Raw genomic sequence first — 111,900 nt, forward strand, 5'->3', positions numbered from 1 at the left:
GCGGGATGCTGGCGCCGATCGCCGAGGCGTGGCCCGGCGAAGAGGAACTGCTGGAACTGGGCGAGGCGTCGCTGCGGCTGTGGCCGGCGTTCGCCGGCGAACTCGGTCAAGCCTCCGGCCTGCCTTCCGGATTGCGCCGCGAGGGAACCCTGGTCGTCGGCGTGGACAGCGCCGACCGGGCCGAGCTGGACAGCCTCGTCGACTACCTCGCCCGGCTCGGCCGCACCGTCACCCGCCTGACCAGCCGGGAGGTGCGACGCCTGGAGCCGTCCCTGGGACCGGCGGTGCGCGGTGGGCTTGAGGTGCCGGGCGACCTCGCGGTCGACAACCGCCTCGCGCTGGCTGCGCTGCGCGCGGCCGCCGCTGCGGCGGGCGTCGATTTCGTCGCGGCGAACGCGAAGCGGGTCCAGCCCGGCGCGGTGGAGCTCGAAGATTCCACTGTGGACTGCGATGCCGTGGTGATCGCGGCGGGCGTCCACTCGGGCGCGCTGCACCCCGCGCTGAAGGACCGGATCCGGCCGGTGAAGGGTGAAATCCTCCGCCTGCGCGCGCGGACCACGGCGCTGCCGCCGCCCAGCCGCACGATCCGCGGCCCGGTGCGCGGCCGGCAGACCTACCTGGTGCCGCGCGACGACGGCGGGCTGGTGCTCGGCGCCACCCAGTACGAGGTCGGGTTCGACACCGAGGTCACCATGGGCGGGGTGCGAGACCTGATCGCCGACGCCGAGCGGCTGATGCCGGGCATCGCCGAGTACCAGCTCGTCGAGGCCGCGGCCGGGCTGCGCCCGAGCACCGACGACAACCTGCCGGTGCTCGGCTGGCTGGAACCCGGTGTGCTGGCGGCCACCGGGCATCACCGCGGCGGCTTCCTGCTCGCCCCGGTCACCGTCGAGGCGGTGCTCGCGCTGCTGCACGGCGAGGAGCCCGCCACCGAGATCAAGGCCGCCGATCCGAGCCGATGGGGAGGACAGCAGTGCACGTCGTGATCAATGGTGAGACCCGGCAGGTAGCCGCCGACGCAACGCTCGCGGCGGTGCTGCAGGAATTCGGTGTGCCCAACCGGGGCGTGGCCGTGGCGCTGGACGGTTCGGTGGTGCCGCGTGCCGTGTGGCCGGACACCACGCTGAGCCCCGATGCCACCATCGAGGTCCTCACCGCAGTGCAAGGAGGGTGACGTGGCTCCGCCCCACCCGGAGGAGGGGCGTCCAACCGGAAAAGCCGGAAAGGTTGCGGTCCAACCCGAACCGACCCCTTGCGAAGCAGAAGAAGCGCATCGAACCGGGCATCGGTTCCCGCGCCACCCGAACCCGTCGTTAGGAGAGTCATGGACGACCCGTTGGTGATCGCCGGCCGCGAGTTCGGTTCGCGGCTGATCACCGGGACCGGAGGGGCGACGAACCTCGCGGTCCTGGAGCGCGCGCTGATCGCGTCCGGAACCGAGCTGACGACCGTGGCGATGCGCCGCGCCGACGCCGGCGGCGGCACCGGGGTGCTCGACCTGCTGCGCAAGCTCGGCATCGAAGCATTGCCGAACACGGCGGGCTGCCGGACGGCGGCTGAGGCCGTGCTGACCGCGCAGCTGGCGCGGGAGGCGCTGGAGACGAACTGGGTCAAGCTGGAGGTCGTCGCCGACGAGGACACCCTGCTGCCCGACCCGGTGGAGCTGCTTGACGCCGCGGAACAGCTGGTCGACCAGGGCTTCGTGGTGCTCGCCTACACCAACGACGACCCGGTGCTGGCGCTGAAGCTGGAGGAGGCCGGCTGCGCGGCGGTTATGCCGCTCGGTTCGCCGATCGGCACCGGCCTTGGCATCCGGAACCCGCACAACATCGAGATGATCGTCTCCCGTGCGTCGGTGCCGATCGTGCTGGACGCGGGCATCGGCACGGCCTCGGACGCGGCGCTGGCGATGGAGCTCGGCTGCTCCGCGGTCCTCCTGGCCACGGCGGTGACCCGCGCCCAGGACCCGGAGCGCATGGCGGCGGCGATGCGAGCGGCGGTCGAGGGCGGCCGCCTGGCGTCCCTGGCGGGCCGAATCCCGAAGCGCTTCTGGGCCCAGGCGTCCAGTCCCGGCCGACCCCTGGAGTGAGCGGAGGGCGCTGGCCGGCCGGGACCGGCTCACCGGTTCCGGCCGGGGCCGGGCCGCCCGGGAAACCGAGCCGGGCCTGCCAGGCGAAAACCGCCTTCCCCGCCGCATAACCGAGGAAAAGCACCGCCACCGCGTACGCGGGCCGGCATCGCGGGCGATCAGATCCATCCATGCTGCGACGTAGGAACCGCAAGCCGGGAATCACTCCAGCCCGAGATGGAACGCCTCCCCCGCAGGCGAGACGTCGCGCGCGAGGTGCAGGCACCACGACACGCACGACCCGGGTTCGGTACCCGGGTCAGCGGATGTGGAGGCGTTCGGGGCGGACGAAGCTGATCGTGTAGCTCTTCCACGGGCTGTCGTAGCCGAAGGTCCGGTCGATCGCCTGGCGGGCGTGCAGGGCGTTCTCCACCAGCGAGCTCGCCAGCAGCTCCGTCGCCGGGGCGCTGCCCGCCGGCACGTCCGGGATCTTCGCCGTCGGCTTGCCGCCCAGCAGGTCGTCCACCGCGCGCAGCGCCGGAACCGCGACCGCCTGCTCGGCCTCCGGCCGGAACGCGAGCGTCGCGACGTCCTGCCGCAACGCGTCGAGCGCGATGGCCGCCGCACGCGTCGCGCGGTCGTCGTCGGTCTCCTCGCCGGTCCCGTCGAGCATTGCCGGCATGCCCAGCAGGTCCTGGGTGCGCCGCAGCGCCAGCACGTTCGCCGCCTGCAGCGCCACGGGCAGGTCGACGCCCTGCCCGGCCGCTCGCACGCTACGCAGCAGCTCGGACACCGCCCACACCGTGGACCGCACCGCGCCGCGCACGTCCGGCAGGATGCTGCTGGGCAGGACCAGGTAGCTGACGTAGCCGACGCTCAGCGCGATGGCCGCTCCGACCGCGGTGTTCGCCGCGAAGCTGATGCCCACGTTCACCAGCGGTCGGTCCAGCCGCATCGCCTGGTCGACGACGGTCACCACGATCAGACAGCCGAGCAGCGCCTGGTAGTCCGCGCGCAGCCGCGTCATGTTCAGCAGCATGCCGCCGATCACCAGCGGCACCAGCAGGAATGTCCCCGGCAGCAGGGTGATCAGCACGGCCAGCGCGGTCACGCCGAGCACCGCGCCACCGGTCCGCTCCAACGCGCCGGTCATGCTGTCCCGCGCCGCCGGCTGCAGCACCACGTACAGCGCGAGCAGCAGGCTGGACGCCGAGGGGTCGCGCAGCAACAGGACGATCACCATGCCGAAGGCGACCGCGAGGGTGCAGCGCAGCGCGTGCCGGAACAGCGAAGAGCGGAACGAGAGGTGCGCCCGGACCGCGCCCATGACCCGCTCCCGGCGCGCGCCGGGAGCCGGCGGCGGCAGCGGGGTCTCGACGCGGCGCATCACCGTGGCGCGGATCCGGTCCAGCCCCTGGTTGAGGCCCTGGACCGCGTCCGGCAGGTCCTGCCGTCCGCCGCGGGCCACCACGGCCTGCGCCGGGTCCCGGCGAGCCGCGGCCGGCAGTCCGGTGCAGGCGCGGGAGCGCACCGCACGGGCGAGTTCGGCGGCGACCTGGTCGGCCTCCGCGACGATCTGCTCCAGGCGGGCGGCTTCCGCCCGGTCGCTCTGCTGGGCCTGCGCGAGCAGGGTTTCGCGCGCCGCGCGGAAGCGAGCCGCGCCGGCCAGCACCTGGCCGAGCCAGGTGGCCGAACCGTCGGCGCGCCACGCGGCGGCGGCCGATTCGACCACGCCCGGCCCGGGTTCGAGCAGCGTCCGGGCGACCGCCACGCGAGTCGCCCGAGTCGGGTCGCCGAGGCCGATGATCACCCGCAGGACCAGCGCGAACAGCGCGCCAGCGGCGGTCGAGGCCAGCAGCACCAGCGCCGGCTGGTCGGAGCCGATCCCGGTGGTGGTGGACACCAGCGTCGCGGCGGCGAAGGTCTGCCCGCCGATGCGGTAGTGCTCGCCCAGCGCGGGCAGCATCCCGCTGCCGAAGACCACCAGCGCCACCGCGAGCCCGGCCAGCACCGGGATGTTCACCAGCAGCGGGCCGACGGTCATCACGAGCACCAGCGCCGGGGTGAACCAGACGAACCGGCGCAGGTCGGAGCGCAGCGACTGGCCGCCGGTCGCGACCAGCGCCAGCACCGCGGTTAACCCGGCGATCAGTGCCGGGGTCTGCAGGTCGAAGATCCATCCGATGGCGGTGCCGGCCACCACGGCGACGAGCACCAGCACGGCGTACTGGCGCTGCCGGGGGTCCGGTGCTCCTGCCTCGGTGGCCAGCAGTCCCCGCACTTGTGTCCACACCGATTTAGCCACGCTGTTGCAAACCCCTGTCGTCGTCGTGCGCCCAGGGCGCAGCAGACCGCAACCGCCGATGGCCCGCAGTCTCGGGAAATACGCGTTTCTCAACCACTGTGTCGATGGGGCACGCCATTCGGGTTACAGATCCGGGACAAAAATCACTCTATTAGGGGGACAGTTGGGGGTTTCAGATGGAGCGGGGGCTGACGCGCCAGAACGTCGACACCGGGCCCACCCCGGCCCCGAGCGGGTACGCGCGCGAGACGCTGCGGGTGACGAACCGCTTCCCGCTGCGCACCGCGTCCGGCATCGAGGCGCCCTTCGCCAAAGCGGCCGTGATCGCCGAGGCGAACACGTCACCCGCGCCGTGGGTGTGCACCGTCGCGTAGCGGGGGCCGGGCAGCGGGATCGCCTCGTTGCCGTCGAAGAGCACGTCGACGCACTCCGGGTCGTCGGCCAGGTGGCCGCTCTTGACCAGCACCCACTGCGGGCCGAAGTCGAAGATGGCCTTCGCGGCGTCCAGCAGGTCCGCGCGGGTGCGGGCGTCGATCCCGGTCAGCAGCCGGACCTCGTCGAGGTTCGGGGTGACCAGCGTGGCGCGCGGAAAAGCCTTGTACCGCAAGGCATCCAGCGCGTCCGGGCGCAGCAGCGGCTCGCCGCTGCGGGAGGCCGCGACCGGGTCCACGACGAACGGCGTCCGGCCTTCGCGGCCGATGCCGTGCTTGTCGCAGGCTTCCAGCACGGCCTCGATGGTGGCGGCCGAGGCGAGCACCCCGGTCTTTGCCGCGTCCACACCGATGTCCGAAGCGACCGCGTCGATCTGCGCGGCGACGGTCTCCGGCGGGATCTCCACCACGCCGGTGACGCCGACGGTGTTCTGCACGGTCACCGCGGTGACCGCGGTCATGCCGTGCACGCCACAGGCGAAGAAGGTGCGCAGGTCCGCGTGCATCCCGGCGCTGCCGCCGGAATCCGATCCGGCGATGGTCAACGCGGTCGGAGGGGCGGTGTCGTTCACGGGCCGAACTTCGTGCCCGGCCGAGATCTCGTGCATCCACCTCATGTTACGGCCCGGCTCCTACCGATCTTCCAGGGTGCGCGCCCCCCCGTGGACACGATTTCAATGGAAATCGGACCTTCGATTTCAATGGAACTTGCGGACCTCCGGCGTGTCGGCACCCGACACGCCGGAGGCTGTGGACAACCTCCGCAACTTCAATGGAAATCGCAGTCCCGTTCACGAAACGTGTCAAAACGTTCCGTGAGCAGATGACTTGCGCCACCTGCGTTGACCATCAGGAAGACTGGTGGTCTTCACGCTTCCTCGACCACTGCCAGCACGAACGCTGGTCTGACACGGTCTCCACGTGCGTTTGGCCTTGCGGCCGGTTCCCACGCAACTCGCGGTACCTGACGTGTTTCACCTGCCGCCGCAGGAAAACCGCTGACCGGGCTTGGCTTTCGCTCGGTCAGCAAGCAACACACTACACCACGCTCTGTCACACATTGACACGGAATCTGGAACTGTCAGTAACCCCCTACGGGGGGCGATGGGGGATCTAGTCGGGCTCTAGTCGGCGAGCGGGAGGTAGACCTTGCCGCCGGCGCCCGCGAACTCCTCGGACTTCTCCTGCATGCCCGCTTCGATCGCCTCGACGCTCGTCAGGCCTCGCTCCTCGGCGAACCTGCGGATGTCCTGGGTGATCTTCATCGAGCAGAACTTCGGCCCGCACATCGAGCAGAAGTGCGCCGTCTTGGCCGGTTCGGCGGGCAGCGTCTCGTCGTGGAACTCGCGCGCGGTGTCCGGGTCCAGCGACAGGTTGAACTGGTCCGTCCAGCGGAACTCGAACCGCGCCGTGGACAGCGCGTCGTCCCGCTCCTGCGCGCGCGGGTGGCCCTTGGCCAGGTCGGCGGCGTGCGCGGCGATCTTGTAGGTGATCACGCCGGTCTTCACGTCGTCCCGGTTGGGCAGCCCCAGGTGCTCCTTCGGGGTGACGTAGCAGAGCATCGCGGTGCCTGCCTGGGCGATCATCGCCGCGCCGATGCCGGACGTGATGTGGTCGTAGGCGGGGGCGATGTCCGTGGTCAGCGGCCCGAGCGTGTAGAACGGCGCCTCGCCGCACAGCTCCTCTTCCAGCCGCACGTTCTCGGCGATCTTGTGCATCGGGACGTGCCCCGGACCCTCGATCATCACCTGCACGTCGTGCTCCCGGGCGATGTGGGTGAGTTCGCCGAGGGTCTCCAGTTCGGCGAACTGCGCGCGGTCGTTGGCGTCCGCGATGGAGCCGGGCCGCAGGCCGTCGCCGAGGGAGAACGTGACGTCGTAGTCGCGCAGGATCTCGCAGAGCTCGCTGAAGTGCGTGTACAGGAAGCTCTCCCGGTGGTGCGCCAGGCACCACGCGGCCATAATCGAGCCGCCGCGGGACACGATGCCGGTGACCCGGTTCGCGGTCAGCGGTACATAGCGCAGCAGCACCCCGGCGTGCACGGTCATGTAGTCCACGCCCTGCTCGCACTGCTCGATGACGGTGTCGCGGTAGATTTCCCAGGTCAGCTCGGCCGGATCGCCGTTGACCTTCTCCAGCGCCTGGTAGATCGGCACGGTGCCGATCGGTACCGGCGAGTTGCGCAGGATCCGCTCGCGGGTCTCGTGGATCCGCTTCCCGGTGGACAGGTCCATGACGGTGTCGGCGCCCCACCTGGTGGCCCACACCATCTTTTCCACCTCCTCCTCGACGGAGGAGGTCACCGCGGAGTTGCCGATGTTGGCGTTGATCTTCACCAGGAACTTCTTGCCGATGATCATCGGCTCGCTCTCCGGGTGGCAGCGGTTGGCGGGGATCACCGCCCGGCCGCTTGCCACCTCGTCCCGGACAAGTTCCGCCGGGACGCCTTCGCGGGTCGCGATGTACTCCATCTCCCGCGTGATGACGCCCGCCCTGGCCCAGCCGAGCTGGGTCCGGTGTTCCCGGCCGTCGTTCCACCCCGCCCGCATCCGGTGAAGTCCACTGTGGACGTCAACGTTGGCGTTCTCGTCGGTGTACGGCCCGGAGGTGTCGTACACGTCGAGGTGTTCGCCGTTGGTCAACTCGATGCGGCGGAATGGCACTTGCAGGCCGGATTCGGAGTCCCGGAACACCTTCCGCGAGCCGCTGATCGGCCCGGTGGTGATCTTGGTCCCGTTCTCGGACGCGTTCGGACGCACGTCGGCCACTGCCATCCACTCCCTACGCCGGCATTACCCGGTCAGGTTCGTGCGGTCGGCGGCCCCGGAGTTCTCCAGCCGCCCTCTCAGCCCGCTGTTGGTACGAGCTCCCGCGGTTTTGGTTTGTCGCGGCCCGAGGCTAGCCGGACCCGCCGAACCTGCCAACCCCCGGTCGCTCCGATGACGGCAGCGCTGTTTGCGGTTAGGCTCATGACCAGGGCGATCACAGAGTTGTCAGGGGTGGTGAGTACGGTGTGTGATGAAATCGATACAGGAGGTGACCGCGCTATGACTGCTGCCCCGGTGCTCCCGCGTTCGACGTGGGACGAACTGGTTCAGGTCTGGCAGAACCTGGATCTGCCCAACAATGGCTGGCGCGCGGAGATCATCGAGGAGAGCATCGTTATGACCCCGCCGCCGGGATATGGCCACAATGTGATCGCTGACCGAGTGCATCGTGCTCTCGCTCGCGTGATTCCGGAGAACTGGGGAATCTTTCAAACTGCTGCTGTCGAGATCCCATTGCGGAGCAATCTCTTCATCCCGGACTTGGTCGTCATTCCGATGGATGCGTTGCCATCGGACGACGACCCCGTTCCGGTGCCCGCAGGGCGGGCGTTGCTCGCCGTCGAGATCACGTCGAAGTCAAATGCGAACAGGGACCGGAACGAGAAATTGTGGGGATATGCGCACGGTGGTGTGCCGCTGTTCCTGCTGATCGATCGTTTCGCGAAGGACGAACCTTCGGTGACGCTGTACTCCGGGCCCTCCGATGGGCGATACCGGTTTCAGCACAAGGTGCCATTCGGTGAACCGATCGCCTTGCCCGAGCCGTTCGACTTCACCTTGGAGACCAAAGAATTCTGATCAGTCGTCCTCGGCGAAGGGGTCGCCGTGTTCGGCCGGGTCCCAGGTCAGGCCGGGGATGCCCCAGCCGTTGCGCCGCACCATCTTCTTCGCCGCTCGGGCGTGGCGGCCGACCAGGCGTTCCAGGTAGAGGTGGCCGTCCAGGTGGTCGGTCTCGTGCTGCAGGCAGCGGGCGAAGAAACCCGTTCCCTCGACCTCGATCGGCTTTCCGTCCACATCGGACCCGGTGACCTTCGCCCAGCTCGCCCGGCCGGTCGGGTAGGACTCGCCGGGGACCGACAGGCAGCCCTCCAAGTCGTCGTCCGGGTCGGGCATGGTCTGCGGGATCTCGGCGGTCATCAGCTCGGGGTTGACCACCACGCCGCGGTGCTGGACGCCCGCGTCGTCGGGGCAGTCGTAAACGAACAACCGCAGGTCGATGCCGATCTGGTTGGCCGCCAGCCCGACCCCGTTGGCGGCGGCCATCGTCTCGAACATGTCGTCGACGAGGGTGCGCAGCGCGTCGTCGAACCGCTCCACCGGACGGGTGGGGTTGTGCAGCACCGGGTCGCCGACGACGCAGATCGGGTGAACAGCCATGAGCGGGACTTTAGCGCTTCCGGCGCCTGTTGCGCCGGGGTGCTCCCGCGCGTTGCTGGCAGTGTGATCCGCTCCCGCCGCGAATCCGAGCATGGTGTAATTGAGGGGGAATCACAGCCGTGTGATTCCTGCGAACGCGGGAAGTCCCGAATCGCGAGGCGAGGAGCCAGATGGACGCCGCCCAAATGCTGACTGCGCAGGAGATCGCCCGTCAGTGCGAACAGTTGGCGCGCCTGCAACAACGGCAGGGAACATCTGATCCGGCACCCGGTCGGCGGTTGCGACTTGCCGAGCCGATCACTCAGCCGATCGAGCGGATCGTGGAACCGCCGCCCCAGCCGGTGCCGCCCCAGCCGTCGGCGCCGGACGACGAACTCGACGATCGGGCGAGGGGCATCCTCGCCTTCGAGTCGCAGTGGTGGAAGCGCGAGGGCGTGAAGAAGGAGCGCGCGATCCGCGAGCTGTTCGACATGTCCGCGTCGCGGTACTACCAATTGCTGAACGTGTTGCTGGACAGTCCGGCCGCCGCGCAAGAAGACCTTATGCTGATCAAGAGGCTGCGCAAGGCAAGGGCGGGTAGGCAGCGCGCACGGGCCGCCCAACGACTGGGAATCGAGTTGCACTGATGACTTCAGGGGAACCGTCCACCGGACCCGCCAAGGCCAAGATCATCGGCTTCGGTCTGATCGGGGTCGGTGCGATCGCGGGCGTCGTCGGCATCGTCACGCTGGTTTCCGGCGGCGGCGCGTCGAATTCCGCCCAGCCGCTGCCCCCGGAACCGGGCAACAACCCGCCGGTCATGTCGCTGACCCAGAATCCGCCCGCCGAGTCCGCCGTGGTGCCGCCCGCCACGTCGCAGGTCGCGCTGTCACCGGCCACACAGGACAGCCCGCCGCCCGCGCCGCCGCAGGGCACGCAGAACCAGGACGTACCCGTCGGTTCCGGTAACACGACGACCAAGATCCTGGTGCGGGTCTACAACAACAGCACGATCAGCGGATTGGCGCACCGGGCCGCGGAGGACTTCCGGAGCTCGGGTTACGAGGTGCCGGAGGTCGGCAACTACTCGGCGGGGCTGATCCCCACCACGACGATCTACTTCCGGCCCGGCACCGTCGAGGAGCAGCAGGCACAGGAGATGGCGGTCCGCTTCGGAGCGCGCGCGGAGCCCCGCTTCGAAGGCATCCAGGACGCCACGCCGGGCTTGATCGCCATCATCACCAACGACTACAAGGGCCACGCCAACACCAAGTGACGGTCCCGTTCGTTCACCCGGGGTCGTGCCACATCCGTCCGGGTTAGGGGCGGTTGGCGTAAGCCTCCAGGGACGCGAGCTGGGCCGGGTCGAGCGAGGGGCGGACCGCCTTGCGGGCCGTGGCCAGGTGCTCTGCGGAAACCTCCGCTGCGGACAGGGATTCGCGCATCGCCGTCAGGGCCGCTTCGCGGATCAGGGCCGCGCAGTCGGCGGCGGAGTAGCCGTCGAGTTCCTCGGCGAGGGCGGCCAGGTCCACATCGGACGCCAGCGGAGTGTTCTTCGCCGCGGATCGCAAGATCGCCTCGCGGGCTGCTGCGTCCGGCGGCGGGACGTAGACGAGGCGCTCCAGCCGGCCGGGTCGCAGCAGGGCCGGGTCGACCAGCTCCGGGCGGTTCGTGGCGCCAAGGACGACCACGTCGCGCATCGGCTCCACGCCGTCGAGCTCGGTCAGCAGCGCGGCGACCACCCGGTCCGCCACCCCGGAGTCCGAGGACTGGCCGCGGCGGGGCGCCAGCGCGTCCACCTCGTCGAGGAACACCAGCGTCGGCGCGGCGTTCGCGGCCCGCAGGAACAGCTCGCGGACCGCTCGCTCGGACTCGCCGACCCACTTGTCCATCAGCTCCGCGCCCTTGACCGCGAGCACGTTCAGCCGCCCGCTGCCCGCCAGGGCCCGCACCAGGAACGTCTTGCCGCAGCCAGGCGGCCCGTACAGCAGCACGCCGCGCGGCGGCTCGACGCCGAGCCGGGTGAACGAGTCCGGGTACTGCAACGGCCAGAGCACCGTCTCGGTGAGGGACTGCTTCACCTCGGCCATGTCGCCGACGTCGTCCAGCGTCAGCCCGCCGGTCTGCAGATTGTCCGATGTGGACATCGAGATCGGCCGGACCGACGACAGCGCGTCCAGCAGGTCCTGCTGCCGGATGCGGGGATCCGCGGCGTCGTCCTGGTGCCGCAGCGCGGCGCCGACGGCGGCTTCCCGGCACAGCGCCACCAGGTCGGCGACGACGAATCCCGGGGCGCGCTCGGCGACCTCGGCGAGCCGCACGTCGTCGGCCAGCGGCGCGTTGCGGAGCAGCACCCGCAGCAGGTCCGCGCGGGTGGGGTCGGCGGGGAGGCTGAGGGTGAGCTCCCGGTCCACCAGGCCGGGTTCGCGCAGCCTGGGGTCGATCGCCTGCGGCTGCGAGCTGGTGACGATCACGGCGAGCCGGTCGGTGCCGATCGCGCCGCGGATCGCGTCGAGTGCCACGGTAGCTAGCGGCGGCGGCTCGGTGCCCGGCAGCAGGCTCTCGACGTCCGTCAGCAGCAGCACGCAGTCGCCCTCCGAGGTGGTGGCGCGGTTGATCGCGTCCTGCAGGCGTTGGGCGGCGGCGCGCGGTTCGAGCGCGGCGACACTGGGCGCGGCTAGTTCGACGAGGTCCGCGCCGATCGCGCTCGTCACGGCGCGGGCGAGGGTGGCCTTGCCCACCCCGGCTGGGCCGCTGAGCAGCACGCCGAGGTGCGGTTCGGCGCCGAGGCGGCGCAGCAGCTCGGGCTGTTCGAAGGCCAGTCGCAGCCATTCGGTGAGGCGCTTCGCCGTGTCGCGGGAGCCGACGAGGTCGGCGACCGGGACCACCGGCTCGGTCGGCTCGGTCGGCTCGACCGGTGCCGGTTCGGGCTGCGGTGCCGCTTGCGGGGCCGGGGTGGTCCCTGGCGTCGCGCCGTCCCGCCATTCGACCACTGTGGACGGTTGTACGGCCACCGCGCCGGGCGGTTCGGTGGCGGCGATGGTGATCAGCTCGTTGGTCCAGGTCATGCCGATGGCCGTGGAGAGCTTCCGGCGCACCTCGCCGGCGTTCGCGCTGGTCGCTGGCGCGACGTCCTGCGGCAGCAGCGACACCGCGTCGCCGGTGCCGAAGACCTTGCCGGTCAACGCCAACCGCAGGGTCTCGGGGGCGACGGTGGCGCGGGCCAGCCGCGAGCCCGCGATGCTCACTCGCTTCGCTGCCGCGACCTGCACGGGCGAGACGCCGACCTCGGAGCCTTCGGTGAGGCCGAGGTTCATCAACGCCACGTCGTCGAGCAGCAGGATCCCGGTCGGGCTGCCGACCTCGGCTGCAGCGGCCAGCGCGACGGTGACCCGAGCACCGGTCAGCTGGACGGCGTTCCACGGCCGCAACCCCAGGGCGTCGAGCACCTCGGGGTGCAGGCGCACGACCCCGCGCCGGGTGTCCTTGGCGGACGGGGAGAGACGGGCGGTCAACGTTATCGACGGCACGCCGCGAGCTTAACCGCGCCGCCGTCCCGGCACCGGTGCCTTCCGCCTTCGACGCGGAGTTCCGGGCGAGTTCGGGGCTGGCGGTGGGATCCGCAGTTTCAATTCAATTGAATTGAAACTGCGGACCACCGGTGTTTGTGGGGGTGCCGTGGGGATGTCTTGAGGGTGTCTGAGGGTGTGTCATGAGGGTGGGTCGTGAGCCCGACACACCGATGGCTGTGGACAACCCAGGATGGCTGTGGACAACTTCCGCAATTTCAATGGAAATCGGAGGTCCGATTTCCATTGAAATTGCGGGAACCCCGGTGCACCGGGGCTCCGTGCCCGCTAGCGCGGGGCGCCGTCGTTGCGGCTGCGCCGCAACTCCAGACGGCGCCAGCTCCGCCGCGGGCCGTCCGGGTGGCTGTGCCGCCGCGGCAGGCGCACCCGCCTCGCGGCTCCCGCTACGCGTCGCCGCAGCGGCGGCCGCAGGCCGAGCCTCCGCTGGGTGCGGCGCCGGATCGCGCGTCGCTCCCGCGGCGGCGCGCTCCAGGCCTCCGGGTGCTTGGCCAGCCAGTTGTGCCGGTAGACGGCGTAGGGCACGTGCAGCAGGTAGAGCACCATGGCGATGGCCAGCGAGATCAGCGGGAACATGATGATCGCCGCCGCCAGCAGCGCCACCAGCACCAGCAGCGGCGCGGCGGCCCGCGGCGGCACCTTGACGGTCTTCAGCGACAGCGTTGGAACGCGGCTGACCATCAGCGCCGCGATCAGCACCATCCAGACCATCACCACGTTCTGGTTCGCCCACCAACCCGGGTAGCCGAAGTGCGCGGTCAGGACGAGTGGCAGCAGCCCGAGCAGCCCGGCGGCCGGGGCGGGCACCCCGACGAAGAACTCTTTGGTGTAAGGGGGCTGGTCGGTGTCGTCGAGCAGGGTGTTGAACCGCGCCAGACGAAGCACCATGCACACCGCGAAGATCAGCGCGACGATCCAGCCGGCCCGGTTGTCCTGCAGCTGCCACGCGTACAGCGTCAACGCCGGGGCGACTCCGAACGACATCGCGTCGGACAGCGAGTCGAGTTCGGCGCCCATCTTGGAGGTGGCGTCGAGCAGCCGGGCGATCCGCCCGTCCAGGCCGTCGAGCACGGCCGCGACCGCGACGGCCGCGATCGCGGCGGTGAGCTGGCCGTTGAGCGCGAACTGGACCGCGGACAGCCCGGCGCACATCGCCAGCACGGTGATCGCGTTGGGCAGCAACCGGACGCCGGGCGCGGTGTGCATGCTCATGAGGCGCGCTTCCCCCGCGGTAGCTCGGCGAGGGCGGTTTCCCCGCCGATGGTGCGCTGCCCGGGCTCGACCAGGATCCGGCTGCCGGTGGGCACGTAGAGGTCCACCCGGGAGCCGAAGCGGATCAGGCCGTAGGTGCTGCCGGCCTGGAGCACGTCGCCTTCGGAGACGGAGCAAACGATGCGCCGGGCGACGAGGCCGGCGATCTGCACCACCGCGACCTGGGTGCCGTCGTCGGCGCGGATGACCATCGAGTTGCGCTCGTTGTCCTCGCTGGCCTTGTCCAGGTCGGCGGAGAGGAACTTGCCGGGCCGGTAGGCGATGGTCTCGATCTTGCCGCTCAGCGGGATCCGCTGGACGTGCACGTCGAAGATCGTGAGGAAGGCGCTGATGCGGGTCATCGGCTCGTCGCCGAGGCCGAGCTCAGTGGGGGGCACCGCGGGCTCGATGTGCGAGATCGTGCCGTCGGCGGGGGCGAGGGCGAGCCCCTCGCGGCTGGGCGTGGTGCGGGCTGGCTCGCGGAAGAACCACGCGCACCACGCGGTGACGATGCCGCCGAGCACGCCCGCCGGACGCCACCGGCGGCGCAGCAGGAGGGTCGCGATGGCGGCGCCGAGCACGAACGGGCGGCCTGCCGGGTGCATCGGCGGGATGGTGTCGCGGGCCAGCGCGGCGAGGTGCGCCAGCGGGTTCTTCTTCGGTTCTTTCGCGGTGCTCATCGAGGTGCTACGCCCCTGCGTCGGCGGTCATGGTGCGGCGGTTCGGCCGGGTGCCCCGAGCGAACGGGGGTGTCGACCGGTGCCGTCGTCGGTACAGCATCGCGGACGCCTCGGGTCAACCGACGCCAGGGGGCGTAGTTGATCAAGAACTGCCTTGCTGACCTGCGTTTATTCGATCCGGGGATGCTACCGTCAAGACCATTCCCATGTCACCCGCTCGGGTGAGTGGGGCGTTGACGGACCACGAACGTCGCGCAACCGGCGAGGAGGCCGTTCGACGTCTCCCCGTAGACGTCGAACGGCCTCCCCGGTGCGGGTCCGTGCACCCCCCGACGGCGCACGGTCCTCGGCGTGTCCGCCCCACCGGCAAGCAGCAGCGGGTTCATGCGGACGTCTTGAAGATGTATTTGATCGACGGTTCGTGACGCGGTTTCCAGTGTAATTGAGTTCACAAAAAGTCCGTAGCCGCTTTTGGAGGACCTGAGCGGGCCGTTACATGACGGGGAGTTACCGAGGTTCGGGCAGTTTTCACTCGTCCGCGTAGGCCGGTTCGTCGAGGTTCATCCGCGCCCCCATCAACTCGCCGAGGCCCCGGTACGGGTCGCCGTGCTCCACGCCGTCGGCGGTGCTGCGCAGCTCAAGCTCGGACATGCCGTCCTCGCCGTCGCGCACGCCGACGTCGTCCAGCTCGGACACCGCGTACTCGTCGAGGTACAGCTCCAACGACAGGGACCAGCCGCCGCGGTCCTGGTCCAGCCGGGCGCTGGCCACGTCCCGGCTGTCCACCCACTGCGCGCCGGGCTGCTCCCGGAGCTCGCCGACCGGCGTCGCGGCCAACTCGGCGAGCTGCTCCTGCTCGGCCTTGCGGAACCGGGCGAGGGTGCCCGCCAGCAGGCGCTTCGTGGTGCTGGCCGAACTGGGCACCAGCACCAGGCCCCGGTCGGTCACCAGCAGGTCGTAGTTGCCGTCGGCGCACTGCACCGGGCTGACGATCCCGGCCAGCGCTGGCTCGGGCTCGGCGGCGGGTCGGCGCGCGTGGGTCAGCGGCACCTTGAGGTCGACCAGCGCCCGGTGCAGCCCCGGGACCAGCCGGGGGTCGGAGACCGCCGGGCGGACCAGCCGATCGGGGTCCAGCGGCTGCCCGTTGGCCAGCCGCACCGTCGATGGGCCGCCCCAGTCCAGTTCGTGGTGCGCCCGCCGGGCGCAGATCAGCGCGTCCACAACGGCGCAGCCGAGCAGTTCGGTCAGCGTGTCGACCGCCGCCTCCTCAATGCGTTCCGGGCACAGGCCCGGGTTGAGCACCGGGTTGACCAGGTCGTGGCCCTGGCCGCGGTGTATGGCGGGCAGGATGCCGACGATCGTCGGCTCCACCGGCAGGCCGCTCTGCGCCGCAGCGGAGCTCAGCAGCGCGGCCCGCTCGGCGACGTGCGCGGCGCCGGCCAGCCGGGCCAGCTCCGGCCACGCGAGCCGCCGCTTGAGGCCGTCGATCATCAGGCGTTCTTCGAGCTCGGGCACGCTCTTGCGCGGGTTGCGCAGCATGGCGAACGCGGGCCGGTCGTCGAGCTCCTTGTTGCCCACCTTGATCCGCTTCATCGCCTCAATGCGCTTGCGTGCGGGCGGGCGCGTGCGGCTGCCGTCGGCCTCCCCGGCGATGGCCTGCTTGACGCGCTCGGCGAGCTGCGGCTTGCGCACCGGGTGCTCCATGAAAGACCGGAAGCCCAGCAGCACGTCCGGCGCGTGGCCGACCGACTTGGCCATGCTGAGGTAGTCGTCGGCGTACTCCTGCCAGCCGATCTCGATGGCGATCGCCTTGCGCAGCGCGGTGACGGCTGTGCGGGTACCGGCTTCCCGGACGGCGATGGCGTCGGCGGCCAGCTCCAGCTCGGGGCCGGTGGTGGCGGCGATCGCGGTGAACAGCCGGGCGTAGCCGGTGAACAGCCACTTGACGGGGCCGCCGGTGAGGTGCGCGACGGTGCGTTCGACGCTCGCCGACGCGCGGTAGGCCGTCACGGTCAGCCGGTTGCGGCCGGTCAACCGGCCGAGCTCGTGCGCCACCACGGCCCGCAGCTCGCTGGCGTTGAGCGCGGCCAGCAGCGGCAGCCCGAGCTCCAGGTACCGGGACCGGGTGCGCAGGCCGAGCAGCGCGGTGTCCTCGAGGATGGTCGCGTTCGGCTCGGAGGTGATGCGGATTTCGTCGGGCACCGGGGCGTCGGCGTCGGCGGCGATCGACTCCGCCATCCGCCATAGCTGCGGCTGCTCGGCCCGGGTCAGCTGGACGCCGCGCGGCCGCACCCGGTTGCGCAGCACGGCGCGCAGGCCGATCGCGCAGATCGCGCCGACCGCGACCGCCGCGAGCGCGGCCTTCGCCCCGCCGCCCTGGTCGTATCGGAAGGTGAGCGCCGCGATCGCGAGCAGTCCGAGGACCAGCGCGATCGGCGCGAAGAAGAAGCCAATGTGCAACGCCAGCGCCAGGGCGGCGCGCCAGGGGCCACGCACGGTGCAGAACTCCGGAGGGGTGGGTCGGGACGGTGGTGCAGTCTCGGGGAAGCACGGCGATCCGTCAACAAGGTGATCTCCGGGCTCGCCGCGTTCCCGTTCAATCCAGCAGCATCACGTCTACTGCGGACTCCGCGGCGAGTTCGGTCACGTCCTCGGGGATCTCCAGCAGGCAGTTCGCCTTGGCCAGGCCCGCCAGCAGGTGCGAGCCGGGCGCGCCCTGCAGCGTGACGGTGCCGGTGGCCGGGTCGAACCGGCCCCTGAGGTACTGCCGCTTGCCGGCCGGCGCGGACAGCGGCTCGACGAGCGTCGCCTGCCGCACCGGGCGGCGGGTGGCGTGGTGCCCGGCCGCGGCGCGCAGCGCGGGCCGCACGAAGACCTCGAACGAAACCATCGCGCTGACCGGGTTGCCCGGCAGCGTCACCACGGCCACGCCGTCGTGGTAGCGGCCGCAGCCCTGCGGCATCCCGGGCTGCATCGCGACCTTGGTGAACTCGACACCGGTGCCGGTGAGCGCGTCCTTGACGACCTCGTAGGCCCCGGCGCTGACGCCGCCGGAGGTGATCAGCAGATCAGTGGTGGCCAGGTGCGGGGCGAGCGCGGCGTGGAAGGCGTCGACGTCGTCCGGCACGAACCGCAGCAGCGTCGCCTCGCCGCCCGCTTCGCGCACCGCGGAGGCCAGCATCAAGCCGTTGGACTCGTAGATCTGGCCCGGCTGCAGCTCGGTCCCCGGGGCGACCAGCTCCGAACCGGTGGACAGCACCAGCACCCGGACCGGCCGGTGCACAGGCAGCTCGGAAATCCCGACGGCGGCCGCGACGCCCAGCTGCGCGGGTGTCAGCGTCGTGCCTGCCGTGAGCACCGTGGCGCCGGCCGAGACGTCCTCGCCCGCGCGCCGCACGTGTGCTCCCGGCTGCACCGAGACGAACGCCTGCATCTGCTCGATTCCGCCATCGGTGCGTTCCACCGGGATCACCGCGTCCGCGCCCGGCGGCATCTGGGCGCCGGTCATGATCCGGTGCGCGGTGCCGGGCTGCAGCGCCGGCGCGTCGACCCGGCCCGCCGGGATGTCCTCGTGGACCGGCAGCCGCACCGGTTGCTCCGGGGTCGCACCGGCCAGGTCGACGGAGCGGACGGCGTAGCCGTCCATCGCGGAGTTGTCGAACGGCGGCAGCGAGATCGGCGCGGCCAGGTCCGCGGCGAGGGCCAGGCCCAGGCAGTCCGCCAGCGGTTTCGCTGCCACCGGCGTCGGGGCGAGCAGGGCGGTGATCTTCGACTGATGGTCGGCGACCGCGGTCAGGGCGGGGGTTCCGGTTCCGTGCGACACGCCCAGATCATCGGTCATCGACACCCCTACTGTCCCTACCGGCGTGCGAATCGTCGCAATGATCGTGCGTGGCAGACTCTCGGGGAGAGCGTGGGTCGTTCTGCGTAGGTGGTCTCGCAGCGGAACTTCAGACGCCTTCTCGACTCCGGGATCCCCGACTCGTCTCCGGTGCGCCACGTCGGGGCTGCCCTCGCGAGAAGACATCTGGGTGCCCGCGGGTGGTCACCTCCCTCGCGTGGTGGAAAGCGGCCGGCATCGCTTGCCCGCTGGTGGGTGGCCAGCCCGAGCCGCGCGTCCGGCCCGTGCGATGCCAGAGATAGGAGGTTCCGGTGCAGGTTCGCACCCGACACACGCCGTCGTTCGGGGTGGCCCGGCTGATGCTCGCCCCGGGCGAGCCGGTGCGGGTCGAGTCCGGCGCGATGCTCGCCACCAGCTACGGCGTGACCGTCGAGGCGCGCGCCCAGGGCGGCTTCCTCAAGTCGCTGGCCCGCGCGGCGCTCGGCGGCGAGTCGTTCTTCGTGTCGACCTACACGGCCCCACAGCAGGGCGGCTGGGTGGACGTGGCGCCGAACCTGCCCGGCGACCTGAACGTGCTGGAGCTCGACGGCCGGGTCGGCTGGTGCGTGACCAAGGGCTGCTGGCTTGCCTCCGCGAGCACCGTGCAGCTGGAGACGCAGTGGGGCGGCTTCCAGAACCTCTTCGGTGGCGAGGGCGGCTTCATGACACACGTCGTCGGCCAGGGCGCGGTGGTGGTGTCCTGCTACGGCGCACTGGACGTGGTGACGCTGCAGCCAGGCGAATACGTCACGATCGACACCGGTCACGTGGTGGCCTACGCCGATACCGTGCAGAGCCGGTTACGGCAGATGAACCAGGGCGTGGTGCAGTCGCTCAAGAGCGGTGAAGGTCTGGTGTTCGATTTCGCGGGTCCCGGCCGGGTGTTGACCCAAACCCGCAATCCCCGAGGACTCGTCACCTGGTTGCAGGCGAATGGACTAGGCGCTCGTTCCTGAATTTCGCCGAGAGCGCAAATGGACTCGTTCGTTCGGACGAATTCGCGAGGTCGCTTCGACTTCGATAACTGAACGTGGCCGCCGATGACACCCGTTTGGCCCAGTGTTTAACGGAAAAGTCGCATTGTCGAACCCGCGACGAGGCCCCATTTCTCGGGTAGCGTGGCCGTTGCTCCAGCGACGCTTTCCGCGTCGTGCATCACATTTATGAGGAGGACGCCGTGGCGGTCGGCACGGTCAAATGGTTCAACTCGGAGAAGGGCTACGGATTCATCGCAACGGACGGTGGATCTGATGTGTTCGTCCATTACTCCGCGATCAACATGTCTGGTTTCCGAACCCTTTCCGAAGGGGATCGGGTGGAATTCGAAGTGAAAGCGGGACGTGACGGCCGCACCCAAGCAGACGGAGTCCGCAAGGTCTAGGAAGTTGGGCTCGGCCCGCGCGGCGTGCGAGCCGAGCCCGCACCGCGATCGGCTGCCGCCGCTTCGCGAAAGAACATCATGCGCACGGCCCGGTTCCTCTGGATGGGGGGCCGGGCCGCGGCGCGTTCGGCTGGTCCGGGATCGGACTAGTCATGGTGCGGGCGAACCCGAGACGGTGTTGCCGAACCGAAAGACGGGCGTGGTCTCGAAACGTTAGGCTGCTTCGCGTGTCGGAAGACCTCACCGGGCGGCGCCTCGGCCACTACAAGATCGACGGAGTGCTCGGCCGCGGCGGGATGAGCGTGATGTACCGCGCCACCGATACCCGTCTGGGCCGCAAGGTCGCGCTCAAGGTCATGGGCGAGCACATCACCGGTGACGCGGAGTTCCGCGAGCGGTTCGTCGACGAGGCGCGCAACACTTCCGCCATCGACCACGCGAACATCGTGCCGCTGTATGACTTCGGCGAGGTCAACGGCATGCTCTACATCGCGATGCGGCTGGTCGACGGGTCCGACCTTGCCAGCCTGATCAAGGACGGGCCGATCTCGCCCAAGCGCGCCTTGGAACTGCTCTCCCAAGTCGCCGAGGCGCTGGACATGCTGCACGAGCGCGGCCTGGTGCACCTCGACCTGAAGCCGGCCAACGTGCTGGTGACCTCGCGCGAATCCGTCCACGAGCATGTCTACCTGGCCGACTTCGGGCTCACCCGACGCGGCGCGACCGGGCACCGCACCGCCAGCGGCGACTTCCTGGGCTCGCCGACCTACGCGGCCCCCGAGCACCTGCGCGGCGAGCCGGTGGACGGCCGCACCGACCAGTACGCGCTGAGCTGCATGCTGTTCGCCTGCCTGACGGGACGGTCGCCGTTCCGGGGGCAGGTGCAGGAGGTCATCCAGGGGCACCTGGGCGCCGAGCCGCCGCCCGCGACCGCGCTGGTGGTGCTGCCCGGCAGCATCGACGAGGTGCTGCGCCGCGGCATGTCGAAGAGCCCCGACCAGCGCTTCGGCAACTGCAAGGAGCTGGTCGCGGCGGCCCGCGCCGCGCTCGGTCCGGCGTCCGGGGACACGCCGCCACCGTCCCGCCAGGCGGCTCCGGCGGCTCCGGCGGCCCCAGTGGCTCCGATGTCCGGCCCGCAGCCGGTCCAGTACGGCCCGTCCGCGCCGCCCGGCCCGCCTGCGCCGCCCGGCTACCCGCGGTATCAGCCGCCGCCGCGCCCGCTGCCGCCGCCGGGCAACGACCCGGTTCGGCTGCGCCCGCCGATCCCGGCCGGTTCGGCGGCGTTCGCGACCAAGTCGGGCGGTTCGGCGAAGTGGATCGTGCCGGTGCTCGCCGGTGTCGCGCTGGTGGTCATCGTGGTCATCTTCGTTGTGATGGCCAACTCCATCGGCGGTTCCGGCGGCAGTGGCACGGACTCGACGACGTCGGAAACCTCCTCTTACAACAACAACCACCTGCCGACTTCGGTGCCGACCCGCTGACGGTCGCGCTTGCACTCGACCGGTGAGAGTGCTAAACACGGTATTGGCACTCAGCAAGGTTGAGTGCCAGGCCGGGACGGTGAGGCCGTCTCCGGCGGTGCCACCCGACGGCGCCGCCGCACGGTCGTCCGTCGCGGGCACCGAGCCTGGCCGAGCACGAGTCCTGCCGTGGGGTGCGCAAACCCACCACCGCGGCGTCCAGACAGGTGGAGGACCACACCGCAATGGCCAAGATGATCGCGTTTGACGAGGACGCCCGCCGCGGTCTAGAGCGCGGCATGAACACCCTCGCTGACGCCGTCAAGGTGACGCTCGGGCCGAAGGGCCGCAACGTCGTGCTCGAGAAGAAGTGGGGCGCGCCGACCATCACCAACGACGGTGTCTCTATCGCCAAGGAGATCGAGCTCGAGGACCCGTGGGAGAAGATCGGGGCCGAGCTGGTCAAGGAGGTCGCGAAGAAGACCGACGACGTCGCGGGTGACGGCACCACCACCGCCACCGTGCTGGCCCAGGCGCTGGTGCGCGAGGGTCTGCGCAACGTCGCGGCCGGCGCCAACCCGATCGCCCTGAAGCGGGGCATCGAGAAGGCCACCGAGGCGATCGCCGAGCAGCTGCTCAAGAACGCCAAGGAGATCGAGACCAAGGATCAGATCGCCGCCACCGCCGCGATCTCGGCCGGCGACCGTCAGATCGGCGAGCTGATCGCCGAGGCGATGGACAAGGTCGGCAAGGAAGGCGTCATCACCGTCGAGGAGAGCAACACCTTCGGCCTGGAGCTGGAGCTCACCGAGGGCATGCGCTTCGACAAGGGCTACATCTCGCCCTATTTCGTCACCGACTCGGAGCGGATGGAGGCGGTCCTGGAGGACCCGTACATCCTGCTGCTGAGCTCCAAGGTCTCCAACGTCAAGGACATGCTCCCGCTGCTGGAGAAGGTCATGCAGGCGAACAAGCCGCTGCTGATCATCTCCGAGGATGTCGAGGGCGAGGCGCTGGCCACCCTGGTCGTCAACAAGATTCGCGGCACCTTCAAGTCGGTCGCGGTCAAGGCCCCCGGCTTCGGTGACCGCCGCAAGGCGATGCTGCAGGACATGGCGATCCTGACCGGTGGTCAGGTCATCAGCGAAGAGGTCGGCCTCAAGCTGGAGAACGCGGACCTGAACCTGCTGGGCCGTGCCCGCAAGATCGTCGTCACCAAGGACGAGACCACCATCGTCGAGGGTGCCGGCGACGACGAGCAGATCGCCGGTCGGGTCAACGAGATCCGCGCCGAGATCGAGCGCTCGGACTCCGACTACGACCGCGAGAAGCTGCAGGAGCGGCTGGCCAAGCTGGCCGGCGGCGTGGCCGTCATCAAGGCCGGTGCGGCGACCGAGGTCGAGCTCAAGGAGCGCAAGCACCGCATCGAGGACGCGGTCCGCAACGCCAAGGCTGCGGTCGAGGAGGGCATCGTTGCCGGTGGCGGCGTCGCGCTGCTGCAGGCCGCGCAGGCTGCCTTCGACGGCCTCAACCTGACCGGTGACGAGGCGACCGGCGCCAACAGCGTGAAGATCGCCGTCGAGGCTCCGCTGAAGCAGATCGCCATCAACGCCGGCCTCGAGGGCGGCGTCGTCGCGGAGAAGGTCAAGGGCCTCACCTCCGGTCACGGCCTCAACGCCGCGACCGGCGAGTACGAGGACCTGGTCCAGGCCGGCGTTCTCGACCCGGCCAAGGTCACCCGCTCGGCGCTGCAGAACGCCGCTTCCATCGCCGCGCTGTTCCTGACCACCGAAGCCGTGGTCGCGGAGAAGCCGGAGAAGGAGAAGGCCGGCGCTCCGGACCCGACCGGTGGCATGGGCGGCATGGACTTCTGATCCACGCTGCTGCCGCGTTTTCGAAGGGCCGTCCCCGCTCGGGGGCGGCCCTTCGGTCGTTCGTGGCTGTTTCCACGCTCGTCCTGCGAGGGGGAACCGCACACGCCGTCCGGTCTCCGTACCACGCAATTTCCATTGAAATCGGACCTTCGATTTCAATGGAAATTGCGGCCCCTCGCCGGGAGCATCCGGGAGCACTTGGGTCGCGATTCACGGACTCATTGGTCTTGACCAGACAAAACAAGTGTACGTCGACAGTCTTCCAGCGTCCGGTTACGGTGCCGGTGTGGGTGCTTTGCTGGAAGTGATCGTGCTCGACGCCGCCGAAGCTGAGGCCGCTCAGCAGGGTGGCGCCGACCGGCTGGAGCTGGTGCGGGAGCTGCCCGCCGACGGCCTCACACCGGATCCGGCCACCGTCCGCAGCGTGCTCGCGGCGACGGATCTGCCGGTTCGGGTCATGGTGCGCGATCAGCCCGACTTCGCCGCGGACGTCGACGCCTTGCGGCGGCGGGTCGGAGAGCTGCGCGCGGCCGGGGCGCAGGAGTTCGTGCTCGGGTTCCTCGACGACTACGACCAGGTCGACGTCGGCGCGACCCGCGATGTCGTCGCAGAGCTCGCAGGCTGCCCGTGGACCTTCCACCGCGCGGTCGACCACTCCGCCCAGTACCGGCTCGCCTGGGACCACGCGGTGTCGCTCGGCCCGGACACCGTGCTCACCGCCGGCTCCCCCGGCGGGGTCGACGAGGGCCTTGCCGACCTGCGCGAACTCGCCGCGCGGCAGGACATCGACGGCGTGACGCTGCTCGTCGGCGGCGGCCTGCGACAGGAGCACGTCGCCGACCTGCGGGCCGCCGGGGCGCGCGCCTTCCACATCGGCGCCGGTGCCCGCGCCGACGGGTCGGTGCGCGCCGATCGGGTGCGGAGCTGGCGGGACCTCACCGCCTGAGCGTCGCGGCCATCGCGATCAGCCAGATGAAACCGGGGAACCGGGTCAGCGGGATCAGGTAGGAGAAGGCCGGGACGATCAGCGTCAGCGTGGACAGCATGCCGACGGCGGCGACGGCCAGGCCGAGCCAGCCAACCCAGCGCGGCCCGCGCCGCATGACAAGCACCGGCACCGAGAGCCCGGCCGCCAGCAGGCCGAAGGATGCCGCGTAGGCCGGCCCGCCGAGGGCGAAGGACACCTGGTGGGCCAGGTGCATCGCGTCGGGACTGCTCAGCACGACCGGCCGGGAGACGACCCACTGGAACAGTCCGCTGAGGATCGTGAATCCGGCGCTGAGCACGCCGCCCACCAGCGCGATGTAGGTGCCGGGCACGGAAGCGCCGGTGGCGCGCAGGCGGTGCACCGCAGTCGCGGTGAACACCAGCAGCGGGAAGGCCGAGGCGAGCTGGAAGAACCCGGCGACCGCCGCCGCCCCGCCGTGCGCCGTCACGTAGCGCTCGACGATCTCTGGTGCTTCGAAGGGACTCGGGTAGGTCGCGCCGCCCGCCATGGCGGTCGAGATGACCAGTCCGGCCAGGAACAGCGCGACGAAGACGATGCCGACGATCAGCAGCGGCGGGCCGACCTGCCGGGATGGGGCCTGTTGGGTGGTTATGGTGATCTCCGCCTTCAGGTATCGTTCGTTTATTAAATCATTTATATCACGAATTATTTCGAGGTGTCTAGTTTCGGGTGCGTCGGCGGGCGTAATCGGCGTGTGATGTCCTGGGGGCCGGTGGGAGTCCAGGTTGAGGTAGGGGACATGCTCGGTCGAAAGGTCCGGTGGTCGGCGCTCGTCGTGGCGTTCACGAGCGTGGTGCTGGCGGGTTGCACGAACACCGCGCCGCAGGCGCCGCCGCCGACCGCGCCGCCGCCGCAGTCGCTACCCGCGACCGGCCTGCCGCAGGTCACGCCGCAGCCACAGGAGATGAAGCGGCTCGGCGACGACATCCCGGTGCTGGGCAGGGTCGAAGTGGTCGTCGATCCGCTCGTCGACCAGCCCACCCGCGACCTCGCGGTCCAGGTGCTGACGCTCGCCGGGGCGAGCGGGGTGACGGTGCGCGAGCCCGGCACGCCCGCCGACGACAGCGTCCTGAGCATCCGCATCGGCGACCGGAACTCGCCGTCGGTGGTGAAGGGCCTGCAAGAGCTGGGCTACGCCGCACCCGCGCCGCTGCCGCCCGAGGGCTACGTGCTGGCCGGGCGAGGCGGCAACCGCCCGATCCTGTTCATCGGCGCATCCGACGCGGCCGGCGCCTACTACGGCGTGCAGACGCTGCGCCAGATCGCCTCGCCGGGCCGGATCTCCGGGGTCGGCATCGTCGACCACCCGTCGATGCCGCTGCGCGGCGCCGTCGAAGGCTTCTACGGTCCACCTTGGACGCATGCCGAGCGCATGGACCAGTTGGCCTTCTACGGCGACGTCAAGATGAACACCTACATCTACGCGCCCAAGGACGACCCGTATCACCGGGAGAAATGGCGCGAGCCGTACCCGGCGGACGAGCTCGCCCAGGTGCAGGAGCTGATCCGGCAGGCCCAGGCGCACCACGTGAAGTTCACCTTCGCCCTCTCACCGGGCACCTCCATCTGCTACAGCGACGACGCGGACTTCCGCGCGCTGCTGGCGAAGCTGCAAGCGGTGTATGACGAGGGCGTCCGCGACTTCTCCGTGCCGCTGGACGACATCTCCTACACCCGCTGGAACTGCCCGGGCGACCAGGCGAAGTACGGCCAGCCGTCCGAGGGCGCGGCCGGGAAGGCGCAGGTGGAGCTGCTCAACCGGGTGCAGCGCGAGTTCGTCGACGCGCATCCCGGTGTGGCGCCGCTGCAGTTCGTGCCGACCGAGTACTCCGACGTGGAGGACTCGGCGTACAAGACCGCGATGCGCTCGGCGCTCGACCCGCGGGTGGTGGTGATGTGGACCGGCGACGGCGTGATCCCGCGCCAGATCACCGTTTCCGATGCGCAGCAGGCCGAGAAGGTCTGGGGGCGCAAGCTCTTCCTGTGGGACAACTACCCGGTCAACGACTTCGACGGCTCCGTCGGGCGGGTGCTGCTCGGCCCGTACGACAAGCGGGAGCGGGGGTTGAGCGGGCAGCTCGTCGGCGACGTGTCCAACCCGATGAACCTGGCGGCGGCGAGCAAGGTCGTGGAGCTCGGCGCGGCCGATTTCGCTTGGAACGACGCGGCCTTCGACCCGCAGCGGGCCTGGCGGGCGGCGGCCGGGTACCTGGCGGGGAAGCGGGTGGCCGGGCAGCCCGGGCTGGTCGCCGACCCGGCGACCGTCGATGCGCTGATGGTGTTTTTCGACCTGCAGCACATGGCGCCGCTGCCCAGCGGTCGGCCGTGGCTGCCGCAGGCGCCGGAGTTGGCGCGGCGGATCGAGGAGTTCCGCGTCGGCTGGGAGCGCGGCGATCGCGCGGGCGCGGTGCGGGAGCTGCGCGGCTACGCGCAGGCGATCGCGGACGCCCCGGAGCAGATCGGCAAGGGCGCGCCGGCGGACTTCGCCGGCGACGTGAAGCAATGGCTGACGGCTACCCAACTCTGGGGCGACGCGCTGGTTGCCACCGTGGACGGCCTCCAGGCGCGGGCAGACGGCGACGAGGGGCGCACCTTCGATCGCTTCGCCGCGGCTCGGCAGTTCGCGGATCGGGCCAAGCAGATCCGGACCCCGCCCGGCGAGGTCCGCCCCCAGGGGCAGGTCCTGGTCGGCGACGGCGTCCTGGACAAGTTCGTCGAACAGGCGCCCGGCATCCGGTGACGCCGCGGTAGGTCCCGTGCGCGCTTTTCGGTGCTATAGCGCCCAAAACCGCGCACGGCCAGATTCCGCCACTTGCGCCGCCCTGCAAAACGAGTCCTCGAACAAGTCAAGTAGCGGAGGGGCGGTGGATGTCAAGGAGGTTGGAGCTCTCCCGCTCCCAGCGGTCGTACAGCGCGTCTCGGCCGTAGCGGGCCACCAGCTGCGCCTCGTCCCGGGTGATCGGGACCAGCGTGATCAGCTGGAGGACCGGTTCGCCGGCATCGCTGAGCAGGACGTCGAACGAGTCGCCGAGGTAGGGGTGGGGTGCGGCGAGCGCGCCGCAGATCTCCGTGTCCGGCAACAGGATCCGGTCGTTCATGATGAGCGCGCCGTAGCCGACCCTGCTGTTGCTCTCCACCAGCAGCTCGGCGATCACGCCGGTCAGGTGCCGCGCGTAGAGCTCCTGGCCCGCCTGCAACGTGCACACGAGCTCCTGCGGCAACGGCGCGCCCGCGGTGCGGTCGCGCAGGCCGCTGGTCAGCACCGAGACGTGCGCGCCGTCCGGGTGGTCGCAGTAGACGAGGTAGTAACCCCGATCGCGGCCGTTGGCGTCCCGGCTGTCGGCACCGCGGACCCGGCCGATGTGCGTCTCAACGTGCGCGGGGAACCCGCTGAACCGGCTCATGCACCAACCTCCGAAATCCCCGTGATCTTACGGAAACGAGCAAGCGCACCCACCACGACCAGCGGGCCGGTGCGCGCACGGTTCCGGTGGTGTTCCGCTCGGCGCAGTCGAGGCAGTCCTCGAGCACCGCATCGTGCAGCGGTCGCCAGAGGATCGGCCAGGCGATTCGCGCGGGGCCTCGGGCGTGCATGGACAGCAGGTGGTGCAGCGAGGTGCCGTCGGATTCACGGTGCACGGTGAATTCGTGGATCCCGTCGAAGCCGCGCGGTGCGGTGAAGCGGAACCGGATCCAGCGGCCGGGCACGGTGATCGACCTGCCCTACGCCGTGGTCCGGCGGTACCTGGTGCGCGGCGAGCCGATCCCCGCCTTGGAGGTTGGCAGAGTGGGCGACGCGGTCCGGGACCTGCTTGCCGGATGATCGGATGATCGCCTTGGGGCCGGTTGTTCGCATACGCTCGGCGGCATGGCGGTGGATGACACGCTCGACATGAAATCCCCGGCCGAGGTCGCGACGGCGTTGGACGAGACCGGTTACCTGCCCGACGATGGCATTGCGACGGCGGCCTTCCTGGCGATGCGGATGCGCCGCCCGCTGCTGTGCGAGGGCGAACCCGGCACCGGCAAGACGGCGCTGGCGCTGGCGCTGGCCACGGCGCTCGGGGTGGACCTGATCCGGTTGCAGTGCCACGAGGGCATCGACGCCGCGCAAGCGCTATACGACTGGGACTTCCCGCGCCAACTGCTGCACCTGCGCACCCTGGAGGCGGCTTCCGGGGGCGAGATGGACGCCGACGCCGCCGAATCTTCGCTGTACACGCCGAGGTTCCTGCTGGCGCGGCCGCTGTTGCGCGCGTTGCAGGAGTCGCCCTGCGTGCTGCTGGTCGACGAGATCGACCGCGCCGACGACGAGTTCGAGGCGTTCCTGCTGGAGGTGCTGTCGGAATACGCGGTGACCATTCCGGAGTTCGGAGTGGTGCGGGCGCCGCAGCCACCGATCGTGATCCTGACGTCCAACCGGACCCGCGAAGTGCATGACGCGCTGAAGCGTCGCTGCCTCTACCACTGGCTGGAGCACCCGGACCTGGAGCGGGAGGTGGCGATCCTGCGACGCCGCCTGCCGGGTCTGGACGCCCGGCTGGCGGAGCAGGTGGCCGCGGCGGTGCAGCGGATGCGGCAGATGGAGCTGCTGAAGCCGCCCGGGGTGGCGGAGGCGCTGGACTGGGCGCAGGCGCTGCAAGCGCTGGACCAGAACGAACTGGACACCGAGATCGCCGCGACCACCCTGGGCGCGGTGCTGAAATACCGGGAAGACACCGAAAGGGTCCGCGCCGCGGGCATCGTGGCGCCCTGACCGTCCATCGAAGCGGAACGTTCAGGAGGGGGCTGATGGAGCACACCGCGACCGGTCTGGTCGGGTTCGCCCGCGCCCTGCGGCACTCCGGGATGGCCTGCGGCCCCACCCGCGTCCAGGCCTTCCTCGCCGCCACCGAGCACGTCGGCCTCGACGACCGCTCCGCGGTCTACTGGGCCGGCCGCATCACGCTGTGCTCCGAACCGGACGACGTTCCGCGCTACGACGCAGCCTTCGGCTGCTGGTTCGGCGGCGCTGCGCTGCCCGCCGAGTCGCCGGGCCGTCCGCTGCCGCGTCCGGCGCGGATCGCTGCGCTCTCCGCGGCTGCTGGCGGCGACCAGGACGGCGACGCGGACAAGCCGCTTGCCGCCGCCGCCAGCGAAGCCGAGGTGCTCCGCCGTCGCGACCTCGCGGAGCTCGGTGCGGCGGAGCGCGAGCACCTGCGGCGCATGCTCGCGGTGCTGCGCCCGGAGCCGCCGTCGCGCCCCGCGTTGCGGCATCGGCGCAGCAAGCGCGGCCCGCTCAGCCCGCGCGCGACGCTCCGCGAGCTGCTGCGTTCCGGTGGCGAGCCGTTGCGGTTGCAGCGCCAGAAGCGTTCTCGGCGACCGCGCCGGGTGGTGCTGCTGATCGACGTCTCGGGGTCGATGAGCCCGTATGCGGATGCGCTGATGCGGTTCGCGCACGTTGTGGTTCGGCGTTCGCCCGCCAGCACCGAGGTTTTCACGTTGGGCACCCGGATGACGCGGGTGAGCCGGCAGCTCCGGCAGCGCGATCCGGAGGCCGCGCTGCTGGCGGCTTCCCGTGCCGTGCCGGACTTCTCCGGTGGCACCAGGCTCGGCGAGACGCTCCGGGTGTTCCTGGACCGGTGGGGGCAGCGGGGCATCGCGCGCGGTTCGGTCGTCGTGCTGTTCTCCGATGGCTGGGAGCGCGGCGACTCGGCCGAGCTGGGCGACCAGATGCGGCGGTTGCGGCGGTTGGCTCGGGCAGTGATCTGGGCGAATCCGCACGCCGGGCACGACGGTTACCAGCCGGTGCAGTCCGGGATTGTCGCGGCCATGCCGCACGTTGACCGGATGGTGGCGGGACACAGCCTGCGTTCGCTGGAGGACGTGTGGTCGTGGGTGCGCCGGTTGTCCCAGCCGGGGATGGCACCGGAGGAGCGAAGTGTCGGACTTGGGCAGAACTGACCGGGTAGCCGGGGCACGCATTCCGGCACGGCGCGGTGAGGCGAACGGACCGTTCGCCTCAATAGGCGAGGTAAACAGGCCGTTCGCCCCACCCCCCAAGCCCGGCGACGCGCCGGAGTTGCGGTCCGGCGGAAATGGCGCTGCGCCGGGAGGCGTTGCGGAAGCGGAGGTGCGCTGTGCGTGACGTGCTGGACGAGTTGAGCAAGCGGTGGGAAGCGGGCGAGGCCGTCGGGCTGGGCACCGTGGTCGCGACGTTCCGGTCGGCGCCGCGGCCGCCCGGGGCGTCGATGCTGGTGACCAGCGGTGGCGAGGCCGTCGGCAGCGTCTCCGGCGGGTGCGTCGAGGGCGCGGTCTACGAGGAGGCCACCGGCGTGCTGGAAGGCGCCGATCCTGTCTTGCAGCGCTACGGAGTCAGCGACGACGACGCCTTCGCCGTCGGCCTGACCTGCGGCGGGATCCTCGACGTCTTCGTGGAGCGGGTGGACCGCGAGACCTTCCCGGAACTCGATTCCGTCGCGGCCTCGGTCCGGGCCGAGGAGCCGGTCGCGGTCACGACAGTCCTGGAGCACCCGGACGAGAGCAAGGTCGGGTCACACCTGCTGGTGTGGCGCGAGCGCACCAGCGGCAGCCTGGGATCGGCGCGGATAGACGACGCGGTCGTCGACGATGCGCGCGGCATGCTGGCCAGCGGCCGCAGCGGCGTCATCGAGTACGGCCCGGAAGGGCAGCGCCGCGGCGAAGGGCTGCGGGTGTTCGTGAACTCCTTCGAGCCGCCGCCGCGGATGCTGGTGTTCGGCGCGATCGACTTCGCCTCCGCGATGGCCCGGATGGGCGCTTTCCTCGGCTACCGGGTCACGGTCTGCGATGCGCGGCCGGTGTTCGCCACGCACAGCCGGTTCCCCGGCGTGGACGACGTGGTCGTCGACTGGCCGCACCGCTACCTGGCCGCCGAGGCGGAGGCCGGGCGCCTGGACGAGCGGACCGCAGTCATGGTGCTCACCCACGACCCGAAGTTCGACGTGCCGGTGCTGGAGGCCGCGCTGCGGCAGAACTTGGGCTACGTCGGGGCGATGGGTTCCCGCCGCACCCACGAGGACCGCCTGCGACGGCTGCGCGAGCAGGGCCTGACCGGGGACGAACTTGCCAAGTTGTCCTCGCCGATCGGCCTGGACCTGGGCGCGCGGACCCCGGAGGAGACCGCAGTGTCCATCGCGGCCGAGCTGATCGCGCTGCGCTGGGGCGGTCGCGGCGTGCGGCTCTCCGATGTCGAGGGGCCCATCCACCATCACTCGTGAGCATTCGTCTTCGACGTCACGACACGCCGACGGCTGTGGACAACCTCCTACGGCTGTGGACAACTTCCGCAAGTTCCATTGAAATCGGACCTTCGATTTCAATGGAACTTGCGGAGGACGGACCGGGCCGCCGGGCGAGGCAGTGGCTGCGGCACTCGCAGTGGCTCCGGCATTCGTAGTGGCTGCGGCATTCGTAGTGGCTCCGGCTCCCGCAGTGGCCGCGGTCGCGGCATGCGACTCTCCGAAGTCGACGGGCTTGTTCACCATCACTCGTGAGCGCGCTTGCTCGCGATCGGTCGGCGTAGCAGGCTCACGGGTGACGCCCGTCACCCAGGCGGAGCAGTCCGTTCCCGACCGTCCGCGCACCGCGGGCCAGTTCCTCCGAGGAGGCCGCCCAAATGCCGCGCATCACCGTCAACGTCGACGGCACCAAATACTCCGATGAGGTCGAGCCGCGCATGCTGCTCGTCCAATACCTCCGCGAACGCCTAGGCAAAGTCGGCACCGTCGTCGGTTGCGACACAAGCAACTGCGGCGCGTGCACCGTCCACCTGGACGGCCACAGCGTGAAATCGTGCTCGGTGCTTGCGGTGCAGGCCGACGGGCACGACGTCACCACCGTCGAGGGGCTCGCCCAAGACGGCCGGCTGCACCCCTTGCAGCAGGCGTTCCACGACAACCACGCCCTCCAGTGTGGGTTCTGCACGCCCGGGATGATCATGCAGGCCCTGGACCTGCTCGCCGAGGTGCACGAACCCGACGACCAGCAGATCCGGGAAGGCATGGAGGGAAACCTCTGTCGCTGCACCGGATACCAGAACATCGTCCGCGCGGTCCGCGACGCGTCGCAGCGCATGCAGCCGGGCGCCGGCCCCGCGGTGGAGCACGCCCCCGGAGAAGCACAGTCACAAGCTCCCGTCCCGCGAACGCCTGCTGACGAGCACGTCGAGACGAGGGTGACGGGAGGTCGGCAGTCATGACATCAGTCCTGGAACCCGAGCTCGGGCGCGCCCGCAAACGCAAGGAGGACGCGCGGCTGATCACCGGCCGCACCCGCTGGACCGACAACCTGACCCCGATGGGCACGTTGCACCTGGCGATCCTGCGTAGTCCGGTCGCGCACGCCCGGATCACGTCGATCAACACCGACGAGGCGCGGCGGATGCCCGGCGTTTCAGCGGTCTTCACCGGCCGCGACATCGCCGACGAGCAGGGCAGCCTACCGTGCGCGTGGCCGATCACCGAGGACATGAAGGCCCCGGCGGCGCCGCCGCTGGCCGTGGACGAGGTGTGCTTCGCCGGAGAAGCGGTGGCCGTGGTGGCGGCGCGCAGCGCGGCCGAGGCGCGCGACGCGCTAGACGCCATCGACGTCGACTACGAGGACCTGCCGGTCGTGCTCGACATGGCAGCGGCGCTGCAGCCGGATTCGCCGCTGGTGCACGACGACCTGGGCACCAACCGCAACGCGACCTGGACGTTCGACTCGGCCGAGGCGGGCACCGGCGGCGACGTCGAACAGGCGCTGAGCAGCGCGGAAGTCCGCGTCGACCGGACCTTCCGGCAGCAGCGGCTGATCCCGGCGTTCATGGAGCCGCGCTCCGTGGTCGTCGACCCGACCGGCGAGCAGATCACCATGTGGTCGGCCACCCAGGTGCCGCACATCCTGCGGCTGATGCTGTCCATGTCGCTCGGCGTGCCGGAGCAGAAGATCCGGGTCATCGCGCCGGACGTGGGCGGCGGGTTCGGCGGCAAGCTGCAGGTGACGCCGGAGGAGGTCATCGCCTTCGTGCTGGCCCGCAAGCTCGGCCGACCGGTGAAGTGGACCGAAACGCGCTCCGAGACGATGGTCTCCGGGCACCACGGTCGCGACCAGATCCAGAAGCTGTCGATGTCGGCGACCCGCGACGGCAAGATCACCGGGCTGAAGGTCGAGCTGCTCGCCGACATGGGCGCCTACCTGCGGCTGGTCACGCCGGGCGTCCCGATCCTGGGCGCGTTCATGTTCAACGCGATCTACAAGATCCCCGCTTACCACTTCAGCTGTACCAACGTGTTCACCAACAAGACCCCGACCGACGCCTACCGCGGCGCGGGCCGGCCGGAGGCCACGTTCGCCATCGAGCGGATGATGGACGAGCTCGCCGCCGAACTCGGTGTGGACCCGATGGAGCTGCGGCGCAAGAACTGGATCGCGCACGACGAGTTCCCGTACGACACGGTCGCCGGGCTGACCTACGACTCCGGAAACTACGAGGCCGCCACCGACAAGGCCGTGGAGTTGTTCGGTTACCAGGCGCTTCGCGAGGAGCAGGAGGAGCGGCGGCGCTCCGGCGATCCCGTGCAGCTGGGCATCGGCATCTCGACGTTCACCGAGATGTGCGGGCTGGCGCCGTCGCGGGTGCTGGGCTCGCTGTCCTACGGCGCGGGCGGTTGGGAGCACGCCTCGATCCGGGTGCTGCCGACCGGGAAGGTCGAAGTCGTCACGGGAACTTCGCCGCACGGGCAGGGGCACGTGACGGCGTGGAGCCAGATCGTGGCCGACCGGCTCGGCGTCCCGTTCGAGGACGTCGAGGTGCTGCACGGCGACACTCAGATCTCGCCGAAGGGAATGGACACCTACGGGTCGCGGTCGCTGGCCGTCGGCGGCATGGCGGTGGTCAGCGCCGCCGACAAGGTCGTCGAGAAGGCCAAGAAGATCGCGGCGCACCTGCTGGAATGCGCCGAGGACGACGTCGAGTTCGCCTCGGGGCGGTTCGGGGTCCGAGGCACCGACCGCGGCACCGCGCTCGCCGAGATCGCGCTCGCCACGTTCGCCGCGCACGACCTGCCGGAAGGGGTGGAGCCGAACCTGGACGCCGACGCGACGTTCGACCCGGAGAACTTCTCCTTCCCGCACGGCACCCACCTGTGCGCGACCGAAGTGGACACCGAGACCGGCGAGGTCAAGATCCGCAAGTACGTCTGCGTCGACGACATCGGCACCGTGATCAACCCGCTGATCGTGGAGGGCCAGGTGCACGGCGGGCTGGCGCAGGGCATCGCGCAGGCCCTGTTCGAGGAGGCCGTCTACGACGAGACCGGCACGCTGACGACCGGGACGTTGGCCGACTACCTGATCCCGTCGGCCGCCGACCTGCCGGAATTCATCACCGACCGCACCGAAACCCGCGCGACGTCGAACGTGCTGGGCGTCAAGGGAGTCGGTGAGGCGGGCACCATCGCCTCGACCCCGGCGGTGGTGAACGCGGTCGTCGACGCCCTGCGGCCGATGGGCGTTAACGACGTGCAAATGCCGTGCTCGCCGCAGCGGGTGTGGCGGGCCGTGACCGGTGCCCGCGAAAGCAGCGCCACCGCGCCGGAAGCCGGCGGCGGACTCGGCTCGATGGACGTCCAAGGAGGTAACCGGTGATTCCCGCCCAGTTCGACTACGTCTCGCCCTCCACAGTGGAGGAAGCGGTCGCCGCGCTCTCCGAGGCCGGGGAGGACGCCAAGGTGCTGGCCGGCGGGCAGAGCCTGCTGCCGGTGCTGCGGATGCGGCTGGCCGATCCGCAGCTGATCATCGACCTCGGCCGCATCCCCGCCCTGCGCGGCGTGCGCGAGGAAGGCGACGTGCTGGTCATCGGCGCGATGACAACGCACCACGACGTCATGCACGATCCGCTGGTGCAGCAGCACGCGCAGCTGCTCGCGCTGACCACCCGCACGGTCGCCGACCCGCAGGTGCGTCACCTCGGCACCTTCGGCGGCTCGCTGGCGCACGCCGACCCGGCGGGCGACCTGCCGGCCCCAGCGCTGGTGCTGGACGCCGAAATGGTGCTGGCCGGGCCGTCCGGGCGGCGCACCGTGCCCGCGGCGGACTTCTTCGTCGACTACTTCACCACCGCGCTGGAACCTGATGAGCTGCTGGTCGAGGTGCGGATGCCGAAGTGGACGGGGTGGAGCGCGCACTACGAGAAGTTCAACCGCGTCGCCCAGGCCTGGTCGATCGTCGGCGTGGCCGCTGTGGTGCGGGTGTCCGAGGGGACGATCGCCGAGGCCCGAATCGGCCTGACCAACATGGGCCCGACGCCGATCCGGGCCCGCGGCGTCGAGCAAGCCCTGGTCGGTCAGCCCGCCACGGCGGACGCGATCCGGGCGGCCGCCCGGCACGCCACCGAGGGCACCAGCCCGGCGTCCGACGCCAGCGCGGACGTCGACTACCGCGAGCACCTCGCCGAGGTCCTCACCGGCCGCGCCGTGCTCGCCGCGGCGGGCGGCTAGACCCGAGGCGAAGCCGCCCGTGAGTCTTTCGAGCCGCCCCGGCAACCCGAAAGACTCACGGGCGGTCGCGCAGGTCGTACGGATGCGTCAACCGCAATGATCCAAATGGGGTAGGCACCAGCCGCGCGGGCTGGGAAGCTGGTAGTGGATTGTGACGAGGTCGCGCGGGCCAGGGAGGCGGCCGGGTATGGACGGGGTATCCCGCAGCTGAGGCGGTGCCCAAGGTCCGGCGCGATCTTCGAGACAGCTTCTTCAGGAAGGACGGCTCTTTCGAGCCGAGCTCGGTCGAACCAGGAGGACCCTCCAGTGCAGATGCAGCACCAGTTCAGCGTTCCGGTGCCGGTCGACGTGGCGTGGAAGGCGCTGCTCGACCCGGAGCGTGTCGCCCCGTGCATGCCCGGCGCCACGCTCACCAAGGCCGAGGGCAACGACTTCGCCGGCTCGGTCAAGGTCAAGCTCGGCCCGGTCACCCTGCTCTACAAGGGCACCGGCACCTTCAAGGAGGTCGACGAGTCCGCCCGCCGGGTGGTCATCGATGCCAGCGGCAAGGACTCGCGCGGCAGCGGCACCGCCGCCGCGACGGTAGCCGCTGTGCTCCAGCCGGAAGGGAACACCACCGCGGTCACGGTGGACACCGACCTGAAGGTCACCGGCAAGCCGGCGCAGCTCGGCCGCGGCCTGATCTCCGAGGTCGGCGGCAAGATCCTGAATCAGTTCGCGGCGAACCTCGCGAAGCGCCTCACCGAGGAGGAACCGGCGGAGGCGCCGGCCAAGGAGGCTGCGGCCCCGGCATCCGGCGGCGCGGAGAAGGCCGCGGCGTCGGCGCCTGCCGAGGAGAAGGCCAAGCCGTCGGCGCCTGCAGGGGAGAAGGCCGCGGCGTCGGCGCCTGCGGAGGAGAAGGTCGCGGCGGGCAAGGCGAGCTGGCGGGTTACCCCGGCGGGCAGCCACGACACGTTCGCCAGCACCGCCAAGGAGGAGCCCACGCGCAAGGCGGACGCGGTGGTGACCGGCGCAGCGGCGCCGTCGGACGAGGCGATCGACCTCCTCGGCACGGCGGGAGCCCCGGTCCTCAAGCGCCTGGCCCCGGTCGCGGTGGCCGTCGTGGTCCTCGGCCTCGCGTTCCGCATCATCCGGCGCCGCCGGCGCCGCCGCGCCTGACCGCCCGGCCGTCACCCGGACCGATTCCTAACGGAGTCGTGAGTCCTTCAGACAGCCGTAACGGCCCGCAGGACTCACGACTCCGCGAGCAGGCCGTGCACCCGGCGGAGCCGGTCGAGCCAGTACCGCTGCACATCGGCAGGCGGCGTAGCGGCCGCGACCATAGCAGGATCCGGCACCGGCGGGCGGCGGAGCACCGGCAGGTGGCCGTCCACGGGCAGCAGCGAGTCGGCGACGACGTCGCCGTCGAGCAGCGCCACCGTGCCGAGGCCGCAGGCGAAGGGGAGCTCGGGCAGCGAGCCCGCCAGGGCGAGCTGCGCGGCGAGGCCGACGCTGCTCTCCACTGCGGAGGACACGACGCAGGGCAGGCCGCAGGCCTCGGCGACGCGCAGCGCGCGGCGGACGCCACCCAGCGGCGTGGCCTTGATGATCGCGACGTCGGCCGCTCCGGCGACCGCCACGCGCAGCGGGTCCTCGGCGCGGCGGATACTCTCGTCGGCCGCGATCCGGACGTCCACCCGGCGGCGGACCGCGGCGAGTTCGTCGATCGTCGGGCACGGTTGTTCCGCGTACTCCAGGCCTCCGGCCGCCTTGTCCAGCTCGCGGATGCGGGTGATCGCCGTTTCGACGTCCCAGGCGGCGTTGGCGTCGACCCGGATCGCGCCGCCCGGGCCAAGCGCGTCGCGGACCGCCGCTACGCGTTCGACGTCGTCACCGGGGGACTGGCCGGGCTCGGCGATCTTGACCTTCACCGTGCCGCAGCCGGACGCCGCGACGATCGCCGCGGCCTTCTCCGCCGGCACGGCGGGCACCGTGCAGTTGACCGGGATGCGGTCGCGCACCGGCTCCGGCCATTCCTCGGTGCACGCCTCCAGCGCCGCCCGCAGCCACGGCACCGACTGGGCGTCGTCGTAGTCCTCGAACGGGCAGAACTCGCCCCACCCGGCCGGTCCGCTCAGCAGGACTCCTCGCCGGACCGTGACGCCCCGGAACTTGTTGCGCATCGGCAGCGCGTACACCCGCACCGCGCCCAACTCCGCCAAGTCGATCATCGCAGGGGCCATGACCCGATCCTAATGAGCACGCAGCCGCCACGGCGCGTCAAGAGCACGCAACGACCGACGGCCGCTGACGCCGCGATTTCAATGGAAATCAGAGATCCGATTTCCATTGAAATCGAAGGAGTTGTCCACATCGGTCGGCGTGTCGGCCCACGACACGCCGGCGGAGTGCGATTTCCATTGAAATCGAAGGTCCGATTTCAATGGAAATTGCACTCCCACCTACACCACGCCGGGGCGGCCGAGGTCGAAGACGTCCACCTCGAACCGCGCCCACTGCTGGCGCAGCGCGGTGACGCCGTTGTCCAGGATGTAGTTCAGCTCGCCGAGGGTCACCGGCAGCAGCGTGAACACCTGGAGCTGCTCCACGCCGTCCGGATCGGTGAACCTGGTGAACTCCGGCGGGAACAGCGGGTGGCCGCTGGCGAGCACCCCGTGGAACTCGGTGCCCGGCAGCAGCGGCTGCTCGTTCGGCACGATCTGGTCCGGCACCAGGTGGGTTCGCTGCTGCACCAGCACTCCGGCGGTGAGGTCGACCAGGTGCCGGGCGGCTTCGGTCTGCTCCTTGTAGACCGTGCAGGCGAGCTCCTGGGCGGGTTCGGCGCCCAGCGGTTGGAAGCGCAGCCCGGTGCTGATCACCGTGGTCAGGTGGTACTGCTCCAGGTGGAAGAACACCAGCCCGTAGCCGCGGTTGGTGCCGTGCACGTTCGGGGGCTCGGCCCCGGTCGGCGCCCCCGCGTGGCGTTCGAGGCTTTCCGCGAGTCCGACGAATCGGTGCGCTCCGCCCAGTGCCGCACGTTCCTGCTCGGTGGCCATCCGATCTCCAGTGTCTTGCGGGACGCCCGCACCCCGTGTTCATTCCGGCGCCCAAACCCGAGGCCGCCCCCCGCCTGAGCCCGCGGGCGCCGCACCCGAGTCGGCGAGCCTGCGCAGCTCATCGGGTGTTGCGCGCGTTCATCGCAACGGTAGCCGCCGCAGGACCCAACTCGGACACTTTTGGATGACAGCTGACCGTCCCCAAAAGTCGTCACCCGATGTCCGGGATGGCGGGCCCGAGCAGGTCGTCGGCGTCGACGATCCGGTACGCGTAGCCCTGCTCGGCGAGGAACCGCTGCCGGTGCGCCGCGTAGTCGGTGTCCAGGGTGTCCCGCGAGACGACCGAGTAGAAGTGCGCCTGCTTGCGCTTGGCCTTCGGCCGCAGCAGCCGACCGAGCCGCTGCGCCTCCTCCTGCCGCGACCCGAACGTCCCGGACACCTGCACCGCGACCGATGCCTCCGGCAGGTCGATCGAGAAGTTCGCCACCTTCGACACCACGAGCCGCTTGATCTCGCCGCGCCGGAAGGCGTCGAACAGTGCCTCGCGCTCCTTGTTCTTCGTCGAACCCTCCACGATAGGCGCGTTCAGCGCCTCGCCCAGCTCGTGCAGCTGCTCCAGGTACGCGCCGATGACCAGGGCGGGCTCGCCCGGGTGCCGGTCCAGGATCGCCTTGACCACCGGGGCCTTGGTGCGCGCCGTGGAGCACATCTTGTAGCGCTCGTCGGCCTCGGCCGTGGCGTACTCCAGCCGCTCGTTGTCGGTCAGCGTCACCCGGACCTCGATGCACTCGGCGGGCGCGATCCAGCCCTGCGCCTCGATGTCCTTCCACGGCGCGTCGTAGCGCTTGGGCCCGATCAGCGAGAACACGTCGCCTTCCCGGCCGTCCTCGCGGACCAGGGTCGCGGTGAGCCCGAGGCGCCGCCGGGACTGCAGGTCGGCGGTCATCCGGAACACCGGCGCGGGCAGCAGGTGCACCTCGTCGTAGACCACCAGCCCCCAGTCGCGGGAGTCGAACAGCTCCAGGTGCTTGTACTCGCCCTTGGAACGGCGGGTGATCACCTGGTAGGTCGCGATGGTGACCGGCCGGATCTCCTTCTTCTCGCCGGAGTACTCGCCGATCTCGGTTTCGGTCAGCGACGTCCGCTCGATCAGTTCCCGCTTCCACTGCCGCCCGGCGACGGTGTTGGTGACCAGGATCAACGTGGTGGCCTGCGCCTCGGCCATCGCCGCCGCGCCGACCAGTGTCTTGCCCGCGCCGCAGGGCAGCACCACGACGCCCGAGCCGCCGGCCCAGAACGACTGCACGGCCTGCGCCTGGTAGTCGCGCAGCTGCCAGCCGTCCTGCTGCAGCATGATTGGGTGCGCCTCACCGTCGACGTAACCGGCGAGGTCCTCGGCGGGCCAGCCGACCTTCAGCAGTAGCTGCTTGAGCCGCCCGCGTTCGCTGGGGTGCACGACCACGGTGTCGTCGTCGATGCGGGCGCCCAGCATCGGGTTGATCTTCTTGTTCCGCAGGATCTCTTCCAGCACCGCGCGGTCCAGCGAGTTCAGCACTAGGCCATGCGCCGGGTCGTTGGCCAGCTGCAGGCGGCCGAAGCGGCCCATCGTCTCGACGATGTCCACCAGCAGCGGCTGCGGCACGGGGTAGCGCGAGTAGCGCACCAGCCCGTCCACCACCTGCTCCGCGTCGTGCCCGGCGGCGCGAGCGTTCCACAGCGCGAGCGGCGTGATGCGGTAGGTGTGCACGTGCTCCGGGGCGCGCTCCAGCTCCGCGAACGGTGCGATGGCGGTACGGGTCTCGTCGGCGAGGTCGTGGTCGACCTCGAGCAGCAGGGTCTTGTCAGACTGGACGATCAGGGGTCCGTCGGTCACGGGTGCGCAGCTCCCTCGGGTCGGACGGCTTCTTCGCAGGTGATCAGCGGTGCCGGGGACACCTGTCGGACTCCGCACCCAGTATTCCATCATCGCGGACCGCGCTCCCCGGCCCGGGTGCCGCCTACGGCAGGCGACGAGTCTCACCGCGTCGACATGATCGTGCTCTCAAGCTGTCATGTTGATCGGGTCCACTGACATCGCCCCGATTTTCGGAATCCGATGGTCTCCATACGTCAATACGTCATGTATCCAGATGATCGACGAAGATTCCGATGAGAATACGTCCGCCCAGTCCGCCCAGCCGCTGCTCAGGCAATGTGAAGTGCACGCGATTCCGTGCGGGGTGCTGTTTCGCATGCCACTCGCAGCGATAAGTCTCTCCGTCGTGCTCCACATCTCGCTGCCGCATTAGGGCGGGGTCAAATGGTCGTAGCGACACCAGGATAAGATCTTGGTAGCGTCGTGTGGACGATCAGGGGGCCGTCGATCGCGGGGCGCGCAGTTCCCTCGGGTCGGACGGTTTCTTCGCAGGTGATCAGCGATGCCGGGGGCATCTGTCGGACTCCGCACGCAGTATTCCACCGTCGCCGCTACCGCCCGTCCGGGCACTGGTGGCGGGGTGCTTCGCCGGTTGCGGTTGCGGGCTCAGCGGGCCGGCAGGACCAACCGCAGGGCGGTTCCCCCGGCATCCGGGCGCCGGGCCGAGACGGACCCGCCGTGCCGTGCCGCGATCTCGCTGACCAGCGCCAGCCCGAGGCCGTAGCGCCGGGTCCCGCGGTCGGTGCCGCCGGGGGCCGAGGAGAACCGCTTGAACAACGTCGGCAAGATCGCCGGGTCGATGCCGGGCCCGTCGTCGACCACCTCGACCATCGTCGAGCGCGTGTCGGTGCTGAGCTCCACCCGCACGTCCGCTCGCGCGTGCCGGACCGCGTTGTCCAGCAGCGCGTTCAGCGCGCGCAGCAGGCCCGCGTCGAAGCCGATGACCTCGATCGGGCCGGGCGCTTCGAGCCGCACCGAAACGCCCTGCCGCTCGGCTGCCGGGCGGGCGGCGGACACCGCCTGCTCGGCGAGCTCGGTGAGCGCCACCGGGCGCAGGGGCATCTCGCCGCGCGGGTCGGCCGTCAGCAGCAGGTCTTCGAGGATCGTCGCGAGCCGGTCGGCATCCGCGACCAGACCGTCCACATCGGACCGGATGCGGTCCGGGCCTGCATCTCGGCCGAGCCTGCGGCGGACCAACTGGGCCCGGGTGCTCAACAGTGTCAACGGGGTGCGCAACTCGTGGCTCGCATCGGCGACGAAACGCCGTTGCAGCGCTAGTGCTTCCGCCAGCGGTGCCACCGCGCGCCGCCCCAGCCACGCTCCGGCCAGGCCGGCGAGCACCAGGCCCGCGCCTCCGGCGATGACCAGCGCCTGGATGATGCGGATGCGTTCGGCGTGCGCGTCGCGCAAGCTCAGCACCGCTTGCACGACGTCCGCCCCGTGCGGCTGGGTGCGGACGTAGAACTCGCGCCCCTCCACCACGACGTCCGCCGACCGCCGGAAGGGGCTGAACCGCCGGTCCACCTCCCGCAGCCAGTCGAAGGCCCGCGACGCGGCGGCGAGCGCCGGTGGCGGGGCCGACCGCACGTCCATCGAAATCGGCAGGCCCATGAGGTGCTCCACGCGCCGGATGTGGGAACCCGTTCCGCTCGCCACGGCTACCCGCCCTGGGAGTCGATCGCGGCCTGCAGGGACTCGGCGTAGGCCTCGCTGGTGGGGGTGGCACCGGACACCGCCTCGAGCTTCGCGCTCTGCGCCTGCAGCGCCTCCTGCCGCAGCGCCGGAGCGGCGCCGCCGGCGATCCGCCTGCTGCGCCGGTCGGCGGGCTCGGTGATCAGCTGGACGTCGGTGATCTTGGTGCCCGTGAACACCACCCGCACCTGGTAGGGCCCGTACTCGGTCCGCACCAGCGAGCCGTCGACGGACTTGCCCGGTCCCGGGGGGAGCGGTCCCTGCCTGGGGTGGAGTCGAAGGTGCGGCGGGCTGCGGGGCGGGCGCCGCGCGCGTCGCCGCGCCGGTGTCCGGCTGGTAGCGCAACAGCGGGAGCGAACCCGCGATCGCGAGGGCCAGGATCACGACGAAACGTCGCATGTCATCACTCCTCAGGCCGCGAAGGCGAATCGTTCGGTGTGGCACTGGTCCCGGGGTACTTCGAGGTCGCGCAGGACGCCGAGGAGCGCGTCGGTCATGCCGGGCGGACCGCAGAGGAAGACGTCGCGGTGCCGGACACCGGGCACCAGGGCGGCGATGTGCTGCGGGCCCATGATCGGTCCATGGCGGCCGACCGCGGTCGCGGGACCGATCACGACGTGCAGCCGGGCCCCGACCCGCTGCGCCAGCCCCTGCAACTCCGAGACCAGCACCGCGTCCTGCCGGTCGCGGACGCGGTAGAGCACCACGACGTCGTTGCGGATTCGGGAGAATTCCTCCAGCAGCGCGCGGATCGGCGTCACCCCGACTCCGCCGCCGATCAGCAGGACACCGCGATGGGTGCACTGCTCGGCGGTGAACGCGCCGTAGGGGCCTTCGGCGAGGACCCGCGTTCCCACCCGCAGGTTGCGCAGCGCGGCGCTGCCGTCGCCGAGCGCTTTCACCGTGATGCGCAGCGTCTTCCCGTTCGGCATGGCCGACAGCGAGTACGGATGGGCTTGCGTCCAAAGGCCTTTGGCGACGAACCGCCACAGGAAGAACTGGCCGGCCCGCGCGGGCAGCCGGTCCAGCCGACGACCGCCGATGTGGACCGACACCACGTCCGGGCCTTCCGGGACCACCGCCACCACCCGGGTGTCGTGCCGCACCATCCGCCAGATCGGCAGCGAAGTCGTTGCCGATCGTCACCTGGTGGGAGGAAGCCGAGCACGACGGCCAGGTAGGCCCCGAGGTGCAGGAGGTGCCAGGTCTCGTACCGCATCCTCCGTCGAGCGGCCCGCGCGGAGGTGGCGCCGACCACGACGAGCAGTAGCGTGCCCGGCCGCGGCCAGCAGCACGTCCCGGGTTCCGAGCACCAAATACGAACTCCGGAAGCACCGGGCTGCCGTCCTGCTCGGCGTACCCGACCGTGATCAGTACGACGTGCGCGAGCACCAGCCAGAGGACCCAGCTGCCCGTCCACCGGTGCCAGCTCGTGAGCCGGTCCATGCCCAGCCGTCGTTCCAGCCAGGGCACCCGCGCGATGAGCACCAGCTGCAGCACCAGCACCAACGCACCGCCGAGGCCGGTCAACCGGCCCAGCGCCAGCACCAGGCCCTGCGGACCGGCCAGCACGCCGGCCTCGCCGCCGAGCACGAAGAGGTCGACCACCCACATCGCGTTGAGCGCCTGCAGGGCCAGGAGCCACCACTGCGCGTCGCCCGCCCGTGTCCCGCGCCGAATCGATCGCACGTCGCCGAGTCTCGGCCGCGTTTCTGGGAAGAACTTTGGAAAAGCACCGGGCAACCGGCGCGGGGACGCGGGAGTGCTGCGAACGGTGATCGCGTGCTTCCACTGCGTGTTCCACCATTGCCGCGATCACCCGATCGGGCACTGTTGGTGGGGGTAACTCGGCTAAATTGCTCGTTGCGAACAGAAAACCGGAGGAGCAGTGAGTTATCCACCGCAAGATCCGTACGGAGCGCAGTCCGGACCGTACGGTGGGCAGTCGGGCCAGTACCCCTCGGGGTCGTACCCGTCGGGCCAGTACCCGCCGCAGAACGGCTCGGACGACTTCTGGCGCCACGTCGCGGGAAACCAGCCCCCGATGCCGCCGAAGAAGAGCCGCACCGGGCTCGTCGTCGCCCTGGCCGGCGCCGGTGCGGTGGTGGTCATCGGCATCGTGGTGACGATCATCCTGGTGGTCGTGAACAGCAACGGCGGCAGCAACACCAGCCACAACGCCGGCAGCACGACCAGCAGCAGTCCGACCGGCATCGGCAGCACGAGCTCCAGCACGAGCTCCAGCACGAGCACCAGCTCCAGCAGCCAGTTCGCGGTCGGCAACTGCATCGACCTGCTCAGCGAGAAGGGCGGCGACATGAACGCCGCGACCTGCGGTTCCGCGGACTCGGACTACGAGATCGTCGACGTCCAGCGCGGCACCGACCACTCGGTGTGCGGGGACAACTACAGCAACGTCACCGGCAGCAAGACCTACTGCATCGTCTTGGACGTCAAGGCGGGCGACTGCCTCACGGGGTTCAACGACTCCGTCGATGTCCTGCCGCTGAAGATCGACTGCAGCACGGCAGACGACCAGGTGACCGAGGTAGCCAACAGCACCGACCCGAAGATCGCCTGTGCGCAGGGCGAGGGCTACTACGTCTTCGCGGACCGCACCGTCTGCTTCGGCGACGTCCAGGGCGCCTGAGCGGTCGTGAGTGCGCGACCGAGCCCGGCACGCCTGTACCCGAGCCCTGTCCCCGTGCCCGGTCGCACTCACGACCCCGGATTTCCGGTAAATCGGGCCTTTTCCGCTGACCGGTCGTGGCGGGCCCGTCGTCTCGACTAGGTTTGCCCGACCTAGATCGTTTCCGGAGTTCGGCGACTGCCTGCACGTCCCGGTGGCCGGTATCGAGACCAAGGTGCGCTGCGACGAACCGGGCGCGAAACGAGCCGGGTCACCGGGGTGACGTCGAACACCGGCGGCGCGGCGGTTTGCCCGCCCGGGACGAGCCGGACGGCGATCTACCCCGATCCGGCGCGAACGGTGTGCACCGTGCCGTCCGCTCAGTGACCAACGCGATCTGGTTCCGCTGCCCTCGATGTGATGTCGTGTCTGGGCAACCCCGCAGGTGAACGGGGGTGCTCGCACGATGAGGGAGGGCTTCGATGCGCAGCGAAGACCACACGATCCGTGACATCACCCGGGGTCTGATGCGAGAACTCGGGCTGACCACGGTGTTCGGCAACCCGGGTACGACCGAGGTGCCGTTCCTGACCGGGTGGCCGGACGATTTCCGCTACGTGCTCGGCCTGCAGGAGTCCGTGGTCGTCGCGATGGCCGACGGTTACGCGCAGTCCCGCCGGGAGCCGGTGCTGGTCAACCTGCACTCCGCCGGCGGCGTGGGGCACGCGCTCGGCGCGATCTTCACCGCGTACCGCAACCGAACGCCGATGATCGTGACGGCCGGGCAGCAGACCCGCACCCTGATGTTCGACGAGCCGTTCCTCGGTGCCACCGACGCCGCCGATTTCCCCAAGCCGTACGTGAAATGGAGCTACGAGCCGGCCCGCGCAGCGGACGTCCCCGCGGCCCTGGTGCGCGCCTACCAGCTGGCGACGACCCCGCCGTACGGCCCGGTTTTCGTGTCGATCCCGGCCGACGACTGGGACGAGCCCGGCGTGCCGGTGACGGCCCGGCCGCGCACCCCCGGTTCCGCCCCGGACCCGGCCGTCGTCGCCGACCTCGCCGAGGCGCTGCGGAGCTGCGAGCGCCCGGCGTTCGTCGTCGGCCCGGCGGTGGACGCCGACGGCGTGGTCGAGGACCTGGTCGACCTGGCGGAGAAGGCGCAGGCGGCTGTTTACGTGGCGCCGATGTCGCCGCGCTGCTCGTTCCCCGAGGACCACCCGCAGTTCGCCGGTTTCCTGCAGCCCGAGCAGCGGTTGCTGACCGCTGAGCTCGCCGGGCACGACCTCGTCGTGGTGTGGGGCGCGCCAGCGTTCACCTACCACGTGTACCGCGGCGAGAGCGAAGTCGAGCTGCCCGAGCTCTTCCTGGTGCACGACGATCCGCAGGTGCTCGGCCGGGCCCGGGAGGGGCGCGGCGTGCTGGGCACGCTGGCGCATTCTGTGCGGCAAGTCAACGAGAAGGTCGAGGCGCAGCAGCGAAGCGCGCCGGCGACCTACCGGCGGCCGCCGAAACCGGCCGCGTCCACGCCGATGACCGCCGCCTACGTCTTCGACACGATCGCCGGGGCGCTGCCCGCGGACGCGGCTGTGGTGGAGGAAACCCCCAGCCACCGCAACGACCTTCACGAGCACTTCCCGATCCGGTCCACCGATGGCGGGTTCTTCACCGGATTCTCCGGCGCGCTCGGTTACGGCATCGGCGCGGCCGTCGGGGTAGCGATGGCGGACCCGACGCGGCGCACGGTCGCGCTGATCGGCGACGGTTCCAGCATGTACGGGATCCAGTCGGTGTGGACCGCGGTCCGGGAGCAGGCTCCCGTCACGTTCGTGATCATGGACAACTCGCGGTACGCGGCGGTGGCGGTGCTGGGCGAGGCGGCGGGCGGCAGCAAGCTGCCCGGCGTGGATCTCGGCGGCATCGACTTCGCCACGCTGGCCACCGGCCTGGGCTGCCGGACCAAGCTGGTCCAGTCCCCGGCGGAGCTGGACGCGGCCCTCGTGGAGGAGTTCGCGGGCCAGGCCGGACCGACCCTCCTGCACGTCAGGGTCGACCCGGGCCAGCGCTACCTGTACTGACTTGGTGTTCCACCTGCCCAGGACCCTGAGTGCTTTTGGGGCGCTGTAGAGGCTGTTTGAGAACTCGTTGTGTTCTCTGCCGAGGAGTTCGACGTGATCCGCTCGCAGTTCGCGTGCGGGTTGCAGGCACCGATCGCGTTGCGCCCGCCGGACAAGCGACCGCCGACCGCCGAGGACCAGCGCCTGGTGTTCATGGGCGTCTCCGGCGGGCTCGGCGTCGGCCGCGCGGCGGCAATGCCGTTGGCGGGCTTGGGGATCGCGGCGCTGAACCCGGTGGTGCTGCCGGTGACCGGGCGCGTGGGGAGGGGGCGTTCGCGCCCGGTCACCGGGGGCGGGCCGGTGCGGCGGAGGTCGGGGATAACACCGCATCGGCCCCGCTGGGTGGGTTTTTCGAGGTGAGGGGCACCCTTGGGCGGTACAGCCGCTGAAGAGGCGGTACAGCCGCTCAAGGGTGCCCCTCACCTATCACCTAATGGTGTGGTTCAGGTGCGGAGGTGGTGGCGGCCGGTGGGCTCGTCGATGTCGCCGGGTGCGTCGGGGTCGGCGGTGGGGAATTCCGGTGGTATGTGGGGATGTTCTCGTTCCGCCCGGTGTTCTTCTGTCGCGGCGCGGGTTTCGGCTTCGATGTCGGCTATGAGGTGCCAGACGGTGTAGGCGCCTTCGGCGCCTCCGGCGTGTTGGCCTGTGGAGAAAGCGATGGTTCTCGCCGGTAGCTGGGTGGTGAGCATGGCGAGGATCAGCAGGTTGAACAGGACGAACGTGCTGAGCTGAATCCAGAACATGGTGAGGTTCCTTCCGAGGTGCGAGCGCGACGATTTCGCGCGAAATCGCCCGTCCCTGGGGTGTCACAGGCGGGTGGTGAGGGTGTGCCAGCAGCGCATGCAGGTGTCCTCCCGAATCCAGTCCACTTCGGACCGGTCGTGCAGCTCCGCCGCGCCCGCCTCCGAACCACAGAACGCCTTCACCCGTTCCTCGCGCGGAGCTTTCGTTGCTGCGATCGGAAAAGCGTGACGGCCGCCCGTGACCGGGCGCCAGACGTAGGTCAAGTAGTCAGACATCAGAGCCTCTCTTGATCGATATACTGCAAGTCTTGCAATATTTGGAAATGCTTGCAACCACACGATTGAGGGAGATCAAACGCGAGCTCGCTTGCACGTAATCTTGTGTCCATGCAGGACACACCTCGGGCCAGAGCGCTGGCGAAGGAGCTCCGTGCGGTACGCAACGCGGCTGGCGCGACGATGCGGCAGGCCGGTGATGTCTTGGGCTGGTCCGAGGCGAAGGTCAGTCGCTTTGAGACAGCACGGCGCGGCCTAACTTTGGAGAACGTGCGACTGTTCCTGGACGCACTGTCGGTCGCCGGGAAGACCCGTGATCGGCTGCTGAAGATGGCTCGCGAACTTGACCAGCCGGTTTGGTGGGAGTTCGGCGGCGGGGTCCCTGTCCAACTGACCGAGCTCGCGGACGCCGAGAGCCGGGCAGTTCACATCACTTCAGTTGCCGATGTGCGTATCCCCGGCCTCCTGCAAACGCGGGATCATTCTCGCGCTCTGCTGTCGGCGTTCGGTGTCGAGCCGAGTGATCGCATTGAGCAGCTGATCGCTATTCGACAAGTACGCCAAGGGATTCTCACGAAGCCGGACCCTGTTGAGTACGAAGCGATCCTCGACGAAGCCGTGCTTGGCCGAGCGGTGGGCAGTGGTCGGCTAATGGCAGAACAGCTCCACCAAATCGTCAAGATGGCAGCTCGCGACAACATCGCGATCCAGGTCATTCCGTTCTCCGCTGGAGAGCACACCGGGCTGGACGGCGGCTTCCACCTGCTGGAGTTCTTGAGTTCCAGTCCGGTCGTCCATCTGGAGCAACGTCGTAGCGGAGCGTTCCTAGATGACCCGGACGACGTAGCCCCATTCGTGCAAGCTCGGTCTACGTTGCGGCAGACAGCGCTGGAACCGGATGACTCCCTGGAGCTCATCTCGACCTACGCGAAGCGGCACGAACGCGAAGGGTGAGCCTTGATGAACGTGATCAACTGGCGGAAGTCCAGTTACAGCGGCAGCCAGTCAGAGTGCGTCGAGGTTGGCTGGAGGAAGTCGAGCCGAAGCGCCGGACAAGGAAACTGCGTTGAGGTCGGGGGCGGGCCGGGCATCGTCGGCGTTCGGGATACGAAGGACCGGGATGGTGCCATGCTGATGTTCCCCCGGCGGCAGTGGGTGGCGTTCGTCTCGGGGTTGCGGGATCGCCGCTGGTGAATTGGGCCGTTCGGGCGTTTCGTGGAGACGTTTCACGAATGTTGTCCGGGCTGGAACCTGGCTCTTGTACTCTCTGTGTTCGTGATCACACCACCGTGTGACCAGCGGTGATCACGAACGTGGAGGGGAGCTGCGTTGACCATGGAGATGGAAGGCTTAGCCGCAGGCGCGAGCGCGCTGGCCGGACGGGCGGAGGGGCTGCGCGCGGCGGTCGACAACGGCCAGCTCGTCATGGACCCAGAGGCGGCCGAACGCGTCGCGCGCGTCTACGCCGAGAAGGCTGACGATATACTGTTCGAAATCCAGGACGTTGAGCGGCTGATCGCACGCGACGCTTATGGCAACTGTTTCATCGGTCGCCAGATGGATAAGAAGATGGCGGACAAGATCGAACATCCGGAGTTCGGTGCTGTGCCGATTCTGCAGAAGATGGAACAGATCTTACGCAACATCGCCCAGGCCTACCGAGATTCAGCTCGGGACATGCAGAACACTGACGACGACCGGGCTCATGACTTGAGGAAGAACGTCTGATCTGATGGGAGCTATGAGGAAGACACGTTCAGTTGCTGCTGCCCTCGCTGGAGTCGGTTTGCTGCTAGCCGGCTGCGCAGGAGGCAGCGGTCAGCAGGAGCAACAGCCCCAGGCATCCAACGGGCCGTCACCATTGGCAAGCTTCGATCCGTGCACCGTGCTCACGCAAGAACAGATGCAGAAGTACGAGCTGAGGCTGAATCAGGTGCGGCCCGTCGACGAACTGGGTGATGTCGGGTGCAAGATCGGCGGCGAGGTGTTCTTCCTAGGTTTGTACAAGGCTGAGAGCGACGATCTCGCTTACTGGGAGAGTCAACGCAGCAACTTCGCAGAGTTCGAAAAGAACCGGGTGGGGCCGCGCGAAGGCATCCGTGGCATAGCGAACGGCACGCAAGGGCACGGACTCTGCCGCGAGATCATCGAGGTTGCTGGCGGATCCGTCTGGGTTCAGGTCGCTTACAAGTCCGACAAGCTCGAAGGCAGCGATCCCTGTGGGAAGGCGTTGGAGATCGCGCAGGCCATCGAACCAAAGCTGCCTAGGTAAGGCCTGTCGAGGGGGAACGACGTGGGCAACTGGTTTACCGATGGAGTTAGAGAGGCCGGGGGCTCCGCCTCCGACCTGTGGGCCGGTATGACCGGCGGTGAGACGCGGGCACAAGAGCAGCAGCGGATGCGCCAGCAGCTCGCCACCGCCGCCAGTCAGAAGCAGCACGCCGATCTGGCGCAGCAGCAACAGGGTCTCCAGATCGGCGGTACCGATCCGGCTTCGATCAACCAGCACGACAACTGGAACAACTGGGATCAGGCAAGGCTGGCCAATCAGCTGAAGCCTTCGCTGAATGTTCAGGATCTCAATGCCAAGGGGCAAGCTGTCGTTGCGCTCGGTTCCAGGATCGCCGAGATCTTTGCCGACCTGGACTCCAGGACCCGCCAGGCCGCTGGTGACGGGATGCGAGGGAAGGCTGCTGAGGCCGGGCTTGGTGCTGCCAAGCCGCTGCAGGATTGGGGGCAGCAGTTCGGCGACTCCGTGCGTGGGACCGGCCTGAAGATCCAGGAAGCCGGGGTCGCCGCCGGACAGACCAAGGCGCAGTTGCAGCCGCCCGAGGACTACAACGGCACCCGCACCGTGATAGCGACTGTGCTCAGCCCTGCCGGCGGGATCATGGACGCCGGCGCGCAGATGCGGGAGCGGGCCGAGGCGGACAAGCAGGCTCGGCAGATCGTGCAGAACGTCTACACGCCCGGTTACACCGCCGTGGACTCCAGCACCCCGACGTTCCCGCCGCCGGTCGACCCACTGAACCCACCACCACCGCCGCCCAACCAGGGCCGCGACACGCAGAGCATTTCCAGCAACACCCCGAGCAGCACCGGCCGAACCGGCACGAGAACCGGCAGCACGCCGAACATCCCGAGCGGACCTGATCCGTCCAGTGTGGACCCGCGTGGCATCGGTGACGGTTATCGCCCGCCCGCGCAAAGCGGCTCCCAGTGGACGAATCCGCCCACGCCGACGATGCCCGGCCCCGGCCTCGCATCCGCTCCGCCAGGTGCCCAACCGCCCGGCGGCGGCTTCATCGGCGCCATGCCGCCCGGCGGCGGCGCGGGCGGCGCTGGCCTGGGTGGTCGCGGTGCCGGTGGCATGGGTGCAGGCGGCCGCGGCGCAGGAGGTTTGGGCGCAGGAGGCTTGGGCGCTGGTGGTCGGGCTGGTGCCGGTGGTCCCGGCATGGGCGTGGGTGGCCGGGCCGGTGCCGGCGGACTCGGTGCCGCAGCGGGCGCCGGCTCGGGTGCCGCCGGTGCCGCCGGTGGTCGCGGTGCGGCCGGTGGCGGAGCGGGCGCGGGTGCCGGTCAGCGCGGCAAGGGCAGCGAGGACCAGGAGCATGAGCGGCCGAGCTGGCTGGAAGAACAAGACGACATCTGGCTCGACGACATGCCGAGGACGGCACCGCCCGTCTTCGGCGAATAACACCAACCGGGGGTAACGCGTGTCCGAGCGATGGCTGCTGCCACCGCTGTGGTTCGACTTGTGCTGGGAAATCGGGAGATTCGACGAATACCCGTTCCCCATCGCGGTGCGCTCGCACGGCGCGACGCTCGAGGAGCGCGCCGTGCTCCGCCAGCGGGCGCTGCCCGAGCTGCAGGCCGCCGGCCTGCTTGCCGGTGACGGCCTCGCCCCGCGCTTCGCTCAGTCGCTCGCCCAGCTCGCTAAGCCGGGCCTGTGGATCGAAGGGCTCTGGATACCCGACGACACAAACGAATCCCCGACCCGGCTGCTGGCAGTGGCCACCGAGGAAGGCGCGGTGCTGCTCGTCCAGGACCCGGGTGAATCCGAACAGCACGGGGGTGACCTGCGGATCTCCGTGCATCCGCGGACCTCGGTCGGCGCCGCGGCGGTCCAGGGCATGCCGCCGTCCCCACCCGGGAAACGCCCGCGCTTGGCGGTTCCGGTCGCCGATCTCACACCGCGCGACAACGCCGACGAAAGCTTCGAGAACGTCGACATGATGCAGTCCGCCGGTCCGAAGCGAGCCGCCCCGGCGGCCACGACGCTGCGCGCGATGACCGAGGAAAGCCACTTCCGCGACGGCCAGTTCACCGCGAACCTCCGCGACCGGCTGGGCCGCACGCACCGTTCCCAAGTGCTGAAGTGGTTCGACGCCTTCGAACCGGACGGCCGCTACGGCCTGACCCAACAACACCGCCCAGGCCTTGGCCCAGAACTCGTCCTCGCCCCACTAGGACCAGCAGAACTCGGCGCGGCCCTGGAAAACCGGATCGCCGAAATCCGCACCGCCAGCTGAACACCACTCGGGCTCGTGAGCGCTCAGAGGTGTTATAGCTTATGTTATAGCTTGATATAGCAACAAAAACCCTTCGTGGGCACTCCCTGAGGAACGACTGTCCACAACGGAGCAGTTTCTGCGGTGCGAGCTTTCCGGGCGCCGATTGCTGATCGGGTGAAGCGTGAAGGGCGCCCATGACCGGGTCAAAGGAGCCCTTCAATCGAAAGCGTCAGTTGTGGGCGTCGGCCTTCTCGGTCTCCGCCTTCTCGGCCTCCGCCCACTGCTTCGCAGTGGACTTCACCGAGTCGTCCACATCGGACTTCTCGGTCGGCTCCGCCGTCACGGCCACGGCCGCGTCGGCTGCCGCCACCGGGGCTTGGGCGCTGCGGACGTCGAGGAGGCGGGCCACCTCGCTGCGGAGATAGACGAAGGTCTCCGACTCGCGGGTGGTGATCTGGTCCCGCTCGTCGCCGAGCGGGATCTCCAGGTCCGCCACGATCGACGCCGGGGACTTCGACAGCACGAACACCCGGTCCGCCAGGTAGATGCTCTCGTCGATGTCGTGGGTGACCAGCAGGACCGTGCTGTCGAACTGCTTGCGGACCCGCAGCAGCAGGTCCTCCAGCTCGAAGCGGGTCTGGGCGTCGACCGAGGCGAACGGCTCGTCCATCAGCAGCAGCGACGGCCGGCAGGCCAGCGCGCGGGCGATCGACACCCGCTGCTGCATGCCGCCGGAGAGCTGCCACGGGTACTTCTTCGCGGCGGCGCCCAAGCCCACCCACTCCAGCACCTCATCGGCCCGGCTGCGCCGCTCGACCTTGCTCAAACCCCTGGAGCGCAACGGGAATTCGACGTTGGACCGCACCGAGAGCCAGGGGAACAGCGATCGGCTGTAGTCCTGGAACACCACGGCCAGGTCCGCCGGCACGCCGTTCACGGGGGTGCCGTCCAGCCGGACGTCGCCTGCGGTGGGCTTGATCAGCCCGGAGATGGAGCGCAGCATGGTCGACTTGCCGCAGCCGGACGGGCCGACGATGCAGGCCAGTTCACCGGTGCGCACCTGGAACGTCAGGTCGGTGATGGCCTGGTGACCTTCTCCGCCGCCGTAGCGGTGTCCGAGCCCGGAGACTTCGAGCATGGTCTTGGTTTCGGTCATTGGAATTCAGCCTCCGACTACTTGGTGCGCCTGCGGCGGTTGCCAGCTCAGCGCGCGGCGCTCCACCACGAGCAGCAGGGTGTTGAGGACGTATCCGAGGATGCCCAGCAGCACGATGCCCGCCCACATGGCGGGGAAGTCGAACTGCCGCTGGTCGAAGACCAGCCGGTAGCCGATGCCGTCGGTGGAGCCGACGAGTTCGGAGACGACCATCAGCACCAGCGCCAGCGACAGGCTCACCCGCAGTCCGGCGAAGATCTTCGGTGTCGCCGCGGGCAGCACCACCCCGAACACCCAGTGCGAGCGGGGGATGCGGAACGACCGGATGGTGTCCACCTTGACCTGGTCCACGGAGCGGACGCCGTCGACGGTGTTCAGCAGGATCGGCCAAATCACGCCGAAGACGATCACGGTGATCTGCATCTGCGCGCCGATGCCCAGCAGCACCAGGAAGACCGGCACCAGCACCGGCGGCGGGATGGCCCGCATGAACGCCATCAGCGGTCCAAAGTAGTCCAGCGCGGTGCGGGACCGGCCGAGGAGGGTGCCGAGCGCGACGCCGAGCACCACCGCGATGAGCCAGCCCACGGCGATCCGCCCGAGGCTGGCCAGCATGTCCGTGAAAGCCTCGTCGGTCAGGAACAGCGACGAAGCCGGTCCGCTGAACCACTTCTCCACCGCGGTGCCGACGATCTGCGTCGGGGGCGGGAAGAACGCGCTCTGCGCGACGCGGGTGAGCAGTTCCCACACCACGATCGCGATGATGAAGACCACCCAGCGCTGCAGGAATCCGCGCATCCTGATCATGCCGCCTCCCGATCGACCGCGCTCCACCGGAAGCCGTGCTTGTGCACCAGTTCCAGTGCCTCGTTGATGAGGTAGCCGACGATCCCGGCGACCAGCGTGCCCGCCAGCACCAGGTCCATCCGGCCCGCGCCGGTGCTCGCGCCGAGGACGAAGGTGCCGAGGCCGCTGGCGCCGCCGGCCAGGAACTCGGTACTGACCACCAGGATCAGGGCCACCGCAGCGGACATCCGGATGCCGGTGAGCACGAACGGCGCCGCGTTCGGCAGCGCCACGGTGAACATCACCCGACCGCGGCCCAACCCGAAGGAGCGCGCGGTATCCACCATGACCGGGTCGATCTCGTCCAGCGCGTAGATGGTGTTGAACAGGATCGGCCACACCGAGGCGTACACCGCGAGCGTGATCTTGGTTTCCGGACCCGCTCCGACCAGCACGATTGCCAGCGGGATCAGCGCCACGGAAGGGATCGGCCGGAGGAACTCGATGATCGCCCGGGTGGCCACCCGGACCCAGCGGACGCTGCCGAGCAGCAGCCCGGCGGGCACCGCGATGGCGATCGAGATGCTCAGCGCGATCGCCCACGCCAGCACGGTGGCGATCAGGTCGAGCAGGAAGGAGCGGTCGCCGAGCAGTTCGGCGAACTGGGCGAGCACTGTGGACGGTGGTGGGAAGTATTGCTGGGGGACGATTCCTGATCGGCTGAAGGCTTCCCACACGATGAGGAAGCCCAGCAGACCGACCAATCCCCGGAGTGTTCTGGTCATTTCTCCGAGTCAGCTCTGCGGCGGAGCAACGATCATGCTCGCCGCGTCGACGTCGTTGCGGATGTAGCCGAATTCCAGCATCAGACGCGGAATCCGCTGGAGGCGGGTTGCGTCGGCGCGGGAGTTCATCTTCAGCAGGGTGATGATCGCCGCGGTCTCCTTGTCGATCTTGGCGAATTGTGGCAGCAGCGGCTCGATCTTGCTGCGGTCCTGGGCCTCGGCCACCGCGCTGTCCATGGCCCGCTGGAAAGCTGCCACGGTCTTCGGGTTCTCGTCGGCGAACTTGGCGGTCGAGACGTAGCCGCCCAGCGGCAGGTCCTCCAGGGGACCGGTCGCGGTGTCCACCACCGGGATGGCGCCGGCGTCGCGGGCGGACAGCGTCAGGAATGGTTCGACGACGAACGCCGCGTCGGCCTGGTCAGTCTTCAGCGCGTTGGGCATGTTAGGGAAGCCGAGCGGCATCCACTGGACCTTGCTGTAGTCCACGCCGTTGGCCTTCATCGAGGCCTTCACCATCAGCTCGGAGATGGTCCCGGCGCCGCTGATCGCGATCTTCTTCCCCGCGAGGTCCTGCGGGCTGTGCACGCCGCCGGCCGGCGAAGCCATGACCATGCAGGTGTTCGGCGTGCTCGACGCGCAGTCCGCGACGATCTTGAGTTTGGTGCCACCCTTGGCCTGGGCGGCGAAGATGGGCACGTAGCTGCTGAAGGTGATGTCGTAGTCGCCGCCGATGGTGCTGGTCAGCGCGGTGCCGCCGTCTGGCGCGTTGATGATCTCGACGGTGAGGCCCTCGCGCTGGAAGTGGCCGTTGCGCACCGCCAGGTGCAGCGGTGCGAGTTCGCTGGTGGGCAGCCCGCCGATCCGCAGGTTCGCCTTCTCGACCTGGGCGTTGCCGCCCTGCTTGTCCTCCGAACCACCTAGGAGTCCGCAACCGCTGGTGCCCATCAGGGCGCCTGCCGTGACCATCCCGCCGGCCAGTTTCAACAGACCTCGGCGGGGAAGGGCGCGGGGACGGGGCCTCATGTGGATCCTCCTGGCATCGGGGTGCGTGCGGGTGCGCGTTTTCCGTTGTGCCGTGCGCCGGGAGCGGAGTGCAGGTCGTGCGATGGCGGCCGTCGCGGGTCGTGCCTGCGGGTGGACGGCGTCGTCGCGGTGTTGACCCGGGGACGAGCGGCGGACTAGCGGGGCGTGCAACGACGCCGGGCCGGTGGTGCGGGGACTCGGTGGCGCTGCGTCTTTCCTCCCGGTGCGGTGGCGGGGTTTGGTGCCCCCGAACTGTAGAAGCTCGGATCACACGCGACAACCAGGCGTAAATAGCTCGTTGCCACTCGTCCCGCGATGAGCCGCGTGATTCACGACACGCGGACCAATATCCGGACAGAATCGTGACGGAGAGTCGAATTCTGCTGGACAATTCGAGGGAACACCGAATGTCGTCTGCACCAATGTGCCGGTGCCATGCCCGAGCGGGACCGCGAGTCCTCCGGGTATGGCGCTCCCAGGGGATCACCGGAGTATGGCGACCCCAGGGGATCACGGCCTCGTGATCAGCGGAAACGTCAGGCCTGTGGCGGGGCCACGATCATGCTCGCGACGTCGATGTCGGTGTTGATGAACCCGAACTCCTTCATCAGGCGCGGCACCCGCTGCAACCGGGTGGCGTCGGCCCGGGAGTTGAACTTCAGCAGGGTGATGATCGCCGCGGTCTCCTTGTCGATCTTGGCGAACTCCGGCAGCAGCGGCTCGATCTTGCTGCGGTCCTGCGCCTCGGCGACGGCGCGGTCCATCACCCGTTGGAACGCCGCGATGGTCTTGGGGTGCTCCTCGCAGAACTTCGCGGTCGCCCCGTAGCCGGTCAGCGGCAGGTCCTCCAGCGGTCCGGTGGCGGTGTCGACGACCGGCACCGCGCCGCCGTCGCGGGCGGCCAGGGTGAGGAACGGCTCGGTGACGATCGCGGCGTCGACCCGGCGCTGCTGCAGCGCGGCGGGCATGGTGATGAACGGGGTCGGCGAGAGCTTCACCTTGGAGTAGTTCACGCCGTAGGCGTTCAGGGTGGCCTTGACCAGCAGTTCGGTGATGGTGTTGGGGCCGCTGATGGCGATCGTCTTGCCTTCGAGGTCCTGCGGGGTGCGCACCCCGGAGTTCGGCGAGGTCATGATCATCGTGGCGTTCGGCGCGGCCGCCGCGCAGTCCGCGACGATCTTCAGCAACGCCGCACCGCTGGCCTGGGCGGCGAAGAACGGCACGTAGCTGCTGTATGTGATGTCGTAGTCGCCGCCGATGGTGCTGTTCAGCGCGGCGCTGCCGTCCGGGGCGTTGACGATCTCGATGGTCAGGCCCTCCTGCTGGAAGTAGCCGTTGCGGACGGCCAGGTGCAGTGGGGCCAGGTCGTTGATCGGCAGTGCGCCGACGCGCAGGTTCGCTTTCTCCACCTGGCCGTTGCCGCCGCTTTCCGCCTGCGAGCCACCGAGGAGCCCGCAGCCGCTCGTGCCCAGCAGCGCACCGGCGGTGACGGCACCACCTGCGAGCTTGAACAGACTCCTGCGGGGCAGGGAGCGGTGGGTGAGGGCGGGGCTCATCTGTTCCTCCTTGCATTGGGTGCGACGTGGAACGGTGGGCTGCGGCGGAGGTGTCGGTGGCGCAGCCGTGCCGATGACGGCGCAGGTGTACCCCGCGAGCGGTACGGGAGATGCGCTGGTGCGCTGTGGACTGAGCCACGAGCAGGGAAGGGCCCTCGTCGGCCACACGCGCCGCGGCGTCTCGACCCTTGTGCGAAGTTCTGCGTCTTCCGTGGTGCGGCGGGGGTGCGGGTGCCCCTGAACTGTAGAACGTTGAACAAAACGCGACAACTAGCTGTAACTAGGTAGACGTCACACGGATGGCCCAGTGTTGTCCATGCCACCCTATGGGGTGGTGAACTCTAGCGTTGGGGGCCTGACTTGTGACGCCCGGTTAAGTATAGTCTCGCCCGTCGAGGTGACTTGGCCTCTGCTTCGGGGATGCACGTTGTGACCAGGGAGTGTGATGGCAAGCCCGGCTGACAGAGTCAGGGTCTGCGGGGGCACGGTGCGCGTCGTGGGACCGTCGACCCGCTCGTGGGTACCTGGCGCCGCGGCGTCGGATCGCGGGCACGTTCCTGACACGATGATCAGCACTGCCGCAGCCTGGAGAGGCAACTAGCCGTGGCGGTGTCGCACATGTCCGCCGCAGCGCAGGAAACAGGGATGCTCAACAACGACCCCGCTACCGGAACCGGCGCGGCCACCGAACCGGCTGCCGGTCGGTCCAAGACGTGGTGGCTGCGCAACTGGCGCCTCCGGTACAAGATGGCCGCCGTCCTGCTCGTCCCGACCCTGGCCGCGCTCGGTGTCGGCGGAATCCGGGTCTACGACGGCCTCGCCACCCAGTCGCGGCTGAACACCATCGTCGAGCAGGTCGAACTCGGCGAGCAGGCCGCGAACCTGACCCACGAGCTGCAGCGCGAACGCGACTTCGCGATCGTCTTCACCACCGCCAACGGCGGCAGCGCGGGCACCGACTACGTCGCGCAGAGCCAACGGGTCGACACGGCGGTGCAGCAGCTGCACGGCTTCGACCAGCAGGTCGCGACCTTCTCGCCGGAGGTCCGCGACGCCTACGAGCGCGCAGTCAACCGCCTCGGCAGCCTCGGCGCCCTGCGCGCCACCATCAACAACCGCTTCACCGGCCCGCAGACGCTGGTCGCCTACAACTCGGTGCTCGAAGAGCTGCTGCAGATCAACCGGATGGTCGCCACCTCCGCGGTCAACACGCAGGTCAGCCAGACCGCCCGGGCCGCCGAAGCGCTCGGCCGGGCCAAGGAACAGCTCGCCCAGCAGCGCTCGATCCTGCTCAGCGCCGGGATGCTCAACGGTTTCCTCACCGGGCAGGCCGACGCGGTCCGCGCCGCCAACGCGCGCTACGAGGCCGCTTTCGCGGAGTTCGAGACCGCCGCCACCCCGGAGCAGCGCGCCCTCTTCGCGTCGCGCGTCGCCGGTGCCGAGGTGGACGATTCGGAGCAAATCGAGCAGGCCGCGCTGATCGCGGCCGACCGCAAGGAAGCGGTGCGCATCAACCCCCTCGAGTGGGGAACCCAGTCGGGCAAACGCACCGACCTGGTCCGCTCGGTGGAGGAGTCGCTGCTCACCGGCTTCCACGACGACGCAGAGGCACTCGCCGACTCCGCCTGGTGGTCGCTGATCCGCGACTCCGCGCTGCTGTTGCTGTTGCTGGTGGTCGCCTTCGGCGTCGCGGCCTACATCGCGCGTTCGATGCTGCGCCCGCTGCGCATCCTCCGCTACGGGGCCCTGGAGATCGCGCAGAAGGGCCTCCCGGAAGCGATCAGCAAGGTCAACGAGAACCCGGGCAGCGCCAACCAGATCACGGTGCAGCCGGTGCCGGTGCACTCCGGCGAGGAGATCGGGCAGGTGGCCCGCACCTTCGACGCGGTGCACCAGCAGGCGCTGCGGCTGGCCGCCGAGCAGGCGCTGCTGCGCAACAACGTCAACGACCTGTTCGTCAACCTGGCGCGCCGCAGCCAGACCCTGGTGCAGCGGCAGCTGGCCCTCATTGACCGGCTGGAGCAGGACGAGCAGGACCCGGACCAGCTGAGCAGCCTGTTCGAGCTGGACCACCTGGCCACCCGCATGCGCCGGAACAACGAGAACCTGCTGATCCTCGGCGGCACCGACCTGCCCCGCCGGATGATGCGGCCGGTGCCGCTCAACGAGGTCCTCGGCGCGGCGGTGTCCGAAGTGGAGCAGTACGCGCGGATCGCCGTGGTCGACGCGCCTGACCTGGCCATCCAGGGCCGGGTCGTCAACGACTTCGTGCACCTGGTCGCCGAGCTGCTGGAGAACGCGACGGTCTTCTCCAATCCGGACACCGAGGTCACCGTCCGCACCGCCTACCGCAGGCAGGAACTCGTAATCGAGATCCGGGACCGCGGCGTGGGCATCGACGCCAGCGAGATCGACGAGATCAACGACCGGCTCACCCGGCCGCCGGAGATCGACGTCGCCGTGTCCCGCCGGATGGGCCTGTTCGTGGTCGGGCAGCTGGCCCGGCGCCACGACATCCGGGTCGAGCTGCACAACAACGACAACTTGGAAGGCGGCGTCACCGCGACGGTGCACCTGGCCGGCGAGTTCGTCGTCCAGCTGACGCCGGACGGCCCGCGGCCGATGCCCGACGTGCCGCGCGCCGCGCTCGCCGAGGAACGGCGCGAAGCGTTCAGCGAGACCGGCACGCACCTCGGCCTGGCCGCAGCGTTCGGCGGTCGTGCGGCCACGAGCCCCGACCGCGGCGTCGACCAGCCCACCGAGCACGCACCGCTGCCGTCACTGGCCGGCATCGAGCAGGCCACCGCGTTCACCCCGCAACTCCAGCAGGAAGAACCGGAAGTCGAGGACACCGAGCTGTCGACCCAGTACTCGGTGACCGTTTCCAACGGCGATTCGTTCGGCGCCACAGACGTTCCGGAGTGGGAGGATGTGTCGCAGGCGCCCGCGGACGACGAGGTCCGCGCCGACGAGTGGCCGAGCGAAGAGAGCGCCGGGAACCACTTCTCGGACGAGTTCGAAGGGCATTGCGGGGCACCGGGAGAGCTCGTCGGGTCGGCGGACCTCTTCCACAGCCCGTTCGAGGCAGCGAAGACCGCTTCGATGGAGTTCCCGTCCGGGCCGGACGGGGCCGGACACAACGGCTTTGGACTGAACGGATCCGGGTCGGGCGGTGGCCTTTTCGGCACCGCGGACTCCGAGGGCGCCGCGAACAACGGAACCCGGCAGGAGCCGGCGTCGGAAGCCTGGGCGCAAGGGGAAGGCCCGGTTGAGGGTACCGACGGCCGATCGCCGGCGTTCGCCGACGATGAGCCGGAGGGGGCCGCCTGGGACATGGACGATGCGCCGACCCAACGACTGCCGATCTACGAAGCCGTGCTTTCGCAGTGGTTCCGCGAGTCCGATGTGGACGATGCCCCGGCCGCGCCGGCCACCCCGGCCACCCCGGCGGCGGCCGAAGCGCCGATCGAGCCTAGGCGACTGACCGAACAACTGCGCATCCCGGAAGAGCCCGTCGTCGACGAGGTGCCGCGCACCATGACACCGGATCCCGGCTGGGGCACGGCCGACGACGGCTGGCGGGCCGCCGAGGCGCTGCTGCAGACCCAGCAGGTCCAGGAGACCACCGCGGCCGGTCTGCCCAAGCGCGTGCCCAAGACGAACCTGGTGCCCGGCTCGGCCGCTCCGCAGCCCCCCCGCCGCAAACCCGCCACCACCCGCTCGGCAGACGCCGTCCGCGGGCGGATGGCGAACTTCCAGCAGGGTGTCAAACGGGGTAGGCATTCCAAGGCCGAAGCGGTTTCCAGTGAACCACCCCGCTCGAATCCGAGCCGTCCCGAGGAGCAGGAGTGAACGGGTCCGTGCAGCAACCGACGAGCAGCAACAGCTTCAGCTGGCTGATCACCGACTTCGTGCGTCGCGTCCCCGGCGTGGCGCACTCGGTCGTGGTGTCCGCCGATGGCCTGCTGCTCGCCGGGTCCCAGGGTTTGCCGCGGGACCGCGCCGAGCAGCTGTCCGCGGTGGCCTCTGGGCTGGTCAGCCTCACCCAGGGCGCCGCGCGTTGTTTCGAAGCCGGTGAGGTCACGCAGACCGTCGTGGAGATGGAGCAGGGCTACCTGTTCCTGATGTCCATCAGCGACGGTTCCTGCTTGGCGGTGCTGGCCGCGCCGAACGCCGACATCGGTTTGGTCGCCTACGAGATGACCTTGCTGGTGGAGCGGGTCGGAAAGCAGCTCACCCCGGAACTGCGGGCGCAGCTGCAGGGCTTGGGGCGTCGGTGAGTTCGGCTGGGGAACGCTGAGGGGAGTTCGCCATGAACACCGGTTCCGAGCCCAGCTGGGACGGAGACCTCTTCCGCCTCTACAACAAGCGGCTGAGCGTCGAGTCCTGGCAGGACGACTTCGTCGACAACGACGGTTCGGCCGGCCACGGATCGGAGTCGATGGGCGGCTACGACCGGGCGCTGTTCGGCGGCCCGGGCGCGGACCTGTTCGGCTCCAGCTACGACTCGGTGCCCGAGGTTGCCGCCGGTCCCCGGCCGAACGACAGCGGCCCGCCGTCGGTGTCGATGCCGTCGATCTCGCAGTCGATGTCGCCGATTTCGCAGTCGATGCCATCGATCTCGCAGTCGATGCCGCCGATTTCCCAGTCAATGCCGTCGATTTCCGGATCGATGCCGGCGATCCCCAGCATCGACCAGCCGGAGTCCGACAGCCTCGACGGCGGTTCCCTGGTGCGGCCCTACGCCCGCACGCGCGGGCGCACCCGCACCGATTATGATCTTGCTATCGAAACGCTGGTGACCACCAGCGAACGCGGTCGCTCCCAGGCGACCCAGACCAGGGCCGAGCACCGCTCGATCTCCGAGCTGTGCCTGGAGGCTCGCTCGGTGGCCGAGGTGGCCGCGCACCTGCGCCTCCCGCTGGGAGTCGTCCGGGTGCTGATCGGCGACATGGCCGACACCGGTCTGGTTCTGATTCACGACAGTGGCATGGTCGTCGGTGGCCGGCCGTCCATGGAGTTCTTGGAAAGGGTGCTCAGTGGGCTTCGCAGGCTCTGATCCCCGATCGAATGCGGCCGGCCAGACGACCTCGACGAAGATCGTGGTGGCCGGTGGTTTCGGTGTCGGGAAGACGACTTTCGTCGGCTCGGTGTCCGAGATCGTGCCGTTGACCACCGAGGCGGTCATGACCGAGGCCAGCGTCGGGGTCGACGACCTCAGCGCGACGCCGGACAAGGTCACCACCACGGTCGCGATGGACTTCGGCCGGGTCTCGCTGGACTCCGACCTGATTCTGTACCTGTTCGGCACCCCGGGCCAGCACCGGTTCTGGTTCATGTGGGACGACCTGGTGCGCGGCGCGATCGGCGCGGTGGTGCTGGTCGACACCCGGCGGCTGGCGGACGCGTTCGCCTCGATCGACTTCTTCGACGACCGGGGCCTGCCGTACATCATCGCGGTGAACACCTTCGACGGCGTGCTGCACCACGACCAGGAGGACATCCGCGAGGCGCTGACCATCGCCGCCTCGGTCCCGATGATCACGGTGGACGCCCGGAACCGCGAGTCCACCAAGCAGGCCCTGATCGCCCTGGTCGAACACGCAATGCGCCAACGCATGGCCACGACGCGTTGAGGCCGGATTTCCAGGCCCCTTCGTAGCGGTGCAGGTGGCACCCTGCCCTGACCCGGTCAAAATGGTCCACAGTGGCCAGTCCCTGGATTTCGGCGCTAACGTGCTTTTCCCGGTGAAATTGCGAAAGCAAGGCTCCTGCTGCTGGATGCCAGTGAGCGTTTCTCGGGGATATGACGCTTGTTACGCTTGTTCGGGACCTCGCAGCCTGGAGCTCCCGCTGGCGGCCCAACGGGAGCGATCCAGCGCTGCCTCGAAAACTGCGTTGTGGAGCCGCAATCCTGCCGTGGAGCACGCCGTTCCATCGCATCGATGTAGTCGTAGAGGACCTTCCGGGAGCGGACGAGCGTGTTGATGTGTTCGTCTAACCCGCGCAGGCGTGCTCGCAGGGCGTCCAGGAGTTCCGGGCAGGGTTCGAAGTCGGGTGCGGATCCGGTGACGCGGGGCTGCAGGTATCCGATTTCCTGGGTCGACAGTCCGGCTTCGAGGCGCTTCCTGATCTGGATCATGGTCGGGACGGCATCGTCGCGGTACTCGCGGTAGCCGTTGGCGCCGCGGCTTGGCTCCAGCAGGCCGGCGCCGACACCAGCGTGACGGCGCTCTGGGGTGGAGGCGGGCCCCGGACCTGCGGAGCGTGAAGCTTACGGCCTGGTGCCGGGCGGTCAGTCCTCGACGAGTGCGACGGACATGATCCGGTGCAGCGGGAAGTTGCCCAGCTCCTCGCTGCTGGTGTCGAAGCCCTGCAGGATTCCGCCGCCGACGCTCACCGGACGCACCACGCGCTGGCTCCGCACTCCGTGCGTGTCGACGAACCCCAGCCACACGCTCCGGCGCTGCCGCGCCGCGTCGCGCAGCAGCTGCAGCGTCGCCTCGGCGCTCGGCCGCCCGCGCTCGGGGCTCACGGCGCTGCCGCGCCGCGCCGCCCCCGCCCGGTCGCCGGCTCGCAGCTGCGCTACGAGCTCGCCGAGCTGCTCCGGGCTCGGCGCGGCGATCGCCACCGGCTGCGCCGGGCGGCTCTTGCCGCGCACTCGCCGACCGCTCTCCCGGAGGTCGAGCACGTTGCCGTCGGGGCCTTCGGCCACCGGGGCGAATCCGGCGACGCGGAGGACGGCGACGACGTCGGCCAGTGGCAGGGGGCTGACCAGGACGGTTGGGGCGATGCGGCGGAGTTCGAGTTCTTCGCTCTCGGGTTTGGCCAGGATTTCGGCCAGCAGCAGCGGATCGTCGCAGCGCAGGAAGGCTGCGGCGGTGCCCGCGCGGAGCCGGCCGTGACGGCGGGCGACGTCGTCGATGAGGTAGGTCAGCGACTGCGGGATCGGGGTGCGGGAGCGGGTGCGGAACAGCGAGTGCAGGTCGTCGGCGGTGTGGCCGGCGTCGAGCGCGCGCCGGATGCTGCCTTCGCTGATCCGGTAAACCGTTGCGCTGCCCGCGGATTCGACGTCTGCGACGAGTTTCATCTCGATGGCGAGGTCGGGTTCGAGGCGGCCCGGCGCGACGACGGTGAGGTCGGCCTGCACCAGGACGTGGTCCAGTGGTTCGGGGAGCGCGTCGGCGAGTTGCCGGGCCGCCTCGGCGGCGCCGTCGACGAGCAGGACGCGTCCGGCGGTGGTCAGCGCGTGCAGCGCGACGACGCCGAGGGCGGTCGCCTCGGCGAGGGTCCAGCGCACCAGGTCGTCACGCAGCCGTCCGCCGCGGCGCGGGGCGCGCCAGCCGAGCACGGCGGCGACGTCGTCCGGCCGGGCGCCGTGTCCGCCCGGCAGTTCGTCGAGGTAGTCGAGGATGCGGCGGCGGTCCTTCGGCGCGAGCGGCCGGCGCAGGTCTTCGGACAGCGGGTTGAGCAGCCGGTCCTTCTCGTCGCGGGCGCCGATGAGGCCCGGCAGCCGGGGCAGGTCCAGCCAGGCCTGGGCCAGGATTGCCCAGCGTTGCCCGGGCGGGGAGGCCAGCCAGGTGTCGGACTGGATGGTGGGCACCCACTGGGGTTCCGAGCCCTCGCTGTTGGCGAGGAGGCTGGCCGCGACCGCGACCTCCACGAGCAGGCCCAGCTGGTTTTCGTCGATCTCGATGGCCTTGGCGGTGCGACGCAGGTCGCGCACGCCGACGCCGCCGGAGCGCAGCACGTCCGGTGGTTCCTCGCCCCAGGCGGCGAGGAGCTCTTCGACGTGCCGCAGCAGCTCCAGCGCCGCGCCACCACCGGTGTTGTCCACATTGGACTGGTCGGTGCCGGTCAGGTCCGGGATCGGCTCCTCGGGCTCCACCGGGCCCATCGGGTGGTCGCCGCGCACGGCCAACGCGAGCTGGCGCGGGAGCTCGACGGTCTCGGCATCGCGCCGCAGCAGCAGCCCCTTGGCGAGCAGCCGTTGCACCGGATTGGCCGCCTGCTCCAGCGGGACATGTCTGGCGGCGTCCTTGGTACGGCCGATCGGCGCGCCTTGGGCGAGCTTGCCGACCAGCCGCCGCTCCTCCTCGTCGAGGTCGGTCAGCGCGGCCTTCGCCGCCGCCTCGGTGAGGTGCTCGGCGGGGCGCCCGAGCCCGGCGGGGAAGGTCGGGAGCGCCTCCCGCGCCGCCGTGGACACCGATAGCTCGGCGTTCTCGCCCCAGGCCAGCGCGAGGTCACGCAGCTGCGTGACGGATCGGCGGACGCGTTCGACCGTGACGTCGCGGCCGAGCAGCCCGGCGACGGCGTCCAACGGCACCGGGACGACGTCGGCGTCGAGCAGCACCAGCGCCTCGAGCGTGGCGTGGGCGAAGGAATCGAGGTCCTCGCAGGCCCGTGCGACGGACGAGCGCACTCCGACGCGCGTCGCCAGCACCGAGTTGTCGGCCGGCGGTGGGGTGGCGAGATCGGGCCGCGCGCGCAGCAGGGCGACGAGCTGTTCGTCGCTGCGTGCCCGCAGCCAATCCGCCAGTGATGACATCCTCTCCACGATACTCAGCGGCTGCGCTGCGCCGACGTTCTCCGTCGCCGCCTGGTGAGAGATGCATCGCACCGGACCGAGGTCCGCGCGCCGGTCCTAGTGCCGCGGCTACGACCTTGATCGGCCTATTGATCATCACGCAGCCCACCCGCCATCCGGGCCGTGCGGGAGAAGTGCCGATTTCGCGCGAAATCGGCATTCCACGTGCGGGAGAGGTGTCGATTTCGCGCGAAATCGGCAGCACCCTCAACACCCGATCAACGTTGCTTGATGCGGCCTAGTTGCGCTGCGCACCCTTGGGTGAGGTCCGGGCCCGGATCCGGCAAACTGGAAGTGCACCGTAGCCGGAATGCACAGGAGGAACGACGTGGCCGGCAAGACCAAAAAGGACCGCATTGACCCGTCTTGGCCGAAGGTCTCGGACGGCGATCACCCGGTGAGCGAGTTCCTGGCCGACAAGCAGGGCGCGTTGTCGCCGTTCGGGGACACCGCCTTCCCGCTCGGGCAGGACGCCGTTTCCTACGTCCACCCGGTCACCCGAATCAACAAGTGACCCTCCTGTCAAGGGGAACCGGTCGGTAACAGGACCGGACGTCGCTCACAGTCGGGAAAGTTTTAGGCTTTTTCGTGCTGGGTGAAGTTCTGGTCGCTTAGCCGGCCCGAAGGGCTTGCATCCCGGATGGGCGATCTGCCTCCGGCGGCCCGCGGGCCGCCGGAGGACCGCACCCACCAAGTCCATAGCCGATCAGCTCGACAGGGGTGTGCCATGCCGGTTCCAGGTCCGGGTTATTCGATCACCGTTCGCGTCGAGGCCCCGCCGTCGACGACCGCTGCCGGTGACCTGACGAGCGCGGTCGGTCGCGCGGGCGGCGTCATCACGGCGTTCGACGTCGTCGAGTCGCACGCCGACCGCATCGTCGTCGACATCACCTGCAACGCGCTGTCGGCCGACCACGCCAACGACCTCGCCGAGGTTCTCGGCGCCCTGCCCGGCGTCCGGGTGCGCAAGATCTCCGACCGGACCTTCCTGGTACACCTCGGCGGCAAGATCGAGGTCAACTCGCGGGTCGCGCTCAACAACCGCGACGACCTCTCCCGCGCGTACACCCCCGGCGTGGCCCGGGTGTGCACCGCGATCGCGGACAACCCCGAGGACGCCCGCCGGCTGACCATCAAGCGCAACGCGGTCGCGGTGGTCACCGACGGTTCCGCCGTGCTCGGGCTGGGCAACATCGGCCCAGCGGCCGCGCTGCCGGTCATGGAGGGCAAGGCCGCGCTGTTCAAGAAGTTCGCCGGCGTCAACGCCTGGCCGGTCTGCCTGGACACCCAGGACACCGAGGAGATCATCCGCGCCGTCGAGCTGATGGCCCCGGTCTACGGCGGCATCAACCTGGAGGACATCGCCGCCCCGCGTTGCTTCGAGATCGAGGCCCGGCTGCGGGAGAAGCTGAACATCCCGGTCTTCCACGACGACCAGCACGGCACCGCGATCGTGGTGCTGGGCGCGCTGCGCAACGCGCTGCGCGTGGTGAACAAGGACATCACCGACTGCCGCATCGTGGTGTGCGGCGTCGGCGCCGCCGGTTCGGCCATCATCCGCCTGCTGCAGCACAAGAAACCGGCCGACATCATCGCCGTCGACATCGACGGCATCGTCCACGCCGGTCGCGGCGACAGCGACCCGAACCTGCGGTCCATCGCGGCGTCCACCAACAAGGACGGCCGCAGCGGCACGCTGTCCGACGCGGTGCGCGAGGCGGACGTGTTCATCGGCGTGTCCGCGCCGAACCTGCTCAGCGCGGACGACGTGGCGTCCATGAACTCCGACGCGATCGTGTTCGCGCTGGCCAACCCCGACCCGGAGATCGACCCGCTAGAGGCGCAGAAGCACGCCACCATCGTGGCGACCGGCCGCAGCGACTACCCGAACCAGATCAACAACGTGCTGGCCTTCCCGGGCGTGTTCCGCGGTCTGCTGGACGCGCACGCACACAAGATCACCGACGAGATGATGCTGGCGGCGTCGAACGCGATCGCCGACGTCGTGGACGGGGAGCGGATCAACGCGTCGTTCATCGTGCCGAGCGTGTTCGACACGGCGGTGGCCCCGGCGGTCGCGGAGGCGGTGAAGAAGGCCGCGATCGCGTCGAAGGAAGACAACCCGGCGCCGCAGGGCGGCTCTTCCCTGCCCTGGTCCATGGCCGAGGACATCGAGTACTGATCTAACGGGGCCGTGAGCTTGTTGGGCAGCCGTGACGACAAGACTCACGGCCCCGTGAACAGCTCGAAGGCGCAGTCCGGGAAGCCGTGCCGCGGTGATTTCCGCAACCCCCGGCAGGTCTAGGCTCGGGGCATGGCGCAGGACGAGCTCACGCATGTCGACGAGGCGGGCGCGGCTCGCATGGTCGACGTCTCCGGAAAGCAGCCCACCGCCCGCACCGCTGTCGCGAGCGGAGTGGTGCGCACGACTGCCGAGGTGATCGCCCTGCTGCGCCGCGACGGGCTGCCGAAGGGCGACGCGATCGCCACCGCCCGGATCGCCGGGATCATGGCCGCGAAGCGGACCCCGGACCTGATCCCGCTGTGCCACCCGATCGCGATCTCCGGCGCCAAGGTCGAACTCGTGCTCGGCGAGGCCGAGGTGCGGATCACCGCGACGGTGAAGACCACCGACCGCACCGGCGTCGAGATGGAGGCGCTGACCGCGGTCGCCGGGGCGGGGCTGACGCTGCACGACATGATCAAGGCCGTCGACCCGGCCGCCGTGCTCGACGCCGTCCAGGTGGAGCGCAAGGAGGGCGGCAAGACCGGCACCTGGAACCGCGACGCCTGATCCAGGGGGCCGCGATTTCCATTTGAGTGTGTTCCAGCCTCTTCTTGCGTTGCGGCGCGGGTAGCGGAACCTCAGCGGTTTTCTCGGCTTTGGGACCCCAGACTTGGGTATGACCAATAAGCGGCGTCCAGGCTGTCCTCGCGAGAAGACCGCTGAGAACCCGCGGCGGTGCCGGTTGCGAGGGTGGGCCTTGCGTCTCCGGCGCATGCTCGCGTCGTAAGACTCCAAGCGTCGCGGCGCCGGATCGGCCAGGATGAAAAAGACTCATGGAAGTCGAAGGTCTGATTTCCATTTTGAAATTGCGGGAACGGCACCGGTGCCGCGTGCCGCGGAGCGGGCGGGGTTGAGGCCGTATCGGTAGGTCACGGAGGATGGCCCCTGCGGCGGCCGATCGGGCGGGGCATGAAACACACAGGAGGTCTCCATGACGAGGACAGCGCGAGTGATCGCCGCGTCCAACCGCGCCGCGGCCGGCGTGTACCCCGACCGCACCGGTCCGGTGATCGTCGAATGGCTGCGCGGGCGCGGCTACGAGGCCCCCGCCCCCGTCGTGGTGCCCGACGGCGACCCGGTGGGGGAGGAACTGCGCCGCGCGGTCGCCGACGGCGCGGACGTCGTGATCACCACCGGCGGCACCGGCATCAGCCCGACCGACCGCACGCCCGAGGTCACGGCGGCGGTGCTCGACTACCCGATCCCGGGGCTGGCCGAGGCGATCCGCTCGGCAGGCCTGCCGGAGGTCCCGACGGCGGTGCTTTCCCGTGGGCTCGCCGGGGTCAGCGGCCGGACGTTGATCGTGAACCTGCCGGGCTCGCGCGGCGGCGTCAAGGACGGGCTCGGCGTGCTGGACGGAGTCCTGGAGCACGCCGTCGACCAGCTGCACGGCGGCGATCACGCGGTGCCGAACCGCGTGGTCGCGGAGGTCCTGCGGGCCGACGTGACCGAGCAGGTGATCGACGTCGAGGGCCTGGCCCGCTCGGTGGAGCACAGTGCGGCAGGCGCGGTGGTGACCTTCGGCGGGGTGGTCCGCGACCACGACGGCGGGCGCGGCGTACGCGAGCTCGAATACGTCGGGCATCCCAGCGCGTCCGACGTGATCGCCGAGGTGGCGCAGGACATCGCGGCGCGCTTCGAGGGGGTGCGCGCCATCGCGGTGTCGCACCGTATCGGCCTACTCAAGATCGGCGATGTGGCGCTCGGGTGCGCGGTGGCGGCGGAACACCGCAAGCAGGCGTTCAGCGCCTGTTCGGAGCTGGTCGACGAGGTGAAGCGGCGCCTGCCGATCTGGAAGCGCCAGGTCTTCGACGACAACACCGAAGAATGGGTCAACTGCCCTTGATCCTGCTCCAGGCATTCACTTCGATAGCCGACAGGCCCAGTGAGTGCAGCGCCGCTGCGCCGCGCTGATCGATCGCGGTCAGCGCGGCGGGAATCAGCGCGGCGGGAAGGCGAAACCAACGCGTCCATCAAGCGAGCCAGCGGACACGGCGCTGCGAGGCGCTCGAGCGCGGACTGCTCGGCGAGCTCGTGCGGTGCGCCAAGACCGATCAGGAATCAAGAAGCGCCGGTCACCGGGCCGCACCTACCGTTCCTGCCGTGACCTCCATCGACACGATCACCTTCGAGGTGGCCGGCCCTGCGGCCGCCGAATGCTCCCGCAGAACCACCTCAGTGGAAGCCCTGGCCTGATGTGCCACTACCGCCCGCCGGAAGTGGTCGCCGCGCTCGCCCGGGACAGCGCCGTGTGCCCAGCCGAAGCGCCCGCCGGTCGGCGACCTGACGTATGACGTTGACGACACCACCTTTCCACCTGCCGAAGAACACCTGGGCAGCACGGGAAGCCGGGCTGAGGTCCCGCACACCACGATCCTCGAGGGGAATCCGCTATGAGCCGCACCAAGACCACCGCCTACGAAGGATTCACGGCCGAGGAGCGGGCCGCGATGAAGGAGCACGCCCAAGAGGTGAAGAAGGAAGCGCGCCGCAGTTCGCGCGCGGACAAAGCGGCAGAGGCGGTGCGGGACGTGGTCGCGAAGATCGCCGAGATGCCCGACTCCGACCGGGTCATGGCCGAGCGCGTGCACGCCATCGTCACGGCCAACGCTCCGATGCTCGCGCCGAAGCTCTGGTACGGGATGCCCGCCTACGCGTTGGACGGCAAAGTCGTCTGCTTCTTTCAGGGCGCGGACAAGTTCAAGGCGCGTTACGCGACGCTCGGGTTCAACGACCAGGCGAAGCTGGACGACGGCGCGGTGTGGGCGACGAGCTTCGCCCTGATCGAGGTGACGCCCGAGGTGGAGGCGCGCATCGGCGCCCTCGTGCGGCAGGCGGTGAGCTGAGCCGAGCCCACTGAACGGTCCTAGGATTCCCGGGGAACAGGCGGGGTCTGATGTTCCGCCGTCCGCATCGCGGACGAGCGAGGAACCCCGGGAATGCCGGAACCCCCGCCGCCGGGGGTTTGCGGTGGGGGTTCCGAGAGGCGCGGAGCACGTGCCGTGTCGGGGGGTACGACACGTACTCCTCGCCGACCGGACTGGCCGGTCGACCAGATCATTTGATGTCGAGCCGCTGACCGGGGAAGATCAGGTCCGGGTCGCTGATGATGTTCGAGTTGCGCTGGGCGATTTCCTGGAAGGCGACGCCGAACTTCTCGCCGATCTCGCTCAGGGTGTCGCCGATCTGGACCGTGTAGTCCGCGCCGCTGGTCTTAACCGCCGGCTTGGGCGTGGTCGTCTGGGGCTTGACCTTGGTCTCGGTCTGCTTCGGCGCGGTGGTCTTGGCGGGCGTGGTGGTCTTGACGCTGACCTGGGTACCGCCGGTGGTCCAGTTGAGCTTGGCGGTGCAGCCGGGCCACGCGTTGGGGCCCTGCGCGGCGAGGACCTTCTCGGCGACGGCGATCTGCTGCTCGCGGGTCGCCTGGTGGGCGCTGCCGGCGTACTGGGTGCCGCCGAAGGCCGCCCAGGTCGACGAGCTGAACTGGAGCCCGCCGTAGTAGCCGTTGCCGGTGTTGATGCTCCAGTTGCCGCTGCTCTCGCACTGGGCAAGCTTGTCCCAGTTCGGGGCGTACGCCGCGTTGGCGGGGGCTGCGATCGCGATCGGGGTGGCGACCACAGCGCCGGCGACGGCGACGCGGGCGATGGTGCGGCTGGTATTGGAAGGCCTGCGGTGCTTGCCTTGGTAGCGAGCCATGTTCCTCTCTCCTGCCGCGCCTGCGAGGTGAGCTGTCGGGTTCGGGCTGAGAGGCAGCCCGGCCGGTTCGGGGGAACCGGCTTCACCCCTAGGGCTTCGGGGAGCCCGGGTGTTGGGTCCCCCGCCCCTGTCCGGTGTTCTTCGTTTCGGGGTCTGGAAGCCCGCCGGACAGGGCTCGGCGCTGCGGGCTTCCGCTCCTTGCTGATCGGTTCGGGGCCGACCGAGGAGCGACACTACGTAACCAATGCGGAGATCGGAAACCTGAGATCATGTGACGCTGATCACAGTAACAGCGGGGGTAGGTGCTTCGATCCGGGATATTTGTGCTGATCAGGACGTTGTTATCAAGTCGTTTCCGGGCCGATATCGATCACCGACAGTGAGTCATGGGTCACCTCGTTACTTCCTCCGAGCAACGCTCGACGCAGTGGTTCACAGCGCCGTCGACTCCTCTTCACTCTCGCCCGGGCGTGCCGGGACACCGCCGAGACGATCACGAAGAGGGTTCTCATCGGTGCGCAGAGTAGCGATCTATGTCGCTAGATCAGGGGTCGTTAAGGCTGCCGAAGGATGCGGCTCGCGAATCAAGATCGACATGGTCTGGAGCGATATCAAAATGTCACCCGAGTGAGCGTGTACGACACGCCGACGCATGTTGTATTCGCGTGCGCGCGCACGCCCGCGCGCGCAGTAACTTCAGCGTCGGTACGGAAGGGCCAAGAAGGTGCGGTTCAGCCGCCCGCGAACGGCGGGAGGACGTCCAGCGTCGCGTCGTCGGAGACCTCGACGGTGCGGTCCCTGACGGCGACGCCGTCGAGCAGGAAGCTGCACGCCGGCAGCACCTTCTCCAGCTTCTCGCCGTGCAGGTTCAGCGCGGCGGCGATGACGTCCGCAGCGGTCACCGCGGCACCGTCCGGCCGCGCGACGCGCACCGTCTCCTCCTGGACTCCGGCGGCCGCGCGGGCGCCCGCGAAATACCTCACCTGCACCGCGACGATCCTGGCCTGGTCCGGCAGCGCCGTCATCCGCTCAACCCCCGATAGCGCTCATCGGCCGGGCCGGCTGGGCGAACTCGCCCGAGTCCATGCCGTGCCCCGCGGCTTTCGCCCACATCGTCTCCTGCCACAACCGGATCAGTTCGGTGTCGTCCGCCCCGGCGCGCATCGGCCCGCGCAGGTCCGTCTCGGTCGTCGAGAACAGGCACGAGCGCAACTGGCCGTCGGCGGTCAGCCGGGTCCGGTCGCACGCCGAGCAGAACGGCCTGGTCACCGAGGCGATCACGCCGACCGTGGCTGGCCCGCCGTCGACCAGCCAGCGCTCAGCGGGGGCGGAACCCCGCTCGGCGACGTCCGGGGTGAGGTCGAACTCGGCGCTGAGCCGGTCCAGGATCTCCTCGGCGGTGATCATCTGCTCGCGGTCCCAGTCGTGCTGGGCGTCCAGCGGCATCTGCTCGATGAACCGCAGCTGGTAGCCGCGCTCGATGCAGAACCGCAGCAGGTCGCAGGTCTCGTGGTCGTTGATCCCGCGCATCAGCACCGCGTTGACCTTGACCGGTTCCAGCCGCATCGTCTTCGCCGCCGCGAGCCCGGCGAGCACGTCGTCGAGGCGGTCGCGGCGGGCGAGTCGCTTGAACACGTCGCGGTCGAGGGTGTCCAGCGAGACGTTGACCCGGTTCAGCCCGGCGCGCACCAGCGGTTCGGCGTAGCCGCCGAGGTTGATCCCGTTGGTGGTCAGCGATGTTGTCGGGTGGCCGGGCAGGGCAGCGGTCGCCGCGATGATGTCAACCAGGTCCTGCCTAAGCAGCGGTTCGCCACCGGTGAAGCGCACCGTATTGACGCCGAGTTCCTCGACGGCGATGCGGATCAGCCGGTTCATCTCGTCGGTGTCGAGCAACTCCGCGCGCTTCAACCACGGCAAGCCCTCGGCGGGCATGCAGTAGGTGCAGCGCAGGTTGCACTTGTCGATCAGGGAGACGCGCAAATCGGTGGCCACGCGACCGAACCGGTCCACCAGTTGGGGCGTGTCCGGACGTGCAGACGTATCGGTCGTGCGGCGCACGAGCGGGATTCCCAGGTCCACCGCGGTCACACCACGACCCTAGCGCGTAGCGGCGGGGTATTTCGATCGCGCGAGCGGTTTTGTGCGGACCCGCCTGGCAGTTCGACGGGGGCGCAGGAAGGCACAAACCCGTTGCGAGATCCTGATCGGCGGGCATATTCCCTGGTTTTTCCCGCATCTGCGGAAGTATTGTTCCGGCTGTGCCGCACTATCGGATTTCAGAGGCCGCCGGGCTGCTCGGCGTCAGCGACGACACGGTGCGCCGGTGGATCGAGGGCGGGCAGCTGCCCTCGGATCGGGACTCCGCCGGTCGGCGCACCGTCGACGGCGCCGCGCTCGCCGAGTTCGCCCGAGCCCAGGCGCGCTCGACGCCGGATCCCTCCGGCATCGGCCGGTCGGCGCGGAACCGGTTCGTCGGGCTGGTCACCGAGGTGGTCTCGGACCGGGTCATGTCACAGGTGGAGATCCAGTGCGGCCCGCACCGGATCGTCTCGCTGATGAGCACCGAGGCGGTGCACGAGCTCGGGTTGGTGCCCGGGGCGCTGGCGGTTGCCGTGGTCAAGTCGACCAACGTCGTGGTGGAAACACCGGGAGAGGGATGATGGCGAAGCTCAGGATGATCGTCGGTGCGCTGGTTGCGCTCGTGCTGCTGGCCGGGTGCGGGCAGGCCGGGCAGCAGTCCCAGCCGCAGCGCACGGTGACAGTGCTCGCGGCGGCGTCCCTCACCGAGTCCTTCGACGAGCTCGGCACGCGGTTCACGCGGCAGCATCCCGACGTGCGGGTGCAGTTCGACTACCAGGGTTCGTCGACGCTGGCCGAGCAGATCAAGCAGGGCCGCGCCGCGGACGTCTTCGCCTCGGCGGACACGAAGAACATGGACAAGGTGCGCGACCTGGTCGGCCAGCCGGAGACGTTCGCGACGAACCAGCTGACGATCGTGGTCCCGCCGGGCAACCCGGCCCACATCGCCTCGCTCGCCGATCTCGCCGCGCGCGGCCGGACCGTCGTGGTCTGCGCGCCGCAGGTGCCGTGCGGCTCGGCCACGCAGAAGGTGGCGCAGGCTTCCGGCGTGCAGCTGACGCCGGCCAGCGAGGAGAACGACGTGAAGTCGGTGCTGCAGAAGGTCGTTGCGGGGGAGGCGGATGCCGGGCTCGTGTACGTCACCGACGCGAAGGCGGCCGGGGCCCAGGTGCAGGCGGTTGACTTCCCGGAGACGCAGCAGGCGGTCAACACCTATCCGATCGCGACGATCGGGGCCGCGTCGGAGAAGCAGCTGGCCGCGGAGTTCATGGCGTTCGTGCGAGGTCCGGTCGGCCGCGAGGTCCTCGGTCAGCACGGTTTCGGCACCCCGTGACCAGGCGATCACCGCAATTTCAATGGAAATCGGATCTTCGATTTCCATTGAAATTGCGGACGACCCAGGTGCCGGTGGTGCTTTGGGTGCCCGCGGCGCTCGCGCTGGCGCTCGTGGTCCTGCCGGTCCTGGGGCTGCTGACCCGCGTCGACCCGGCACGCCTGCCGGCGCTGCTGCTCAGCCCCGCCGCGCTCGACGCCCTGTGGCTGTCGGTGATCACCGGGCTGATCTCCACCGGGCTGTCCCTCGTGCTGGGCGGACCGCTGGCGCTGGTGCTGGCGCGGTCCCGGATGCGCGGACTGCGCATGGTGCGGGCTTTCGTGCTGCTACCGCTGGTGCTTCCACCGGTCGTCGGCGGCCTCGCGCTGCTTTACCTGCTGGGGCGCACCGGCCCGCTCGGGCAGCTGCTCGACACCGTGGGCATTCGCCTGCCGTACACGACGGCGGCCGTGGTGCTGGCGCAGACGTTCGTCGCGATGCCTTTCCTCGTGATCGGCCTGGAAGGCGCGCTGCGGACCGCGGGCGGGCGCTATGAGCAGGTCGCCGCGACGCTCGGCGCCGGGCCCTGGTTGACGTTCCGGCGGGTCACCGTGCCGCTGCTGCTGCCCGCGCTCGGGTCGAGCTTGGTGCTGACCTTCGCGCGGGCGTTGGGGGAGTTCGGCGCGACGATCACCTTCGCAGGTAGTTTGCAGGGCACCACCCGGACCCTGCCGCTGGCCATCTACAACACGGCCCAGTCCGATGTGGACGCTGCGGTGGCGATGTCGTTGCTGCTGGTGGTGGTCGCGCTGCTGGTCATCCTGGTGGCCCGGCCCAAGGCGGTGGAAGGACGGCTGTGAGCGGATTGCGGGCCGACATCGAGTTCCGGCGCGCCGGTTTCACGCTGCGCGCGGAGTTCGAGGTGGCGCCGGGCGAGGTCCTCGCCGTGCTCGGGCCGAACGGGGCGGGCAAGTCCACGCTGCTGTCCGTGCTGGCAGGGCACCTGGTGCCGAATCGCGGGCGGGTCGAACTGGACGGCGCGTCGTGGCTGGACACCGAGCGCGGGATCAACGTGCCGACGCACCGCCGGGGCGTCGGGCTGCTCGCGCAGAACGCCCTGCTGTTCCCGAACCTGACGGCCCTGGAGAACGTCGCCTTCGGCCCGCGCGCGGCCGGCGTCCGCAAGGCGGAGGCCCGGGAACTCGCCGGTCGCTGGCTGTCCGAAGTGGACGTTTCGGGCCTGGCTGCGCGCAAGCCCGGGCAGCTGTCGGGCGGTCAGGCGCAGCGCGTGGCGCTGGCCCGGGCGCTGGCGGCCAACCCGCAGCTGCTGCTGCTCGACGAGCCGCTGGCGGCGCTCGACGTCGACGCGGCCCCAGCCATGCGCGGGCTGCTGCACCAAGTGCTGCGCCGGCAGGAGAAACCGACCGTGTTGGTCACCCACGACGTGCTGGACGCGGTCGTGCTGGCCGACCGGCTGCTTGTGCTGCTCGACGGCTGCATCGTCGAGCAGGGCCCGACCCGCGAGGTGCTGGCCCGGCCGAAGGAGGCCTTCACGGCGCGGGTGGCCGGGCTCAACCTGGTGCCCGGGGTGGCCGCGGCGGACGGCATCTCGTTCGGGGACGGCGCGATCAGCGGCCGGATCGTCGAGGAGCTGGAGCAGGGCGAATCCGCCGCTGCGGTGTTCTCGCCGTCGGCCGTCGCGGTGCACCGCGAGCGGCCCCACGGCAGCCCGCGCAACGCGATCCGGGTGCGGTTGGCGGCGCTCGAACCGCGCGGCGACGTCGTGCGGGTGCGCGGCGTGGCGCGGAACTGCTCGCTGGCCGCCGACGTGACCCCAGCGGCCGTCGCCGATCTGCGGCTCATTCCGGACGACGAGGTCTGGTTTGTGGTGAAGGCCGCCGAGGTAGCCATCCACCCCACCTCCGGTGGAACATCGGGGGCGTGACTGAGCCATCCCCCTGGACGTACCTGATGGACATGGACGGCGTGCTCGTGCACGAGGAGCACATGGTGCCGGGCGCGGACGCCTTCCTGGCGGCCCTGCACAACAACGACATCCCGTTCATGGTCTTCACCAACAACTCGATCTACACCCCGCGTGACCTGCGCGCCCGCCTGCAGCGCACCGGGCTCGACGTCCCCGAGGGTGCGATCTGGACCTCCGCGCTGGCGACCGCGCAGTTCCTGGAGAAGCAGCGGCCCGGCGGCTCGGCCTACGTGGTCGGCGAGTCGGGGCTGACCACGGCGCTGCACAACATCGGCTACGTGCTGACCGACCGCGATCCGGACTACGTCATCCTCGGCGAGACCCGCACCTACAGCTTCGAGGCGATCACCAAGGCGATCCGGCTGGTCGAGGCGGGTTCGCGGTTCATCGCCACCAACCCTGACGAGAAGGGGCCGAGCCGGGAGGGCACGCTGCCCGCCACCGGCGCCGTCGCCGCGCTGATCGAGCGGGTGACCGGCCGCGCGCCCTACTACGTGGGCAAGCCGAACCCGCTGATGATGCGGTCCGCGCTGCGCCACCTGGGCGTGCATTCGGAGAACACCCTGATGATCGGGGACCGGATGGACACCGACGTCCGCTCCGGGCTGGAGTCGGGTCTGCAGACGATCCTGGTGTTGTCCGGGATCTCCACCGAGAACACCGCGGAGCTGTTTCCGTACCGGCCGACGAAGGTGGTCAACTCGATTGCCGACCTCACCGGCCACGTCCTCGACCCGTTCAAGGCCTGAGGCGGCGGGCACCCGTGGCCGGGCGGGCGCGGGTGCCCGGTGCTTTCAGGATGGTGAAGCGGGTTTCGGCAGGTCGATCGCGCTGGTGACCTGGTTCGGGTCCTCGGCCAGGCGTTCGGCGGCGTCGCGCACGGGCTCCGCGCGGCGGCTCGGTGAGCCGGGCCAGCGGCGCTGCGATTCGATGGTCGGTGGTACGCCGGTGCTCCGGAGGTCACCGGACGCGCATGAACGCGTACGGATCGTCGGCGTCGACGATCCGCTTGCCCAGCGGCATCAGCGAGACGGGTACGAGCTTGAAGTTCGCGATGCCCAGCGGGATGCCGATGATCGTGACGCAGAGGGCGAGGCCGGTGAAGATGTGCCCGAGCGCCAGCCACCAGCCGGCCAGCACCAGCCAGATGATGTTGCCGATGGCGGCGAACGTGCCCGAGGCCGGCTCGTCCACCAGCCGCCGGCCGAACGGCCACAGCGCGAAGTTGGCCATCCGGAAGGACGCGATGGCGAACGGGATGCCGATGATCGTGATCGCCAGCAGGACTCCGGCGAACGCGTAACCCACCGCCATCCAGAACCCGCACAGCACCAACCAGATGATGTTCAGCAACAACCGCATGCCTATACGGTGCCAGCCCGGCGCCCGCCCCGCCGACCCCGCTACCCGCACCGCCACGCAGGACGAGTTTGGAAACAGCTCCGATAGGCAACCCAAAATGCTCATGGGTCCTGACCAGGTGGAACGGTGTGGTTCAGGCTTCATGCGAGGAGTTCGCCGCGGAGGACCGTGACGGCCCGGCCGCGGAGGCCGACGCGGTGCCCGCGCAGGGCCATCTGGACGATGCCGCCGCGCCGGATGTCCTGATCTGCCACACCCTCGCCTGGCCGTCTGGATCCGCACGCGGTTCCCGCTAGCCGACGAGGCCGCCACCGCGAGCTCCTACCGGCACGCCGTGACCCAGGCGGCCGTCGGCATCGCCGCCGAGATCGAGGCCGAAGCCGCTCGGGCCGACCCGCCTCAACTCCCTCGGGCGCTGACCCGCCTCAACTCCTGAGCAGCTGCCGGGAAGTTGCAGGTTAAGGGTGCCTTGCACCGGCGAACCGGCCGCGCGGATTGGGGTTCACGCGACACTCGGCCGCTTGGCGCATAAGCGAGAAGTTGCGCTGCAGTCCGGGATCAGCCCTTGGCGTCGAGCTTGGCGAGTTCGGCGGCGTCTTCGGCGCCGAACTGGTCCTCCAGCTGCTCCGGGGAGGCGTCGACATCGATCTGGGCCAGCGGCACGCCGCGGGCGCTGGAGATCGCGCCGAGGCGGCGGGTCGCGCGGTCCGAGGCGTAGGCCGTGAGTTCATCCATGTCCAGCTCGAAGGGCAGCACCTCGGGCGCGTCCTCCGGCTTCCACTGGACCTGGGCGATGGCGTGCGGCAGCAGCCGGGCCATCTGGTCCTGCACGACGTCCCAGTTGCGCTCGTCGGCGGCGACGTGGCGGCGGCAGGTGAACGTGCCCCACGCCATGTGGCGGCGCTCGTCGTCGCCGATGCGCCGGATGACCTCCTGCATGCCGGGCAGGATGCCGCGGCTGACGCAGATCTTGTGCCAGGCGTAGTAGCCGGTCAGGGCGAGCGTGCCCTCCACGATGTGGTTGTAGGTGACCGACGCGCGCACCTGGTTCTCCGGGCTGGGGTCGTCGTGCAGCGCGTGCAGCGACTCGGGCAGCGCACGGTAGAAGATCTCGCGGTAGCCGGGGTTCTCCTCGACGAGCCCGTGCAGGTCTTCGGTGAGTCCGATGGCGTCCAGCCACAGCCGGAACACCTGGGTGTGCTTGGCCTCTTCGAACACGAACTGCGTCAGGTACATCTCGTCGCTGAACCGGCCCTCGGCGGCCATCGCGGCCACGAACGGCTGGAGGTCCTGGGTCACGGCCTCTTCGCCGGCGATGAACTGGGCGCAGAGGCTGGCCACGCTGCGTTGCTCGGCCTCGTTGAGCCGCTGCCAGTCCTCGGTGTCCTTGCTGAAGCCGATGTCGGCGGGATTCCAGAAGTTGGCGTTGCCCTTGTTGAAGAGGCGCAGCGGCAGCGAGTCCCAGTTCAGGCCGCTGGCCCGCAGAGAGTGGAAGCCTGCGCGATGGGCGGGGTGCGCGGTGGTGCTCGTCATTTGAAGGACTCCAGCTCGCCGAAATGTGAGAAATATTACGACATGGTTTTCGGTACTGCACTGCTCTGAATCAAGGGTTTGGGGGTCGGGCGGCGAGTCCGCTCGCACGTAGGGTGAGGCGCGTGGCAGAACAGCGCAGCGCCCTGACCGTCGGTTTCGACCTGGACATGACCCTGATCGACCCGCGCCCCGGCATGGTGCGCGCCATCGAAGCACTGAACGCGGAGTTCGCGTTGTCGCTGGACGGCGAGGCCTTCGCCGCGCACCTGGGGCCGCCGCTGGCCGACACGATGCGCGGATACGGCTTCGACGAGCCGATGGTCGAGCGGCTGGTGAACCACTTCCGCGAGATCTACCCGTCAGTGGTGGTCGGGGCGACCGAGCCGATGCCGGGCGCCGCGCCGGCGCTGGACGCGGTCCGCGAAGCCGGCGGGCGCACGCTGGTGATCACCGGGAAGTTCGAGCCGAACGCGGCCCTACACCTCAAGGCGTTCGGCTGGGACGTCGACCTGCTCGCCGGCGACGTCTTCGCCGCGGCGAAGGGCGAGGTACTCCGCGAGGAGGGCGCGAAGATCTACGTCGGCGACCACCTCGGCGACATCGTCGGCGCGAAGACCGCGGGAGCGGTCGCCGTCGGCGTGGCCACCGGCCCCTACGGCGTCGACGACCTGGTGGAAGCCGGTGCCGACGTCGCGCTGCGCGACCTCACGGAGTTCCCGGAGTGGCTCGCGCAGCACGCCTGATCGTGCTGGGGAGCCTGGCGGAGTAGGGCGGCGATTTCGCGCGAAATCGCCGCTCCCCACGCGTGCCAGGTGGCGATTTCGCGCGAAATCGCCGACGCGGAACCCCTGTGTCGGGCGTGGTCCCGCTTGGCGGATTCAGCGCCTGCGGTTGCGGAAGATGGTTGCGACCACGCCGAAGATCAAGCCCGCCGGGCACAGCAGGCTGGCGAGGTTCAGCCAGATCGGCAGGTTCTGGTAGCCGGCGGCGGCCAGCCCGAAGATCATGACGATCGCCAGCAGGCCCAGCCCGAACAGGGCCATCGATACCGGGAGCACTGCGGACCTGGACGTTGCACTAGCCATGCTGAGCAGGGTATTCACGGACTGAGCCCGGTGCCGCAGCGGGCCTTGGTCAATAAGGCCGGGTGTTGTCGGATGGTTACGCGGTACGCTAGTCGTGACGCGTCCCGGCGCGCCCAACTGCGTGGCGTATTCGGGGCGCTTTCGTCGTGCCGGGGTCGTTCGGCCCCACTCGGCGGAGAAGACAAGGACGACCGAGGACCCGGAGACCGGGCCAGCGCATTCGACAGGGAACGGTGAGGACAGTGCCTACCGGCAGGGTCAAGTGGTTCGACGCGGAAAAAGGCTTCGGCTTCCTGACCCAGGACGGTGGGGAGGACGTTTATGTGCGATCCTCCGCGCTGCCGTCCGGCGTGGACGCACTCAAAAACGGCCAGCGCGTCGACTTCGACATGGCGCAGGGGCGCCGCGGTCCGCAGGCGCTCAAGGTTAAGCTGCTGGACCCGCTGCCGTCGGTGGCGGAGGCGCACCGCCGCTCCGCCGACGAACTGCACGGCATGGTCGAGGACATGATCAAGCTCCTGGAGCTGAAGATCCAGCCCGACCTGCGCCGCGGTCGCTACCCGGACCGCAAAATGGCCAAGCGCATCGGCGAGGTCGTGCGCGCGGTCGCCCGCGAGCTCGATCCGGGTAACTGACGAACGTCGCGGAGGCCGGGCGCATCGTGGTGCGCCCGGCTTCTTTATGCCCCGCGGCAGGGGCGGTGTGGTCGGTCGGCAGATCCGGCGAGGGCGCCCGGATTCCCAGATTCACCTTCGTGACAGCCAAGACCATCGCGCTCGCGGTGGCGCTCGGGATCTCGCTCGGCCCGGCCAATGCGCACGATGCGCCCGAGCCGACCGCGCCCGCCATCGACGAGTACCTGACCAACGCGCTGGAATCCACCGGCGTACCCGGATTCTCGGTCGTGGTCACCAAGGGCGACGGGGTCGTGCACGCCGGACGACGGGGTCGTGCACGCCGCCGGCTACGGCCACGACTCGGAGGGTGCGGGTCGAGCGAACTCCGGATGCGCTCAACGTCATCGTGCGGAACCCGGCCGCCGATGCCCGGCCGGGCTACCCGGCGCAACGCCGCCCGCGACCGGGCGGCGACCCTGAACCTGCGGGAACGCGAGGTGCCGGCGCTGGTCGGCGCGGGACTGTCCAATCAGGACGTCGCGCAGCGGCTGTTCCTGGCCGAAGGCAGCGTCAAGGCGCACGTCCGGACGATCGTGCAGCGCCTGTCCGCGAAAAACCGCGTCCAGGCCGCGATCACCGCCTACGAGGCCGGGCTGGTCGGCGGCTGAAGCCGGCCGTCACTCGTGGACGTTCAGGATCCAGGTGCCGCCGATGCCGAAGTCGACACCGCCGTCCGTGCCCTGGGTCAGCACCGCCGAGAACTGCTGGACCTCCACGTGCTCCAACCGGGTGCCGTCCGGCGGCACCTGCAGCGTGTAGGCGTGGCGCTCGTTGGGGCGGAAGACGGCGCTGCGGCCGTCCAGCTCCTGGCCGTTCGTGCCGCGGTAGATGAACACCACCTGCCACGGCGTGGCGGCGACCTCGCCGGGCACCGAGATCTGCAGCGGATCGTTGTCCGGCACGCGCAGGTCGCCGACGGTGTTCTCCGACGGCGTCTTGCAGTTCTGCCCCGTCGCGTCGCAGAGCTGGGCGGGGTTGACGGCCGCCGAGTTCCCGTGCGAGTAGAAGGTAACCTGCGGTTCGCTGGGTGCGGCACAACCGGCGGCGAGCGCGATGCCCGCCGCCGCCAGCAGCGGCTTCAGTCCACGATGCACGGTTCGAGCCTACGACTTGGCCCCTGGTCGTTCGGTGGCCGGTGCGGCCCGGCGCCGGATGCGGGGCAGCAGCGTGCCGCCGCGCCCGGCGACGATCGTCTGCGCCAGCATCGGCGCCAGCACGGCGGAGACGACGACGAACCCGATCGAGTAGACCGGTGGCAGCAGGACGCCCAGCGCGCCGCCGAAGACCCAGCTGAGCTGCAAGATCGTCTCAGACCGGCCGAACGCCGAGGCCCGCGAGGCCTCTGGCATGTCGTGCTGAATCACCGCGTCGAGGCAGACCTTGGCCAGCGCGCTTGCTGTCGCACCCACCAGGCCGACCACTACGGCGAGCGGCAGCCCGGCCAGCACCGCCGCGCACACGGCGACGGCCAGCGCGCTGCCCAGGCAGGCGATGATCACCCGGTCCGGCTTGCCGAAGTGCATCTTCGAACCCAGCCCGTTGCCGAGGAAGCTGCCGACCCCGGCCGCGCCGCCGACCAGGCCCAGCAGCACCAGCTGCATGAACGGCTCGTGCTGGGTGCTCTGCTTGATCACGAACGCGGCGAACAGCGTCAGGAACCCGGTCAGCACCCGGATGCCGCCGTTGCCCCACAGCGCCACGACCACGTGCCCGCTCACCGGGACCTTCTTGGTCTGCTCCGGGTGCGCGCCGATCGACGTCGGGACCTCGTCCTCGGTGCTCTCCACCCAGCCGGGAATCCGCAGGCACAGCCACACGCCGCCGACGGCCATCGCGGCCATGAACCACAGCGCGCCCTCGGAACCCAGCAACCAGGCGAAGCCGGAGGCGATCGCGCCGAAGATCCCGCCCGCGGCCATGCCGAACGCGGTCAGCCGGGAGTTGGCCTTGGTCAGCGTGATCTGCGACGGCAGCACCCGCGGCGTCATCGCCGCCTTGAGCACGCCAAAGGACTTCGACAGCACCATGCAGCCCAGCGCCGCCGGGTACAGCAACCAGCTGTTGAAGTTCAGCGCCATCACAGCCGCGAGCAGCACCCGGGCCGCGAACGACGCGGCGAGCGCGATGCGGCGGCCCTGCTGCAGCCGGTCCAGCGCCGGGCCGATCACCGGGGCGATCACCGCGAACGGAGCGACCGTGATCAGCAGGTAGAGCGCGACCTTGTCCTTGCTCTCGCCGGTGGCGGCGGAGAAGAAAAGCGTGTTGGCCAGCGCGACCGCCATCGCGGCGTCCACCGCGTAGTTGCCCATCACGGCGTAGGTGAACTTCGCGAGCCGGGACCGGTCGGCGCCGTCGGCGTGTGCGAGCGAGAAGAACATCCGCATCGCGCGTTGCGTCAGGTCCCGGCTGCGCCAAGCGGCAACACGGGTGACGGTCAGCTTCTGGGGCGGCGCGGTGCCGCGGGGTTTCTCCGGTTCAGGCTGTTCGGGGTCTTCCGCGCGGCCGGAGTGGTCTCCGGGCAGCGGCGGCAACCGCCGAGCACTGCTGCGCGGACGCTCGTAATCCGGATCCTCTTCGCACGGATACCGCCGATCGGACCGCTCGTCCCCCCGCGAACCCGCGCCGGAACCCCGCCGCTCGCCCCGGTCGGGCTCGCCCCTGCTCGACGCCTCGAACCGGTGCTCGGCGCACTGCGCCGAGCCGTGCTCGGCCTCCCGGCCGCCTTCGGCATACCAACCGCGCTTGCGGCGCTGCCCGGCGCCCCAGCCCGATCGGCCGCGCGAGGCGTCCGACCGCTGGTCATGGCGTCGCAAACCCATACCGTTCATCCTGCCTCACCCGCCTCCGGCCGATCGGGTCTCCGCCGGATTTCGGCGGTCCCACGGTTAAAGAGGAAGGAACCCGCCCGCCAGATACACCCGGACACCATCGAGCGACATCAACGCCCGCAAAATCACCCCCGACCAGGTGGTTCAAAGCAGCTCCGGAGCCCCGTGAGTATGGGCGGGACCCAGGTTCCTTCGCGGCAACCAAACCAACCCGAAACGATGCATCTTTACCCAGCACCGCGAATAGTTGCGCCCCCAAAAAAGCGCACGGGCACCTGAGCAGGCAGAACCTCAGGCCGGGGTCAGACGCCAGTAGCCGTAGGGGTTACTGACAGTTCCGGATCCTGTGTCAATGTGTGACAGAGCGTGGTGTAGTGTGTTGCTTGCTGACCGAGCGAAAGCCAAGCCCGGTCAGCGGTTTTCCTGCGGCGGCAGGTGAAACACGTCAGGTACCGCGAGTTGCGTGGGAACCGGCCGCAAGGCCAAACGCACGTGGAGACCGTGTCAGACCAGCGTTCGTGCTGGCAGTGGTCGAGGAAGCGTGAAGGCCACCAGTCTTCCTGATGGTCAACGCAGGTGGCGCAAGTCATCTGCTCACGGAACGTTTTCACACGTTTCGTGAACGGTTGAAGAAGATGTCCTCGTCGTCGTAGCGGTCGCACGCGCGCTGGTGTAGCAGCCAGCGCGGCGCGTCCTCGGCGAGCCGGAACGCCTCGCCGTCCTGGATCGCCGCCGCCCGCGTCTCGGTCAGCAGGTACCCCGCGAGGCCGTCGATCAGCTCCACCCACTCGCCGAGCCGGCTCTCGTCGAGCAGCCCCTCGGTCTCCAACTCCACGTCGGGGACCCCGAGCAGGTGCATGCCGCAGCTGTGCAGCACCTCGCCGCTGTGGATTGGCCGCTTCACCCAGGCCCGGCGGAGCGCGTCGGGCTGGGCGGCAGTTTCGGCCAGCGCCAGCCACGTCTCCCGACCGTGCGCGAGACCGCCGCTCTCGCTCTTGATGGCGGTAGCGCCCCAGCGCTCGAACAGCTCCGCCACCACCGCCAGCATCCGCTCGGAGATGTAGGGGGCGTGCTCCTGCCCGCCCTTCGCGAGCACGTAGGCGACCGAATCGTGCTCGGCGACCGCGTCCCAGTCGGCGTCGGTGAAGGTCAACCCCGCCAGGCAGGCCTCGAACGCGTCGGGCATCCGCCGGTCGTGCTCCTGCATCGAGAACTCCCGGTCCAGCGAGAACTGCGGTCCGCCCACGGCGCCGACGACTCGCTCGATCGCGTCAAAGTCCATGCCGGTACCGAGCACGCAGAGCACGTGCAGCGGCTCCACCAAGTCCTCTTGATCAGCCATGCGCCGACCGTACTAATGATCACGTTGGTACGAAGCGAACTCGGAAAATCGACGGCCAGTACTTCCCGGTCAGCAGGAACTCGTCGGTGCCGGGCACGGCGGCGATGCCGTTGAGCACGTCGGTGCCCGCCCGCTGCCGGGGGCTCAGCAGCCCGGACGCGTCCACCACGGCGGTCACCTGCCCGTTCAACGGGTCGATGCGCAGGATCTCGTCGCTGCCCCACACGTTCGCCCAGACCTGCCCGCCGGCGCACTCCAGCTCGTTCAGCTCGTCGGTCGCGGACCCTCCGAGCCGCACGCCGACCCCGCCGATCGGCGCGAAGGTCACCGGGTCCCGGAAGGTCAACCGGTCGCTGCCGTCGCTCATCACCAGCCGCGCCCCGTCGAAGCACAGGCCCCAGCCCTCACCGGAGTACTCCACGCGGCGCAGCTCCGCCAGCGACTCCCGATCCCGCTCCAGCGCAACCCCTTCCTGCCAGGTGAGCTGCCAGATACGGTCACCGGTGACGGTGATGCCCTCACCGAAGAGGTCGGCCGGGAGCCGGGTCTCGCGGCGCACCTCGCCGGTGGCGAGGTCGGTGGCGCGCAGCAGCGACTCGCCGTGCAGGCCAGTCCCTTCGTAGAGGGTGCCGGCGACGAGTTCGAGGCCCTGAGTGAATGAGGAGCGGTCGTGCGGGAGCACGGAGATCACCTCCGCTCGAAGGTGTGGCAGGCTTCCCGAGTGCCCAACGCCCTGATCGGTTTGCTCGCGGTTGTCCTGGCCGTCGTGCTGCGCTGGTACCTGCGGTGCGCACGCCAGCAATCCCAGCCCGATGGTGAGCACCCAGCCGCACAGCACACGACGAGTCAGGAGGAGTCGCACCCCGAAAGCCTGACACGGCCGACGGCGGCGACGACCACGTACGGCACAATCGAGTATGTGACGCCTATGCCTGCTCCGATGACCAGCCCAGGCGCGAGTGCCCCGTTCGAGGACGCCGGGCCGCCTGCGTCCGTGCCGCCGAACCCGGAGCTCGCCGCCGCGGAGGACGTCGCCCGAGCTGCGGCGGAGGACGAGGCGCGGCCTGGGGACGACCCGATCGGTTCGCCGGTGCTGACCATGGACACCGAGGTCTCCGCCCCGGTCGGGGCGCACGTCGGTGTCGAGCCGGAGGGCCCGCACGCGGTCACGCACTACTTCGAGTCGTACTACCCGGGCTACGTCGGGTGGCGCTGGGCGGTCACGGTCGCCAGCGTCGGACCAGGCGAACCGGTGACGGTCAGCGAAGTCGTGCTGCTGCCGGGTCCGGACGCGTTGACCGCGCCCGACTGGGTGCCGTGGAACCAGCGGGTGCGCCCGGGTGACCTCGGCGCGGGTGACCTGCTGCCGACCACCGCGGACGACCCGCGGCTGGCGCCCGGCTACCTGGCCAGCGACGACCCGGCGGTGGAGGAGGTCGTCCACGAGGTGGGCCTCGGCCGCAAGCGGGTGCTAAGCCTGGAGGGGCGGCTCGATGCCGCCGACCGCTGGCACAACGGCGACTTCGGGCCACGCTCCGAGATCGCCCGGTCCGCCCCGGGGGCCTGCGGTACCTGCGGTTTCTTCCTGAAGCTGGCGGGTTCGATGGGCGGTGCGTTCGGCGTCTGCGCCAACGAGCTCGCGCCCGCGGACGGCCGCGTGGTCAGCGTCGAGTTCGGTTGCGGCGCGCATTCCGACGTCGAGGTGGACACCTCCTCGACGGTTCCGGTGGCCGAGGTCGTCTACGACGACGCCACCCTGGACTTCGAGCCGCGCGGGTGAACGGAGCGGACCCGTTCGGCGCGGCCGAGCTCCGGCAGGCCGTGCTGCAGTCCTGGGAGGCTTCGCCGACCAGGTTCCGCGAGGACGCCAACGCCGAGGAAGACCTCCGGCTCGGCGGTTACCGCGACCGGCTGCTGGTCGAGTTGGCCCAGAACGCGGCGGACGCGGCGGGCACCGGCGGTGTGCTGCGGGTCGAGTTCGTCGGCCGCGAGCTGCGGGTGGCCAATACGGGTGCGCCGCTGACCGTGGACGGCGTGGCGGGTCTGGCTTCGCTGCGCGCGTCGGCCAAGCGCGAGGGCGTGTCGGTCGGCCGGTTCGGCGTCGGGTTCGCCGCGGTGCTGGCGGTGTCCGACGAGCCGCGGATCGTGTCGACGTCCGGTGGTGTGGCGTTTTCCGCGGAGCGGACCAGGGAAGCGGTGGCGGAGTTGTCGGGCCGGGCCGAGGAGTTGGCGGCGCGCGAGGGCGTGATGCCGATCCTGCGGCTGCCGTGGGCGGTCGCCGACGAGCCGCCGACGGGTTTCGACACCGAGGTGCGGCTGCCGCTGCGTCCCGAGGTGGACGCGGAGGCGCTGCTGGCGGCGTTGACCGACCAGGCCCCTGATCTGCTGATCTCGTTGCCCGGGTTGACCGAGATCCGGATCGGCGAGAAGACCTGGCGGCGCGACGACGAGGCCGATGACCGGTTCGTGGTGCGCGGCCCGGTGCGCAGCGATCGGTGGCTCGTGCACCGCGCGGCGGGCACGTTGAGCGAGGTGGCGCTGGCCGGTCTGGGCGTCGAGGCCCGGCATGCCACGCAGTGGCACGTGACCTGGGCGGTTCCGCTGGACGAGTACGGCATGCCGATCCCGCTGGCCGAGGACGTGCTGCACGCCCCGACCCCGACGGAAGAGCGGCTGTCGCTGCCCGCGCGGCTGCTGGCGAGCGTGCCGGTGGAGCCGGACCGGCGCCGGGTTGCGGCGTCGGCCGCCACGGACTCGGTGCTGACGTTCGCCGCCGAGTGCTATCCCACGCTGGTCGGCAAGATTGCCGCGGAGCACCGCACGGCGCTGGTGCCGCTGCCCGGCTTCCCGCTGTCCGATGTGGACGACAAGCTGCGGCAGGGCGTGAACGACCGGCTGCGCGTCGCGGCGTGGCTGCCTGCCGCCAACGGGAAACTGTTGGCGCCGCTGGAATCCCGGGTCCTCGAATACGTCTCGCCGGAGCTCGTGGAGCTGCTGAAGGACGTGGTTCCCGGCCTGCTCACGGCGGATCTGGCCGATGCCCACCACCGCAGGTCGCTGCATGTGCTGGAGGTCCGGCGGCTCGCCGCGGCGGAGATCGTCGAAGCGGTCACGGGTCTGCAGCGCCCGCCGCACTGGTGGTACCGCCTCTACGACGCGCTGACCCCGATCGAAGGCACGGATCCTGTGGCGCGCGAGGAGTTCTCCGCGCTGCCGGTGCCGCTGGCGGACGGTCGCACGGTCACCGGTGTGCGGGATGTCCTGCTGAGTCACCGGGATGCGGACCCGGACCCGGCGGCGCTCCTGTCCACACTGGACATCTCGGGTCTGCGCATCGCGCACCCCGAAGCGACGCACCCGCTGCTGGAGAAGCTCGGCGCGCACCCGGCCGGCCCGGCGGAGCTGCTCGACGCCCCGTCGCTGGAGGAGGCGGTGCGCAGCAGCGTCTCCGACGCCCGGTCCGGGGCGGACGTGCAGCCCTTGGCGGAGGCGGTGTTGCGGCTGGTCGCGAGCGCGCAGCCGCGCGACTGGCTGGGCGCGTTGGCGCTGCCCGACGCGGACGGTGACTTCCGCCGGGCGGACGAACTCCTGCTGCCCGATGCGGCGCTGCTGGACGTCCTCGACCCCGAGTACATCGGCGAGGACGCGCCGCTGGCGGTGCTGGGCGAGGACTTCGCGGCCGACCGGCCGGCGGACCTGCTGCGGTCCATCGGCGTGCTGGACGGCTTCGCGGTGCACGTCGAGGAAGACCCGGTCGAAGCCGACGACGACTTCCCCGACTCGCACCACTGGTGGGCGGAGCAGGAAGCCGCGCAGCCCGAGAACTGGCCGCCCGCCAGGTTCATGGGCATCCGCGACCTCGACCTGGTCGCCGACGACGCCTGGCCGGCGGCGATCCGGCTGCTGGTGCGGAACCCGGACACGCTGCGGGCCCTGCGCGAACCGAACAGCTACTCGGCCTGGTGGATCGCGCGCTACGCGCTGATCGAAGGACACCCGCCCAAGCACTGGCGCCTTGCCAGGGCCGAAGAACTCGCGGGCCTGTACGACGCGGTGCCCGATGTCGGGCTCGACGACGAGCACCTGCGGATCGCGGGTGTGCGCGGCGAACTCGTCATCGAGGACGCCGACGATGCCGAAGACCTGCTGGAACGGCTCGGTGACCCGGACCGCGCGGTGCGCGCCGGAACGGCGTTGCGCGCGCACCAAGCGCTGGCGGACGCGGTTGCGGGTGGCGTCGTGGATCCGGGCGAGTTCGACCCGCCGGAGATGGTGCGTTCGGTGTCGGGTGCGGTGGTCAGCACGGGGCGAGCGGTGGTGCTCGACGAGCCGTGGATGCTCGGCGTGCTGGAAGCGCCGCTGGTGATCGCGGGCGGCAGCCCGGACCAGTTCGACGCGGAGGCGCTGGCGGAACTCCTGGACCTGCCGCTGGCGTCCGAGGAGAACACGATGCAGGTGGTGGGTCTGGGCCGCCTCCAGCGCTGGCCGGAGGTGGCGCGAGTCCCGGCGGCCTGCGAACTCCTCGGAATCACGGTGCCAACGGGCGAGGTGACCCTCCACGACGTGCTGAAGGTCCGGTCCTCGGCCGGAGAGCAGCGCGTCCACTGGTGGGTCGAGGGCACGGGAAAGGTCCACGCGGAGCGAACCCCGGACGGCCTGGCCCGAGCCCTGGCCTGGGCATCGGGAGCCTGGCACGAGAGGTTCGCCCTGACGGCCCTGCTAGCCGACCCGGAAGCAGCAACCCTCCTACGCTGAGCGGCTCAACACAACCGCTCAGCCTTCACAGCGGCTAAGAACCGACCCCAGGTCGGCTGCCCAAACACCAAGGTTCCGCCATCCCGATCCTTGGTGTCCCGAACCCCGACCAGGTCAGGACTGATCCCGACCTCGACGCAGTTGCTTTCCTCGCCGCTGTAGCTGGACTTCCGCCAACCAACCTCAACGCAGTTGCTTTCCACTCCGCTGTAGCTGGACTTTCGCCACTCAAAGATCATCTCGAATCGTGTCCTTCCAGCGCGTTCGCGCAAGCCAAGATGAGGTCTGCAGAATCTGCCGGGCTCAAAGCCGCTTTCTCAACAGTAGATGCGGCTTCGAGGTAGAGGAAGGTGTCTGCGGGGTCATCGATGAAGACTCCAGCGCGGCGATGCTCCAGGTGAACTATCGGTCGCTGCCGTTGGAACTCCAGGATCAGGTTGCTGCCGTTCATCCCGTGATGCTCACCTGCGGAGTAGGGGACGACCTGGACGGTGATGTGTGTCCGCTCACTCATGCGCGCAACGTGGCGAAGCTGTACTGCCATCACAGCACCTCCGCCTACCGGGCGGTGAAGTATCGACTCATCGATGAGGGCGTGCAGCGCGACCGGCTTCGACCGGGTCAGGATGCTTTGCCTGCCGAGGCGCAGTGAAACTCGTGACTCCACTTCGCTCTCGGACAGTCCGCCGTTGCGGATGACTCCTCGCGCGTAGTCGGCCGTTTGCAGCAGCCCGGGGACGAACCCGAGTGCAACGTCCGTGATCTTGGTGGCGGCGCGTTCGAACTCGAGCAGTGAAGCTAGCTGAGACGGCAGCCCGCTGTAGCCGATCTCCCACCAGTTCGGCTGGTGCGCATCATGAGCCAGCTCCAGCAGGCGCTTTCGTTCATCACCTTTGATGCCAAGGGTTCCCAGGATGATGGCTATCTCAGTGTCGGTCGGAATCTTGTCGCCCGATTCGATCCGTCCGAACGTTGCCCTTGACCAGCCGCAGAGTTCGGCCAATTCCTCAAGTCGCAGGCCAGCGTTCTTGCGCAGATTGCGTACTTCGGCGCCGAGTCCGCGAGAACGTGCAGTTGTCATATGACCACACTATTTCAGGCGCTGAGACAGCGCCATTACACAATTCGGTGAACAAGATTGCATGGAATGTTTTGGGACGGTCTCATTGACGCAGAAACCCGGAAGGAACCCCATGGCTGACTACTTGACCTACGTCTGGCGCCCCGTCACGGGCGGCCGTCACGCGTTTCCCATCGCAGCAACGAAAGCTCCGCGCGATGAGCAGGTGAAGGCGTACTGCGGAGCAGAAGCGAATGCAGCGGAGCTGCACGACAGGTCCGAAGTGGACTGGATCCGCGAGGACACCTGCATGCGCTGCTGGCACACCCTCACCACCCGCCTGTGACCACCCCACGGGGCGGGCGATTTCGCGCGAAATCGCCGCTCCCCACGCCTGGCAAGTGCCGATTTCGCGCGAAATCGACCCGCTCGCACCTCGGAAGGAACACTGCCATGTTCTGGATCCAGCTCAGCACGTTCGTCCTGTTCAACCTGCTGATCCTCGCCATGCTCACCACCCAGCTACCCGCAAGAGCCATCGCGTTCTCCACGGGCCAGCACGCCGGAGGCGGCAAAGGCGCTTACACAGTCTGGCACCTCATAGCCGACATCGAATCCGAAACCCGCACCACCGAAGAACCCAACGCCAGGCGCGAACATCCCCACATACCGCCGGGATTCCCCACCACGGACCCCGACGACTCCGGCGAGCCCACCGGGCGGCACCACCTGCGTGCCTGAACAGCTCGTGAGTGTTCCTTCCGGTTCTTACCGGAACAGACACTCACGAGGCCTGACCTCCCCAGCCGGGCCGGTGCGGTACCTCCCCGACCTCGGCCGCACCGGCCCACCCCCGGTGACCGGGCGCGAATGTCCCCTCCCCCACGCGCCCGGTCACCGGACACTTCAGGAAGAACGCGATGACACCTTCAGACCCGAATCCGTGAATAGTGGGTTGGGTTGATCATGTTGTATTTGGTGTTGATCTCCGCTGCGGTGTTTTTGGGTTGTGGGCATGGTGGTGGCCCGGTTGTCGCGCCGGGTTCGCGTTGTCCGGGTCCTTGGTCGGGGCCGGTGGGCCGGGTGGTCAGGGGATCGCGGGGAGTGTTCTCAGTGTGGTGAGGATCCCGGCGAGCAGGTGATGTCCGGGTGGGAGACGCAGGATGGCTTGTCCCGCATGGGAAATCAGGCGCGCGGGGACGCAGATGAGCCGGTGCCGTAGGGTTGCGATCATGGCTTTGCCGCCACGGATCCCGTGTCCTGTCACGGTTTCGCCATCGGGCTTGCCGGTGAGTTCGTGTAGCCAGGCGGCAATGTTCACCGCCAGCAGCGCGCCGTGCATCCAGGCGGTGTTGACTTCCTTGTAGCCGCTGGGCAGATGTCGTAGCGCGGCGCCATGTTTGCTGTCGCGAAACAGGTTTTCGATCGTGGTGCGGTGGCGGTACCAGTACTCGACCGCGACCGCCTTGGCTGGGGTGGACACGTCAATGTTGGTGCAGATGAACGAGTAGGCGTAGATCCAGTCAGCACTTCCGAGTTCATCCAGCGGCAGGGTGCGCTGGTTGGGGTGCAGGGTGCGGCGCCGCCGGGAACGGGGATCGGCCGAGACCTGGGAGATGTCCAGTTTCACACGGCGGATGAGGATCTCGGTGCCGGTGGGCCACCAGTTCGGCCTGTAGGAGGCGACCGCGACCTGCGCGCCGGTCATGTCCCGGGCGTCGGTCCAGTCGTCCTCCGAGAGCCCGTCCAGTAGCCGCCACAGAGGTGCGATGCGTTTCGCGCCGATCGCGAACTCCGCACCCTCGGCCAGCGCCGCCCGCGCGAGGGCACCGTCGAAATAACCGGTGTCGGCCCGTAGCCGTATCCGGGCGCCCCGCACCGCACGCGGCAGGCCTTTCAGCGCCCGCCGTAACATCGCCGGTGCGCTCGCACGAGCGTCGTCGTTGCCGGAGAACAACTCCGCGGCCAGCACTGCTTCGGTCTCCGCCCAACACGCCACATGCGGACGCCCCACACGCCGGCCCTCATGGTTATAGGCCACGCCGCGTTTCTTACGCCCGTAGACTTCGACATCGGAGGTGTCCAGGTCGATCGTCACGGAGGCGGCCAGCCGCGCCCGCCGCGCCGCGGGCGAGAGCTCATACGCGCGTTCGGTGACCGCGGCGATCCCGGCCTCCACCGCCGTCCATTGTGGATCAGTGAACCGCCGTGCCAGACCGGCTGCGGTCGTTGAGGGCAATCCCGGCACCGGCGAGATCTTCTGGCCGGCGGCATCCTCACGTACCCGGTCCAGACCGACCAGGAAATCCTGCCCGGCCAGCTGCGCGCACGCCAGCCCCACCATCAGCTCACCCGGCCCGAAGCCTCGGTCCCGTTCCTTAATCGGCCCGACCGCCTCATCCAGCTCCGCGATCACACCCAGCCGGTCCACCAGCTCGGTCACCGCCGCCATCCCCGACACCTGGGTCAACGACAAATCCGGCACACCGACCCGCACCTTCGCTAGCGTGCGCCGACCATCAACTACACTGCCCACCAGATGGGTGTCCTCTCCGACCAGATGAAATTGACTTCACAATCAACATCATCCCAGGTCAGAGCGACACCCATCACCATATCCCGCCCCAAATCACACCCATACTCGCGGATTCGGGTCAGAAGACGAGGCGAACGCCAGGACCGGACGCTGGGTCGCTTTCGGCTACCAGAACCACGTGTTTCCGGACGATGACTCGCGGCGTGATGGGCCAGCGCTGATCGCGGTGTGCGGCGTCATGACGGCTCCCGAGGACATCGGCGGCAGGGATCAGCGCCCCACCTGCTCCGTTTGCGCTGCAGAGGTCCGAAGTGGACGAATTGAGGTCCGTCCGGTGACCTTCGACTGATAGGCCGTTTTCGTGCATCGAGGCCCTGCATAATGCCATCTGGCCTGATCACAGGCCGTCTGGGGGAGTGCTCCGAGTTCCGCGAGAGCACGTTCATGCCGACAGGAGCATGCTCAAGTGATTTACCAAGGCTGGCCAGGAAACCAGGACGGGCAACCTTGCCCACAGCCGCTGCACGCAACGCAATATCCACTCGGACCTCAGCAAACGCCACCCCGGAAGTCGCGCGTTTGGATTGCGGTGGTCGCCTCCGTGCTGGTATCTGTGTTCGTAGTCGGCGTATCGGTGCTTGCGTTGCTGATCGACATAAGAAGCGGACCGAGCCTCGATCGAGACCAGGCAGCTGCGCCGCCACCAATTCCCACGGCGACGACGAACGTATGCGCTTCGGTAGACCGGATGGCCTCCAGTTGCTCCGAATGGGCACGCCCTGAACCTCGATCGTTCAAGGAGGTTCTGCAGCTGGATGGTCTCCCGCAGCAGCCGCCCGAGTCGAAATGGTCGCCGCTCTACTTGTGCTCCTACCCGCCGGACGAGCTGATGGCGCAGTTCATGAGCGCGGATTTCCGGAAGATATTGCTGAACGGGTTCATCTGCTCGTACGAAACGCCGAGTCCGGACATGCAGATCACGTTCGACGTCTACGTCGGGTCGGGGAGCTTCGACAGCTGGACCGACATCAGCCCAGAAGCAGAGGTCACAGACTTCAACGGTCGTCGTCTGATCGTCGACCACCACGTTGAGGGGGAGTACGACGCCTTCCGCAGCTGGATCATGGAGATCCCCGACGCACCGAACAAGGTACTCGTGCTGGACTACAAGCAAATGCCCGGAATCGCCCACACCGGGCTCATTCCAGGTGATCAAGCTAAAGCAGACCGGGCGATAGCTGCGCTGGGCGAGATCTACCGCAAAGCCTCCGAATAGCGGAACTGGCCGCGCGCCGGAATCGGTGCGCGGCCAGTTTGCGTCGGTCGACTTCAGCGGGTGTTGGTCACTCGCCGAAGACCGGCGGGGCGACCTTGGGGAGGCCCAGGTCTTCCCAAGCCTCGTCCGTGTCGACCCAGTACTTGTCCTCGTGCTCCATGTCTTCCTCGCCCTCCTTGCCCCGGCCGCGGCCAGCAGCACCTGCGCCCATGCCGCCCGCGCCACCGCGACCGGCCGCGCCAGCACCACCGGCACCGCCAGCACCAGAGCCAGAGCCGAGACCCCCGAGGCCAGCACGCCCACCAGCGCCCAGACCCGCACCACGGCCGCCAGCGCCACCGGCACCGAGCCCACGACCAGCCCCAGCGCCAGCGCCGGAGCCACCGCTGAGGCCGGGTCCACCGGGCACCATCCCGAAGCCGGGACCGCCAGTGTTCGGACCCGAACCGAGGCCGAGGCCGGTGTTCACGGGCAAGCCCGGACCATTGGGAACAGGCGGAGAAGACCACTGCGAATTGCTCTGCGACGGAGTCGTGCTGTAGTCACCGGTGCCGCTGCCGCTGTGACCGCTGCCACCGGTGCCGCTGACCCAGCTGCCACCACCTCCGCCGCCGCCCGGAGTGCCGCCGCCACCGGGGATGCCGGAACCGTTCGGCATCCTGCCGACCGTCGGGTTCGTACCAGTGCTATCCCCGCCCTGGTCGTACGCCATCTCCGGGGCCTTCGGATAGAACGCGAGGTTCTGCGAGACGTTCTGTGTGCTGTTGCTGTAGTTGTCGTAGTGTTGCTTGGCTTCCTGAGCCTTCTCAGTAGCTTCGCGCTCCTGCTTCTGCAGGTCCGTCTCGCCACCAACCAGCCAAGCGCCGCCCTTCTCAAGCAGGTTGTCGGTCGCATCGACCTTCACCGGCTCGGGCATGCTGTTCTTGACGGTGCCGAAGTTGTGGACCTGCTGCTCAGCCGAGTCGCCAACTGACGTCGAAACTTCCTTGGCGTCGCGGATGTAACTCGTCATCGGGCCGAGCTTGTTGCCATGCTCTTCGGCTGCCTGGCCGGCCCAGGCAAGGCCCGCCTTGGTGTTGGCAGTGTCGAGGTCACTGGCAACCTGATCAAACAGGTCGGCGATCTCGCCCTTCCAGTCGCGGACGGACTTAGACAGATCATTGGTGCCCTTGCCCTCATGGAGCTGCCGGTACTTCTCCGGGTGGTTGAAGCCCACCTTCTGCATGATCTCGTCCGTGTTACCACGGTCCGATTCACGTGTGAGCAGATAGCCACCCACGATGATCGGTAAAACCACGGTCACACCCCCTTGTCAGTAATCGTCGTCGTGGTGCGCGGACGCGATCAAGCGTCCGGGATGTTCTTCAGGACTTCGCTGGTGATCTTCTCGGCGTAGCCGCAGGGGTCCTTCATCTCGGGAGTGTCGCCGCCCCGGAGGCTGAAGTTGATCTCGATGGACTGGTCGTCGGCGATCGCAAGCTCGACGCGGCACAGAGTGCTCTGCTCATCAACGCGCGCGCCCTGGTAGCCGTCGACCTGAGTCGGCTTGAAGTTGTCGCTCGAATTGGCGCCTTCCATGATCTTCGCCAAGCCGCCGTACTTGGTGTTGATCGCGATGTTGATCGCGAAGGCATCATTGCGGATGAAGCACTGAGTCTCCCCGTACTCAGACATGCTTTGCTCCGTCTTACCCTCGCCCGCGGCACCCAACTTGGACAGCTGGTCCTTGGTGATCAACTGGCATGCGTCGGTAGTCGCCTTGAGGTTCTTCGGGTTCTCCACCTTTGGCACCGCGGACGTCGGAGCCGCTGGCGGCTCAGACGCGGCCGATGTGGGATCTCTATCCGACCCACCGGGGGAACACGCCGATACCCCCAGAACGGCGAGAAGTGACAAGGCGGTCAATGCTGCGCGGCGTTGCACGTGAGATCGTCCTTAAACCTGGCGAATACGGGAGTCTTCGTCAACGTTCTGGTAGTCGCGCGATGCGGCTTCGAGCTGCTCGATCTGCACCTGTAGGCGCTTCTTGGCGTCGTCGACGGCCCACGAAAGGCAACCTTCGTTGCGGCCTGCCATATCACCCAGTGCGCCGGCTAGTCGCTTGCTCACTTCATCGTCGCCGGGAGGTGCGATGTTCTCCAGCTGCTGCGCTTTGAACAGGATTTTGTCGAGGTTGTCCTGCGCGTCTTTGTACGACGCGATCAGACCCGGAATCTGCTCGATGTCGACCTGGAACGACGCTGCCTTCGCAGTGCCGCCTGAGTTGATCGCGGTGTGAATCGTCGCTGACCGCACAGCCTTCTGCCCCGCCGTGACGACGGCGTTGCCGACCCCGTCGAAGAATGACACCTCTCACTACCCCCTTTGTCCCCTGACACAGGTACACGTCGCGCTTAGCTTGCCAGGTCTCTGCTCATCCGTGCACCGATGTGACGATCCTCAGCCGAGATCGGTTCCCAACTCGTTGCCGAATTGGTCCGTTTGGCGGAGTGACCTTGGTCGCTACCAGGCCGCCGCCGCCCTGCAGGTAGCCAACACGGTGCGCCGCTGACCGTGGACGGCGTGGCGGGTCTCGCTTCGCTGCGCGCGTCGGCCAAGCCCACCTTCTGCATGATCTCGTCCGTGTTACCACGGTCCGATTCACGTGTGAGCAGATAGCCACCGACGATGATCGGTAAAACCATGGTCACACCCCCTTGTCAGTAATCGTCGTCGTGGTGCGCGGACGCGATCAAGCGTCCGGGATGTTCTTCAGGACTTCGCTGGTGATCTTCTCGGCGTAGCCGCAGGGGTCCTTCATCTCGGGAGTGTCGCCGCCCCGGAGGCTGAAGTTGATCTCGATGGACTGGTCGTCGGCGATCGCAAGCTCGACGCGGCACAGAGTGCTCTGCTCATCGACACGCGCGCCCTGGTAACCATCGACCTGTGTTGGTTCGAAGTTGTCCCTGGAGCCCGAGTTTTCCGTGATCTTTGCCAAGCCGCCGTGCTTGGTGTTGATCGCAACGTTGGTTCGGAAGTTGTCGTTGCGCCAAGAGCACTGAGTTTCGCCGTACTCCGAAATGCTGCCTTTGGGTTCACCGCCGCCCCCGAGCTGCGACAACTGGTCAGGTGTCAGCAGACTGCATGCGTCGGAAACAGCCTTGAGGCTTTTCGGGTTCTCAACCTTTGGCACCGCCGACGTGGTTGCCGTTGGCGGCTTGGTCTGAGGTGAGGACGGCTGGGATCCTGTCCCTCCGGGCGAACAAGCCGAAACGCCCAAGATCGTGAACAGGGACAGGGCCGTCAGAGTGGCGCGGCGTTGCACGTTGAGATCTTCCTTAAACCTGGCGAATACGGGAGTCTTCGTCAAATGTTCTGGTATTAGCGCGACGCGGCTTCGAGCTGCTCGATCTGCACCCAGGAAAGGCAACCTTCGTTGTGGCCTGCCATATCGCCCAATGCCGACGCTAGACGCTCGCTCACCTCGTCGTCGCCCGGAGGTGCGATCGTCGTCAGCTGCTGAGCTCGGCTGGCGGCTGCTCCACCCAGCACGAGGGCTTCTACGCAAATACGGCCCCGGACCCGGCAACCGGCCTCCACACCCCTAACTTGACATCCCATCTGGGAGCTTGATAGCCACTCGTAGTGATCGTGACCTTGGTCGCTACCAGGCCGCCGCCGCCTCGCGCTGGGTCTTCGTCGTCAGCTCGCCGAGCACGCGCGTGAACGTGCTCATGTCCGCCCCCGCGAACATCCGCTGCGTTCCGCTGTTGTAGACCGCCGTGCGGCCTTGCTGCAGGTCGATGATGCGGAGCGTCTGGTCCCCGCGGTACTCCTTGCGGCGGTCGCCCCAGATCGTGACGCCGATCTCACCGAGGCCGAGGCGCGGTCCGTCCAGCAGCTGCGTCATCTTGCGGAAGCTCGCCACGTTCACGCCGCGGGCGCGCAGGCTTTGCTCGATCGCCTGCGGGTCCTCGTCGCCGCGGCGGCGCACCTCGTTCATCGCCGCGCGCATCTCCGCCAGGTCGACGCTCAGCGGCGGGCGGATCCGCGCCGGCGGGTGTGCCGGCAGCGCCGACACCAGGGCTGGGATCAGGTCGTTGGGGTGCACCGGCTCCAGGATGATCCGGTCGCCGTCGACGACCGTGCGTACCGCCGTCTTATTCGCCTTGGACACCGCCGCCCGCAGCTCGCTTTCCTTCTTGGACGAGAACCGCAGGTCGTACTCGACCGTCGTGTGCGCGTAGATGCCCAGCAGTTCCATGACCCGGTCGTTCACCCCGCCCGGGTTGATCAGGCCTCGGTCGCGGACCCGCTGCTCGGCTGCGTCGAACTCGCGCGGTATGTCTTTGACGGTCGTCCCGTAGTTGCTGTACGACGCGATCATCGGGATTCGGGTGAGTCCGGCGCGTTCGGCCAGGATCGCGAATTCGAGTCGGTCGACGTCGAGCTTGGGCACTGGTACTGCGCTCCCGCGTTAGGTCAGAGTTGCGCGTCGGATCTGGTGACGACTGTGCAGACTAACCGGTTGCGGGGCAGTTCGGAGCAGGAATCGTGCAGGCTCAGCCGTCGAGTCCGGACAGGCCCTTCCAGGCTCCGCGGGAGCCGCGGCGCGCCGCCGAGCGCTGCCAGCGGAACACCCCGTAGCCGATGATGCCGAGCGCGCCGCCGGCCAGGCAGGTCCAGAACTGGATTTCCCAGGAGCCGCCGGTCCAGTCGCGGATGCCGAACACGATCGCCCCGGCGAACCACAGCGCAGTACCGAACAGCACCACCGGGGTCGGGTCCGCCAGCCTCCGCGGCAGCGGCGGGACCGGTCGGTGGCCGGGCGCCGAGGGGGTGGGTTCGCTGTCTTTTGCCACGTCAGGCAGGCTACCCCCGGTAATGAACGCGCGCGCAGGTGCGGTGATCGGGAAGTACTGATGGTGGATCGAGACGTTTCCGAGAGGTCGCTGCTGGACAGGTATTTCGAGATCGCCGACCGTGGGTCCAGCGTCGGGCGGGAAGTTCGCGGCGGCGTGGTCACCTTCGTCACGGTCGCTTACATCATCGTGCTCAACCCGCTGATCCTCGGCAGCTACTCCGCCGAGGACGCCGGCGCCAAGCGCGACGTGCTCGGCAACATCTTGCCGGTGTCGCAGGTCGCCGCGACCACGGCGCTGGTCGCGGGTGTGATGACGATCCTGTTCGGACTCGTCGCCAACTACCCGTTCGCAATCGCCGCCGGGCTCGGCATCAACACGCTGCTGGCGGTGACCATCGCGCCGCAGGTGACGTGGCCGGAGGCCATGGGCCTGGTGGTGGTGGACGGCATCATCATCCTGATCCTGGTCGCCACCGGCTTCCGGACCGCGGTGTTAAACGCGGTGCCACCCGAGCTCAAGGCCGCGATCGCGGTCGGCGTCGGCGTGTTCATTACGTTCGTCGGCCTGGTCGACTCCGGGTTCGTGCGGCGGCTGCCGGACGCGGCCAACACGACGGTGCCGGTCGGGCTGGGCATCGACGGTTCGATCGCCTCGTGGCCGACCGCGGTGTTCGTCTTCGGCCTGGTGCTGACCTCGGTGCTGGTGGCGCGCAAGGTGCGGGGCTCGATCCTGATCAGCGTGGCCGCCACCACGGTGCTGGCGATCATCGTCGAGTCGGTCTTCCACGCGGGCCCGTCGAAGGGCACCAACCCCTACGGCTGGAACCTCGGCTATCCGGCGATCCCGGGGCAGGTCGTCGGGCTGCCGGACCTGTCGCTGGTCGGCGACATCTCCTTCGGCGCGTGGACCCGGCTGCCCGCGCTGGCCGCCGCGATGCTGGTGTTCACGCTGGTGCTGGCGAACTTCTTCGACGCCATGGGCACCGTGACCGGCCTCGGCAAGGAAGGCGGGCTCGCCGACAAGGACGGCAACCTGCCGGGCATCGGCAAGGCGCTGGCCGTTGAGGGCGTCGGCGCGGTCGCGGGTGGCTTGGGCTCGGCGAGTTCCAACACCGTGTTCGTGGAGTCCGCGTCCGGCATCGCGGAGGGGGCGCGGACCGGGCTGGCGAACGTGATCACCGGTCTGCTGTTCCTGGCGGCGATGTTCTTCACCCCGCTTTACCAGGTCATTCCGGTGGAGGCGGCGGCTCCGGCGCTGGTGGTGGTCGGGGCGATGATGCTGACCCAGATCCGGCAGATCGACCTGTCGGACTTCAGCATCGCGATGCCCGCGTTCCTGACGATCGTGGTGATGCCGTTCACCTACTCGATCGCCAACGGCATCGGCGCGGGCTTCATCAGCTACGTGTTGCTGCAGGTGTTCACCGGCCGCGTCCGCACCGTGCACCCGCTGATGTGGGTCGTCTCGGCGGCGTTCGTGCTCTACTTCTGCTCCGGTCCGGTCAGCGCGCTCTTCGGCATCTGAGCGACTGCTCGGCTCGGCGTTCGCCCTCGTGCGCCCTTTGTGGCGCTATGGCACCACAACGTGCGCACGGGTCCTGACCAGGCGGAACCCGCACCCGCTGGGTTTCGGCGGCGCTCGGATGGGCCGATCGGAGTAGTGCGTCGATTGGGTTGCGATCCAGGTCTGGGGTCGCGGCATGGCTATTGTGGGCGGCCACTGATCTGCGTGATCAGTTTGTCCGATTCCCCGAAATAGTTTGGTAGACTAACGACGTGTCCGATATCGCGGAGCGAGAGCGCACCCTGGTGAGTCGACTGCGGCTCGCGGTCGTTCGCCTGAATCGGCGGCTGCGCGCGCAGAGCGCCGACTTGAAGATCACGCTGTCCCAGCTGTCGGCGCTGTCCTGCCTGCACAAGACCGGCGCGATGACGCCGGGCGAGCTGGCAGCTAGGGAAGGTGTCCAGCCGCCGTCGATGACCAGGGTGATCGCCGCCCTGGAAGACGCCGGGCTGGTCGCCCGTCGAGCCCACCCGACCGACGGTCGGCAGGCCATCGTGGAGCTGACCGAGGCCGGTCGGGCCCGCATAGACGAAGAGGTCTCGATCCGGGAGCGCTGGCTGGACCAGCAGCTCGTGGACCTGTCCGAGGAGGAACGCCGGGTGCTGTCCCAGGCGGTCGAGATCATCGACCGACTGGCCAGCCGATGACAGCACGTCAGTGAGAGGCGGTAAGCACGAGCGTGGTTGACCGATCCGCATCGCGCGCGGGAGCAGGCCCGAGCGAGGATCCGGGCAACCTCACATCGTCGTCCACATCGGACGAACCGACCGCCTCCACCGACTCCGGCGGCGGCATGTTCCGCTCGCTGCGGGAGCGCAACTACCGCTACTACGCCTCCGGTCAGGTCGTGTCGCTGACCGGCACGTGGATGCAGCGCGCGGCGCAGGCCTGGCTTGTGCTGGAGCTCTCCGGCGGCAGCCCCGCCGCGCTCGGCGTGGCGGTCGCCCTGCAGTTCATCCCGACGTTGCTGCTGACGCTGTGGGCCGGAGTCGTCGCGGATCGCTTTGACAAGCGGCGCATGCTCATCGGCACCCAGAGTGCGCTCGGCGCGTGCGGGCTGGCGCTGGGGCTGCTCAACGTCACCGGCCTAGTGCAGCTCTGGCACGTCTTCGTGCTGTGCTTCGTGCTCGGGTGCTTCGCGGCGGTGGACGCGCCCGTGCGGCAGTCGTTCGTCGTCGAGATGGTCGGGCAAGCGCAGCTCACCAACGCCGTCGCGCTGAACTCGATGACCTTCAACCTGGCCCGCATCGTCGGCCCGGCCATCGCCGGGGTGCTGATCACCGCGATCGGCACCGGCTGGGTGTTCCTGGCCAACGGGTTGAGCTCGGTCGCCGTGGTCGCCGGGCTGGCGCTAATGGATCAGGCGGCGCTGCACCGGGTCAAGCCGCCGCCGAAGCAACGCGGCCAACTGCGCGCCGGGCTGCGCTACGTGCGCGGGCGTCCGGATCTGATCGTGGTGATGGTGCTGGTGTTCTGCCTCGGCACCTTCGGCATGAACTTCGAGAGCACGTTCGCGGTGATCACGCGCAACACCTTCGAGCGAGACGCCGACGGTTACGGCCTGCTGATCACCATGCTCGCGATCGGGACGTTGACCGGGGCGGCGCTGGCGGCACGCCGAAGTGGGCGCGGAGTGCCGCGGCTGCGGCTGATGCTGCTGGGCGCCGCGGTTTTCGGCGTGCTGGAGGCGGCGGCGTCGCTGATGCCGACCTACGAGCTGTTCGCGGCGGCGCTGATCCCGGTCGGGGTCGCCGTCATGACGTTCACCACCAGCGCGAACTCGACCGTCCAGCTGGCCGTGGAGCCGACCATGCGCGGCCGGGTCATGGGCCTGTACATGCTGCTGTTCCTGGGTGGAAAACCGCTGGGCGGGCTGGCTTCCGGGTGGATCGCCGAGGTGCTCGGGCCGCGCTGGCCGATCCTGCTGGGCGGGCTGGCGTCGTTGGCCGCCGCGCTCGGCGGGGTCGCGGTGCTGGCATGGCGTCAGCGCGGTGCTGGTTCGGTGGGCGGAGGAGTTGCCCGATCGCGGAGGTTAGGCTAACCTAAATCTCGACCGCTTCGTGGTGGGAGCGGTAGTCAGTTCGGGAACGGATCGGGCCCCGGCCTCCTTCGGGAGACCGGGGCCCGATCGTTTGCGGGGCCGGAAAGGACTTCGGGGCCCTCCCGGAGGAAGGCCCCGAAGCGTCGGCAGTGGGCTTGTCGGAGCACTCACCGCCGAGTCCTGGGCTCGTGAACGCTTGGGCTGCTAGCCCAAAACACTCACGACTTCCGACCGGCGAGAACCGTCGGCGCGGTGGTTCTGCCCGTCAGGCGTTGGGGAGGCGGAGACCGTTGTAGCCGGCGCGGGCGTCGGCGAAGCGCGCGGCGACCTCGTCCCAGTCGACCACGTTCCACAGGTGCTTGACGTAGTCGGCCTTCACGTTGCGGTACTGCAGGTAGTACGCGTGCTCCCAGATGTCGAAAACCAGCAGCGGAGTCGTGGCGATCGACAGGTTCGAGTGGTGGTCCCGCAACTGCTGCGTGATCAACCGCCGGCCCACCGGGTCCCAGGCCAGCACGCCCCAGCCGTTGCCCTGGATCATGGTCGACACCGCCTCCATCTGACCCGAATCCGCGAGTATGGGTGTGATTTGGGGCGGGATATGGTGATGGGTGTCGCTCTGACCTGGGATGATGTTGATTGTGAAGTCAATTTCATCTGGTCGGAGAGGACACCCATCTGGTGGGCAGTGTAGTTGATGGTCGGCGCACGCTAGCGAAGGTGCGGGTCGGTGTGCCGGATTTGTCGTTGACCCAGGTGTCGGGGATGGCGGCGGTGACCGAGCTGGTGGACCGGCTGGGTGTGATCGCGGAGCTGGATGAGGCGGTCGGGCCGATTAAGGAACGGGACCGAGGCTTCGGGCCGGGTGAGCTGATGGTGGGGCTGGCGTGCGCGCAGCTGGCCGGGCAGGATTTCCTGGTCGGTCTGGACCGGGTACGTGAGGATGCCGCCGGCCAGAAGATCTCGCCGGTGCCGGGATTGCCCTCAACGACCGCAGCCGGTCTGGCACGGCGGTTCACTGATCCACAATGGACGGCGGTGGAGGCCGGGATCGCCGCGGTCACCGAACGCGCGTATGAGCTCTCGCCCGCGGCGCGGCGGGCGCGGCTGGCCGCCTCCGTGACGATCGACCTGGACACCTCCGATGTCGAAGTCTACGGGCGTAAGAAACGCGGCGTGGCCTATAACCATGAGGGCCGGCGTGTGGGGCGTCCGCATGTGGCGTGTTGGGCGGAGACCGAAGCAGTGCTGGCCGCGGAGTTGTTCTCCGGCAACGACGACGCTCGTGCGAGCGCACCGGCGATGTTACGGCGGGCGCTGAAAGGCCTGCCGCGTGCGGTGCGGGGCGCCCGGATACGGCTACGGGCCGGCACCGGTTATTTCGACGGTGCCCTCGCGCGGGCGGCGCTGGCCGAGGGTGCGGAGTTCGCGATCGGCGCGAAACGCATCGCACCTCTGTGGCGGCTACTGGACGGGCTCTCGGAGGACGACTGGACCGACGCCCGGGACATGACCGGCGCGCAGGTCGCGGTCGCCTCCTACAGGCCGAACTGGTGGCCCACCGGCACCGAGATCCTCATCCGCCGTGTGAAACTGGACATCTCCCAGGTCTCGGCCGATCCCCGTTCCCGGCGGCGCCGCACCCTGCACCCCAACCAGCGCACCCTGCCGCTGGATGAACTCGGAAGTGCTGACTGGATCTACGCCTACTCGTTCATCTGCACCAACATTGACGTGTCCACCCCAGCCAAGGCGGTCGCGGTCGAGTACTGGTACCGCCACCGCACCACGATCGAAAACCTGTTTCGCGACAGCAAACATGGCGCCGCGCTACGACATCTGCCCAGCGGCTACAAGGAAGTCAACACCGCCTGGATGCACGGCGCGCTGCTGGCGGTGAACATTGCCGCCTGGCTACACGAACTCACCGGCAAGCCCGATGGCGAAACCGTGACAGGACACGGGATCCGTGGCGGCAAAGCCATGATCGCAACCCTACGGCACCGGCTCATCTGCGTCCCCGCGCGCCTGATTTCCCATGCGGGACAAGCCATCCTGCGTCTCCCACCCGGACATCACCTGCTCGCCGGGATCCTCACCACACTGAGAACACTCCCCGCGATCCCCTGACCACCCGGCCCACCGGCCCCGACCAAGGACCCGGACAACGCGAACCCGGCGCGACAACCGGGCCACCACCATGCCCACAACCCAAAAACACCGCAGCGGAGATCAACACCAAATACAACATGATCAACCCAACCCACTATTCACGGATTCGGGTCTGAGCGCGGAACTTGTCGAAGGAACCGAAGTCCTCGTCGATGGCCGCCGCCAGCTCGCCGGTCGGCTTGTCCCCGCCGCCCGGCGAGAGGATCTTCCACCACGCCAGGTGCAGCGAGTGCCCCGCCAGGTTGAACGCCAGCGTGGTCTCCAACCCCACGATGGAGGAGAAATCGCCCTTCTCCCGCGCCTCGGCGATCTTCTCCACCGTGTCGTTGGCGACCTTGACGTACGCCGCGTGGTGCTTGCTGTGGTGCAACTCGTTGATCTCACCGGCGATCGCCGGCTCCAACGCCGCGTAGTCGTAGTCCAACTCCGGCAACACGTACTGCGCCATTGACCATCTCCCTTCGCTGTCGACAGTCTCTAGCTACTGCCACACTATGGCAACTAGTCCGCATGGAGGTGTTGATCTCACCTGTCGGACGAGTTGCGCCAATAGCCCCGGTGATCTGCGATAACCCTGCGGCGTGGGGGAATTTGCCCGGTTGGCCCGGTTCGAGGGGTCGGGCAGCATCCTCGGCAGACCCTGCGAGCGGGAGAAGCCGGCCGAAGTCCGGCGCTGACCCGCAACGGTAGGCCGAGCACCGCACGGCGAGCCCGATCGCCCGTTCGCGAGGGATGACTCCAACGACCGCCGTGGCCTGCGGTCGGGGTTTGGGACTCGCAGCCTCTTGTGCGGTCCCGGCCTTCCCGCATTCCCGCAGGCCGGCTAGACCCTGGAACGCACGATGCGCCGCTTGCTCGTCGCGCAGATCGGGCGCGTCACGGGGAGCGGCGATTTCGCGCGAAATCGCCGCCCGGCACGCGTGGGCAATGGCGATTTCGCGCGAAATCGCCACCCGCGACGGCCCGACCGGCTCCTGCTCGCCCTCGTCCTCGTCACGCTCTCCATCACTGGCTGCACCACCGCCGAACCGCAGAGTGACGGGTTGCGAATCGCGAACTGCGGTCGCACCGAGACGTCCCGGAGCCGCCGAAGCGCGTGGTGAGCCCCAACCAGCACGCCACCGAGATCCTCTTGACGCTGGGCTTGGGCGATCGGCTGGTCGGCACCGCCTACCCGGACGGCCACGCGCCGCCACCGTCGGTGGCCGCCGCCTACGCCCAGGCGCCGCTGCTCGCCGACCAGTACCCGTCCTACGAGCGCATCCTCGAAGCCGAGCCCGACCTGGTCGTCGGCGGCTACGTCAGCGCCTTCGACGACACGACCGGCGGGGGCCGGAAAACGCTGGAGGCCAGCGGGATTCGAACGCTGCTGCTCTCGGAGTCCTGCGCCGCGGGCCCGTCCGGGATGGACACGCTGCTGACCGACATCGCGATGTTCGGCGAGGTGCTGGGCCTGCCGGAGAACGCTCGGCGGTCGCGGCCGACATCGAAGGCCGGGTACGCGCGGTCAAGCAGCGACTGGAGGGCACGGCGCCGGTGGATCTCATCAGCCACAACTACCACCCGGTCCTCGAGGTCGACGGACCCCTCTGGCGGCCCTGATCCCGCAATTTCAATGGAAATCGGAGCTCCGATTTCCATTGAAATTGCGGGGTACAGGTGGGAGCTGCGATCTGGACGTTGGGGGGATCGCCCGATTCCGGGGAAATCACCCCACCGGCCAGGCGTGGACCGGGTCTCCGTTGTCGGCGAGGTCGATGTAGCGGCGCAGCATGCCGGCCAGGGCGCCGTGCCGGTCCGCGCCGCGGTCTTCCAGCAGCGCAACGGTTTCCCGCTGCCAGGTCGAACCGTTGCGCTTCGCCAGGCAGCGCTTCTCGATCACGCCCAGGTAGCGCTCGCACGCGGCGTCCGACACCCCGCACGCCCGCAGGCCGTCGTGCGCCATCGGCAGCAGACGTCGCAACACGAGCTCATCCGGCTTTATCCAGCCGATGCTCGGCCAGTAGAGGTGCGCGTCGAAGCCATGCCGCGCCCCGGCGTAGAAATTCTCCTCCGCCGCCGCGAACGACATCTGCGTCCACAATGGACGATCTTGTTCGGTGAGCGCCCGCTGGGCGCCGTAGAAGAACGCGGCGTTGGCGACGATGTCCACCACCGACGGCCCCGACGGCAGCACGCGGTTCTCCACCCGCAGGTGCGGAACCCCACCCACCAGGTCGTAAACCGGCCGGTTCCAGCGCCAGATGGTGCCGTTGTGCAACCGCAGCTCGGCCAGCGTCGGCGCCCGGCCGGCTTCCAGCGCGGCCACCGGGTCCTCTTCCTCCGGCTCCGGCAGCAACGCCGGGAAGTAGCGGACGTTCTCCTCGAACAGGTCGAAGATCGACGTGATCCAACGCTCCCCGAACCACACCCGCGGCCGCACGCCCTGGTTCTTCAACTCCACCGGACGCGTGTCGGTGGCCTGCAGGAACAGCGGGATCCGCGTCTCGTGCCACAACGCCTTGCCCAGCAGGAACGGGGAATTCGCGCCGATGGCCACCTGCACCCCGGCCAGGCACTGCGCGGCGTTCCAGTGCGCCGCGAAGTCCTCCGGCGCCACCTGCAGGTGCAGCTGGACGGAGGTGCACGCCGACTCCGGCAGGATCGAGTCCGCGTAGGAGCGCAGCTTCTCGGACTGCGCCTCGTCGAGCGGCACGCCCTCCATGTCCAGCAGCATTTCTTCGCCGCGTGCTAGGAAGATCTGCTCATTGAGCAGCGAGTACCGCGGGTTGCGCGACAGCCAGTTCGGGTCGAAGTGCGCGCTGCGCAGCGTCGGCAGCGTGCCGATCATGACGATCTTCGCCCCGGCGTCGTGCGCCCCGCTGTCCGCGCGCAGCAGCGCGGCGCGCATCCGGGCCTCCAGCTTCAGGGCGCTGTCCCCGGCCAGCACCTGGGGCTCGACGTTGAGCTCGATGTTCTGCTGGCCGAGCTCGGTGGTGAACACCGGCTCGCTGATCTTTTCCAGCACCACCGCGTTGGACATGGACGGCTCCATCTGGTCGTCCACCAGGCACAGCTCCATCTCCAGCCCCATCTGCTGGTGAGGGAAGGAGAAATTGCCTTCGGCGAGCATCCGGGCCAGGGCGTCCAGGCCGCGCTGCATCTTGCTCCGATACCGCTGCCGGTCCACTGGCTTGAAGGGTTGATCGTCCACGTGCCTTCCCATGCCGTCTCCCCGCTTGATCGGCAGCACGTCAGCGCGCAGCGCTGGGGAAACCACCGTGACACATCGGTACCCGGGGGACCAGCGGCCAAAACGGTGTCACCGGAAGGTCCGCAGAATGATCAACGGGAGGCGTCCGCAAGCCGCTCCAGCTCGGCGGAAGTGAGCGTGAGTTGGGCCGCCGGGAGCAGATCCGCTAGCTGTTCGGGGTTGCGGGCGCTGGCGATCGGCGCAGTAACACTGCGTTGTCCCAACAGCCACGCCAGTGCGACCGAAGGGATAGGCACGTTACGGAGTGTCGCGATTTCGTCCAATCCAGCGAGTACTTTCACGCCGCGCTCGTCCAAGTAGGTGCGGGCACCCTCGGCCCGCGGGCTCTCCGAGCTGTCGCCGCCCGGCCGGTACTTGCCCGTCAGGAATCCCTTGGCCAGCGCGTAGTACGGCAGCACCGCCAGATTCTCGCGAACGCAGAGTTCGGCGAGTTCGCCCTCGAAGTGGCCGCGCTCCACCAGGTTGTAGTGCGGCTGTAAGGCGTCGAAGCGGGCAAGGCCCTCGCGGCGCGAGATCTCCAGCGCCTCGGCCAGACGTGGTGCGGTGTAGTTCGACGCCGCGATGTAGCGGACCTTGCCGTCCCGCACCAGTTCGTCGAACGCGCCCAGCGTCTCGGCCAGCGGCGTGGCCTGGTCGTCGCTGTGCGCGTAGTACAGGTCGATGTGATCGACTCCCAGGCGTCGCAACGAATCTTCGGCCGCGGCCTTGATGTTCGCCGCCGACAGGCCGGGGCGGTCCTGCCACCTGCCGACCTTGGTGGCGATCACGATGTCGTCGCGGTTGCCCCGGGCGCGCAGCCACTCGCCGATCAGCGTTTCCGACTCGCCGCCCGAATTGCCCGGAGCGAAAGAGGAATAGCTGTCGGCGGTGTCTATGAAGTTGCCGCCCGCGGCGGAGTAGCGGTCCAGGACGTCGAAGGTCTCGTCGCGGTCGGCCGTCCAGCCGAACACGTTGCCACCGAGGCAAATGGGGAAGACGTCGAGTTCAGTGTTGCCGAGTCGAGCCATGTCGCGAACCTACTCCTCCTGTGGTCGGCCGATCCGGTGGCGGACGGCACAGTCGTCGATCTTCGCACGTTTTGCCCGGAATCCCAGGCGAATCCGGGTCAGGTCAACGGACACACCGGCATCTCCGACACCGCCGATCCCACTGACCGAGAACGACAACGCGGTTCACCCGCAACGCGCCAGCCGGGGCGGCCAGCCCGATTGGCGGCGGGTGCGAGAATGCGCGCGTGGCGCACATTGTGGAGGTCAGCGATGCCGACGACCCGAGGGTCGATGACTTCCGCGATCTGTCCCGCGCGGACCGCCGCCCGGATCGCCCGGGCGGGCGCGGGCTGGTGATCGCCGAAGGCGTCGTGGTGGTCGAGCGACTGCTCGCCTCGCCGTACCCGGTGCGGGCGCTGTTCGGGGTGCGCCGCCGGATCGAGGAACTGGCCGAGGCCACCGCCGCCCTCGACGTGCCCGCCTACGTCACCGATGCCGACGTGATGGCGAGCGTGGTCGGCTTCCACCTGAATCGCGGCGTGCTGGCGGTCGCCGACCGAGCCCCGGTCATCGAGCCGGCGGAGCTCATCGGCCGGTCCCGCCGCCTGGCGGTGCTGGAAGGCATCGGCGACCACGAGAACCTCGGCGCGCTGTTCCGCAACGCCGCCGCGCTCGGCATCGACGGCGTGCTGCTCGGCGCGGGATGTTCGGACCCGCTGTACCGGCGCAGCGTCCGGGTGTCGATGGGGCACGTGCTCCGGGTCCCGTTTGCCCACCTCACCTCCTGGCCAGAAGACCTCAAGC

107 protein-coding genes, 5 pseudogenes and 1 riboswitch (2 of these 113 only partly in view) are annotated in these 111,900 nt (G+C 69.2%); of the genes and pseudogenes, 61 read left to right on the forward strand and 51 right to left on the reverse strand.

What is annotated here, in order from left to right; all coding sequences use genetic code 11:
• From thiO to ACRXBZ_RS22355, 3 genes are all read left to right on the forward strand, one after another.
• A protein-coding gene (thiO, locus tag ACRXBZ_RS22345) for a glycine oxidase ThiO (protein WP_433880759.1) crosses the window boundary here: on the forward strand, positions 1–986 show its 3' portion. 142 nt of this gene lie to the left of the window's left edge; 986 of the gene's 1,128 nt are visible here — the last part of the coding sequence; its start codon lies beyond the left edge, outside the window; the stop codon is at positions 984–986.
• Positions 974–1,174 (forward strand): sulfur carrier protein ThiS, encoded by a 201-nt coding sequence (thiS, locus tag ACRXBZ_RS22350; RefSeq protein ID WP_433880760.1) that lies wholly within the window; start codon positions 974–976, stop codon positions 1,172–1,174. Before thiO ends, thiS begins: the two co-directional genes overlap by 13 nt.
• 150 nt (positions 1,175–1,324) lie before the next feature.
• Complete coding sequence (locus ACRXBZ_RS22355; RefSeq protein WP_168586302.1) at positions 1,325–2,089, forward strand: thiazole synthase; 765 nt, start codon at positions 1,325–1,327, stop codon at positions 2,087–2,089.
• Between the two features lie 298 nt (positions 2,090–2,387).
• On the opposite strand, the gene ACRXBZ_RS22360 is transcribed toward ACRXBZ_RS22355, so the two are convergent.
• The 3 genes from ACRXBZ_RS22360 to thiC form a co-directional block, all read right to left on the reverse strand.
• Positions 2,388–4,373, reverse strand: a complete 1,986-nt coding sequence (locus ACRXBZ_RS22360) for an FUSC family protein (protein WP_433880761.1) — start codon at positions 4,371–4,373, stop codon at positions 2,388–2,390.
• 172 nt (positions 4,374–4,545) lie between these two features.
• The gene (gene thiD / locus ACRXBZ_RS22365; protein WP_433883941.1) at positions 4,546–5,412 is read right to left on the reverse strand and encodes a bifunctional hydroxymethylpyrimidine kinase/phosphomethylpyrimidine kinase; all 867 of its coding nucleotides are present in this window, start codon (positions 5,410–5,412) and stop codon (positions 4,546–4,548) included.
• A 516-nt stretch (positions 5,413–5,928) separates the two neighbouring features.
• Positions 5,929–7,578, reverse strand: a complete 1,650-nt coding sequence (gene thiC / locus ACRXBZ_RS22370) for a phosphomethylpyrimidine synthase ThiC (RefSeq protein WP_433880762.1) — start codon at positions 7,576–7,578, stop codon at positions 5,929–5,931.
• 195 nt (positions 7,579–7,773) lie between these two features.
• Between thiC and ACRXBZ_RS22375 the strand changes: the two genes are divergently transcribed.
• A complete protein-coding gene (locus ACRXBZ_RS22375; RefSeq protein ID WP_433880763.1) occupies positions 7,774–8,430 on the forward strand; it encodes a Uma2 family endonuclease in 657 nt (218 codons plus the stop codon).
• On the opposite strand, the gene ACRXBZ_RS22380 is transcribed toward ACRXBZ_RS22375, so the two are convergent.
• Entirely contained in the window at positions 8,431–9,009 is a 579-nt protein-coding gene (locus tag ACRXBZ_RS22380; RefSeq protein ID WP_433880764.1) for a peptide deformylase, read from the reverse strand.
• Positions 9,010–9,179: 170 nt separating this feature from the next.
• Between ACRXBZ_RS22380 and ACRXBZ_RS22385 the strand changes: the two genes are divergently transcribed.
• On the forward strand, positions 9,180–9,635 hold the full coding sequence (locus tag ACRXBZ_RS22385; RefSeq protein ID WP_433880765.1) for a DUF3263 domain-containing protein: 456 nt from the start codon (positions 9,180–9,182) through the stop codon (positions 9,633–9,635).
• A complete protein-coding gene (locus tag ACRXBZ_RS22390) occupies positions 9,635–10,264 on the forward strand; it encodes a LytR C-terminal domain-containing protein (protein ID WP_433880766.1) in 630 nt (209 codons plus the stop codon). The genes ACRXBZ_RS22385 and ACRXBZ_RS22390 overlap by 1 nt, the downstream gene beginning before the upstream one ends.
• A gap of 43 nt (positions 10,265–10,307) precedes the next feature.
• Here the strand turns inward: ACRXBZ_RS22390 and ACRXBZ_RS22395 are convergent, their stop codons facing one another.
• The 5 genes from ACRXBZ_RS22395 to moeA form a co-directional block, all read right to left on the reverse strand.
• Entirely contained in the window at positions 10,308–12,518 is a 2,211-nt protein-coding gene (locus ACRXBZ_RS22395; protein WP_433880767.1) for an AAA family ATPase, read from the reverse strand.
• A gap of 327 nt (positions 12,519–12,845) precedes the next feature.
• Positions 12,846–13,787, reverse strand: a complete 942-nt coding sequence (gene pssA / locus ACRXBZ_RS22400; RefSeq protein ID WP_168586308.1) for a CDP-diacylglycerol--serine O-phosphatidyltransferase — start codon at positions 13,785–13,787, stop codon at positions 12,846–12,848.
• Positions 13,784–14,506 carry a phosphatidylserine decarboxylase gene (locus ACRXBZ_RS22405; protein WP_433880768.1) on the reverse strand — a complete coding sequence of 241 codons (723 nt, stop codon included), beginning with the start codon at positions 14,504–14,506 and terminating at the stop codon, positions 13,784–13,786. Before ACRXBZ_RS22405 ends, pssA begins: the two co-directional genes overlap by 4 nt.
• Before the next feature lie 528 nt (positions 14,507–15,034).
• Positions 15,035–17,002 carry a M48 family metallopeptidase gene (locus ACRXBZ_RS22410; RefSeq protein WP_433880769.1) on the reverse strand — a complete coding sequence of 656 codons (1,968 nt, stop codon included), beginning with the start codon at positions 17,000–17,002 and terminating at the stop codon, positions 15,035–15,037.
• 100 nt (positions 17,003–17,102) lie between these two features.
• Positions 17,103–18,347, reverse strand: a complete 1,245-nt coding sequence (moeA, locus tag ACRXBZ_RS22415) for a molybdopterin molybdotransferase MoeA (protein ID WP_433880770.1) — start codon at positions 18,345–18,347, stop codon at positions 17,103–17,105.
• Positions 18,348–18,658: 311 nt separating this feature from the next.
• Between moeA and ACRXBZ_RS22420 the strand changes: the two genes are divergently transcribed.
• From ACRXBZ_RS22420 to ACRXBZ_RS22440, 5 genes are all read left to right on the forward strand, one after another.
• Positions 18,659–19,342, forward strand: coding sequence for a TIGR00266 family protein (locus ACRXBZ_RS22420; RefSeq protein ID WP_168586312.1), 684 nt, complete (start codon positions 18,659–18,661; stop codon positions 19,340–19,342).
• A 221-nt stretch (positions 19,343–19,563) separates the two neighbouring features.
• Positions 19,564–19,767, forward strand: a complete 204-nt coding sequence (locus ACRXBZ_RS22425) for a cold-shock protein (RefSeq protein ID WP_093268692.1) — start codon at positions 19,564–19,566, stop codon at positions 19,765–19,767.
• 227 nt (positions 19,768–19,994) lie between these two features.
• Positions 19,995–21,248: a serine/threonine-protein kinase gene (locus tag ACRXBZ_RS22430; protein WP_433880771.1), complete on the forward strand. Its 1,254-nt coding sequence runs from the start codon at positions 19,995–19,997 to the stop codon at positions 21,246–21,248.
• A gap of 224 nt (positions 21,249–21,472) precedes the next feature.
• Entirely contained in the window at positions 21,473–23,101 is a 1,629-nt protein-coding gene (gene groL / locus ACRXBZ_RS22435; RefSeq protein ID WP_358313654.1) for a chaperonin GroEL, read from the forward strand.
• Positions 23,102–23,387: 286 nt separating this feature from the next.
• Complete coding sequence (locus ACRXBZ_RS22440; protein WP_433880772.1) at positions 23,388–24,047, forward strand: copper homeostasis protein CutC; 660 nt, start codon at positions 23,388–23,390, stop codon at positions 24,045–24,047.
• Here ACRXBZ_RS22440 and ACRXBZ_RS22445 read toward each other — a convergent pair.
• The gene (locus ACRXBZ_RS22445; protein WP_433880773.1) at positions 24,037–24,597 is read right to left on the reverse strand and encodes a hypothetical protein; all 561 of its coding nucleotides are present in this window, start codon (positions 24,595–24,597) and stop codon (positions 24,037–24,039) included. The two genes, ACRXBZ_RS22440 and ACRXBZ_RS22445, sit on opposite strands and share 11 nt — an antisense overlap.
• A 252-nt stretch (positions 24,598–24,849) precedes the next feature.
• On the opposite strand from ACRXBZ_RS22445, the gene ACRXBZ_RS22450 reads away from it, so the two are divergent.
• On the forward strand, positions 24,850–26,850 hold the full coding sequence (locus tag ACRXBZ_RS22450) for a glycoside hydrolase family 84 protein (RefSeq protein ID WP_433880774.1): 2,001 nt from the start codon (positions 24,850–24,852) through the stop codon (positions 26,848–26,850).
• 106 nt (positions 26,851–26,956) lie between these two features.
• Here the strand turns inward: ACRXBZ_RS22450 and ACRXBZ_RS22455 are convergent, their stop codons facing one another.
• Positions 26,957–27,514 (reverse strand): suppressor of fused domain protein, encoded by a 558-nt coding sequence (locus ACRXBZ_RS22455; protein ID WP_433880775.1) that lies wholly within the window; start codon positions 27,512–27,514, stop codon positions 26,957–26,959.
• A 236-nt stretch (positions 27,515–27,750) separates the two neighbouring features.
• Here ACRXBZ_RS22455 and ACRXBZ_RS22460 point away from each other — a divergent pair, with 236 nt between their 5' ends.
• The 8 genes from ACRXBZ_RS22460 (at position 27,751) to ACRXBZ_RS22495 (ending at position 36,766) form a co-directional block, all read left to right on the forward strand.
• A complete protein-coding gene (locus tag ACRXBZ_RS22460; RefSeq protein ID WP_433880776.1) occupies positions 27,751–27,933 on the forward strand; it encodes a hypothetical protein in 183 nt (60 codons plus the stop codon).
• A gap of 45 nt (positions 27,934–27,978) precedes the next feature.
• Positions 27,979–28,866 carry an AAA family ATPase gene (locus tag ACRXBZ_RS22465; RefSeq protein ID WP_433880777.1) on the forward strand — a complete coding sequence of 296 codons (888 nt, stop codon included), beginning with the start codon at positions 27,979–27,981 and terminating at the stop codon, positions 28,864–28,866.
• A gap of 35 nt (positions 28,867–28,901) precedes the next feature.
• Positions 28,902–30,053, forward strand: coding sequence for a vWA domain-containing protein (locus ACRXBZ_RS22470; RefSeq protein ID WP_433880778.1), 1,152 nt, complete (start codon positions 28,902–28,904; stop codon positions 30,051–30,053).
• 176 nt (positions 30,054–30,229) lie between these two features.
• On the forward strand, positions 30,230–31,348 hold the full coding sequence (locus tag ACRXBZ_RS22475; RefSeq protein ID WP_168586319.1) for an XdhC family protein: 1,119 nt from the start codon (positions 30,230–30,232) through the stop codon (positions 31,346–31,348).
• Positions 31,349–31,746: 398 nt separating this feature from the next.
• The gene (locus tag ACRXBZ_RS22480; RefSeq protein WP_168586320.1) at positions 31,747–32,328 is read left to right on the forward strand and encodes a (2Fe-2S)-binding protein; all 582 of its coding nucleotides are present in this window, start codon (positions 31,747–31,749) and stop codon (positions 32,326–32,328) included.
• Entirely contained in the window at positions 32,325–34,757 is a 2,433-nt protein-coding gene (locus tag ACRXBZ_RS22485) for a xanthine dehydrogenase family protein molybdopterin-binding subunit (RefSeq protein ID WP_433880779.1), read from the forward strand. The genes ACRXBZ_RS22480 and ACRXBZ_RS22485 overlap by 4 nt, the downstream gene beginning before the upstream one ends.
• Entirely contained in the window at positions 34,754–35,608 is an 855-nt protein-coding gene (locus ACRXBZ_RS22490) for an FAD binding domain-containing protein (RefSeq protein WP_433880780.1), read from the forward strand. The genes ACRXBZ_RS22485 and ACRXBZ_RS22490 overlap by 4 nt, the downstream gene beginning before the upstream one ends.
• A 306-nt stretch (positions 35,609–35,914) precedes the next feature.
• On the forward strand, positions 35,915–36,766 hold the full coding sequence (locus ACRXBZ_RS22495) for an SRPBCC family protein (RefSeq protein WP_433880781.1): 852 nt from the start codon (positions 35,915–35,917) through the stop codon (positions 36,764–36,766).
• A 74-nt stretch (positions 36,767–36,840) separates the two neighbouring features.
• On the opposite strand, the gene ACRXBZ_RS22500 is transcribed toward ACRXBZ_RS22495, so the two are convergent.
• From ACRXBZ_RS22500 to ACRXBZ_RS22525, 6 genes are all read right to left on the reverse strand, one after another.
• The gene (locus ACRXBZ_RS22500; RefSeq protein ID WP_433880782.1) at positions 36,841–37,830 is read right to left on the reverse strand and encodes an o-succinylbenzoate synthase; all 990 of its coding nucleotides are present in this window, start codon (positions 37,828–37,830) and stop codon (positions 36,841–36,843) included.
• 219 nt (positions 37,831–38,049) lie between these two features.
• Complete coding sequence (locus ACRXBZ_RS22505) at positions 38,050–38,643, reverse strand: suppressor of fused domain protein (protein WP_168586325.1); 594 nt, start codon at positions 38,641–38,643, stop codon at positions 38,050–38,052.
• A 211-nt stretch (positions 38,644–38,854) separates the two neighbouring features.
• Positions 38,855–40,516 carry a DNA repair helicase XPB gene (locus ACRXBZ_RS22510; RefSeq protein ID WP_433880783.1) on the reverse strand — a complete coding sequence of 554 codons (1,662 nt, stop codon included), beginning with the start codon at positions 40,514–40,516 and terminating at the stop codon, positions 38,855–38,857.
• A gap of 648 nt (positions 40,517–41,164) precedes the next feature.
• Entirely contained in the window at positions 41,165–42,169 is a 1,005-nt protein-coding gene (locus tag ACRXBZ_RS22515; RefSeq protein ID WP_433883942.1) for a sensor histidine kinase, read from the reverse strand.
• 47 nt (positions 42,170–42,216) lie between these two features.
• Positions 42,217–42,465, reverse strand: coding sequence for an FMN-binding protein (locus ACRXBZ_RS22520; RefSeq protein ID WP_433880784.1), 249 nt, complete (start codon positions 42,463–42,465; stop codon positions 42,217–42,219).
• Positions 42,466–42,660: 195 nt separating this feature from the next.
• Complete coding sequence (locus ACRXBZ_RS22525; RefSeq protein WP_433880785.1) at positions 42,661–43,359, reverse strand: ferric reductase-like transmembrane domain-containing protein; 699 nt, start codon at positions 43,357–43,359, stop codon at positions 42,661–42,663.
• Positions 43,360–43,382: 23 nt separating this feature from the next.
• On the opposite strand from ACRXBZ_RS22525, the gene ACRXBZ_RS22530 reads away from it, so the two are divergent.
• Positions 43,383–43,520 (forward strand): hypothetical protein, encoded by a 138-nt coding sequence (locus tag ACRXBZ_RS22530; RefSeq protein ID WP_433880786.1) that lies wholly within the window; start codon positions 43,383–43,385, stop codon positions 43,518–43,520.
• 134 nt (positions 43,521–43,654) lie between these two features.
• On the opposite strand, the pseudogene ACRXBZ_RS22535 reads toward ACRXBZ_RS22530, so the two are convergent.
• Positions 43,655–43,864, reverse strand: a pseudogene (locus tag ACRXBZ_RS22535) (oxidoreductase); the annotation flags it as partial.
• 274 nt (positions 43,865–44,138) lie between these two features.
• Between ACRXBZ_RS22535 and ACRXBZ_RS22540 the strand changes: the two are divergent.
• The 3 genes and pseudogenes from ACRXBZ_RS22540 to ACRXBZ_RS22550 all read left to right on the forward strand — a co-directional run.
• Entirely contained in the window at positions 44,139–44,900 is a 762-nt protein-coding gene (locus tag ACRXBZ_RS22540) for a hypothetical protein (protein WP_433880787.1), read from the forward strand.
• A gap of 461 nt (positions 44,901–45,361) precedes the next feature.
• Positions 45,362–46,957, forward strand: coding sequence for a benzoylformate decarboxylase (mdlC, locus tag ACRXBZ_RS22545; protein ID WP_433880788.1), 1,596 nt, complete (start codon positions 45,362–45,364; stop codon positions 46,955–46,957).
• Positions 46,958–47,026: 69 nt separating this feature from the next.
• Positions 47,027–47,266, forward strand: a pseudogene (locus tag ACRXBZ_RS22550) (dynamin family protein); the annotation flags it as partial.
• Between the two features lie 173 nt (positions 47,267–47,439).
• Here ACRXBZ_RS22550 and ACRXBZ_RS22555 read toward each other — a convergent pair.
• Together ACRXBZ_RS22555 and ACRXBZ_RS22560 are read right to left on the reverse strand one after the other, a co-directional pair.
• Entirely contained in the window at positions 47,440–47,739 is a 300-nt protein-coding gene (locus ACRXBZ_RS22555; protein ID WP_433880789.1) for a hypothetical protein, read from the reverse strand.
• A 63-nt stretch (positions 47,740–47,802) separates the two neighbouring features.
• Positions 47,803–48,015 carry a hypothetical protein gene (locus ACRXBZ_RS22560; protein WP_433880790.1) on the reverse strand — a complete coding sequence of 71 codons (213 nt, stop codon included), beginning with the start codon at positions 48,013–48,015 and terminating at the stop codon, positions 47,803–47,805.
• 111 nt (positions 48,016–48,126) lie between these two features.
• Here ACRXBZ_RS22560 and ACRXBZ_RS22565 point away from each other — a divergent pair, with 111 nt between their 5' ends.
• From ACRXBZ_RS22565 to ACRXBZ_RS22590, 6 genes are all read left to right on the forward strand, one after another.
• Positions 48,127–48,969, forward strand: coding sequence for a helix-turn-helix domain-containing protein (locus ACRXBZ_RS22565; RefSeq protein WP_433880791.1), 843 nt, complete (start codon positions 48,127–48,129; stop codon positions 48,967–48,969).
• 6 nt (positions 48,970–48,975) lie between these two features.
• Positions 48,976–49,209, forward strand: a complete 234-nt coding sequence (locus ACRXBZ_RS22570; protein ID WP_433880792.1) for a DUF397 domain-containing protein — start codon at positions 48,976–48,978, stop codon at positions 49,207–49,209.
• Positions 49,210–49,350: 141 nt separating this feature from the next.
• Complete coding sequence (locus tag ACRXBZ_RS22575; protein ID WP_433883943.1) at positions 49,351–49,743, forward strand: hypothetical protein; 393 nt, start codon at positions 49,351–49,353, stop codon at positions 49,741–49,743.
• Positions 49,744–49,756: 13 nt separating this feature from the next.
• On the forward strand, positions 49,757–50,287 hold the full coding sequence (locus ACRXBZ_RS22580) for a DUF3558 family protein (protein ID WP_433880793.1): 531 nt from the start codon (positions 49,757–49,759) through the stop codon (positions 50,285–50,287).
• Positions 50,288–50,308: 21 nt separating this feature from the next.
• Positions 50,309–51,709: a hypothetical protein gene (locus tag ACRXBZ_RS22585; RefSeq protein ID WP_433880794.1), complete on the forward strand. Its 1,401-nt coding sequence runs from the start codon at positions 50,309–50,311 to the stop codon at positions 51,707–51,709.
• Positions 51,710–51,728: 19 nt separating this feature from the next.
• Positions 51,729–52,544, forward strand: a complete 816-nt coding sequence (locus ACRXBZ_RS22590; RefSeq protein ID WP_433880795.1) for an ESX secretion-associated protein EspG — start codon at positions 51,729–51,731, stop codon at positions 52,542–52,544.
• 211 nt (positions 52,545–52,755) lie between these two features.
• On the opposite strand, the gene ACRXBZ_RS22595 is transcribed toward ACRXBZ_RS22590, so the two are convergent.
• The 5 genes from ACRXBZ_RS22595 to ACRXBZ_RS22615 form a co-directional block, all read right to left on the reverse strand.
• Entirely contained in the window at positions 52,756–53,682 is a 927-nt protein-coding gene (locus tag ACRXBZ_RS22595; RefSeq protein ID WP_433880796.1) for an ABC transporter ATP-binding protein, read from the reverse strand.
• Between the two features lie 6 nt (positions 53,683–53,688).
• Entirely contained in the window at positions 53,689–54,489 is an 801-nt protein-coding gene (locus ACRXBZ_RS22600; protein ID WP_433880797.1) for an ABC transporter permease, read from the reverse strand.
• Positions 54,486–55,253, reverse strand: a complete 768-nt coding sequence (locus ACRXBZ_RS22605) for an ABC transporter permease (RefSeq protein WP_433880798.1) — start codon at positions 55,251–55,253, stop codon at positions 54,486–54,488. Before ACRXBZ_RS22605 ends, ACRXBZ_RS22600 begins: the two co-directional genes overlap by 4 nt.
• Before the next feature lie 9 nt (positions 55,254–55,262).
• A complete protein-coding gene (locus ACRXBZ_RS22610; RefSeq protein ID WP_433880799.1) occupies positions 55,263–56,276 on the reverse strand; it encodes an ABC transporter substrate-binding protein in 1,014 nt (337 codons plus the stop codon).
• A gap of 536 nt (positions 56,277–56,812) precedes the next feature.
• Positions 56,813–57,832 (reverse strand): ABC transporter substrate-binding protein, encoded by a 1,020-nt coding sequence (locus ACRXBZ_RS22615; RefSeq protein WP_433880800.1) that lies wholly within the window; start codon positions 57,830–57,832, stop codon positions 56,813–56,815.
• Positions 57,833–58,450: 618 nt separating this feature from the next.
• On the opposite strand from ACRXBZ_RS22615, the gene ACRXBZ_RS22620 reads away from it, so the two are divergent.
• The 4 genes from ACRXBZ_RS22620 to ACRXBZ_RS22635 are packed head-to-tail and all read left to right on the forward strand — an operon-like array spanning position 58,451 to position 63,468.
• On the forward strand, positions 58,451–61,684 hold the full coding sequence (locus ACRXBZ_RS22620) for a sensor histidine kinase (RefSeq protein WP_433880801.1): 3,234 nt from the start codon (positions 58,451–58,453) through the stop codon (positions 61,682–61,684).
• A complete protein-coding gene (locus ACRXBZ_RS22625; RefSeq protein WP_168586342.1) occupies positions 61,681–62,112 on the forward strand; it encodes a roadblock/LC7 domain-containing protein in 432 nt (143 codons plus the stop codon). Before ACRXBZ_RS22620 ends, ACRXBZ_RS22625 begins: the two co-directional genes overlap by 4 nt.
• A gap of 32 nt (positions 62,113–62,144) precedes the next feature.
• A complete protein-coding gene (locus tag ACRXBZ_RS22630) occupies positions 62,145–62,891 on the forward strand; it encodes a DUF742 domain-containing protein (RefSeq protein ID WP_433880802.1) in 747 nt (248 codons plus the stop codon).
• Positions 62,872–63,468, forward strand: a complete 597-nt coding sequence (locus tag ACRXBZ_RS22635; RefSeq protein ID WP_433880803.1) for a GTP-binding protein — start codon at positions 62,872–62,874, stop codon at positions 63,466–63,468. Before ACRXBZ_RS22630 ends, ACRXBZ_RS22635 begins: the two co-directional genes overlap by 20 nt.
• Before the next feature lie 659 nt (positions 63,469–64,127).
• On the opposite strand, the gene ACRXBZ_RS22640 is transcribed toward ACRXBZ_RS22635, so the two are convergent.
• Positions 64,128–66,380, reverse strand: coding sequence for a helicase-associated domain-containing protein (locus tag ACRXBZ_RS22640; protein WP_433880804.1), 2,253 nt, complete (start codon positions 66,378–66,380; stop codon positions 64,128–64,130).
• A 128-nt stretch (positions 66,381–66,508) separates the two neighbouring features.
• Here ACRXBZ_RS22640 and ACRXBZ_RS22645 point away from each other — a divergent pair, with 128 nt between their 5' ends.
• The 5 genes from ACRXBZ_RS22645 to ACRXBZ_RS22665 all read left to right on the forward strand — a co-directional run bounded on the left by ACRXBZ_RS22645 (position 66,509) and on the right by ACRXBZ_RS22665 (position 70,552).
• Positions 66,509–66,661 carry a hypothetical protein gene (locus ACRXBZ_RS22645; RefSeq protein WP_433880805.1) on the forward strand — a complete coding sequence of 51 codons (153 nt, stop codon included), beginning with the start codon at positions 66,509–66,511 and terminating at the stop codon, positions 66,659–66,661.
• Positions 66,662–66,729: 68 nt separating this feature from the next.
• Positions 66,730–66,933, forward strand: a complete 204-nt coding sequence (locus tag ACRXBZ_RS22650) for a hypothetical protein (RefSeq protein WP_190819033.1) — start codon at positions 66,730–66,732, stop codon at positions 66,931–66,933.
• 213 nt (positions 66,934–67,146) lie between these two features.
• Positions 67,147–68,601 (forward strand): NAD-dependent malic enzyme, encoded by a 1,455-nt coding sequence (locus tag ACRXBZ_RS22655; protein ID WP_433880806.1) that lies wholly within the window; start codon positions 67,147–67,149, stop codon positions 68,599–68,601.
• Positions 68,602–68,733: 132 nt separating this feature from the next.
• Positions 68,734–69,213: a cyclic pyranopterin monophosphate synthase MoaC gene (gene moaC, locus ACRXBZ_RS22660; RefSeq protein WP_168586348.1), complete on the forward strand. Its 480-nt coding sequence runs from the start codon at positions 68,734–68,736 to the stop codon at positions 69,211–69,213.
• 424 nt (positions 69,214–69,637) lie between these two features.
• A complete protein-coding gene (locus ACRXBZ_RS22665; protein WP_433880807.1) occupies positions 69,638–70,552 on the forward strand; it encodes a molybdenum cofactor biosynthesis protein MoaE in 915 nt (304 codons plus the stop codon).
• A 229-nt stretch (positions 70,553–70,781) separates the two neighbouring features.
• Here ACRXBZ_RS22665 and ACRXBZ_RS22670 read toward each other — a convergent pair whose 3' ends face one another.
• Positions 70,782–71,012, reverse strand: a complete 231-nt coding sequence (locus ACRXBZ_RS22670; protein ID WP_433880808.1) for a hypothetical protein — start codon at positions 71,010–71,012, stop codon at positions 70,782–70,784.
• 87 nt (positions 71,013–71,099) lie between these two features.
• Between ACRXBZ_RS22670 and ACRXBZ_RS22675 the strand changes: the two genes are divergently transcribed.
• Positions 71,100–71,552 (forward strand): iron chaperone, encoded by a 453-nt coding sequence (locus ACRXBZ_RS22675; protein WP_433880809.1) that lies wholly within the window; start codon positions 71,100–71,102, stop codon positions 71,550–71,552.
• A 211-nt stretch (positions 71,553–71,763) separates the two neighbouring features.
• On the opposite strand, the gene ACRXBZ_RS22680 is transcribed toward ACRXBZ_RS22675, so the two are convergent.
• The 3 genes from ACRXBZ_RS22680 to moaA form a co-directional block, all read right to left on the reverse strand.
• Positions 71,764–72,402, reverse strand: coding sequence for a transglycosylase family protein (locus tag ACRXBZ_RS22680; protein WP_433880810.1), 639 nt, complete (start codon positions 72,400–72,402; stop codon positions 71,764–71,766).
• A gap of 1 nt (position 72,403) precedes the next feature.
• Positions 72,404–72,549, reverse strand: a riboswitch (cyclic di-AMP (ydaO/yuaA leader).
• Between the two features lie 584 nt (positions 72,550–73,133).
• Positions 73,134–73,427 carry a MoaD/ThiS family protein gene (locus ACRXBZ_RS22685; RefSeq protein ID WP_433880811.1) on the reverse strand — a complete coding sequence of 98 codons (294 nt, stop codon included), beginning with the start codon at positions 73,425–73,427 and terminating at the stop codon, positions 73,134–73,136.
• 4 nt (positions 73,428–73,431) lie between these two features.
• Positions 73,432–74,490, reverse strand: coding sequence for a GTP 3',8-cyclase MoaA (moaA, locus tag ACRXBZ_RS22690; protein ID WP_210435564.1), 1,059 nt, complete (start codon positions 74,488–74,490; stop codon positions 73,432–73,434).
• A gap of 170 nt (positions 74,491–74,660) precedes the next feature.
• On the opposite strand from moaA, the gene ACRXBZ_RS22695 reads away from it, so the two are divergent.
• The 5 genes from ACRXBZ_RS22695 to ACRXBZ_RS22715 all read left to right on the forward strand — a co-directional run bounded on the left by ACRXBZ_RS22695 (position 74,661) and on the right by ACRXBZ_RS22715 (position 78,529).
• On the forward strand, positions 74,661–75,062 hold the full coding sequence (locus tag ACRXBZ_RS22695; protein WP_168586354.1) for a TOBE domain-containing protein: 402 nt from the start codon (positions 74,661–74,663) through the stop codon (positions 75,060–75,062).
• Positions 75,059–75,814, forward strand: coding sequence for a molybdate ABC transporter substrate-binding protein (modA, locus tag ACRXBZ_RS22700; RefSeq protein ID WP_433880812.1), 756 nt, complete (start codon positions 75,059–75,061; stop codon positions 75,812–75,814). Before ACRXBZ_RS22695 ends, modA begins: the two co-directional genes overlap by 4 nt.
• Before the next feature lie 68 nt (positions 75,815–75,882).
• Positions 75,883–76,653, forward strand: a complete 771-nt coding sequence (locus ACRXBZ_RS22705) for an ABC transporter permease (RefSeq protein ID WP_433880813.1) — start codon at positions 75,883–75,885, stop codon at positions 76,651–76,653.
• Complete coding sequence (locus tag ACRXBZ_RS22710; RefSeq protein ID WP_433880814.1) at positions 76,650–77,738, forward strand: sulfate/molybdate ABC transporter ATP-binding protein; 1,089 nt, start codon at positions 76,650–76,652, stop codon at positions 77,736–77,738. The genes ACRXBZ_RS22705 and ACRXBZ_RS22710 overlap by 4 nt, the downstream gene beginning before the upstream one ends.
• 26 nt (positions 77,739–77,764) lie before the next feature.
• The gene (locus ACRXBZ_RS22715) at positions 77,765–78,529 is read left to right on the forward strand and encodes an HAD-IIA family hydrolase (protein WP_210435703.1); all 765 of its coding nucleotides are present in this window, start codon (positions 77,765–77,767) and stop codon (positions 78,527–78,529) included.
• A 211-nt stretch (positions 78,530–78,740) separates the two neighbouring features.
• On the opposite strand, the gene ACRXBZ_RS22720 is transcribed toward ACRXBZ_RS22715, so the two are convergent.
• A complete protein-coding gene (locus ACRXBZ_RS22720; RefSeq protein WP_433880815.1) occupies positions 78,741–79,142 on the reverse strand; it encodes a YccF domain-containing protein in 402 nt (133 codons plus the stop codon).
• A gap of 128 nt (positions 79,143–79,270) precedes the next feature.
• Between ACRXBZ_RS22720 and ACRXBZ_RS22725 the strand changes: the two genes are divergently transcribed.
• A complete protein-coding gene (locus ACRXBZ_RS22725) occupies positions 79,271–79,438 on the forward strand; it encodes a hypothetical protein (protein ID WP_433880816.1) in 168 nt (55 codons plus the stop codon).
• Positions 79,439–79,700: 262 nt separating this feature from the next.
• Here ACRXBZ_RS22725 and ACRXBZ_RS22730 read toward each other — a convergent pair whose 3' ends face one another.
• Positions 79,701–80,675: a R2-like ligand-binding oxidase gene (locus ACRXBZ_RS22730; protein WP_433880817.1), complete on the reverse strand. Its 975-nt coding sequence runs from the start codon at positions 80,673–80,675 to the stop codon at positions 79,701–79,703.
• A 122-nt stretch (positions 80,676–80,797) separates the two neighbouring features.
• Here ACRXBZ_RS22730 and ACRXBZ_RS22735 point away from each other — a divergent pair, with 122 nt between their 5' ends.
• Positions 80,798–81,418 (forward strand): HAD family hydrolase, encoded by a 621-nt coding sequence (locus tag ACRXBZ_RS22735; protein ID WP_433880818.1) that lies wholly within the window; start codon positions 80,798–80,800, stop codon positions 81,416–81,418.
• A 135-nt stretch (positions 81,419–81,553) separates the two neighbouring features.
• Here the strand turns inward: ACRXBZ_RS22735 and ACRXBZ_RS22740 are convergent, their stop codons facing one another.
• Positions 81,554–81,718 carry a hypothetical protein gene (locus ACRXBZ_RS22740; protein ID WP_433880819.1) on the reverse strand — a complete coding sequence of 55 codons (165 nt, stop codon included), beginning with the start codon at positions 81,716–81,718 and terminating at the stop codon, positions 81,554–81,556.
• A 284-nt stretch (positions 81,719–82,002) separates the two neighbouring features.
• Between ACRXBZ_RS22740 and ACRXBZ_RS22745 the strand changes: the two genes are divergently transcribed.
• A complete protein-coding gene (locus ACRXBZ_RS22745) occupies positions 82,003–82,395 on the forward strand; it encodes a cold-shock protein (protein WP_168586362.1) in 393 nt (130 codons plus the stop codon).
• 119 nt (positions 82,396–82,514) lie between these two features.
• A complete protein-coding gene (locus ACRXBZ_RS22750; RefSeq protein WP_433880820.1) occupies positions 82,515–83,045 on the forward strand; it encodes a response regulator transcription factor in 531 nt (176 codons plus the stop codon).
• A gap of 9 nt (positions 83,046–83,054) precedes the next feature.
• Here ACRXBZ_RS22750 and ACRXBZ_RS22755 read toward each other — a convergent pair whose 3' ends face one another.
• From ACRXBZ_RS22755 to ACRXBZ_RS22770, 4 genes are all read right to left on the reverse strand, one after another.
• The gene (locus ACRXBZ_RS22755; protein ID WP_433880821.1) at positions 83,055–83,531 is read right to left on the reverse strand and encodes a DUF2771 family protein; all 477 of its coding nucleotides are present in this window, start codon (positions 83,529–83,531) and stop codon (positions 83,055–83,057) included.
• A gap of 9 nt (positions 83,532–83,540) precedes the next feature.
• A complete protein-coding gene (locus ACRXBZ_RS22760) occupies positions 83,541–85,256 on the reverse strand; it encodes an MFS transporter (RefSeq protein ID WP_433880822.1) in 1,716 nt (571 codons plus the stop codon).
• 616 nt (positions 85,257–85,872) lie between these two features.
• On the reverse strand, positions 85,873–86,607 hold the full coding sequence (locus ACRXBZ_RS22765; protein WP_433880823.1) for a hypothetical protein: 735 nt from the start codon (positions 86,605–86,607) through the stop codon (positions 85,873–85,875).
• Between the two features lie 19 nt (positions 86,608–86,626).
• Positions 86,627–87,445 (reverse strand): glutaminyl-peptide cyclotransferase, encoded by an 819-nt coding sequence (locus tag ACRXBZ_RS22770; protein ID WP_433880824.1) that lies wholly within the window; start codon positions 87,443–87,445, stop codon positions 86,627–86,629.
• Here ACRXBZ_RS22770 and ACRXBZ_RS22775 point away from each other — a divergent pair.
• Both ACRXBZ_RS22775 and ACRXBZ_RS22780 read left to right on the forward strand, forming a co-directional pair.
• The gene (locus ACRXBZ_RS22775; protein WP_433880825.1) at positions 87,374–88,387 is read left to right on the forward strand and encodes a DUF3027 domain-containing protein; all 1,014 of its coding nucleotides are present in this window, start codon (positions 87,374–87,376) and stop codon (positions 88,385–88,387) included. The genes ACRXBZ_RS22770 and ACRXBZ_RS22775 overlap by 72 nt on opposite strands.
• Positions 88,384–91,362: a sacsin N-terminal ATP-binding-like domain-containing protein gene (locus ACRXBZ_RS22780; RefSeq protein WP_433880826.1), complete on the forward strand. Its 2,979-nt coding sequence runs from the start codon at positions 88,384–88,386 to the stop codon at positions 91,360–91,362. The genes ACRXBZ_RS22775 and ACRXBZ_RS22780 overlap by 4 nt, the downstream gene beginning before the upstream one ends.
• Positions 91,363–91,367: 5 nt before the next feature.
• On the opposite strand, the gene ACRXBZ_RS22785 is transcribed toward ACRXBZ_RS22780, so the two are convergent.
• Both ACRXBZ_RS22785 and ACRXBZ_RS22790 read right to left on the reverse strand, forming a co-directional pair.
• Positions 91,368–91,601, reverse strand: a complete 234-nt coding sequence (locus ACRXBZ_RS22785; protein WP_433880827.1) for a DUF397 domain-containing protein — start codon at positions 91,599–91,601, stop codon at positions 91,368–91,370.
• Positions 91,598–92,443, reverse strand: a complete 846-nt coding sequence (locus tag ACRXBZ_RS22790; RefSeq protein ID WP_433880828.1) for a helix-turn-helix domain-containing protein — start codon at positions 92,441–92,443, stop codon at positions 91,598–91,600. Before ACRXBZ_RS22790 ends, ACRXBZ_RS22785 begins: the two co-directional genes overlap by 4 nt.
• A 112-nt stretch (positions 92,444–92,555) precedes the next feature.
• On the opposite strand from ACRXBZ_RS22790, the gene ACRXBZ_RS22795 reads away from it, so the two are divergent.
• Together ACRXBZ_RS22795 and ACRXBZ_RS22800 are read left to right on the forward strand one after the other, a co-directional pair.
• The gene (locus ACRXBZ_RS22795; protein ID WP_433880829.1) at positions 92,556–92,768 is read left to right on the forward strand and encodes an HC3 family zinc finger protein; all 213 of its coding nucleotides are present in this window, start codon (positions 92,556–92,558) and stop codon (positions 92,766–92,768) included.
• 107 nt (positions 92,769–92,875) lie between these two features.
• Positions 92,876–93,163, forward strand: a complete 288-nt coding sequence (locus ACRXBZ_RS22800; RefSeq protein ID WP_433880830.1) for a hypothetical protein — start codon at positions 92,876–92,878, stop codon at positions 93,161–93,163.
• Positions 93,164–93,509: 346 nt separating this feature from the next.
• Here the strand turns inward: ACRXBZ_RS22800 and ACRXBZ_RS22805 are convergent, their stop codons facing one another.
• Entirely contained in the window at positions 93,510–94,958 is a 1,449-nt protein-coding gene (locus tag ACRXBZ_RS22805; RefSeq protein ID WP_433877998.1) for an IS1380 family transposase, read from the reverse strand.
• Between the two features lie 466 nt (positions 94,959–95,424).
• On the opposite strand from ACRXBZ_RS22805, the gene ACRXBZ_RS22810 reads away from it, so the two are divergent.
• Positions 95,425–96,234, forward strand: a complete 810-nt coding sequence (locus tag ACRXBZ_RS22810) for a hypothetical protein (protein WP_433880831.1) — start codon at positions 95,425–95,427, stop codon at positions 96,232–96,234.
• 67 nt (positions 96,235–96,301) lie between these two features.
• On the opposite strand, the gene ACRXBZ_RS22815 is transcribed toward ACRXBZ_RS22810, so the two are convergent.
• The 6 genes from ACRXBZ_RS22815 to ACRXBZ_RS22840 all read right to left on the reverse strand — a co-directional run bounded on the left by ACRXBZ_RS22815 (position 96,302) and on the right by ACRXBZ_RS22840 (position 101,075).
• The gene (locus ACRXBZ_RS22815; protein WP_433880832.1) at positions 96,302–97,531 is read right to left on the reverse strand and encodes a hypothetical protein; all 1,230 of its coding nucleotides are present in this window, start codon (positions 97,529–97,531) and stop codon (positions 96,302–96,304) included.
• A 47-nt stretch (positions 97,532–97,578) separates the two neighbouring features.
• The gene (locus ACRXBZ_RS22820; protein WP_433880833.1) at positions 97,579–98,157 is read right to left on the reverse strand and encodes a DUF3558 domain-containing protein; all 579 of its coding nucleotides are present in this window, start codon (positions 98,155–98,157) and stop codon (positions 97,579–97,581) included.
• Between the two features lie 12 nt (positions 98,158–98,169).
• Entirely contained in the window at positions 98,170–98,583 is a 414-nt protein-coding gene (locus ACRXBZ_RS22825) for a hypothetical protein (protein ID WP_433880834.1), read from the reverse strand.
• A 382-nt stretch (positions 98,584–98,965) separates the two neighbouring features.
• Positions 98,966–99,583, reverse strand: a complete 618-nt coding sequence (locus tag ACRXBZ_RS22830; protein ID WP_433880835.1) for a DUF3558 domain-containing protein — start codon at positions 99,581–99,583, stop codon at positions 98,966–98,968.
• Positions 99,584–99,877: 294 nt separating this feature from the next.
• The gene (locus ACRXBZ_RS22835) at positions 99,878–100,672 is read right to left on the reverse strand and encodes an ESX secretion-associated protein EspG (protein WP_433880836.1); all 795 of its coding nucleotides are present in this window, start codon (positions 100,670–100,672) and stop codon (positions 99,878–99,880) included.
• Positions 100,673–100,775: 103 nt separating this feature from the next.
• Positions 100,776–101,075: a DUF2530 domain-containing protein gene (locus ACRXBZ_RS22840; RefSeq protein WP_168586378.1), complete on the reverse strand. Its 300-nt coding sequence runs from the start codon at positions 101,073–101,075 to the stop codon at positions 100,776–100,778.
• Between the two features lie 60 nt (positions 101,076–101,135).
• Between ACRXBZ_RS22840 and ACRXBZ_RS22845 the strand changes: the two genes are divergently transcribed.
• From ACRXBZ_RS22845 to ACRXBZ_RS22855, 3 genes are all read left to right on the forward strand, one after another.
• Positions 101,136–102,602, forward strand: coding sequence for an NCS2 family permease (locus tag ACRXBZ_RS22845; protein ID WP_433880837.1), 1,467 nt, complete (start codon positions 101,136–101,138; stop codon positions 102,600–102,602).
• A 251-nt stretch (positions 102,603–102,853) separates the two neighbouring features.
• Positions 102,854–103,288 (forward strand): MarR family winged helix-turn-helix transcriptional regulator, encoded by a 435-nt coding sequence (locus ACRXBZ_RS22850; RefSeq protein WP_433880838.1) that lies wholly within the window; start codon positions 102,854–102,856, stop codon positions 103,286–103,288.
• 32 nt (positions 103,289–103,320) lie between these two features.
• Positions 103,321–104,682: an MFS transporter gene (locus ACRXBZ_RS22855; protein ID WP_433880839.1), complete on the forward strand. Its 1,362-nt coding sequence runs from the start codon at positions 103,321–103,323 to the stop codon at positions 104,680–104,682.
• A gap of 265 nt (positions 104,683–104,947) precedes the next feature.
• Here the strand turns inward: ACRXBZ_RS22855 and ACRXBZ_RS22860 are convergent.
• Positions 104,948–105,244, reverse strand: a pseudogene (locus ACRXBZ_RS22860) (Fe-Mn family superoxide dismutase); the annotation flags it as partial.
• 119 nt (positions 105,245–105,363) lie between these two features.
• On the opposite strand from ACRXBZ_RS22860, the gene ACRXBZ_RS22865 reads away from it, so the two are divergent.
• Positions 105,364–106,812 carry an IS1380 family transposase gene (locus ACRXBZ_RS22865; protein ID WP_433880840.1) on the forward strand — a complete coding sequence of 483 codons (1,449 nt, stop codon included), beginning with the start codon at positions 105,364–105,366 and terminating at the stop codon, positions 106,810–106,812.
• 154 nt (positions 106,813–106,966) lie between these two features.
• Here ACRXBZ_RS22865 and ACRXBZ_RS22870 read toward each other — a convergent pair.
• Positions 106,967–107,302: pseudogene (locus ACRXBZ_RS22870) on the reverse strand (superoxide dismutase); the annotation flags it as partial.
• Positions 107,303–107,696: 394 nt separating this feature from the next.
• Between ACRXBZ_RS22870 and ACRXBZ_RS22875 the strand changes: the two are divergent.
• Together ACRXBZ_RS22875 and ACRXBZ_RS22880 are read left to right on the forward strand one after the other, a co-directional pair.
• The gene (locus ACRXBZ_RS22875) at positions 107,697–107,957 is read left to right on the forward strand and encodes a hypothetical protein (protein WP_433880841.1); all 261 of its coding nucleotides are present in this window, start codon (positions 107,697–107,699) and stop codon (positions 107,955–107,957) included.
• Positions 107,954–108,265 (forward strand): annotated as a pseudogene (locus ACRXBZ_RS22880) (ABC transporter substrate-binding protein); the annotation flags it as partial. The gene ACRXBZ_RS22875 and the pseudogene ACRXBZ_RS22880, both read left to right, overlap by 4 nt.
• Here the strand turns inward: ACRXBZ_RS22880 and ACRXBZ_RS22885 are convergent.
• The 3 genes from ACRXBZ_RS22885 to ACRXBZ_RS22895 all read right to left on the reverse strand — a co-directional run bounded on the left by ACRXBZ_RS22885 (position 108,151) and on the right by ACRXBZ_RS22895 (position 111,114).
• Positions 108,151–108,408, reverse strand: a complete 258-nt coding sequence (locus tag ACRXBZ_RS22885) for a hypothetical protein (RefSeq protein ID WP_433880842.1) — start codon at positions 108,406–108,408, stop codon at positions 108,151–108,153. The pseudogene ACRXBZ_RS22880 and the gene ACRXBZ_RS22885 sit on opposite strands and share 115 nt — an antisense overlap.
• Positions 108,409–108,562: 154 nt before the next feature.
• Complete coding sequence (locus ACRXBZ_RS22890; RefSeq protein ID WP_433883944.1) at positions 108,563–110,059, reverse strand: glutamate-cysteine ligase family protein; 1,497 nt, start codon at positions 110,057–110,059, stop codon at positions 108,563–108,565.
• A gap of 119 nt (positions 110,060–110,178) precedes the next feature.
• On the reverse strand, positions 110,179–111,114 hold the full coding sequence (locus tag ACRXBZ_RS22895) for an aldo/keto reductase (RefSeq protein WP_433880843.1): 936 nt from the start codon (positions 111,112–111,114) through the stop codon (positions 110,179–110,181).
• 227 nt (positions 111,115–111,341) lie between these two features.
• Between ACRXBZ_RS22895 and ACRXBZ_RS22900 the strand changes: the two genes are divergently transcribed.
• Positions 111,342–111,900, forward strand: partial view of a TrmH family RNA methyltransferase gene (locus tag ACRXBZ_RS22900; protein ID WP_433880844.1) — the 5' portion only. 245 nt of this gene lie beyond the right edge of the window; the window shows 559 of its 804 coding nt (coding positions 1–559); it begins with the start codon at positions 111,342–111,344; its stop codon lies off the right edge, out of view.

The sequence above is a fragment of the Saccharopolyspora hattusasensis genome, assembly GCF_050972075.1.
In the GTDB taxonomy this organism is placed as follows: domain Bacteria; phylum Actinomycetota; class Actinomycetes; order Mycobacteriales; family Pseudonocardiaceae; genus Saccharopolyspora; species Saccharopolyspora hattusasensis.

Excerpts from the sequence above, each read along its gene's own strand:
- ACRXBZ_RS22355 (WP_168586302.1), top strand. The coding sequence starts at position 1,325 with ATGGACGACCCGTTGGTGATCGCCGGCCGCGAGTTCGGTTCGCGGCTG.
- thiD (WP_433883941.1), bottom strand. The coding sequence starts at position 5,412 with ATGCACGAGATCTCGGCCGGGCACGAAGTTCGGCCCGTGAACGACACC.
- thiC (WP_433880762.1), bottom strand. The coding sequence starts at position 7,578 with ATGGCAGTGGCCGACGTGCGTCCGAACGCGTCCGAGAACGGGACCAAG.
- ACRXBZ_RS22375 (WP_433880763.1), top strand. The coding sequence starts at position 7,774 with ATGACCAGGGCGATCACAGAGTTGTCAGGGGTGGTGAGTACGGTGTGT.
- ACRXBZ_RS22380 (WP_433880764.1), bottom strand. The coding sequence starts at position 9,009 with ATGGCTGTTCACCCGATCTGCGTCGTCGGCGACCCGGTGCTGCACAAC.
- ACRXBZ_RS22385 (WP_433880765.1), top strand. The coding sequence starts at position 9,180 with ATGGACGCCGCCCAAATGCTGACTGCGCAGGAGATCGCCCGTCAGTGC.
- ACRXBZ_RS22390 (WP_433880766.1), top strand. The coding sequence starts at position 9,635 with ATGACTTCAGGGGAACCGTCCACCGGACCCGCCAAGGCCAAGATCATC.
- pssA (WP_168586308.1), bottom strand. The coding sequence starts at position 13,787 with ATGAGCATGCACACCGCGCCCGGCGTCCGGTTGCTGCCCAACGCGATC.
- ACRXBZ_RS22405 (WP_433880768.1), bottom strand. The coding sequence starts at position 14,506 with ATGAGCACCGCGAAAGAACCGAAGAAGAACCCGCTGGCGCACCTCGCC.
- moeA (WP_433880770.1), bottom strand. The coding sequence starts at position 18,347 with ATGACCGATGATCTGGGCGTGTCGCACGGAACCGGAACCCCCGCCCTG.
- groL (WP_358313654.1), top strand. The coding sequence starts at position 21,473 with ATGGCCAAGATGATCGCGTTTGACGAGGACGCCCGCCGCGGTCTAGAG.
- ACRXBZ_RS22445 (WP_433880773.1), bottom strand. The coding sequence starts at position 24,597 with ATGGCGGGCGGCGCGACCTACCCGAGTCCCTTCGAAGCACCAGAGATC.
- ACRXBZ_RS22450 (WP_433880774.1), top strand. The coding sequence starts at position 24,850 with ATGCTCGGTCGAAAGGTCCGGTGGTCGGCGCTCGTCGTGGCGTTCACG.
- ACRXBZ_RS22455 (WP_433880775.1), bottom strand. The coding sequence starts at position 27,514 with ATGAGCCGGTTCAGCGGGTTCCCCGCGCACGTTGAGACGCACATCGGC.
- ACRXBZ_RS22465 (WP_433880777.1), top strand. The coding sequence starts at position 27,979 with ATGGCGGTGGATGACACGCTCGACATGAAATCCCCGGCCGAGGTCGCG.
- ACRXBZ_RS22470 (WP_433880778.1), top strand. The coding sequence starts at position 28,902 with ATGGAGCACACCGCGACCGGTCTGGTCGGGTTCGCCCGCGCCCTGCGG.
- ACRXBZ_RS22480 (WP_168586320.1), top strand. The coding sequence starts at position 31,747 with ATGCCGCGCATCACCGTCAACGTCGACGGCACCAAATACTCCGATGAG.
- ACRXBZ_RS22485 (WP_433880779.1), top strand. The coding sequence starts at position 32,325 with ATGACATCAGTCCTGGAACCCGAGCTCGGGCGCGCCCGCAAACGCAAG.
- ACRXBZ_RS22500 (WP_433880782.1), bottom strand. The coding sequence starts at position 37,830 with ATGGCCCCTGCGATGATCGACTTGGCGGAGTTGGGCGCGGTGCGGGTG.
- ACRXBZ_RS22505 (WP_168586325.1), bottom strand. The coding sequence starts at position 38,643 with ATGGCCACCGAGCAGGAACGTGCGGCACTGGGCGGAGCGCACCGATTC.
- ACRXBZ_RS22515 (WP_433883942.1), bottom strand. The coding sequence starts at position 42,169 with ATGGGCCTGCCGATTTCGATGGACGTGCGGTCGGCCCCGCCACCGGCG.
- ACRXBZ_RS22525 (WP_433880785.1), bottom strand. The coding sequence starts at position 43,359 with ATGGTGCGGCACGACACCCGGGTGGTGGCGGTGGTCCCGGAAGGCCCG.
- mdlC (WP_433880788.1), top strand. The coding sequence starts at position 45,362 with ATGCGCAGCGAAGACCACACGATCCGTGACATCACCCGGGGTCTGATG.
- ACRXBZ_RS22555 (WP_433880789.1), bottom strand. The coding sequence starts at position 47,739 with ATGTTCTGGATTCAGCTCAGCACGTTCGTCCTGTTCAACCTGCTGATC.
- ACRXBZ_RS22560 (WP_433880790.1), bottom strand. The coding sequence starts at position 48,015 with ATGTCTGACTACTTGACCTACGTCTGGCGCCCGGTCACGGGCGGCCGT.
- ACRXBZ_RS22565 (WP_433880791.1), top strand. The coding sequence starts at position 48,127 with ATGCAGGACACACCTCGGGCCAGAGCGCTGGCGAAGGAGCTCCGTGCG.
- ACRXBZ_RS22570 (WP_433880792.1), top strand. The coding sequence starts at position 48,976 with ATGAACGTGATCAACTGGCGGAAGTCCAGTTACAGCGGCAGCCAGTCA.
- ACRXBZ_RS22575 (WP_433883943.1), top strand. The coding sequence starts at position 49,351 with ATGGAGATGGAAGGCTTAGCCGCAGGCGCGAGCGCGCTGGCCGGACGG.
- ACRXBZ_RS22580 (WP_433880793.1), top strand. The coding sequence starts at position 49,757 with ATGAGGAAGACACGTTCAGTTGCTGCTGCCCTCGCTGGAGTCGGTTTG.
- ACRXBZ_RS22595 (WP_433880796.1), bottom strand. The coding sequence starts at position 53,682 with ATGACCGAAACCAAGACCATGCTCGAAGTCTCCGGGCTCGGACACCGC.
- ACRXBZ_RS22600 (WP_433880797.1), bottom strand. The coding sequence starts at position 54,489 with ATGATCAGGATGCGCGGATTCCTGCAGCGCTGGGTGGTCTTCATCATC.
- ACRXBZ_RS22605 (WP_433880798.1), bottom strand. The coding sequence starts at position 55,253 with ATGACCAGAACACTCCGGGGATTGGTCGGTCTGCTGGGCTTCCTCATC.
- ACRXBZ_RS22610 (WP_433880799.1), bottom strand. The coding sequence starts at position 56,276 with ATGAGGCCCCGTCCCCGCGCCCTTCCCCGCCGAGGTCTGTTGAAACTG.
- ACRXBZ_RS22615 (WP_433880800.1), bottom strand. The coding sequence starts at position 57,832 with ATGAGCCCCGCCCTCACCCACCGCTCCCTGCCCCGCAGGAGTCTGTTC.
- ACRXBZ_RS22620 (WP_433880801.1), top strand. The coding sequence starts at position 58,451 with ATGTCCGCCGCAGCGCAGGAAACAGGGATGCTCAACAACGACCCCGCT.
- ACRXBZ_RS22630 (WP_433880802.1), top strand. The coding sequence starts at position 62,145 with ATGAACACCGGTTCCGAGCCCAGCTGGGACGGAGACCTCTTCCGCCTC.
- ACRXBZ_RS22640 (WP_433880804.1), bottom strand. The coding sequence starts at position 66,380 with ATGTCATCACTGGCGGATTGGCTGCGGGCACGCAGCGACGAACAGCTC.
- ACRXBZ_RS22650 (WP_190819033.1), top strand. The coding sequence starts at position 66,730 with ATGCACAGGAGGAACGACGTGGCCGGCAAGACCAAAAAGGACCGCATT.
- ACRXBZ_RS22655 (WP_433880806.1), top strand. The coding sequence starts at position 67,147 with ATGCCGGTTCCAGGTCCGGGTTATTCGATCACCGTTCGCGTCGAGGCC.
- moaC (WP_168586348.1), top strand. The coding sequence starts at position 68,734 with ATGGCGCAGGACGAGCTCACGCATGTCGACGAGGCGGGCGCGGCTCGC.
- ACRXBZ_RS22665 (WP_433880807.1), top strand. The coding sequence starts at position 69,638 with ATGACGAGGACAGCGCGAGTGATCGCCGCGTCCAACCGCGCCGCGGCC.
- ACRXBZ_RS22675 (WP_433880809.1), top strand. The coding sequence starts at position 71,100 with ATGAGCCGCACCAAGACCACCGCCTACGAAGGATTCACGGCCGAGGAG.
- ACRXBZ_RS22680 (WP_433880810.1), bottom strand. The coding sequence starts at position 72,402 with ATGGCTCGCTACCAAGGCAAGCACCGCAGGCCTTCCAATACCAGCCGC.
- ACRXBZ_RS22685 (WP_433880811.1), bottom strand. The coding sequence starts at position 73,427 with ATGACGGCGCTGCCGGACCAGGCCAGGATCGTCGCGGTGCAGGTGAGG.
- modA (WP_433880812.1), top strand. The coding sequence starts at position 75,059 with ATGATGGCGAAGCTCAGGATGATCGTCGGTGCGCTGGTTGCGCTCGTG.
- ACRXBZ_RS22715 (WP_210435703.1), top strand. The coding sequence starts at position 77,765 with ATGGACATGGACGGCGTGCTCGTGCACGAGGAGCACATGGTGCCGGGC.
- ACRXBZ_RS22720 (WP_433880815.1), bottom strand. The coding sequence starts at position 79,142 with ATGCGGTTGTTGCTGAACATCATCTGGTTGGTGCTGTGCGGGTTCTGG.
- ACRXBZ_RS22730 (WP_433880817.1), bottom strand. The coding sequence starts at position 80,675 with ATGACGAGCACCACCGCGCACCCCGCCCATCGCGCAGGCTTCCACTCT.
- ACRXBZ_RS22740 (WP_433880819.1), bottom strand. The coding sequence starts at position 81,718 with ATGGCCCTGTTCGGGCTGGGCCTGCTGGCGATCGTCATGATCTTCGGG.
- ACRXBZ_RS22760 (WP_433880822.1), bottom strand. The coding sequence starts at position 85,256 with ATGGGTTTGCGACGCCATGACCAGCGGTCGGACGCCTCGCGCGGCCGA.
- ACRXBZ_RS22765 (WP_433880823.1), bottom strand. The coding sequence starts at position 86,607 with ATGGCTGATCAAGAGGACTTGGTGGAGCCGCTGCACGTGCTCTGCGTG.
- ACRXBZ_RS22785 (WP_433880827.1), bottom strand. The coding sequence starts at position 91,601 with ATGATCTTTGAGTGGCGAAAGTCCAGCTACAGCGGAGTGGAAAGCAAC.
- ACRXBZ_RS22790 (WP_433880828.1), bottom strand. The coding sequence starts at position 92,443 with ATGACAACTGCACGTTCTCGCGGACTCGGCGCCGAAGTACGCAATCTG.
- ACRXBZ_RS22795 (WP_433880829.1), top strand. The coding sequence starts at position 92,556 with ATGGCTGACTACTTGACCTACGTCTGGCGCCCCGTCACGGGCGGCCGT.
- ACRXBZ_RS22800 (WP_433880830.1), top strand. The coding sequence starts at position 92,876 with ATGTTCTGGATCCAGCTCAGCACGTTCGTCCTGTTCAACCTGCTGATC.
- ACRXBZ_RS22845 (WP_433880837.1), top strand. The coding sequence starts at position 101,136 with ATGGTGGATCGAGACGTTTCCGAGAGGTCGCTGCTGGACAGGTATTTC.
- ACRXBZ_RS22875 (WP_433880841.1), top strand. The coding sequence starts at position 107,697 with ATGCGCCGCTTGCTCGTCGCGCAGATCGGGCGCGTCACGGGGAGCGGC.
- ACRXBZ_RS22890 (WP_433883944.1), bottom strand. The coding sequence starts at position 110,059 with ATGGGAAGGCACGTGGACGATCAACCCTTCAAGCCAGTGGACCGGCAG.
- ACRXBZ_RS22895 (WP_433880843.1), bottom strand. The coding sequence starts at position 111,114 with ATGGCTCGACTCGGCAACACTGAACTCGACGTCTTCCCCATTTGCCTC.